General features: G+C 63.0%; 96 protein-coding genes, 1 tRNA gene and 4 pseudogenes (2 of these 101 running past the window's edge). 51 read left to right on the forward strand and 50 right to left on the reverse strand.

The window, feature by feature from the left end; translation table 11 throughout:
* From ACNQOP_RS00320 to ACNQOP_RS00340, 5 genes are all read right to left on the reverse strand, one after another.
* On the reverse strand, window positions 1-1051 hold the 5' portion of the coding sequence (locus ACNQOP_RS00320; RefSeq protein WP_416402900.1) for an FAD-dependent oxidoreductase. It extends 674 nt beyond the left edge of the window; 1051 of the gene's 1725 nt are visible here — the first part of the coding sequence; it begins with the start codon at window positions 1049-1051; its stop codon lies off the left edge, out of view.
* 24 nt (window positions 1052-1075) lie between these two features.
* A complete protein-coding gene (locus ACNQOP_RS00325) occupies window positions 1076-1399 on the reverse strand; it encodes a UBP-type zinc finger domain-containing protein (RefSeq protein ID WP_416402902.1) in 324 nt (107 codons plus the stop codon).
* On the reverse strand, window positions 1377-1949 hold the full coding sequence (locus ACNQOP_RS00330) for an HdeD family acid-resistance protein (RefSeq protein ID WP_416402903.1): 573 nt from the start codon (window positions 1947-1949) through the stop codon (window positions 1377-1379). The genes ACNQOP_RS00325 and ACNQOP_RS00330 overlap by 23 nt, the downstream gene beginning before the upstream one ends.
* Before the next feature lie 64 nt (window positions 1950-2013).
* Window positions 2014-2979 (reverse strand): S1C family serine protease, encoded by a 966-nt coding sequence (locus ACNQOP_RS00335; protein ID WP_416402905.1) that lies wholly within the window; start codon window positions 2977-2979, stop codon window positions 2014-2016.
* Window positions 2980-3271: 292 nt separating this feature from the next.
* Window positions 3272-4888 (reverse strand): PucR family transcriptional regulator, encoded by a 1617-nt coding sequence (locus ACNQOP_RS00340; protein ID WP_416402906.1) that lies wholly within the window; start codon window positions 4886-4888, stop codon window positions 3272-3274.
* 317 nt (window positions 4889-5205) lie between these two features.
* Between ACNQOP_RS00340 and dnaK the strand changes: the two genes are divergently transcribed.
* Genes dnaK through trxA form a run of 6 tightly spaced genes read left to right on the forward strand, consistent with a single transcriptional unit; the run spans window position 5206 to window position 11982 of the window.
* Entirely contained in the window at window positions 5206-7116 is a 1911-nt protein-coding gene (dnaK, locus tag ACNQOP_RS00345) for a molecular chaperone DnaK (protein ID WP_235521907.1), read from the forward strand.
* Between the two features lie 8 nt (window positions 7117-7124).
* The gene (locus tag ACNQOP_RS00350; RefSeq protein ID WP_235521908.1) at window positions 7125-7670 is read left to right on the forward strand and encodes a nucleotide exchange factor GrpE; all 546 of its coding nucleotides are present in this window, start codon (window positions 7125-7127) and stop codon (window positions 7668-7670) included.
* A complete protein-coding gene (locus ACNQOP_RS00355) occupies window positions 7663-8613 on the forward strand; it encodes a DnaJ C-terminal domain-containing protein (protein WP_416402909.1) in 951 nt (316 codons plus the stop codon). The genes ACNQOP_RS00350 and ACNQOP_RS00355 overlap by 8 nt, the downstream gene beginning before the upstream one ends.
* Complete coding sequence (locus tag ACNQOP_RS00360) at window positions 8610-8924, forward strand: chaperone modulator CbpM (protein ID WP_281450330.1); 315 nt, start codon at window positions 8610-8612, stop codon at window positions 8922-8924. The genes ACNQOP_RS00355 and ACNQOP_RS00360 overlap by 4 nt, the downstream gene beginning before the upstream one ends.
* Complete coding sequence (gene clpB, locus ACNQOP_RS00365; RefSeq protein WP_416402912.1) at window positions 8921-11557, forward strand: ATP-dependent chaperone ClpB; 2637 nt, start codon at window positions 8921-8923, stop codon at window positions 11555-11557. The genes ACNQOP_RS00360 and clpB overlap by 4 nt, the downstream gene beginning before the upstream one ends.
* Complete coding sequence (gene trxA / locus ACNQOP_RS00370) at window positions 11554-11982, forward strand: thioredoxin (RefSeq protein WP_235521912.1); 429 nt, start codon at window positions 11554-11556, stop codon at window positions 11980-11982. Before clpB ends, trxA begins: the two co-directional genes overlap by 4 nt.
* Before the next feature lie 56 nt (window positions 11983-12038).
* Here trxA and ACNQOP_RS00375 read toward each other — a convergent pair whose 3' ends face one another.
* Entirely contained in the window at window positions 12039-13109 is a 1071-nt protein-coding gene (locus tag ACNQOP_RS00375; RefSeq protein ID WP_416402914.1) for an FUSC family protein, read from the reverse strand.
* A gap of 97 nt (window positions 13110-13206) precedes the next feature.
* Here ACNQOP_RS00375 and ACNQOP_RS00380 point away from each other — a divergent pair, with 97 nt between their 5' ends.
* Window positions 13207-13788 carry a MarR family winged helix-turn-helix transcriptional regulator gene (locus ACNQOP_RS00380; RefSeq protein ID WP_416402916.1) on the forward strand — a complete coding sequence of 194 codons (582 nt, stop codon included), beginning with the start codon at window positions 13207-13209 and terminating at the stop codon, window positions 13786-13788.
* Here the strand turns inward: ACNQOP_RS00380 and ACNQOP_RS00385 are convergent.
* Window positions 13785-14468 carry a TetR/AcrR family transcriptional regulator gene (locus tag ACNQOP_RS00385; protein ID WP_416402918.1) on the reverse strand — a complete coding sequence of 228 codons (684 nt, stop codon included), beginning with the start codon at window positions 14466-14468 and terminating at the stop codon, window positions 13785-13787. The genes ACNQOP_RS00380 and ACNQOP_RS00385 overlap by 4 nt on opposite strands.
* Before the next feature lie 238 nt (window positions 14469-14706).
* Here ACNQOP_RS00385 and ACNQOP_RS00390 point away from each other — a divergent pair, with 238 nt between their 5' ends.
* The 5 genes from ACNQOP_RS00390 to atzF are packed head-to-tail and all read left to right on the forward strand — an operon-like array spanning window position 14707 to window position 23368.
* Window positions 14707-16209, forward strand: a complete 1503-nt coding sequence (locus tag ACNQOP_RS00390) for an amino acid permease (protein ID WP_416402920.1) — start codon at window positions 14707-14709, stop codon at window positions 16207-16209.
* A 43-nt stretch (window positions 16210-16252) separates the two neighbouring features.
* Window positions 16253-17125: an urea amidolyase associated protein UAAP1 gene (locus ACNQOP_RS00395; RefSeq protein ID WP_416402922.1), complete on the forward strand. Its 873-nt coding sequence runs from the start codon at window positions 16253-16255 to the stop codon at window positions 17123-17125.
* Window positions 17122-17799 carry an urea amidolyase associated protein UAAP2 gene (locus tag ACNQOP_RS00400; protein ID WP_416402924.1) on the forward strand — a complete coding sequence of 226 codons (678 nt, stop codon included), beginning with the start codon at window positions 17122-17124 and terminating at the stop codon, window positions 17797-17799. The genes ACNQOP_RS00395 and ACNQOP_RS00400 overlap by 4 nt, the downstream gene beginning before the upstream one ends.
* Window positions 17796-21509, forward strand: coding sequence for an urea carboxylase (gene uca, locus ACNQOP_RS00405; RefSeq protein WP_416402926.1), 3714 nt, complete (start codon window positions 17796-17798; stop codon window positions 21507-21509). Before ACNQOP_RS00400 ends, uca begins: the two co-directional genes overlap by 4 nt.
* Window positions 21506-23368: an allophanate hydrolase gene (atzF, locus tag ACNQOP_RS00410; RefSeq protein WP_416402928.1), complete on the forward strand. Its 1863-nt coding sequence runs from the start codon at window positions 21506-21508 to the stop codon at window positions 23366-23368. Before uca ends, atzF begins: the two co-directional genes overlap by 4 nt.
* A gap of 183 nt (window positions 23369-23551) precedes the next feature.
* Here atzF and ACNQOP_RS00415 read toward each other — a convergent pair whose 3' ends face one another.
* Entirely contained in the window at window positions 23552-23839 is a 288-nt protein-coding gene (locus tag ACNQOP_RS00415) for a hypothetical protein (RefSeq protein ID WP_416402930.1), read from the reverse strand.
* Between the two features lie 333 nt (window positions 23840-24172).
* On the opposite strand from ACNQOP_RS00415, the gene ppsA reads away from it, so the two are divergent.
* The 3 genes and pseudogenes from ppsA to ACNQOP_RS00430 all read left to right on the forward strand — a co-directional run.
* Window positions 24173-26572, forward strand: a complete 2400-nt coding sequence (gene ppsA, locus ACNQOP_RS00420) for a phosphoenolpyruvate synthase (protein ID WP_416402931.1) — start codon at window positions 24173-24175, stop codon at window positions 26570-26572.
* A complete protein-coding gene (locus tag ACNQOP_RS00425) occupies window positions 26573-27415 on the forward strand; it encodes a pyruvate, water dikinase regulatory protein (protein ID WP_257368261.1) in 843 nt (280 codons plus the stop codon). It abuts the gene before it with no gap.
* Window positions 27416-27463: 48 nt separating this feature from the next.
* Window positions 27464-27607: pseudogene (locus ACNQOP_RS00430) on the forward strand (helix-turn-helix domain-containing protein); the annotation flags it as partial.
* 32 nt (window positions 27608-27639) lie between these two features.
* Here the strand turns inward: ACNQOP_RS00430 and ACNQOP_RS00435 are convergent.
* The 7 genes and pseudogenes from ACNQOP_RS00435 to ACNQOP_RS00465 form a co-directional block, all read right to left on the reverse strand.
* A complete protein-coding gene (locus ACNQOP_RS00435; RefSeq protein WP_416402934.1) occupies window positions 27640-28803 on the reverse strand; it encodes a low temperature requirement protein A in 1164 nt (387 codons plus the stop codon).
* Window positions 28804-29005: 202 nt separating this feature from the next.
* Window positions 29006-31378, reverse strand: a pseudogene (locus ACNQOP_RS00440) (transketolase-like TK C-terminal-containing protein).
* A gap of 128 nt (window positions 31379-31506) precedes the next feature.
* Window positions 31507-31824 (reverse strand): putative quinol monooxygenase, encoded by a 318-nt coding sequence (locus ACNQOP_RS00445; RefSeq protein ID WP_416402935.1) that lies wholly within the window; start codon window positions 31822-31824, stop codon window positions 31507-31509.
* 61 nt (window positions 31825-31885) lie between these two features.
* Entirely contained in the window at window positions 31886-32386 is a 501-nt protein-coding gene (locus ACNQOP_RS00450; RefSeq protein WP_235521926.1) for a DUF1097 domain-containing protein, read from the reverse strand.
* Window positions 32387-32463: 77 nt separating this feature from the next.
* Window positions 32464-33498: an NAD(P)-dependent alcohol dehydrogenase gene (locus ACNQOP_RS00455; RefSeq protein WP_235521927.1), complete on the reverse strand. Its 1035-nt coding sequence runs from the start codon at window positions 33496-33498 to the stop codon at window positions 32464-32466.
* Window positions 33495-34313, reverse strand: coding sequence for an iron-sulfur cluster assembly protein (locus ACNQOP_RS00460; RefSeq protein WP_416402937.1), 819 nt, complete (start codon window positions 34311-34313; stop codon window positions 33495-33497). Before ACNQOP_RS00460 ends, ACNQOP_RS00455 begins: the two co-directional genes overlap by 4 nt.
* A complete protein-coding gene (locus ACNQOP_RS00465; RefSeq protein ID WP_235521929.1) occupies window positions 34310-35356 on the reverse strand; it encodes an amidohydrolase family protein in 1047 nt (348 codons plus the stop codon). The genes ACNQOP_RS00460 and ACNQOP_RS00465 overlap by 4 nt, the downstream gene beginning before the upstream one ends.
* 162 nt (window positions 35357-35518) lie before the next feature.
* On the opposite strand from ACNQOP_RS00465, the gene ACNQOP_RS00470 reads away from it, so the two are divergent.
* The 3 genes from ACNQOP_RS00470 (at window position 35519) to ACNQOP_RS00480 (ending at window position 37999) form a co-directional block, all read left to right on the forward strand.
* Window positions 35519-37021 carry a helix-turn-helix domain-containing protein gene (locus ACNQOP_RS00470; RefSeq protein WP_416402938.1) on the forward strand — a complete coding sequence of 501 codons (1503 nt, stop codon included), beginning with the start codon at window positions 35519-35521 and terminating at the stop codon, window positions 37019-37021.
* A 259-nt stretch (window positions 37022-37280) separates the two neighbouring features.
* Complete coding sequence (locus ACNQOP_RS00475) at window positions 37281-37550, forward strand: hypothetical protein (RefSeq protein ID WP_235521931.1); 270 nt, start codon at window positions 37281-37283, stop codon at window positions 37548-37550.
* Between the two features lie 191 nt (window positions 37551-37741).
* A complete protein-coding gene (locus ACNQOP_RS00480) occupies window positions 37742-37999 on the forward strand; it encodes a hypothetical protein (RefSeq protein WP_235521932.1) in 258 nt (85 codons plus the stop codon).
* A gap of 142 nt (window positions 38000-38141) precedes the next feature.
* Here ACNQOP_RS00480 and ACNQOP_RS00485 read toward each other — a convergent pair whose 3' ends face one another.
* The 3 genes from ACNQOP_RS00485 to ACNQOP_RS00495 are packed head-to-tail and all read right to left on the reverse strand — an operon-like array spanning window position 38142 to window position 40767.
* On the reverse strand, window positions 38142-38714 hold the full coding sequence (locus ACNQOP_RS00485) for a flavin reductase family protein (RefSeq protein WP_349471847.1): 573 nt from the start codon (window positions 38712-38714) through the stop codon (window positions 38142-38144).
* A gap of 2 nt (window positions 38715-38716) precedes the next feature.
* Complete coding sequence (locus ACNQOP_RS00490) at window positions 38717-39754, reverse strand: methionine synthase (protein WP_416402939.1); 1038 nt, start codon at window positions 39752-39754, stop codon at window positions 38717-38719.
* 20 nt (window positions 39755-39774) lie between these two features.
* Window positions 39775-40767, reverse strand: coding sequence for a DUF1852 domain-containing protein (locus ACNQOP_RS00495; RefSeq protein WP_416402940.1), 993 nt, complete (start codon window positions 40765-40767; stop codon window positions 39775-39777).
* 120 nt (window positions 40768-40887) lie between these two features.
* On the opposite strand from ACNQOP_RS00495, the gene ACNQOP_RS00500 reads away from it, so the two are divergent.
* Together ACNQOP_RS00500 and ACNQOP_RS00505 are read left to right on the forward strand one after the other, a co-directional pair.
* Window positions 40888-41829: a LysR family transcriptional regulator gene (locus ACNQOP_RS00500; protein ID WP_257368254.1), complete on the forward strand. Its 942-nt coding sequence runs from the start codon at window positions 40888-40890 to the stop codon at window positions 41827-41829.
* 247 nt (window positions 41830-42076) lie between these two features.
* Window positions 42077-43081 carry an intradiol ring-cleavage dioxygenase gene (locus tag ACNQOP_RS00505; RefSeq protein ID WP_416402941.1) on the forward strand — a complete coding sequence of 335 codons (1005 nt, stop codon included), beginning with the start codon at window positions 42077-42079 and terminating at the stop codon, window positions 43079-43081.
* A 9-nt stretch (window positions 43082-43090) separates the two neighbouring features.
* Here the strand turns inward: ACNQOP_RS00505 and ACNQOP_RS00510 are convergent, their stop codons facing one another.
* Window positions 43091-43690 carry a DUF1345 domain-containing protein gene (locus ACNQOP_RS00510; protein ID WP_416402942.1) on the reverse strand — a complete coding sequence of 200 codons (600 nt, stop codon included), beginning with the start codon at window positions 43688-43690 and terminating at the stop codon, window positions 43091-43093.
* Between the two features lie 159 nt (window positions 43691-43849).
* Window positions 43850-44884 (reverse strand): flagellar motor switch protein FliG, encoded by a 1035-nt coding sequence (fliG, locus tag ACNQOP_RS00515; protein WP_349471844.1) that lies wholly within the window; start codon window positions 44882-44884, stop codon window positions 43850-43852.
* Window positions 44885-45440: 556 nt separating this feature from the next.
* On the opposite strand from fliG, the gene ACNQOP_RS00520 reads away from it, so the two are divergent.
* The 3 genes from ACNQOP_RS00520 (at window position 45441) to ACNQOP_RS00530 (ending at window position 48048) form a co-directional block, all read left to right on the forward strand.
* On the forward strand, window positions 45441-46166 hold the full coding sequence (locus ACNQOP_RS00520; RefSeq protein ID WP_349471843.1) for an EAL domain-containing protein: 726 nt from the start codon (window positions 45441-45443) through the stop codon (window positions 46164-46166).
* Window positions 46167-46671: 505 nt separating this feature from the next.
* Entirely contained in the window at window positions 46672-47283 is a 612-nt protein-coding gene (locus ACNQOP_RS00525) for a hypothetical protein (protein WP_416402943.1), read from the forward strand.
* Between the two features lie 90 nt (window positions 47284-47373).
* Complete coding sequence (locus ACNQOP_RS00530; protein ID WP_235521942.1) at window positions 47374-48048, forward strand: DUF1345 domain-containing protein; 675 nt, start codon at window positions 47374-47376, stop codon at window positions 48046-48048.
* Window positions 48049-48323: 275 nt separating this feature from the next.
* Here the strand turns inward: ACNQOP_RS00530 and ACNQOP_RS00535 are convergent, their stop codons facing one another.
* A complete protein-coding gene (locus ACNQOP_RS00535; RefSeq protein WP_416402944.1) occupies window positions 48324-49265 on the reverse strand; it encodes a proline dehydrogenase family protein in 942 nt (313 codons plus the stop codon).
* On the opposite strand from ACNQOP_RS00535, the gene ACNQOP_RS00540 reads away from it, so the two are divergent.
* From ACNQOP_RS00540 to ACNQOP_RS00560, 5 genes are all read left to right on the forward strand, one after another.
* The gene (locus ACNQOP_RS00540) at window positions 49186-49806 is read left to right on the forward strand and encodes a TetR/AcrR family transcriptional regulator (RefSeq protein WP_416403248.1); all 621 of its coding nucleotides are present in this window, start codon (window positions 49186-49188) and stop codon (window positions 49804-49806) included. The two genes, ACNQOP_RS00535 and ACNQOP_RS00540, sit on opposite strands and share 80 nt — an antisense overlap.
* A gap of 68 nt (window positions 49807-49874) precedes the next feature.
* Window positions 49875-50141, forward strand: coding sequence for a hypothetical protein (locus ACNQOP_RS00545; RefSeq protein ID WP_416402945.1), 267 nt, complete (start codon window positions 49875-49877; stop codon window positions 50139-50141).
* Between the two features lie 99 nt (window positions 50142-50240).
* Complete coding sequence (locus tag ACNQOP_RS00550; RefSeq protein WP_416402946.1) at window positions 50241-52823, forward strand: bifunctional lysylphosphatidylglycerol flippase/synthetase MprF; 2583 nt, start codon at window positions 50241-50243, stop codon at window positions 52821-52823.
* Between the two features lie 62 nt (window positions 52824-52885).
* Complete coding sequence (locus tag ACNQOP_RS00555; RefSeq protein WP_416402947.1) at window positions 52886-53635, forward strand: ABC transporter permease; 750 nt, start codon at window positions 52886-52888, stop codon at window positions 53633-53635.
* Window positions 53636-53868: 233 nt separating this feature from the next.
* Window positions 53869-57213 (forward strand): galactose oxidase-like domain-containing protein, encoded by a 3345-nt coding sequence (locus ACNQOP_RS00560; RefSeq protein WP_416402949.1) that lies wholly within the window; start codon window positions 53869-53871, stop codon window positions 57211-57213.
* A 21-nt stretch (window positions 57214-57234) separates the two neighbouring features.
* On the opposite strand, the gene ACNQOP_RS00565 is transcribed toward ACNQOP_RS00560, so the two are convergent.
* Window positions 57235-57687 (reverse strand): rhodanese-like domain-containing protein, encoded by a 453-nt coding sequence (locus tag ACNQOP_RS00565; RefSeq protein WP_284985589.1) that lies wholly within the window; start codon window positions 57685-57687, stop codon window positions 57235-57237.
* Between the two features lie 127 nt (window positions 57688-57814).
* Between ACNQOP_RS00565 and fdh the strand changes: the two genes are divergently transcribed.
* The 3 genes from fdh to nrfD are packed head-to-tail and all read left to right on the forward strand — an operon-like array spanning window position 57815 to window position 63222.
* On the forward strand, window positions 57815-61123 hold the full coding sequence (gene fdh / locus ACNQOP_RS00570; protein WP_416402950.1) for a formate dehydrogenase: 3309 nt from the start codon (window positions 57815-57817) through the stop codon (window positions 61121-61123).
* Window positions 61124-62134 carry a 4Fe-4S dicluster domain-containing protein gene (locus ACNQOP_RS00575; protein ID WP_416402951.1) on the forward strand — a complete coding sequence of 337 codons (1011 nt, stop codon included), beginning with the start codon at window positions 61124-61126 and terminating at the stop codon, window positions 62132-62134.
* Window positions 62131-63222, forward strand: a complete 1092-nt coding sequence (gene nrfD / locus ACNQOP_RS00580; RefSeq protein ID WP_416402952.1) for an NrfD/PsrC family molybdoenzyme membrane anchor subunit — start codon at window positions 62131-62133, stop codon at window positions 63220-63222. Before ACNQOP_RS00575 ends, nrfD begins: the two co-directional genes overlap by 4 nt.
* A gap of 15 nt (window positions 63223-63237) precedes the next feature.
* Here nrfD and selD read toward each other — a convergent pair whose 3' ends face one another.
* Complete coding sequence (gene selD, locus ACNQOP_RS00585) at window positions 63238-64263, reverse strand: selenide, water dikinase SelD (protein WP_416402953.1); 1026 nt, start codon at window positions 64261-64263, stop codon at window positions 63238-63240.
* Window positions 64264-64306: 43 nt separating this feature from the next.
* On the opposite strand from selD, the gene ACNQOP_RS00590 reads away from it, so the two are divergent.
* The 4 genes from ACNQOP_RS00590 (at window position 64307) to ACNQOP_RS00605 (ending at window position 68730) form a co-directional block, all read left to right on the forward strand.
* A tRNA-Sec gene (locus tag ACNQOP_RS00590) sits at window positions 64307-64401 on the forward strand.
* A gap of 39 nt (window positions 64402-64440) precedes the next feature.
* Window positions 64441-65769, forward strand: coding sequence for an L-seryl-tRNA(Sec) selenium transferase (selA, locus tag ACNQOP_RS00595; protein WP_257368227.1), 1329 nt, complete (start codon window positions 64441-64443; stop codon window positions 65767-65769).
* Between the two features lie 3 nt (window positions 65770-65772).
* Window positions 65773-67569: a selenocysteine-specific translation elongation factor gene (gene selB / locus ACNQOP_RS00600; RefSeq protein WP_257368226.1), complete on the forward strand. Its 1797-nt coding sequence runs from the start codon at window positions 65773-65775 to the stop codon at window positions 67567-67569.
* A 129-nt stretch (window positions 67570-67698) separates the two neighbouring features.
* Entirely contained in the window at window positions 67699-68730 is a 1032-nt protein-coding gene (locus ACNQOP_RS00605) for an aldo/keto reductase (protein WP_257368225.1), read from the forward strand.
* A gap of 66 nt (window positions 68731-68796) precedes the next feature.
* On the opposite strand, the gene ACNQOP_RS00610 is transcribed toward ACNQOP_RS00605, so the two are convergent.
* Both ACNQOP_RS00610 and ACNQOP_RS00615 read right to left on the reverse strand, forming a co-directional pair.
* Window positions 68797-70389, reverse strand: a complete 1593-nt coding sequence (locus tag ACNQOP_RS00610; protein ID WP_416402954.1) for a long-chain-fatty-acid--CoA ligase — start codon at window positions 70387-70389, stop codon at window positions 68797-68799.
* A gap of 105 nt (window positions 70390-70494) precedes the next feature.
* Window positions 70495-71103, reverse strand: a complete 609-nt coding sequence (locus ACNQOP_RS00615; RefSeq protein ID WP_416402956.1) for a TetR/AcrR family transcriptional regulator — start codon at window positions 71101-71103, stop codon at window positions 70495-70497.
* 193 nt (window positions 71104-71296) lie between these two features.
* Between ACNQOP_RS00615 and ACNQOP_RS00620 the strand changes: the two genes are divergently transcribed.
* From ACNQOP_RS00620 to ACNQOP_RS00630, 3 genes are all read left to right on the forward strand, one after another.
* Entirely contained in the window at window positions 71297-72340 is a 1044-nt protein-coding gene (locus ACNQOP_RS00620) for an NAD(P)-dependent alcohol dehydrogenase (RefSeq protein WP_416402957.1), read from the forward strand.
* A gap of 189 nt (window positions 72341-72529) precedes the next feature.
* Window positions 72530-73594: a ferredoxin reductase gene (locus ACNQOP_RS00625; protein ID WP_416402959.1), complete on the forward strand. Its 1065-nt coding sequence runs from the start codon at window positions 72530-72532 to the stop codon at window positions 73592-73594.
* Window positions 73595-73607: 13 nt separating this feature from the next.
* Window positions 73608-74768, forward strand: coding sequence for a fatty acid desaturase family protein (locus ACNQOP_RS00630; protein WP_257368220.1), 1161 nt, complete (start codon window positions 73608-73610; stop codon window positions 74766-74768).
* Window positions 74769-74952: 184 nt separating this feature from the next.
* On the opposite strand, the pseudogene ACNQOP_RS00635 reads toward ACNQOP_RS00630, so the two are convergent.
* Together ACNQOP_RS00635 and ACNQOP_RS00640 are read right to left on the reverse strand one after the other, a co-directional pair.
* Window positions 74953-75938, reverse strand: a pseudogene (locus ACNQOP_RS00635) (aldo/keto reductase).
* 101 nt (window positions 75939-76039) lie between these two features.
* Window positions 76040-76948: a helix-turn-helix transcriptional regulator gene (locus ACNQOP_RS00640; RefSeq protein WP_416402962.1), complete on the reverse strand. Its 909-nt coding sequence runs from the start codon at window positions 76946-76948 to the stop codon at window positions 76040-76042.
* 181 nt (window positions 76949-77129) lie between these two features.
* Between ACNQOP_RS00640 and ACNQOP_RS00645 the strand changes: the two genes are divergently transcribed.
* Entirely contained in the window at window positions 77130-77465 is a 336-nt protein-coding gene (locus ACNQOP_RS00645; protein ID WP_416402963.1) for a carboxymuconolactone decarboxylase family protein, read from the forward strand.
* Here the strand turns inward: ACNQOP_RS00645 and ACNQOP_RS00650 are convergent.
* Window positions 77377-77796 (reverse strand): hypothetical protein, encoded by a 420-nt coding sequence (locus tag ACNQOP_RS00650; protein ID WP_416402965.1) that lies wholly within the window; start codon window positions 77794-77796, stop codon window positions 77377-77379. The two genes, ACNQOP_RS00645 and ACNQOP_RS00650, sit on opposite strands and share 89 nt — an antisense overlap.
* A gap of 437 nt (window positions 77797-78233) precedes the next feature.
* Here ACNQOP_RS00650 and ACNQOP_RS00655 point away from each other — a divergent pair, with 437 nt between their 5' ends.
* The 5 genes from ACNQOP_RS00655 (at window position 78234) to ACNQOP_RS00675 (ending at window position 84773) form a co-directional block, all read left to right on the forward strand.
* Window positions 78234-80465 (forward strand): catalase, encoded by a 2232-nt coding sequence (locus ACNQOP_RS00655; RefSeq protein ID WP_416402966.1) that lies wholly within the window; start codon window positions 78234-78236, stop codon window positions 80463-80465.
* Between the two features lie 170 nt (window positions 80466-80635).
* A complete protein-coding gene (locus ACNQOP_RS00660) occupies window positions 80636-80761 on the forward strand; it encodes a hypothetical protein (RefSeq protein WP_255774361.1) in 126 nt (41 codons plus the stop codon).
* Window positions 80762-80803: 42 nt separating this feature from the next.
* Complete coding sequence (locus ACNQOP_RS00665; RefSeq protein ID WP_416402967.1) at window positions 80804-81577, forward strand: phosphatase PAP2 family protein; 774 nt, start codon at window positions 80804-80806, stop codon at window positions 81575-81577.
* A gap of 84 nt (window positions 81578-81661) precedes the next feature.
* On the forward strand, window positions 81662-82696 hold the full coding sequence (locus ACNQOP_RS00670) for an AAA family ATPase (protein ID WP_284985595.1): 1035 nt from the start codon (window positions 81662-81664) through the stop codon (window positions 82694-82696).
* 100 nt (window positions 82697-82796) lie between these two features.
* On the forward strand, window positions 82797-84773 hold the full coding sequence (locus ACNQOP_RS00675; RefSeq protein ID WP_416402969.1) for an amino acid transporter: 1977 nt from the start codon (window positions 82797-82799) through the stop codon (window positions 84771-84773).
* Window positions 84774-84780: 7 nt separating this feature from the next.
* On the opposite strand, the gene ACNQOP_RS00680 is transcribed toward ACNQOP_RS00675, so the two are convergent.
* From ACNQOP_RS00680 to ACNQOP_RS00715, 8 genes are all read right to left on the reverse strand, one after another.
* Window positions 84781-85113 carry a putative quinol monooxygenase gene (locus ACNQOP_RS00680; protein WP_416402971.1) on the reverse strand — a complete coding sequence of 111 codons (333 nt, stop codon included), beginning with the start codon at window positions 85111-85113 and terminating at the stop codon, window positions 84781-84783.
* A gap of 78 nt (window positions 85114-85191) precedes the next feature.
* Window positions 85192-86364 carry a Gfo/Idh/MocA family protein gene (locus ACNQOP_RS00685; RefSeq protein ID WP_284985597.1) on the reverse strand — a complete coding sequence of 391 codons (1173 nt, stop codon included), beginning with the start codon at window positions 86362-86364 and terminating at the stop codon, window positions 85192-85194.
* A gap of 70 nt (window positions 86365-86434) precedes the next feature.
* The gene (locus ACNQOP_RS00690; RefSeq protein WP_416402974.1) at window positions 86435-87250 is read right to left on the reverse strand and encodes a sugar phosphate isomerase/epimerase family protein; all 816 of its coding nucleotides are present in this window, start codon (window positions 87248-87250) and stop codon (window positions 86435-86437) included.
* A complete protein-coding gene (locus ACNQOP_RS00695) occupies window positions 87247-88401 on the reverse strand; it encodes a Gfo/Idh/MocA family protein (protein WP_416402975.1) in 1155 nt (384 codons plus the stop codon). Before ACNQOP_RS00695 ends, ACNQOP_RS00690 begins: the two co-directional genes overlap by 4 nt.
* Before the next feature lie 7 nt (window positions 88402-88408).
* Window positions 88409-89395 (reverse strand): ABC transporter permease, encoded by a 987-nt coding sequence (locus tag ACNQOP_RS00700; RefSeq protein ID WP_416402977.1) that lies wholly within the window; start codon window positions 89393-89395, stop codon window positions 88409-88411.
* Window positions 89396-89398: 3 nt separating this feature from the next.
* Complete coding sequence (locus ACNQOP_RS00705) at window positions 89399-90907, reverse strand: sugar ABC transporter ATP-binding protein (protein WP_416402978.1); 1509 nt, start codon at window positions 90905-90907, stop codon at window positions 89399-89401.
* A 58-nt stretch (window positions 90908-90965) separates the two neighbouring features.
* Window positions 90966-92126 carry a substrate-binding domain-containing protein gene (locus tag ACNQOP_RS00710; protein WP_309989138.1) on the reverse strand — a complete coding sequence of 387 codons (1161 nt, stop codon included), beginning with the start codon at window positions 92124-92126 and terminating at the stop codon, window positions 90966-90968.
* Between the two features lie 44 nt (window positions 92127-92170).
* Window positions 92171-92653: a hypothetical protein gene (locus ACNQOP_RS00715; RefSeq protein WP_416402980.1), complete on the reverse strand. Its 483-nt coding sequence runs from the start codon at window positions 92651-92653 to the stop codon at window positions 92171-92173.
* Between the two features lie 213 nt (window positions 92654-92866).
* Here ACNQOP_RS00715 and ACNQOP_RS00720 point away from each other — a divergent pair, with 213 nt between their 5' ends.
* Window positions 92867-93955 (forward strand): LacI family DNA-binding transcriptional regulator, encoded by a 1089-nt coding sequence (locus ACNQOP_RS00720; protein ID WP_309989132.1) that lies wholly within the window; start codon window positions 92867-92869, stop codon window positions 93953-93955.
* Between the two features lie 40 nt (window positions 93956-93995).
* On the opposite strand, the gene ACNQOP_RS00725 is transcribed toward ACNQOP_RS00720, so the two are convergent.
* From ACNQOP_RS00725 to ACNQOP_RS00755, 7 genes are all read right to left on the reverse strand, one after another.
* Window positions 93996-94583: a hypothetical protein gene (locus ACNQOP_RS00725; RefSeq protein ID WP_416402982.1), complete on the reverse strand. Its 588-nt coding sequence runs from the start codon at window positions 94581-94583 to the stop codon at window positions 93996-93998.
* A gap of 13 nt (window positions 94584-94596) precedes the next feature.
* Window positions 94597-95745 carry a zinc-dependent alcohol dehydrogenase gene (locus tag ACNQOP_RS00730; protein ID WP_309989128.1) on the reverse strand — a complete coding sequence of 383 codons (1149 nt, stop codon included), beginning with the start codon at window positions 95743-95745 and terminating at the stop codon, window positions 94597-94599.
* A 55-nt stretch (window positions 95746-95800) separates the two neighbouring features.
* Window positions 95801-96949 (reverse strand): glutathione-independent formaldehyde dehydrogenase, encoded by a 1149-nt coding sequence (locus ACNQOP_RS00735; protein ID WP_416402984.1) that lies wholly within the window; start codon window positions 96947-96949, stop codon window positions 95801-95803.
* A 626-nt stretch (window positions 96950-97575) separates the two neighbouring features.
* Window positions 97576-98388 (reverse strand): hydrolase, encoded by an 813-nt coding sequence (locus ACNQOP_RS00740; RefSeq protein ID WP_416402985.1) that lies wholly within the window; start codon window positions 98386-98388, stop codon window positions 97576-97578.
* A gap of 49 nt (window positions 98389-98437) precedes the next feature.
* Window positions 98438-99418, reverse strand: coding sequence for an NAD-dependent epimerase/dehydratase family protein (locus ACNQOP_RS00745; protein ID WP_416402986.1), 981 nt, complete (start codon window positions 99416-99418; stop codon window positions 98438-98440).
* A complete protein-coding gene (locus ACNQOP_RS00750) occupies window positions 99415-102090 on the reverse strand; it encodes an alpha/beta fold hydrolase (RefSeq protein WP_416402987.1) in 2676 nt (891 codons plus the stop codon). The genes ACNQOP_RS00745 and ACNQOP_RS00750 overlap by 4 nt, the downstream gene beginning before the upstream one ends.
* Window positions 102084-103106 carry a 3-oxoacyl-ACP synthase III gene (locus ACNQOP_RS00755; RefSeq protein WP_235521658.1) on the reverse strand — a complete coding sequence of 341 codons (1023 nt, stop codon included), beginning with the start codon at window positions 103104-103106 and terminating at the stop codon, window positions 102084-102086. Before ACNQOP_RS00755 ends, ACNQOP_RS00750 begins: the two co-directional genes overlap by 7 nt.
* Window positions 103107-103372: 266 nt before the next feature.
* On the opposite strand from ACNQOP_RS00755, the gene ACNQOP_RS00760 reads away from it, so the two are divergent.
* Both ACNQOP_RS00760 and ACNQOP_RS00765 read left to right on the forward strand, forming a co-directional pair.
* Entirely contained in the window at window positions 103373-103579 is a 207-nt protein-coding gene (locus ACNQOP_RS00760; RefSeq protein ID WP_235521659.1) for a DUF2945 domain-containing protein, read from the forward strand.
* A gap of 3 nt (window positions 103580-103582) precedes the next feature.
* Window positions 103583-104779 (forward strand): NAD(P)/FAD-dependent oxidoreductase, encoded by a 1197-nt coding sequence (locus ACNQOP_RS00765; protein ID WP_416402988.1) that lies wholly within the window; start codon window positions 103583-103585, stop codon window positions 104777-104779.
* A gap of 19 nt (window positions 104780-104798) precedes the next feature.
* Here the strand turns inward: ACNQOP_RS00765 and ACNQOP_RS00770 are convergent, their stop codons facing one another.
* From ACNQOP_RS00770 to ligD, 3 genes are read right to left on the reverse strand one after another with little or no spacing between them, the layout of a single operon-like run.
* Entirely contained in the window at window positions 104799-105260 is a 462-nt protein-coding gene (locus tag ACNQOP_RS00770) for a phage tail protein (RefSeq protein ID WP_235521661.1), read from the reverse strand.
* Between the two features lie 32 nt (window positions 105261-105292).
* Window positions 105293-106501, reverse strand: coding sequence for a cation:proton antiporter (locus ACNQOP_RS00775; RefSeq protein ID WP_416402989.1), 1209 nt, complete (start codon window positions 106499-106501; stop codon window positions 105293-105295).
* Window positions 106498-107736 (reverse strand): non-homologous end-joining DNA ligase, encoded by a 1239-nt coding sequence (gene ligD, locus ACNQOP_RS00780; protein ID WP_416402991.1) that lies wholly within the window; start codon window positions 107734-107736, stop codon window positions 106498-106500. The genes ACNQOP_RS00775 and ligD overlap by 4 nt, the downstream gene beginning before the upstream one ends.
* Window positions 107737-108040: 304 nt before the next feature.
* Here ligD and ACNQOP_RS00785 point away from each other — a divergent pair, with 304 nt between their 5' ends.
* Window positions 108041-109789 (forward strand): pyruvate dehydrogenase, encoded by a 1749-nt coding sequence (locus ACNQOP_RS00785; protein ID WP_416402992.1) that lies wholly within the window; start codon window positions 108041-108043, stop codon window positions 109787-109789.
* A gap of 1 nt (window position 109790) precedes the next feature.
* Here ACNQOP_RS00785 and uvrA read toward each other — a convergent pair whose 3' ends face one another.
* The 3 genes from uvrA to arfB are packed head-to-tail and all read right to left on the reverse strand — an operon-like array spanning window position 109791 to window position 113268.
* Entirely contained in the window at window positions 109791-112358 is a 2568-nt protein-coding gene (uvrA, locus tag ACNQOP_RS00790) for an excinuclease ABC subunit UvrA (RefSeq protein ID WP_416402993.1), read from the reverse strand.
* 10 nt (window positions 112359-112368) lie between these two features.
* Window positions 112369-112803: a RidA family protein gene (locus ACNQOP_RS00795; protein WP_257368199.1), complete on the reverse strand. Its 435-nt coding sequence runs from the start codon at window positions 112801-112803 to the stop codon at window positions 112369-112371.
* 45 nt (window positions 112804-112848) lie between these two features.
* Window positions 112849-113268, reverse strand: coding sequence for an alternative ribosome rescue aminoacyl-tRNA hydrolase ArfB (gene arfB / locus ACNQOP_RS00800; RefSeq protein WP_416402995.1), 420 nt, complete (start codon window positions 113266-113268; stop codon window positions 112849-112851).
* A gap of 37 nt (window positions 113269-113305) precedes the next feature.
* Between arfB and ACNQOP_RS00805 the strand changes: the two genes are divergently transcribed.
* A complete protein-coding gene (locus ACNQOP_RS00805) occupies window positions 113306-113701 on the forward strand; it encodes a hypothetical protein (protein ID WP_416402996.1) in 396 nt (131 codons plus the stop codon).
* Window positions 113702-113783: 82 nt separating this feature from the next.
* A pseudogene (locus ACNQOP_RS00810) lies at window positions 113784-114400 on the forward strand (dihydrofolate reductase family protein).
* Window positions 114401-114448: 48 nt separating this feature from the next.
* Here ACNQOP_RS00810 and ACNQOP_RS00815 read toward each other — a convergent pair.
* Window positions 114449-114841 (reverse strand): hypothetical protein, encoded by a 393-nt coding sequence (locus ACNQOP_RS00815; RefSeq protein WP_416402997.1) that lies wholly within the window; start codon window positions 114839-114841, stop codon window positions 114449-114451.
* 217 nt (window positions 114842-115058) lie between these two features.
* Between ACNQOP_RS00815 and ACNQOP_RS00820 the strand changes: the two genes are divergently transcribed.
* Window positions 115059-115343: the 5' portion of a pyridoxamine 5'-phosphate oxidase family protein gene (locus tag ACNQOP_RS00820; RefSeq protein WP_257368194.1), read on the forward strand. Its footprint extends 198 nt past the window's final position; only the first 285 of its 483 coding nucleotides appear in the window; it begins with the start codon at window positions 115059-115061; its stop codon lies off the right edge, out of view.

Raw genomic sequence — 115343 nt, forward strand, 5'->3', positions numbered from 1 at the left:
TGGCGAGGAGCGCGGCACGTGATAGAGCCGGGCCGCTCTCGTCGAACTCGGCATGGAAGTCACCGTCCCGCAATGTTATGGAGTTTGCCTGGCATCCGACGTTGACCTGGACTTTGAACTTTCGGGCCTGCATGATCGCCCTTTCAGTGAGTTCCCCACCCGAGATTCCGGAGGGAAAGCCGAGAAAGTTCTCAATCCGTGGTGACGTGCCGGCTTGCCCACCTATCGCATGGCCATCCTTGAGGACCACCGATAAGCCGTCCGACGCCGCGTACACGGCGGCCGCCAGCCCGGCCGGACCGGCCCCGATCACCATGAGATCGTAGGGGGCAGAATGCTCCTTCACTGCCCGCAGGCCGAGGGCAAGGGCCAGTTCCGCGTTGGACGGGTTTTTGAGGACATGTGAAGCGTTCAACACCACTGCGGGCAAGTCACTGGCGAGGATTCCCGCCCGGTCCAGGATCGCCTGTGCCTGCCCGTCATCCTCCAGATCGACGAGGCGGTGGGGCAGGCGGTTGGCAGCTGCAAAATCCAACAGCCGAAGCGTGTCACGGCTGAAACGGGATCCGACGACGCGGATGCCCGCGCCCGCGCTGATCAGGAAGACCCGACGCTGAAGATATGCGCGCAAGATGGTCTCACCGACTGCGGGGTCCGCCAGCACCACACGACGCAGAACGTCCCCGCTGATTTGGAGCACCTCACCCGCTTCGGCAACCACGGTGCTGACGAAGGCCGGTTGCCCCTCGACCAGTCCGAGTTCCCCAAGGAAACGTCCCGGACCGTGAACCTCGAGGATCCGCGTGCCCCGGCCCTCCGCAAGCTCTCTGCCTTCGGCGGAGTGCAGCCCCTCCACCACCAGTACCGTGCCCTGGAGTACGACGAAGAAGTCCGCCTCGATGTTCCCTTCGTGAATGAGGACTTCGCCGACGGAGGTTGCCCGCCTGGTGCCGGTACGTCCCAACAATTCAATCTGGGCCTGGCTGAGCCGTGGATAGGCGCCGGAGACATCCGGCGTTTCGATCGGCATCGATTCTGAAACAGGTTCCATCAGATGGTTGCACCCCACGGTGTACTAAACGAAGGCCTCATGGGGATAACACCAGCGCCAGTCTTCACCGGGCTCCAAGGAACGAACAATTGGATGCAACTCTGTAGCGTGGGCCCGGGCGTGCCGCATGGGTGAGGAATCACAGCACCCCACATGGCCACAGGTGAGGCACAAACGCAGGTGAACCCAGGGAGTTCCCAAAGACAGGCATTCCTCGCAGCCCTGTGGTGTACGCACCCGAACCGAACGAATCCGGGTGATATGTGGATCGTGAATTCCTGGAAACATGTTGGCTCCTGGGTTGGTTCGGGTATGGGGAACGTTCCTAGCCCATGGAGAGCTTTCCATGGGGATTTATACCGCGTTGGCGAAGGCCCAGCCCCGTGGCCAGCAAGAGTATTCCGAACAGAATTGCGAAGGACGCAAGCAGCCCCAGGAGTCCGAGTATGCCCGGGCCGGGAAGAATGACCAGGAAGAGGCCGAAAACCGTGGTGACGATACCTGTGATCAGCCAGAGCCACCATTGTCCACCGCTCTTTTTGCCTTCCAGGGACAGTGCTATCTGAGAGACTCCGAGGATCACCGCCCACAGACCAATGACGAGCGCCAGCGAGAGGGCGGTGATGCCCGGCCAGACGAACGCGAGGAGGCCAGCGAGCACGGACACGATCCCGCCCACTACTTGCCAGACGGACCGGCGTTCCTTATGTCTGAAGTAGTGCACGATGTTCGTGACGCCGTCAACGACAGCGTAAGTTCCGAAGATGATCACCAGCGCGAGTACGGAGACGCCGGGCCAGGCGAGAACCAAAATGCCGAAGAGAACGGCAGCAATGCCCCGGATAATCAACGCGGTTCCTGACCCCTTGAGCAACTGTTGCGGCAATGCGTCAGACATGGGGAGACCTCTGTTTCTGGAAATGGATTTTCGACATTTTGATGGTCGGGCTGCTCGAACAGGTCTATCCTTTCGCTGTGCTCCCCAAAGTCGCTGTCACTGACTTGTTTTCCTTGCCGCGCTGGAACTCGATGACAGACTGCTGTCCGGGATCTTTCTTCCGGATGCCGGCCAGGAGATCGGTCACACTGGCGATTTTCTGGCCGTCAAACTGGGTGATGATGTCTCCCGGCTGCAGCCCCGCGGAGGCCGCCGGTCCTCCTGGGGCAACTCCGATGACCAGTGCGCCCGACGCCACGGGCAGGCCGAAGCGGTCCGCTATCTCAGGCGAGATGTCGCTCGGGACAATTCCAAGGACAGGGTGTGTGGCTGATCCGCTCTTGAGTATCTGTTCAGCGACGTCCGTCACCGTTGCCGTGGGGGTAACGAACCCGATGGACACGGCGCCCGAACTGGGTGGCAGATAGGCCTCTGACAGGCCGATGATCTCCGAACTGCTGTTGACCACAGCTCCCCCCGAGTTGCCCGGAGAGATGGGGGCATCTGTTTGGATCAGGTCGATCAGGCCCTGCGGTGACTCTTCAGACGGTGGCATATTACGGTGCAGTGCCGAAACGATTCCCGCCGTCACGGTCTGCTCCAGCCCCAGCGGGCTGCCGATCACGACGGTCAGCTGCCCAACTTGGGGGAGGGCCGTTGAGAACTTCGCAGCCGGAAGATTGCCCCGATCAGCCTTGACCACTGCCACATCGGTTGCATCGTCAACACCCAACACGGTAGCCGGCACTTCAGACCCGTCTGCGAAGCGGATCTGCACGTTCTTTAACGGCTTCTTTTCCTGGTCCTCCACCACGTGGGCGTCGGTGACTATGGTGCCGTCGCTGCGGTAGATCACGCCGCTGCCGATGCCGCTGCCTGATGTTTGAATCGTCACCACAGAGGACTCGACTTCCCTGACGATCCCCGGAACGGCGGAAAGGTCCCCGGTGGAACCCGAACCCGCAGGGTCGGCGGTTTGTGATGGGGGCATTGGAGGCGACCCTGTGCACGAGGAAATCAGGATGACTAACCATGCGCCGAGAATGGCGGTCCACGCCCTGCCTGACATCGTTCCTGCGTCGGCCGCTGGTCTGCTCATGCTCATTGGATTCCTACTGCCTGTCCTGGCTGGTTGGATTCGACATGCACCACTTCGAGTCTCCACCACCGACACCAGGCCCGCATTGCCCCTGGGCGTCCAAAAACCGTCCGGATTTGAATCCCCCAGGTCAACTCCCGGCCAGCTGCCTCAGGTTCCGCAGCTTCCCGGAGCCCCTGATGTCTCAGCGCGGCCGCGCGCTTCGCAAGCGCCAGGCACGTGTGGCAACGTGCAGGTTGAGGCGGGTCTCGGGGTCACCAAGTTCAAAACCGGTGATCTGGCTGATGGACTTAAGCCTGTATCGCAGCGTGCTCCGGTGAATGGCAAGGCTGTCAGCCGCCTCGTCATAGTTGCCGCCGTGATCCAGATACTGCGCAAGGGTGTGCACCAGGTCAGAGCCCCGCCGGGCATCGTTGCTCTGCAATGCACCCAGCCACTCCTCGACGTAGCCGGAGAGGTCGATTTCGCTGCCCGGCATGTCAAGGATGCGGTAAATCCCCAACTGGTCGTAGCGCGTGGACCCGTAGGGGTCGGTGGAGTGTACGCGGACGTGCAGCGCTCGCATTGCCTCCGCGTAGGACCGGGGGATCTCTGTGACATCCCGGCTCGGCCCCCCGATGCCCACGGCTCCGGTGGCGCTGCGCAGTGTCCTTGCCGCAATGCTGAAGAGCTCTGTATCCAGCGGATCTCCTGCAACCACGGCCAGTGCCATGTCCGCGCGTCGCGAGACGAGAGCAGGGATCTGGAGTTCGTTGAGTGTCCTTCGTAAGGCGATCACCACAGTATCGTCCGTTCTGGGCGGTTGCCACTGTGCGACTATGACGTGCTGCGGGCCCTTGATGTCGTAACCCAATGCCTCGGCACGCAGGGCGGCGGTTTCTTCATCCATTCCGGACACCAGTTCATACACAAGGTCGCGCCCCAGTTTCAGTTCCAGCTGGGCAATGTTGCGGCGGTGCGCCAGCTCGACCTGCAGGAGCCGAGTTGCATACTGCAAGGCGAAGACGTCTTCAGCTGTGTAGGGCACGCCGTTCTCCAGCAGGCACATTGCCCCGAGCACGTCCCTCTCCGGCAGAACCAGCGCCACGAGCCTTTGGGGTTCCTGGACCGGTAGCCCGGAAGCGACCCAGAGTTGCGCTGTGCGAGACCTGTCGGCCGTGCTGGGCCGGGGGTATGGGCGCTCGGATTTGGTCCCGGCCGTTGCGCGGATGTTGCCGAACCCGTCCTCGACGCAGACGGAGCGCCCCGTCACTACTGACAGCACTTCCGCCAGGAGGGAGTTCCGCGACTTCATTTGTCCCAGGGGAGCGGTAAGTGTGCCATCCAAGGCGTTCTGAACCGACGTCCGGGTTTCGAATTGCATAACCGTGGCCGAGAGGAGACGCAATCGTCTGGCAACGGCCTGACCATTGGAGAGCGGCGCCATGTCCTCCTGCTGGTGTGTTCCTGACGTTTCTTCAGCTGGAACGGGGACTGTTCTACTGGCCGTTGCACGGAGCTCGGTCATCTGGGCCGGGCTTGGAACAGCGCCGGCATGCAGGACGAGGCATCCGTTCAATTCTCCGCTGTCGCCAAAGACAGAAAGCGCGAATCGCCACACCGGCCCCGCGGCTGAGAGTGCCTTATCCGTGTCCTGGAGTTGGTTGGCATCACGGTCGGGGATCGTCGGTGCCCGGTTGGCGCTCGGGATCAGGTGACCGTCCACCACGAGATAGGCAGCTGCTATGAAGCAGAATTCCAGAGCAGAAACAGATCGTACGGCCCTGCCGAGGACCTCCTCGGCCCCTCGTCGATCGAACATTAAGTTGACCCGTCGTCTCTGTACACAGCTAGGACTCGTCCGCGCCGAGATGTGTGGCAACAGACCCCAAAACGATCCCGATACCTTCGACACTACGCCTGCGAGGTCTATTGTGGTAGGTCAGTTTCCTGGAGCAGATTGGACCCGGGAGGTCATGCCGCCGTTTCGCCCTACGGGGCAGACTCGAGCTATAAGGCCACATGACAAAAGCCCTTCGAGCCTCACGGCACGGCAGACGGGGCGCTTAATCATGGGGTGGAATCTCGGGCGGACGCCGCCACAGGAGAGGGTCGCGCCCACAAGAACCGGAGCGAGTCATGGCCAAAGCAGTAGGAATTGATCTTGGAACAACCAACTCAGTAATCGCTGTCTGGGAAGGCGGGGAAGCCCGCGTTATCCCCAATGCAGAAGGAGCCCGGACCACGCCGTCGGTCGTGGCGTACACGGACAGCGGGGAAAGGCTGGTGGGGCAACTGGCCCGCCGCCAGGCGATTCTCAACCCCAAGGGAACTATTACATCGGCCAAGCGGTTTATCGGCCGACACTATGACGAGATCACGGATGAAGCCAAGGCCGTGAGTTTCGACGTCGTAGCGGATGACAACGGTGTGGCGCGTTTCCAGGTTCAGGGCAAGAAAGTAGCACCCGAAGAGGTCAGTGCGCTTGTCCTTCGCAAGCTGGTGGACGACGCCGCAAAGCAGCTTGGCGAAAAGGTGACGGAGGCCGTCATCACGGTCCCTGCGTACTTCAACGACGCACAGCGCACCGCCACCAAGGACGCGGGCAGGATTGCCGGGCTGGAGGTACTTCGCATCATCAACGAACCGACCGCAGCGGCCCTCGCCTACGGCATAGACAAACGACAGCATGAGACGGTTTTGGTCTTCGACCTCGGCGGCGGAACCTTTGATGTGAGCCTATTGGACGTGGGGGACGGGGTTGTGGAGGTTCGCTCCACGGCGGGTGACACGCACCTTGGCGGAGACGATTTTGACCGCCGCCTTGTCGATTACCTGGCCGACGAATTCCAGAAGCAGGAGGGCATCGACCTGCGGTCGGACCCACAGGCGTTGCAACGCCTGTTTGAGGCGGCCGAAAAGGCGAAGGTCGAGCTCAGTTCCGTGAGCCAGGCTCAGGTCAACCTTCCCTTCGTCACCGCGGGCGCATCGGGCCCCAAGCACCTGACCACCACCATTCGGCGCTCTGTTTTTGACGAAATCACCCATGACCTGGTGGAACGCACCATGGATCCGGTCAAGCAGGCGATGACGGACGCCAAGGTTACTGCCAACGACATCGATGAAGTAATTCTGGTAGGTGGCTCCACCCGCATCCCCGCGGTACAGAACCTCGTCCGGCGCCTGACCGGCGGCAAAGATCCGAACATGAGCGTCAATCCGGACGAGGTCGTGGCTATCGGTGCTGCGATCCAGGCCGGCGTGCTTAAGGGAGAGGTCTCGGACGTCCTGCTGTTGGACGTTGTCCCACTTTCTTTGGGCGTCGAGACACGCGGCGGCGTCATGACCAAGATCATTGAGCGCAACACGACGATCCCCGCCCGTCGCAGTGAAGTATTCTCCACCGCCGAGGACAACCAGCCCGCCGTCGACGTCGTGGTCTTGCAGGGGGAGCGCGAACTGGCGGCGGACAACCGGGTGCTGGGCCGGTTCCAGCTGAGTGATATCCGGCCGGCGCCTCGCGGGGAACCGCAGGTCGAGGTTACTTTCGACGTCGACGCAAACGGCATCCTGAACGTCACGGCCAAGGACAAGGACACCGGCAAAGAACAAGGTATCACCATCAGCGAGGGCTCCAACCTCGACACCAAGGAAGTCGAGCGAATGGTTGCCGAGGCTGAGTCCCACCGAAACGAGGACCTGCAGAACCGGGAGCGGATCGACACCCTCAACGAGCTCGACGCGGTGGCTTACCGCGTTGAGCGGGCCGTCAATGAACTCGGCGACGCCGTCCCCGCGCACGACAAGGCACGGGCGGAACTGCTGATCGGCCAGGCACGCGACGCGGTCAGCAACCAGGCGGAGGTCGCCACCGCGAGGGAGCTCATTTCGGAACTCGAGCAACTGCAGGCGGCGCTCCGTGCCTCGGCTGCCTCCGCGTCCACCGCCGGGGCCGGGGCCAGCCAGGAAGCCGGAACGGGCCAGCAGGCCGGAGCGTCCAGCGATGCCGATGACGACGATATCGTCGACGCGGAATTTGACCGCGGCTAGGTAAACCGATGAGCGACGAGACTGCACTCGGGGGCCAGGCTCACGAGGGAAACGGGCAAGCGGGGGCCACCGAAACTCCGGAAACGGAAGCACAGTCCACGGCGCAGGCGGACGCCTTGGCCAAAATGGAGGACCAGTGGCGCCGTGCGCTGGCCGACGCCGACAACGTACGGAAGCGTGCGGCCCGGGACGGCGCACAGCTGAGGGCACAGGAGCGCGCCGCGGTTGCTTTGGCGTGGCTGCCTATCCTGGACAATCTGGAGCTTGCCCTGTCGCACGCGCCCGCGGGTGCCGCGGACCCGCTGGTCGAGGGCATAGCCTCCATCCGGGAACAGGCCATTGACACCCTGGCCCGCCTGGGCTATCCCCGCATCGACGCCGAGAATGTCCCCTTCGATCCGCGGCTGCATGAGGTTGTCAGCGTGGTGGAAACTGAAGAGGTTCCCCCGGGGACCGTGATGACCGTGCTGCGCCCCGGCTACGGCGGCCCGGAAAACACGCTCCGGCCAGCCGCCGTCGTGGTAAGCCGGGCGGTGACCCCCGACCGTGGCTAAGGACCACTATTCGGTTCTCGGCGTCCCGCGGACAGCGGCGGCCGACGAGATCCAACGCGCATACCGGAAACTGGCCCGAAAATTCCATCCGGACGTCAACCGTGAGCCGGACGCCGCTGACAAGTTCAAGGAAATCGGCGAGGCCTACGACACGTTGTCCAATCCCGAGACCCGGGCGCGCTATGACCGTTTTGGGGCGGACTACCGGCAGTACGCCAGCAGTGGCGCCGGGGCGTCGGGCGGAGGACGGCGAGGGGGTTCCGGTGGCCCGCGGCCTGGACCCCGGCCAGGCCCCCGGCCGGGTCCGGGCCCGTACGGAAATGGCGACGGCGGTATGGGGAGCGACGTTGACTGGGAGGACCTCCTCGGCGGCTGGTTCCGGCAACAATCAGGAGGACCGGTCCAAGGGGCAGACCAGGAAGCCGAGCTATGGCTGACGCTCGAGGAAGCCTTCCGCGGCGGCACGCGCAGTATCCGGCTGGCCCAGGCCGACGGCGAGAGCCGGAGCTACGACGTCGACGTGCCGCCCGGTGTGGTGGACGGCCAGCGTATCCGGCTGGCCGGTGAGGGCGCCCCGGGCAGGGAGGGAGGCCCATCCGGCGACCTCTTCCTGACCGTACGAATCCAACCCAGCCCCAGATACCGGCTCAAGGGCCGGGACATCTACTTCGATCTTCCGGTGTCGCCCTCAGAGGCCGCACTCGGGGCCAAGGTTGCCACCCACGCGCCGGCCGGACCGGTCACAGTCACTGTTCCTGAAGGCTCTTCCAGTGGGCGCAGGCTGCGGCTCCGCGGGCAGGGGATGCCCAATCCTCGGGGGGTGCCGGGGAATCTTTATGCGGAAATCAAGATTATGGTTCCCCCCAGCCTTGGCAAGGAGGAGCGGAAGTTGTACGAAAAGCTCGCCACGGTATCCACGTTCAATCCGAGGGAGGAAAGATGAGCGGCGTCTATCCGCTTGCCTATCCATGGCGCATGAATCTGGACGCGGTAGCCCGAAGCGCCGGCGTTCACCCCGACGTCGTCATGCGGTTCGTGGATCTGGATCTCATACGGCCGCTGGGCGATTCGCCTGGTGGCCCCTGGTTCAGTCCGCGGTCCCCGGAACTCATAGGGCGCGTCATGAGGCTCCATTCGGAGCTGTCGCTGAACTACGCGGCAATCCCTTTGGTACTGGATTTATTGGTTCGGGTCGACGCGCTTGAACGACGGTTGGTTGAAATCACGCAGGTCGAAGGGACTGCTTCACGATGAACATGGAGAGTTTGACGCAAAAATCCCAGGAAGCCTTGGCGGAGGCTCAGCGGATAGCACAACGCAATGGGCACACGGAGACCGACGGTGAACACCTGCTGGCGGCCCTGCTCGAGCAGGAAAATGGACTGGTTCCACGGTTGATCGTGGCCATGCAGGTTGACGTGAACGAGCTGAAGACGGCGGTCGAGGCAGAGCTGAGGCGTAAGCCGAAGGTCACGGGACCGGGGGCAGCGCCAGGCCAGGTGTATGTAAGCCGCAGGCTGGGCACACTCCTCGATGCGGCTGAACGGGAAGCCAAGCGGCTTAAGGACGAGTACGTCTCAGTGGAACACCTGCTGGTGGCGCTGGCGGAGGAAGGGCGGTCGACGGCGGCCGGCAGGGTGCTGGCCGAGCACGGCATCACCCGCGAGGCGTTCCTCTCGGTCCTGACGCAGATCAGGGGAAACCAGCGCGTTACGTCTGCGACGCCGGAACAGACGTACGAGGCGCTGGAGAAGTACGGCCGTGACCTGGTGGCGGACGCCCGCACCGGAAAACTGGATCCGGTCATTGGCCGCGACGCCGAGATCCGGCGGGTTGTGCAGATCCTTTCCCGCAAGACCAAGAACAACCCTGTACTGATCGGGGAGCCAGGCGTCGGCAAGACAGCCATTGTGGAGGGACTGGCCCAACGGATCGTCCGCCAGGACGTGCCGGAAGGGCTGAAGGACAAGACCATCTTCTCGCTCGACCTGAGCGCCCTCGTGGCGGGGGCCAAGTACCGCGGAGAGTTCGAGGAGCGGTTGAAGGCGGTGCTCGCCGAAGTCCTGGCGGCGGAGGGAAGGATCCTGCTCTTCGTCGACGAGCTGCACACCGTCGTTGGGGCAGGAGCCAGCGAGGGGTCGATGGACGCCGGGAACATGCTCAAGCCGATGCTCGCTCGCGGGGAACTCCACATGATCGGTGCCACCACCCTCGATGAATACCGCAAACACATTGAATCGGACGCGGCCCTGGAACGCCGCTTCCAGCCCGTAATGGTTGAGGAACCCGACGTCGAGGACGCCATTTCCATTCTTCGCGGGCTCCGCGAGCGGCTTGAGGTTTTCCACGGCGTACGGATCCAGGACAGTGCCCTGGTGGCTGCGGCCACTCTGTCCCACCGGTACATCACTGACCGGTTCCTGCCGGACAAAGCAATTGACCTGGTGGACGAGGCGTGCGCACGGCTGCGGACCGAGATCGATTCGATGCCGGCGGAACTGGATGAGCTCACCCGTAAGGTCACACGGCTCGAAATAGAAGAGGCGGCACTCTCCAAGGAGTCCGACCCGGCCAGCAAGAACCGGCTCGAGGAGCTGAGACGCGAATTGGCGGACCTGCGCGGCGAGGCTGACGCGAAGCGGGCCCAATGGGAAGCCGAGCGCCAGGCGATCCACAAGCTGCAGGATATCCGCAGTGAACTGGAGCGGGTGCGGCAGGAGGCTGAGGAAGCAGAGCGGACCTACGACCTGAACCGGGCAGCGGAGCTGCGTTACGGCAGACTTGCCGACCTCGAACGGCGCCTGGCCGCCGAGGAGGAACGACTGACCGCGAAACAGGGGGAGAAGCGCCTGCTACGCGAGGTGGTGACGGAGGACGAGATCGCCGACATCGTCGCGGCTTGGACAGGCATTCCGGTGGCGCGGCTGAAGCAGGGAGAACGGGAGAAAGTCCTGCATTTGGACGAGATCCTGCGCGCCCGCGTGATCGGCCAGGAAGAAGCAATCGGTGCGGTCACGGATGCCATCATCCGCGCCCGCTCCGGCATCCGGGATCCGCGTCGGCCCATCGGATCGTTCATTTTTCTGGGACCGACCGGCGTCGGCAAGACCGAACTCGCCAAGGCCCTTGCCGCGGCCCTTTTCGACAGTGAAAACGCGATGATCCGGCTGGACATGAGCGAGTACCAGGAGCGCCACACCGTGAGCCGGCTCTTGGGTGCCCCTCCGGGCTATATCGGTTACGACGAGGGCGGCCAACTCACCGAGGCCGTACGCCGCAAGCCGTATTCGGTGGTGCTTTTCGATGAGGTGGAAAAGGCCCACCCGGACATTTTCAACACCCTCTTGCAGGTCCTGGACGACGGCAGGGTTACGGACTCCCAGGGACGGACCGTTGATTTCCGCAATACCGTGATCATCATGACCTCCAATATCGGTTCCCAATATCTCCTGGAGGGTTCCACCGAAGGCGGGACGATCACCGAGGAGGCGCGCAGTATGGTGTTGGGGGAGCTCCGGGGCCACTTCCGTCCCGAGTTCCTGAACCGTGTGGACGATACCGTGCTGTTCACGCCGCTCGGCCTGCCGCAGATCGAACGCATTGTGGACCTGCAGTTCCAACAACTGCGCCAGCGGTTGGCCGAGCAGCAAATAGAGCTGCACCTGACCGAGGAGGCTCGTGTGCTGATCGCCGAACGTGGCTTCGATCCCATCTACGGAGCCCGCCCGCTACGCCGCTACATTTCCCATGTACTGGAAACCCAAGTGGGCCGGGCCCTGCTGCGCGGCAGCATCGCCGAGGGGGGAGTCGTGACCGTGACAGCGGCCGAAGGCGAACTCCTCGTGGACTACACCGCCAGCGAAATGGAAGAGGCCCGAACCCCGTGAACAAAGCCATTACCAAATGTCCCCATTGTGGCAAGTCCAACCGCGTGCCGGCCGCTGCGGAGGGCCGGCCGCGCTGCGGGAATTGCCACCGGGACCTTCCCTGGGTGGTTGAAGCAAGCGACGACGACTTCGGCGACATCGCCGAGCGGTCCGGCGTTCCGGTGATGGTGGACTTCTGGGCGGTCTGGTGCGGACCCTGCCGGATGGTAAGCCCGGTACTGGACCAGTTGGCGCACGAGCGTGCGGGGCAAATCAAACTTGTGAAGGTCGATGTGGATCACTCTCCACAGCTCTCCGCCAGATTCTCCATACAGGCCGTTCCAACGCTGATGGTTATGGTCGACGGCAAGGTCATCGCCCGGCAGGCCGGCGCAGCTCCGGCCCCGGTGCTGAGGTCCTGGCTGGAAGATGCACTCAGGAAGTAGCGCAAACAGCGGATGACGGCGGGCAGTTAGCCCGCTGAGGGTCAGCGGCGCGGCCTTTACGCGCGGTCGAGCAGGTTATCGCGTGGCGGGGTCTGGCTCTGAGGAGTGCGCCTTTCGTGGGTGATGACAGTGGCGGCCAGGGCGATGGTGAGACCAATAACCGTCTCGAGGGCGCGCTGGCTCAGGAGGGTGTCGATCGGGGCTGGCAGCATGAGATCGCCGAGCAGGAGGGCCATCGGGATGAAGAAGACCAGGCCGAGGCTGTAGTTCCGCCCGGTCGTCAGCTCGGTGCACGCCTGAAGCACAGCGATCAAGATGATCGCGGCATAGCTGCTGGGGTGGGCGGCCAGGACGAGGGCTGCGACGCCGAGGCCGGCGGCGGTGCCGATGACCCGCTGGGCGGCGCGGATGAGGCGGGCGTGCAGGTCGGGTGCCGACATGGGGACGGATGCCGTGATGTAGGTCCAGTAGGGGTGGCCGATGCCGGTGGTCGCGACGGTGACGCCGGCGGCGGCGATGCCGAGCAGATACCGGGCGGCGTGGCTGCCCACCGGGCTGGACGGGCGTAGGTCGCGCCACGACAGCCGGGGCCGCTCAGGGTCGCCGCCGTCACGGGGGCTTCGACCGGGGAGGGCAAGCAGCAGTGCGAAGACGGCCGCGCCGGCCGCGGCGAGGGCCGCTGCGGGCACCGTGCTAAGCGTGATCGGGACCGTGGCCGAGGCCGTGAGGGCGAAGACCGGGTTGAGGGCTCCTGCCGGATGCCATCGGCCCAGCTCGGCCAGCACTACCGCGACGCCGGCCCAGGCGGCCGCGACCGGGACGAGCAGCCAGAGCCTGAACGGGACGGTCGCCACCAGGGCGCCGACGACGACGCCGACCACCAGCACCACGCCCGCCTGCGCCTGCATGGCCAGGCGTAACCGGACCGGCTCGTGTCGGCCGTAAAGGGCGGTGAAGGCGCCGATCGCCGCATACAGCAGCAGATCGCCGCGGCCGGACGCCAGGCAAGCCACCAGCGGCACGAAGATTGCCAGGCTTGCGCGGAGGGCGGTCCAATGGGCGCCGGCATGCGGGCCCAGGTCGAAGACTGCCGCCCACCAGGACCGTGCGGCGGTGGCTTGCGTCATTCTAACCTTCCAAAGTAGTACAGGAATGAAGTACTTCAAGGTTACTACACTTGTGAATTACTATTGTGGTTGACCGTGGCGGGGTGGGAGGAGTCGGATGGATCAGGACCCGGACCTACTTTCCGATCACGGCGACGTCGTGGATCAGATGCAGCGTGAGTGGGCCCGGCTGCGCCCCGACCTGAGCTTCGCCAGCCTCGGGGTGATCCACCGCGTGCTGCGCGCGTCCCGCCTCATCCTCGAAGCCAGCGACGCCTTCCTCGCCGATTATGGACTCACCCGCGGCGAGCTGGACGTGCTTTCGGCGCTGCGCCGCACGGACGAACCTCTGAGCCCAACGACACTGGCCCACACGCTGCTTGTCCCGCGTTCCGCGATCACCATGCGGCTGAAGTCCCTCCAGGTTCGGGGATTGCTGAGCCGGACGGCCAACCCGGCCGACGGCCGCTCGTCCCTGCTCGTCCTCACCGACGCTGGCTCAGGGCTGGTGGACGAGGTGATCCCCGCCCAGCTCGCCCTCGAAGATGCCCTGCTTGCCGAAATCCCGCCCGGGGTTGTGGAAGGCTTGGTCGATCCCCTGCGAGCGCTGACCTCCGTGTGGGAGCAAGGACGCGGCCACCAAACCGGGTCCAGCAAGAACGGGCGGAGCGGCGCAGCGCCAACGTCCCCGGGCCGCTAAAAGTCCTCCAGGCCTCCACTGACTCGTTCAATAATCAGCGCACTCTGCGACCGGATTTCCGGCAGTTCGTTGCCACGTCCGCAGATGATGAGCCCGGCGTCTGCGGCCTCGAGGGGTGAACTTGGAAGGACCAGCCCATCCGCGCGCAGGTTCACCAACGATTCGATGAGGCGGAACACAAGGTCTCCGGGGTTCCCGGCCGCGCCCGAGGAGGGAGCGCTGGCGAGGACTCCCAGAGTCCCATAGATCGCGCGAAGTTCGCGCCGGCTTGCCAGGAATTGTTCGTATTGACCACCGCGGGCTTCTGGGAGGTGGTACAGGATACCCAGGTTCCAGCGGGAGCTGCAGAGTTGGGTGCCGTCGTAGAGCGCAAGGGCGTGCAAGACCACCTCGGCGGACGCTGAACCGCTGGAAACGCCGGACACAGCCTTCGCGAACGACAGGCTGGCGGCCACGGTACTTTCCAAGAGGTCCTTGAGAATGTCGTCCTTGGTTTTGAAGTGGTGGTACAGCGAGGACTGCCTCATTCCTACGGCGTCCGCAATTGAGCGGGTGGAGGTGTTGGCGAAGCCTTGGGTGGTGAAGAGTTCTGCCGCTGCGTCGAGGATTTCTTCCCTGGCGGTGGCGCCGGGGCGGGATGGTTGCTGGTTACGTGGGCGTCCCGGTCCGGCTGAAGTCACCCCTCATTCTTGCACCCGCCGGCCCGCCTTAGACGCCGCGGAACCGGCGCCGGAATCGCGGTGAGAAGGCGGAAATCCAACTGAAACACAATGTCTATGCGCCTTTTACAGAGGTGAAACTGTTTGGGGACATCGCGCTGGAAAACTATCAAGTGACCGGTAATCAGCAGCTTTCGGCCGAGCGCTGCAGTGCCGGACGGTTTTTACCCTTCATCCCGTTCCAGCCCCGGAGAAACCGATGACCTCAACCGTAGTTCCAGCCGTCCATGTGGATGATGCGGACCTCACGTCACTTGGCTACGAGCCCACTCTGCACCGCAAACTCGGCCGTTATGCCTCGTTCGCTGCAGGCTTTTCGTTCGTCTCGATCCTCACCACGATCTTCCAGCTGTTCGCTTTCGGCTACTCATTTGCCGGCCCCGCGTTCTTTTGGACCTGGCCCGTAGTTCTGGTTGGCCAGCTGTTGGTGGCCTTGAACTTCGCTGAACTCGCCGCCCGCTATCCACTCTCCGGAGCCGTCTACCAGTGGGCGCGCCGGATGGGCGGTGAAGCGGTGGGTTGGTTTGCCGGCTGGTTCATGGCCATCGCCCAGGTCGTTACCGCCGCGGCAGCCGCCATTGCCCTGCAGGTGGTCCTGCCCCAGCTCTGGGACGGCTTCCAGGTGGTCGGCGGCGATCCGGCCCTCAACACGGTCACCGGCGCCTCGAACGCAGTCGTCCTGGGCGCCGTGCTGCTGGTAGCTACCACCATCATTAATTCCCTTGGTGTGAAGCTCATGGCCCACGTGAACTCTGTCGGCGTTACTTGCGAAATCGTCGGCGTGGCCGCCGTCGTGCTTGCTTTGATCAGCGCGGCTCAACGCGGTCCGGAGGTCGTGGCGGACACCACCGTGCTCCGGTCCTCGGACCTTGGCGCTGTGGGTGCCTTCCTGGTTTCGGGCCTGATGGCCGCCTACGTCATGGTCGGCTTCAACTCGGCCGGTGAACTGTCCGAGGAAACCAAGGACCCCCGCCGGACGGCGCCACGCACCATCCTCTCGGCGCTCCTGATCTCCGGAATCGGCGGTGCCCTCATGATCATCACCGCCCTGATGGCCGCGCCGAGCCTCGACGACGGCCGGCTCGCCACCGAAGGCCTTCCCTATGTCCTCACCGCAGTCCTTGGCACTTTCTGGGGCAAGGTCCTGCTGGTGGATGTGGCCATTGCCATCTTCGTCTGCACCCTGGCCATCCAAACCGCAGGCTCCCGCCTCGTCTTCTCCATGGCCCGCGACGGCAAGCTCCCCGCATCCGCGCTTCTTTCCTCAGTGCACCCATCCCGCGGCACGCCCATGTGGCCGTCCATCGCCATCGGCGCCTTCGCTGTTGCCGTGCTGGCCATCAACGTCGGCAATGCAGCCCTGTTCACCACGCTCAGCAGTGTCTGCATCGTGATGGTCTACCTCGCATACCTGATGGTCACGGTGCCGCAGCTGGTGAACCGGCTCCGCGGTGACTGGGGCCGCGTGGCACAGACGACCCCCGCAGGTCTCTTCTCACTGGGCCGCTGGGGACTGCCGGTGAACATCCTCGCCGTCATCTATGGCGCCGTGATGGTGGTCAACCTGGCCTGGCCCAGGCCGGAAGTATACGACCCCACAGGCGAGAACCCGGTCCTCCTCTACTCGGCACCGCTCATGGTGGCGCTGGTCCTGGTCCTCGGTCTCTGGGTCCGGCGCCGGACCTTGGCGGCCAAGGCGTAAGCAGCGAATTCCCCTGACCTTAAGAAACCAGCACAGGATTGACATGACACAAGTAACCGATCGCCCCGCAGGCACAGCCACCACGGCAGGCGCACGCGCCCACGCCAGGGAACAGCACGGCAGGACTGCCAAGACAATGCGCCACGTACCTGCCGCATCCGCTCCCGCCCACCTCCTGGACGCAGCGCCCGACGGCGTGGTCCCCACTTGGGCGGAATCGATCGCTTTTGGCCGGTACACCACCATGGCCCTGGCACGGGGAACCAGGATCAAGCTCACCGACGTCGGCGGGGACGCATGTGTGCACACACTCCTCTACCGCAGTGATGCATTGCATGAACGCCTCAATGTTGCCGACACAGTGAAAGTCCCTTGGCAGGCCTATCCCGCTGCCGGGCATCCGCTGCTCTCTGATGCTGGCCGCCTGATGGCCACGATCGTCTCGGACACTTCCTCACGCCATGACGCGCTCACTGGTGCCACCACGCTGGTCGGCAACACTGCGAAGTACGGAGCCGGAAGTGCCCACAGTGCCTCGCCGGCCGCACGTGAACTGCTCACCCTGGGCGCACTCAAGAACGGCTTGGGCGTCCGCGATGTTGCCCCGTCAATCTCCTTCTTCAAGGGCATCAAGGTGGACCCCAGCGGCACCATCACGTTCACCGGAAGCTCGGGGCCAAGTGCCGCCGTTGAACTGCTCCTCCACATGGACGCCGTTCTGGTCCTCGCCAACACCGCCCATCCGCTGGATCCGCGGGACGCGTTCAGCGGCACGGCCGTGGACATCACTGCCTGGCAGGCGCCACAGGACCTTGTCGCCCTGGAAGCCGGCACCCTGCTCGGCCCGCTCGCTCCGGAGCACCTGCAGGCTCTCCGCAACACCGAACACGATCTCACCGCAAGGAACGCCCGATGACCACAGCAATCACCACCCAGATGTTTCCTGGAGCCTCCGAAACCGCCCTTGCCGTCGGCCCTGTGATTCTGGACGAGTTCGTTCAGGCGCGTGGCCCTTGGTCGGCAGTCGTGGCCGCCGGGGACGTGTTGACCATTGTGGACCTGGAAGGCAACCAGGCGGTGGACTGCCTCCTCTACGCAGCCGGAGACACCACGGTCCGCTACTCGGCAGCCGTTACCATCGCGGCCCAGGAATCGATTGTCCTGACCACTGGTTCGGTCCTGAGGGCAGACACGGGCGCGCCACTCATGACCGTGGTGGCGGATGAAGTTGGCGTCCACGACACCATCGGCGGGGCCTGTTCGCAGGAATCCAACACCCTCCGCTACGGCCAGCACACCCGCGAACAGCACGCCTGCGTGGAGAACTTCCTCATCGAGGGCTCGCGCTGGGGCCTGGGAAAACGCGACCTGGTGTCCAACATCAACTGGTTCATGAACGTCCCGGTGGACCCCGATGGCGCCCTTGGCATAGTTGACGGGCTGTCCGCCCTCGGCAAGAGGGTTGCCCTGCGCGCCGAGATGGACACGTTGGTTCTTGTCTCCAACTGCCCCCAGATCAACAACCCCTGCAACGGATTCAACCCCACGCCCGTCCGCATGATTGTCACCCGACCGGAGGCGGCACGATGAACACCTTTGACACCCTCCTGATCGCCAACCGCGGCGAAATCGCTTGCCGGATCATCGAATCCGCCAGGAAGCTGGGACTTCGGACAGTAGCGGTCTTCTCGGAGGCAGACCGGGGCGCCAAGCACGTCCTGCTTGCCGACGAAGCCGTCCTCCTGGGGCCGGCACCCGCCAAAGACTCGTACCTGCGGGTCGAAGCGATCCTTGAAGCGGCCAGGTCCACCGGGGCCGGCGCGATCCACCCCGGCTACGGCTTCCTGTCGGAGGACGCAGGCTTCGCCGAAGCCGTGGAGGCGGCCGGGCTTGTCTTCGTCGGCCCCACGGCCGCGCAGCTGCGCATTTTCGGCACCAAACATACCGCGCGCGACGCCGCCCGGTCGGCTGGGGTGCCCATGATCGCCGGGTCGGGGCTGCTGGCGAATGTAGATGCTGCCGTCGCGGCAGGCCAGGAGATCGGGTTCCCGCTGATGCTCAAGGCCACCGGTGGTGGTGGCGGCATAGGCATGACCGTGTGCCGTTCCGAAGCCGAACTCGCGGAGAGTTTTCCCCGTGTTGCCCGTCTCGCGGACGCAAGCTTCGGGACCGCCGGCGTCTTCGCCGAACGGTATGTGGAAAACGCCCGGCACATCGAGGTCCAGGTCTTTGGCGATGGCAAGGGGCGCGTCGTCAGCCTTGGCGACAGGGACTGCTCCCTCCAGCGACGGCACCAGAAGGTCCTTGAGGAAGCCCCTGCGCCCGACCTTCCGGATGAGCTGCGTGAAGAACTCCACCGGACCTCCCGTGCCCTCTGCGCTTCCCTTTCCTACCGTTCCGCGGGCACCGTCGAGTTCGTCTACGACTCCACGCGCCAGGAAGCGTCCTTCCTGGAAGTCAATGCCCGGCTCCAAGTGGAGCACCCAGTCACCGAAGCTGTGACCGGCGTCGACCTGGTGGAGTGGATGCTGCGCCTCGCCCAAGGCGGCGCGCAAGCCGACGCCGTTCTCGCCGACGTCCCGGACGCCCTGCCCGTGACCGGCCACGCCGTTGAAGCGCGTGTGTATGCCGAGGACCCGGCCCGGGGCTTCCAGCCGAGCGCCGGCATCATCACGAACGCCACCTACCCGGGCGCGGAAGCAGCACGGGTTGATGCATGGGCAGGGACCGGAACCGAGGTTTCCACCAACTACGATCCGCTGCTCGGAAAAATCATCGCTTCCGGCACGGACCGGACGGCCGCCTTCGACCAACTGGCCCTTGCGCTTCGCAGCACGAGGATCGACGGCATCGAGACCAACCTGGGCATGCTCCGTGCCGCCGCCGACCTGGATGAGGTCCGCCGGGTCAGTCACTCCACCAGCACCCTGGACAACGTGGGGGATCCTGAACCACGTATCACCGTTAACAGCCCCGGACTGCAGACGAGTGTCCAGGACTGGCCCGGAAGGACGGGGCTTTGGCAGATCGGCGTGCCGCCGAGCGGACCGATGGATGATCTCTCCTTCCGCCTGGGGAATACCGCACTTGGAAACGCCGAGGGCGCGCCCGGCCTTGAGTTCACCATGACAGGGCCGAGCCTCACCTTCACCCACGCGACCACCGTCTGTGTCACCGGGGCCGAGGTTGCGGTCACTGTTGACGGGCTCGACGTACCCGCCTGGACACCGGTCACTGTGCCGGCAGGCGGAACACTCGACGTCGGCACGGCGAACGGCAGGGGCCTGCGAGGCTACATCCTGTTCCAAGGCGGGCTGGACGTGCCCGAATACCTGGGCAGTGCCTCCACCTTCACACTGGGCCAGTTCGGTGGCCATGCCGGGCGCGTCCTGCGTGCCGGTGACGTGCTCCGTACGGTGATCTCCGCCGTCGGGCATGTACCGACGGCGGTTGTTCCGCTGGACAGCCGTCCCGCGCTCACCTCCACGTGGGAACTGACGGTCGTCGAGGGGCCGCACGGCGCGCCGGAGTTCTTCCAGCGCGAGGACATCGAGGAGCTGTACGCCACGGACTACGAGGTGCACTTCAATTCGGCCCGCACCGGCGTCAGGCTCATCGGACCCAAGCCGCGTTGGGCCCGGACCGACGGCGGCGAGGCGGGGCTGCACCCCTCCAACATTCACGACACCGCCTACTCAGTGGGCGCCCTGGACTTCACCGGGGACACCCCCATCCTGCTCGGGCCTGACGGCCCCAGCCTTGGCGGCTTCGTTTGCCCGGTCACCGTAGTCACCGCAGACCGATGGAAGCTCGGCCAGCTTCGGCCAGGGGACAAAGTCAGGTTTGTCCCGGTCACAGTCACCCAAGCCCCCTCTGCCAAGGACCTTGGCCCCGGCCGCCAGCTGGTGCTGCCGGGGGATGCTGCGTGGTCGTCATTGACGGGATCTACCAGCCGTCCTCCCCGCGGCGACGGCGACGACGGCGTACTGGGCAGGGTGCCGGAGGCCGACGGCAGGCCTGCCGTGACTTACCGTCGTTCCGGCGACGACAACCTGCTGGTGGAATACGGTGAGATGGTACTGGACCTTGGGCTCCGTGCCCGGGTCCACGCGCTGCACCAGCATCTTGAACGGCTTCGGGTTCCCGGGATCGTTGACCTGACCCCCGGGATCCGGTCGCTGCAGATCAAGGTTGACCCCTCTGTCCTGTCCACGAAGCGGCTGCTCGATGTGGTTCGGGAGGTCGAAGCCGTGCTCCCGGCAAGCTCCGAACTGGTGGTCCCGAGCCGGACGGTCCGGCTTCCGCTCTCCTGGGACGATCCGGCTACTCGCGAGGCCATCGAACGGTACATGGCCGGTGTTCGGGATGACGCACCGTGGTGCCCATGGAACATCGAGTTCATCCGCAGGATCAACGGCCTCGACTCCGTCAATGATGTCTTTGATACGGTTTTCGACGCCGACTACCTGGTCCTCGGGCTGGGGGATGTGTACCTCGGCGCGCCAGTGGCCACCCCCTTGGATCCGCGGCACCGGCTGGTGACTACCAAGTACAACCCGGCCCGCACCTGGACCCCGGAGAACGCGGTGGGAATCGGCGGGGCGTACATGTGCATCTACGGCATGGAGGGACCCGGCGGCTACCAGTTCGTTGGCCGCACCACCCAAGTGTGGTCCCGGTACGCGGACTCTGCGCCCTTTGAGCCTGAGTCGCCATGGCTGCTTCGCTTCTTCGACCGCATTTCCTGGTACCCGGTCAGTCCCGAGGAACTCCTGGACCTCCGGGCCGACATGGCAGCCGGCCGCGGCCGCGGCGTGGAAATCGAAGATGGCACCTTCTCCCTGGCCGAGCACGAGGCTTTCCTGGCTGAGAACCACGAGTCCATTGAGGCATTCCGCCAGAAGCAGGGCGCAGCCTTCGCAGTGGAACGGCAGGCATGGGCCGATGCCGGCGAGTTCGACCGTGCGGAAGCGTTGGTCGGCGTTGAGGCCCCCGCTGCAGAGGAGGCAGTAGTCCCCGAAGGCGGTTCCCTGGTTTCGGCGCCCTTCGCTGCCAGTGTGTGGAAAGTGGACGTTGCGGAAGGCGAACGGGTAGCGAAGGGCCAGCCGCTGGTGTCATTGGAGGCCATGAAGATGGAAACCATCCTTGAAGCCCCCTGCGATGGCGTGGTGCTCCGTGTCCTCCCGAAGGCCGGATCCCAAGTGGTAGCCGGGGAAGCCGTTGTGGTGCTCGGCGGGATGGAGCTGGAGCCCGACGGCGACGACCTGCAAGCAACCGAACTGGAAGAGGCAGCAGTATGAACACGGTGATGAACGGCAGTGCTACTGCCCGTGTGCATGCCGCACTGGCATCGATCGACACGGTGGACCGCCCCGAAATCTGGATCACGCTACGGACACCGCAGGAGCTGTTGGCCGAGGCGGCGAGCGTTGACGCCGCAGTTGCCGGGGGCGCGGACCTGCCTTTGGCCGGTCTCCTGCTGGCTGTGAAGAACAACGTTGATGTCGCTGGAATCCCAACTACGGCGGGGTGCCCCGGCTTTGCCTATACACCGACGGAGGACGCGGAAGCGGTTGCCCGTCTCCGGGCAGCCGGCGCACTCGTGGTCGGGACAACCAACCTGGACCAGTTCGCCACCGGCCTGGTGGGGACCCGCAGCCCCTACGGTGCAGTTCGGGACTCACGGCGCCCGGAGTACATCTCCGGTGGTTCCAGTTCCGGTTCCGCTGTTGCCGTTGCCCTCGGACTGGTGGACATAGCGATCGGAACAGACACTGCAGGCTCCGGCCGAGTCCCCGCAGGCCTGCAGGGCATTGTGGGTATCAAACCGACGCTGGATGTCGTCTCTACCCTCGGTGTTGTGCCTGCCTGCCGGTCCTGGGACGCCGTCACCATCTTCGCCCGGCACCTGGCCACCGCCGAACTGGCCATGGGCATCATGGCCGGAAACTCGCGGGCTTGGCCGGCGGACATCCGGCTCGCCGCGCCGCAGAGACCCCGGGTGGCTTACCCGGCGGCCCTTCCGGCCCTTCATGGAACCTGGGCGACCGAGTTCGCCCGCCACGTGGACCGGCTGCAGGCTTCCGGTGTGGACATCGAACCCATCGGATTCGACGCTTTCCTCGAGGCAGCCCGGTTGCTGTACGACGGCGGCCTGGTCGCCGAACGCTACGCCGCGGTGGGCAGCTTCCTGGAAACGCTCGACGCCGGAACAGAGGCTTCCGGGGACATCGATCCCACTGTTGCGTCCATCATCGGGGCTGCCAGCAACGTGCCGGCGCATCGGTATGTTGCAGACACTGCCCGGCTGGAAGCGCTGAAACGGGAGGCCATGGCGGCCCTCGACGGCTTCGATGCGCTGCTGATTCCCACCACAGCCTTCCACCCAACAATTGCTGAAGTAGCCGCTGATCCCGTCGGCGTGAATTCGCTGATGGGCACCTACACCAACTTCTGCAACCTGTTCGATCTGTGCGCCGTGGCCGTCCCGGCAGGGGAGGTGGACGGTGCCCAGTTCGGGCTGACCTTGGTGGGCAGGACTTTCGACGACGCCGTCGTGGCCAGCCTTGCCCGCCGCCTCGAAGCGACGCCCGCACCGCCGCCGCTATTTGTTTCCGGAGCCGCCCCGGAGGCAGGCGCGGAAGGCGGCAGGCCGTCGTCGTCCCTTCCTTGGCCGGTGACTGCGGGTGCAGAGGCTGTTCCGTTGGTGGTGATTGGGGCACACCGCCGGGGCCAGCCACTGGCACCACAGCTGGAGGAACTCGGCGCCGTTTGGGACGGGCCCGTTCGGACAGCACCCCGATACCGGATGGTCGCCCTTGACACGAATCCGCCGAAGCCCGGAATGTACCGCTCGACGGATGGGACCGCGCTGGCAGGGGAGCGCTGGTACGTTTCCGAGGCCGGATTGGGACGGTTCCTGGCAGCCTTGCCCGAACCTATGCTCCTTGGCTCGATCGAACTCGACGACGGCACGACGGCGGTCGGATTCGCGTGCGACGCCGTCGCCTCCGCGGCCGGCACGGACATCACCGACTACGGCGACTGGCTTGAGTATCTTCAAGAATCGGCCAATGCACACGGGAGGCCGTCCCGGAGTCTACGGCAGGGCCTGGGTGACGCCGTCCTGGCGGGGTTTGCCCGTGGCGGTCCCAGCTAGGACGGACCGAGTATTCATTGACGTCCGCTTCGACTCTGAAACCGATTACGACGCTTTCTTGGCCCGCATCGAACCCATCAAGTCAATTGTCGATGCCACTCGTATGACTGCGCCCTACGACTACCTCCTGCGAGCGCAGCCGCGAGCCGGGCCTTCGCCGCCCGACCGGGCAGTCAAAGGATGTCAGTCCGGCAGAAGCAGCGCCTCGAGTTCGGGAAGCCGCTCGAACAGGATAGGGAGCCCATGGATCCCGTTGTTCACGGACTCATGCGACAGGGCGAGTTCAGGGCCAGTGGTCGCCTCGACACCGGCGAGACACCTGAGGATGTTCCACCTGTCCCTGTGGGTCAGCACGACAGGACCCGGACGTCCGCACGTGTTGACGAAGTTGGTGATGGTGAGAAAGTTCTCGACGTGAGACGCGAGTACGTCGGCCCATGGCTGTCTGGTTGCCTTCGCTCGCTTTGCCAACAGGGGCCAGTCCTTTGGCGCATGGTCTTGGACCGGCGGATGGTTCCAGGCGATGTGAAGTGAATGAATGCCCGCGAGGATCTCACCTATCTCAAACGCGTACGCCTTCGATACCGGCGCTTCAGGCTTTTTCGGCGGCGGGGCTCCCTATGACAGCTGGGTGGGATGTCTGCCATAAGTCCGGTCTGAAAAGCCAGTCCAGTGACTTTCCGTTACCTGTTGAGGCTGTTGCATGGGTCACTTTCATTTGCTTCCAGCCGCAAGGACCCTGATCCTTGCAAGACCTAGTTTTTTCAGCGCTTGTCAGAGCGTGCCCAATGGAGGACACAATTTATGACTAACGTTCTTTGGTTTTCTGAGCTTGGCTTGACCGACCTTGACCAGGTTGGCGGCAAAAATGCATCACTCGGAGAAATGGTTCGGAATCTCGCCTCGGCTGGGGTGAAGGTTCCGGACGGATTCGCGACGACGGCGGACGCTTACCGGCGTTTCCTGGCGGAGTCGGGGCTTGATACACGGATTGAAGCCATCCTGGAGGGCTTGGACAGCGGCGACGTGGCCGCTTTGGCCAAGGTCGGCGGGCAGATCCGGGACCTGATCCGTCAGACGCCGTTCCCTGCCGGTTTCGAAGAGGAAATCCGCGCGGCCTACCAGCGCCTGACCGAGGAGCATGGCGGGGATGTGTCATGGGCGGTGCGTTCCAGCGCAACAGCCGAAGACCTTCCTGACGCCTCCTTTGCCGGCCAGCAAGAGACGTTCCTGAACATCCGCGGGATCGACAACATCCTGCTGGCTATCAAGGACGTTTTCGCATCCCTGTACAACGACCGCGCGATTGCTTACCGCGTTCATCACGGCTTCACGCATTCGGAAGTGGCACTTTCGGCCGGTGTGCAGCGGATGGTGCGTTCCGACGTCGGCTCTTCCGGCGTGATGTTCACGATGGACACCGAGACCGGTTTCCAGGATGCGGTCTTCATCACCTCCTCTTACGGCCTCGGCGAGGCCGTGGTCCAGGGGGCCGTGAACCCTGACGAGTTCTATGTTTACAAGCCGGCATTGGCGGCTGGCAGGCCGGCAGTTCTCAAGCGCGGGCTGGGGGAGAAGGCCGTGCAGATGGTGTACACGGATTCGGACGAAGTTGGCAGGACCATTGACTTCATCCCGGTGCCCCAGGATTCCAGGAGCTGTTTCAGCCTGACGGATGCTGAAGTCGAGCAGCTTGCACGCCACGCCGTAGCGATCGAGCAGCACTACGGCCGTCCCATGGATATCGAGTGGGGGAAGGACGGGGTGGACGGGGAGCTCTACATCCTGCAGGCGCGGCCCGAAACCGTGGAGTCCCGCAAAGCAGCGGGCGTCACGTCCCGCTACACGCTCGCTGAGCGTTCAACGGTTTTGGTCGAAGGCCGCGCGATCGGTCAGAGGATCGGCGCCGGGCAGGTCCGGGTGCTGTCCTCCATTGAGCAGATGGCCTCCTTCCAGGAGGGTGATGTCCTGGTGGCGAACATGACGGACCCGGACTGGGAGCCGATTATGAAGAAGGCCGCCGCGATTGTCACGGACCGTGGCGGGCGGACCTGCCACGCTGCGATCATCGCCCGCGAACTGGGGATTCCCGCCGTCGTCGGAACCGGCTACGCGTCCCAGATCCTCAAGGACGGCACTCCCGTGACAGTCTCCTGCGCCGAAGGCGAAGCCGGGCTGGTCTACGAAGGGCTGCTGGAGTACACGCTCCAGGAAACCAGCTTGGAGACTATGCCCGAGGCCCCGGTGAAGATCATGATGAACGTCGGGACCCCGGAGCAGGCGTTCAGTTTCGCCAAGCTCCCCAACCACGGTGTTGGTTTGGCCCGCCTTGAGTTCATCATCAACCGGCAGATCGGTGTCCACCCCAACGCCTTGCTGGCCGTCGCCGGTGAGATCGAGCGCCCGGCGAGCCTGGATGACTACACCGTCCGGCTGATCCAGGAAAAGACGGCGGCCTATGACGGTCCCCGCGACTACTATGTCCGCCGTCTGGCTGAAGGCATCGCGACCATCGCGGCCGCGTTTGCCCCTGAACCTGTGATCATCAGGCTCTCGGACTTCAAGTCCAACGAGTACGCCAACCTGATCGGCGGTCCTGCGTTCGAACCCGAGGAAGAGAACCCGATGATCGGGTACCGGGGTGCGTCGCGGTACCTCTCAGCGGCGTTCCGGCAGGCTTTCGAACTCGAATGCGAGGCGCTGAAGTACGTTCGCAATGAGATGGGCTTGAGCAACATCAAGCTCATGGTCCCGTTCGTGCGGACACTGGACGAGGCCAGTGGCGTGATCGACCTCCTCGCCGCCAACGGACTGCGGCGCGGCGAGGACGGACTGGAGATCGTAATGATGTGCGAGCTGCCTGCCAACGCGCTCCTTGCGGACGAGTTCCTGGAGTACTTCGATGGGTTCTCCATCGGTTCCAACGACCTCACCCAGCTCACTTTGGGCCTGGACCGGGATTCTGCGCTTGTGGCTGAAGGCTTCGATGAGCGGAACCCGGCAGTGACCAAGCTGCTGGAGATGGCCATCAGTGCTTGTCGCGCCAAGGGCCGGTACGTCGGAATCTGCGGCCAGGGCCCCAGTGACCACCCGGACTTCGCGGAGTGGCTCCTTGCCCGGGGCATCAGCTCCATCTCGCTGAACCCGGACGCAGTCACCGAGACCTGGTTGCGCCTGGCTAAGACCACCAGCACCGCGGTCTAGGTGGCAGACAACCAAACCGTAGGGGCGGGCGCAGCGTCCGCCCCTACGGTGTTCTTTCTCTCTGACAGCACCGGTATCACCGCTGAAACGTTGGGCAACACCTTGTTGACCCAGTTTCCCGGCCAGCGGCTTGAACGGCGGACCATTCCCTTCATCACCACCATTGAGCAAGCCCGCGAGGTGGTAGCGGTTATCGACAAGGTGGCAGCCTCCGGTCCTGTGCCGATCATTTTCTCCACTGCCGTGGGACAGGACATTCGTGCCGTGCTGTCGGAAAGCCGTGGTCAGTTTTTCGACTTGTTCGGATCCCACATCGGGAAGCTCGAACAAACTCTTGGTGCGGTCGCCAACGGAAAACCGGGCCAGGCACACGGCGTCGGCGACGCCGTCCGGTACCAGTCCCGCATGGCCGCCGTCGAATATGCCATTGAACACGACGACGGCCAGTCGCTCCGTGCGCTCGAACGCGCCGAACTGATTCTGATCGCGCCCTCCCGCTGCGGAAAGACGCCCACCACGATGTACCTTGCCCTGCAGCACGGCATCCTGGCAGCGAACTTCCCGTTGGTCGAAGAGGACTTTGATGTCATGGCGCTGCCGAAACCCTTGCTGCCGTTCGCGGACAAATGCTTTGGCCTTACGTCCCAGCCCGTCCGGCTGAGCCAAATCCGCCAGGAACGCCGGCCGGGCAGCAACTACGCTTCGCTGAACCAATGCACCTTTGAACTTCGCAACGCGGAGGACATGTACCGGGCCAACAACATCCCCTACGTGAACTCCGCCTCCATGTCCGTGGAAGAAATTTCCGCCACGGTCCTTCAACGCATGCAACTGCACCACTGACAATCGGAGGCTTCGGGACTGTCCCAACAGCGGTGGGTTGAGTCTGGCTTGATCCGAGGAGGCAGTCGTATCACTCACTGTTACTTCATCGAAGTTGCTGCTGAGGGATCGATCTCCGTGGCCGCCGATCTTCTCTATGTAGCGCAGCCGACAATATCCGCCGCGATGAAGGACCTTGAGGCCCGGGTTGGCGTTCGCTCCGCTCTCGCTGGTGTCCACCAGCGTCAGTAGGCTCCCTGTTGCCGTCGACGCCGGCGGTTCACGGAGTCGGAAACTGCAACGCCTATGAGGGGGAGAACAGCCGCGAAAGCGGCAAGGAAGACGGGAAACAGAAAGCTCAAACCTGCCAGCACTACCAAGGCTCCAATGCCGACAAGATCGGATGGTCGGCGGGTGCCGAGTACTTGTCGAATAAAAAGGCCCCGGCCAGCAAGGAAGAGAGCCGGCCCGCCGAACAGGAGCAGGACCGTCGGCAGATTGGAGTGGGCTGCCGGGTCGGTGATCACGAGCTGATCCCCGACCGCCACCAGAATCAGGCCAGCCAGTAACGCGACCAGGGTGTTTCCCGCCAAAATGCCGGGTCGGAACTGATCATCGACAGAAGCAAGCTTCTCCAGAATGTCCTGTTCGAGGCCATGGAAGTAGCACCACCAGATCGCGACGCTTCCTGCCAGGCTGATGGTCCCGGTCAGGAATATCAGCGGGTCCTCAAGATTGCCTGCAATGGCCAAACCCGTGGAGAGGATCGTCTCGCCGAGCGCGATCAGGTAGAACAATCCGAACCGTTCAAAGATCCTCTCTCCCGGCAGCGGGACCCGGCTTCCTTCGGTTTTCCGGCCCGGCAGACGGTGGGCCAGCATGTGTCCGCCCAGATCGATCGTGGCAGCGGTACCCCAGGACATCAGGCGAAGTTCCGTACCGAAGAGGACGCCGGCAATCCAGAACGGCATGCTCATGCACCCCCAGATCAGGGTGCGCACAAAATGGTTGTGGGTAGTCCTGTCGAGTCCGACGCTCAGCATCCACGCGCCGCGGCCCAGTTGGACCAACAGATAGCTCACAGCAAAGAGCCAGCCGAAGGCACCAAACGCTGAGCTGATGGATGCGTTCATGAACAGCGTGACGAGCATGACGGTCAGCAGCATCCACTGCACCTCAAGCCGCGAAGTGTCCAGCAATGTCGCCGACCAGGTCGTGTAAACCCACACTTTGTAGACCGCGAGAAGAAGCACGAACGTCTCTCCGGCACCCACCCATGAGAGATGTTCCAGCAAATGATGTGATAGCTGCGATAGTGCGAAGACAAAGACCAGGTCGAAGAATAATTCAACGCGGGTAACACGGTCGTCGGAGGCCGCGGACGGAATCAGCGACCTGGCACGGACCATCAGTATCCTCCACTGGACCAGGAACGGACGGACGCCCCCTCCTGCTCTCTGCAAGAGTGACGACGGTGCGGAGGAAAGTCAAGAGAAACGGAAGATGCGGTCCGCCTGGGCCGGCCCGGTTTGGGGGGGCGCCCCTGAGCGGCCGGTCCTACTACGGTCTAGCGGCGGTGCGTCATCGGTGCCGGCCAGCAACAGGCGGTTCTTAGCGAATCAGGTTCAGCGCAGCGTTCACGATGGATGCCTCGTCGATTCCGTGGATGCTGTAGGCGTCCTGCAGATCTGAGGACTGCCCGAACTCCCTTACTCCCAGGGAGACTGTGCGGTCCCCGCGCGCCCCGGCCAGGAAGGACAAGGTATGTGGGTGTCCGTCCTGGACCGTGACGAGCGGCGCTGGGGCGTGACGCGGAAAGAGTGCGTCAACGATGTCGAAACCGATCGCATTGGATCCTTGGTTCAGGGAGTTGCGGTTCTGGAGGGATTCGAAGACCAGGTCAGGGCTGGTGAGGCAAACGACGCCGGCATTGACGCCAAATGTCTTCAGCCGCGCGGCCGAGGCGATGACTTCGGGCATCATTGCTCCCACTCCGACCAGGGTCACATTGTCCTCGGCCGGGTCATGGCCACTTAGCCGGTAACCGCCGGCTACCGCATGCCTACGGCGTCGCTCCAGCAGTACCGCGTCCGTCGGTATGGCAGCCAGGGCTTGATCCAGTGGACGGGTCGTGAGCCGGAAGTAGGCCGAGCGTCCTCCGGGAATGCCGATCCGGCTCATGGCTTCGAGCATGCACCATTCCAGATCCTGCGCGAAGGCTGGCTCCCAAGCTGTACATTCCGGCTGTTCCAGCCCGATGGAGGGAGTGGTGAGAGACTGATGGGCTCCGCCTTCCGGGGCCAGGGTCACACCCGAGGGCGTTCCAATCAGGATGGACTGCCCGCCAGCGTACATCCCAAACGACCAAGGTTCGAGGGCGCGGGCCACGAACGGGTCGTAGATGGTGGCGATCGGGATCAGCGGTTGGCCCCAACGGCTCCAGGTCGTTCCGAGTTCGGAGACCAAGCCCACGAGATTGGTTTCGGCGATGCCGAGTTCGATGTGTTGGCCTTGGAAGTTCTCAATCCAGCGGAGGACCCGTTCAACGTCGTCCGCGAACCAGTCCTGGCGTTCGCCAACGGACCAGACCCCGGTTTTGTTGATCCAGCCACCAAGGTTGGTGGAGGAGGCGACGTCGGGACTGCAGGTAACGACACGGTGGGCCACCTCAGGCGCTGCCCGCTTCAGGTCGGACAGGAACCGTCCCAGCGCGGCTTGGGTGGAAATTCTGTCACCGTAGCTCCATGGCAAAGAATCGGGGATTGGGAGGGTCGGAGCCGGATCGGGTTGCCGGCGCCGGAGCCGGAGGGACGTACGGGCGCAGGCTTGTTCTTCGACGGTGTCCGGCTGGAATTGTTGCCATGGATCGCCAAGGTCCATCCCGGAGGGCTTGGCCAGGGATTCCATTTGATCCTTGGACAGGAGCGCCGAGTGGTTGTTTGGATGTCCTTCCGTGGCTAGGCCGCGGCCCTTGATGGTGTAGGCAAAGATAACGGTGGGCCGGGTAGGGTCGACTTGCTTGTAAGTGTCAAGCAGCAGTCCGATGTCATGTCCGGCGAGATCTCGTACCGCGGCGGCCTGTTCTGTGGCGGGGAGCGAACCGAGAAGGGTTTCCATGGCGGGGGTCGAACTGCTGGAGCGCAAGCGGTCGAAGATCTCAGAATCGGCTGAGCGGAGCATGCGCTGGTATTCCTCGTTCGGCATGGTCTCGAGCCGGCGGCGTAGATCCGCACCTCCCGGGCGGGCGAAGAGTTACTGAATCCGGGTTCCCCATTTCCGGGTGAGGACCTGCCAGCCTGCGGCTTCAAACATGCCTTGCAGGCGCATGATCTGCGAGTCCGGTACCACCCGGTCCAAGGACTGCCGGTTCAAATCAACGATCCAGAGCAGTTCGCCAAGCTGCCCAACGGAGGGGTCGGCGACAGCTTCCCAAATAGCACCCTCGTCCAGTTCGGCGTCGCCCAGAAGTCCGATGAAGCGACCCGATTTCCGTGATGCGGCGTACCTGTCGCTCACGAAGCGGTGTGACATGGCCGCCCAGATGGTGGCCGTGGCTCCGATCCCCACACTGCCGGTGGAAAAGTCCACGGTGTCCGGGTCCTTTGACCGGCTGGGGTAACTCTGCAGGCCGCCCTTTTGCCGAAGCGTGCTGAGTTTGCTTTCGTCCAGGTCACCAAGGAGGTAACTTATGGCATGCAGGACAGGAGAGGCATGGGGCTTGACTGACACGCGGTCCGCCTCGGTCAGATCGGAGAACCAGAGGGAGGTCATGATTTCAACCATGGAGGCGCTGGAGGACTGGTGACCGCCGACCTTGATGCCGCTGGTATTGGTGCGCCCGCGGTTGGCAGCATCCACAATTGCGGTGGCGGTCCAGCGCACCCGCCGGGCAATACTCTCCAAAACTGCCGTCGTGGACCCTGCGTCCCCCAGACCGGCAGCGCCGGGACGTGTGGCTTTAATCTGAAAATCTTCGACCCTCATGGTGGTCTCCTCTACAAGTACGCGTTGGGGCACGGTGCTGAACTGCTCTGGTCATCCGGGGGAGCCCCTGAGGGGGGCTTCCCCGGATGACGGTCCATCACAGCGGTAAAGCTCTCGGGGCTATTCGCTTAGCTGACTGCGAGTTCCCCCAGCTTCGACCAACCTTCTACCTTGACGTTGACTATGTCCGGCGTCGCAGAAAGATATCGGGGAAGCTCCTCGCAGGCCTTCCTGAAGTGGTCCGACTGCACGTGGGCTGCGCCGGACTCATCGTCGCGGAAAGCCTCGATCAGGATGTAGGTGCTCGGATCTTCGACGGAGCGGGCCCATTCGAAGAACAGGCAGCCCTCCTCGGCGTTCGTTGCGGTGGTGAAGTCCTTGGAGATTTCGGGCCACGCATCGGCGTGGGCAGGCAGGATGGCAAATTTTGCGGTAATGAAGATCAACTCTGTTTCCCTCTTGATAGGCCCGTTCCGAATGACAAGGTCCGACGTTGCGGGTGATTGGTCAGGCTGTTTCGACCGGACGTTTCTGCCCAGCGGTCGTAGGCGCAGCGGGGGCCTTGTTGATAAGGGCTTGTATGCGGTCGCCCAGGAACGCCGAGGCCCAGCCCAGTCCGGCGCCGATGATGAGGGCAATGACGGTGGGCCACAAAGACAACTGTGTTCCGAAGAACACGGCTGTCCCGGCGAACGCTCCCGGGATGAAGGAGAGCGGCGCCCACCCTGCCTGCAGGCACATGGCGAGTGCGGCAAGGGCCACGGCAACGGCGAGCACGCCGGGGAATTGCACCCAGGTGGTCAGAAGCGCCACCAGCCACCCGTAGATGACGCCGGACAGGTTGGCTGCAAGCCCTCTGGAGAATCCTGTCCTGTTTCCTCCTGCGGCGAAAAAGCATGCCCACGCGACGAACGCCACCCAGGTGATGAGGCCAAGTTCTGTGCTTACCTGCGTCCAGAGCCCGGCTAGTGCACCGACGGCGATACCCACGCCAATGTATGGTTTCATGTCGATTCTCTCTTTACGTTGATGCGAGCCCCCAGGGTTTGCTTGTTCCAGGGTTTGCTTGTTTCAGAGTTTGCTTGTCAGGGCACAAGGATCGCCCGGCCACGGACTTTCCCTGCGTCGAGGTCGCTGATCGCTTGTTGGAAGTCATCGAGGGCGTATTTCTGGGTATGGAGGGTGACGGCACCTCGAGCCGCCAGGGCCATCAGGTCCTGAAGGTCGTTGTAGGAGCCGACGAGGTTGCCGATGATGTTGATCTCGGCTGAGACGATGTCGATGGTAGGGACATCGATGTTCTCGCCGTAGCCCACAACGTAGTAATCCCCCGCCTGACGCAGCATGGCGAGGCCTTGGGCGGTGGCGCCGCCTTCGCCAACGAAGTCGATAAGTGCCTCCGCTCCATGACCCCCGGTGAGGGCAAGGACCTGCTCGACCTGTGACCCGTCGGCCAGGACGCCCTCATGTGCTCCGATCTTCTTGGCCAGGTCCAGGGCAGCCGGGTTACGGTCGACGACGATGATGCGGGCCGGTGTTAGGGCAGTCAGGACTTGGATACCTATGTGGCCCAGCCCTCCGGCGCCGATGACAACGGCCGTATCCCTTGCGGTCAGCCGCTTGGCAGCCTTGGCGGCAGCGTGATAGGCGGTGAGGCCGGCATCGGCCAGGGCTGCGACATCGGCAGGCTCGAGAGAGTCGTCGATTTTGACGACGGAGCGGGCGGATGTCAGCAGGTATTCGGCGTATCCGCCGCTGGTGTCGATACCGGGGAACTTGCTCTGCTCGCAGTGCACGTCGTCCCCGGAACGGCAGGCACGGCATAGGCCGCACGTGATGAGGGGGTGCAGGATGACTTTGTCGCCTTCTTTCACATTGGTAACGGCGCCACCGATTGCGTGTACCCAGCCGGCGTTCTCGTGGCCGATGGTGTAAGGCAAGTGGACCTGGGATTTTTCCGCCCACTGGCCCTCCAGAATGTGCAGGTCCGTGCGGCATACCCCGGCTCCGCCGATTCTGACGACGACGTCAAACGGTCCGGTCACCTGGGGAAGTGGCACTTCTGCCATTTTGAGGCCTTCGTGGTAGCCGACTACCTGTACGGCCCGCATGGTGCTCATGGGTGAATCTCCTTGACTGTCAGTGGAAGTAGTTCGTGGTGGTCCGCCGCTTCCGCGCCCTCGGTTCGTGGTGTCTGGTCCGCGCCGGATCCCGCATAGCGTGTCCGCAGCAGACCCCGGCAGAAATGTGCGTTTCCGTCAATGGAAATGCGTGTCGAGCGTGCACGACGCAGTGCCATCGGCACCGCATCCGGTGGATAAAGCTGCCCTTTGTGGTCAACCAGGACAATCGACTCCGAACCGTCCGGCAATCCAAGTGCCTCTCGTCGGCGCAGCAACGCTTCCTTATTCCGTCCAGGTGGAAGATCCCAGAGACGAATGGTTCCCATCATCGTCTCCTCGATGCCGGCGTTGGTGCGCAACAGATCAGTGAGGCATCGTTCCATCGCGGCGGTGTGGGCCTTGCGCTGGAACAATTGCCGCAGCTCGTCCAGGCTGTCCTCGGCTTCATGCAGGAACGTGCCCCTATAGCCTGCGTCCGCGGCGAGCCCGGCGTTGATGAGATCGGAGTCGTGGTGGTCATCGAGCTCCACCACCACCTGCGTCACCGCCGGCAGCGCAGAGATCACATCCTTGCTGTCGGACGCCATGAGGTAGGCGAAATTGGGCGAGCAGAAGGAGGTGGGCAGGCGCAGGTGAATTTCCACCCTGGCGCCACCGGCGACGGTTGTGACGTTGAGGGAGCGAACAAAGCCGAGATCGGTGATCGGTTCATCCAGTTCCGGGTCGAGCACCGCGCCCAAGGCATGGCGGATGTCCTCCTCCGTGACATCCCAGCGGGATGCAACTGCTGGACCGACGTGCAGCGCCGTCACCGGACGCCTGCCAGATCTGCGCGTTCGGGCTGCCGGGGTCCTGTCTTCGTCTCATCTGCAGCGGGGAGCTGCAGCTCAGCGGGCACCGGGATGTCGTACATCTTTGCGGCGTTGAGTCCCAGAATCTTCTTCTTTTGGGCTGTGGTGAGCGGGGCATATTCGGTCATGTCTTCCGGAATCTGGAAGTCAACGAACCGCTCAATCAGCCAGCGGGGCGTCCAAATGGCGTAGTCACTGGAGAATTGGATCCGATCCTCTCCGATCCAATAGATGAGCTCTCCGATGATCTGGGCAAAGTACCGCGGCCGCGTGTGCATGAAAGGCATCGCGACGGCCAGGCCGCCATGAACATTGGGCTCCTGAGTGGCGATCCAGCAGAAGTCTTCCAGTCGGGGCAGGCCGACGTGCTCGACCACAAAGTTCAGGTCTGTGAAGTCTGAGGCTGCATGGTCGACGTCGGCGACGTCGAAGGCGTCACGGTCGAGCGGGCGTACGGTAGGTCCTTTGTGGATATGGATGTTCTTGATGCCGAGTTTGCGGCACTCCTCGAAATACCTGTAGGACCACGGGTCCGAGAGTTTGTACCCACGCGATTCGCCGTGCCACTCGGCGGTGTACAGCTTCACGCCTTTGAAGCCCATCTTCTCGTGATCGGCGCGCAGCCGGTCTAGGCCCGCCTCACCATCCCGGGGGTCATAACAGTGGTTGTACGTGAGCTTGTCCGGATTCGCAGCGGCCAAGCCGTACGCCTCCTCGACCTGCGCGAAGCCGTTCTTGTAGAAGGCGCCAAGGTAGGCCGGCTGAAAGATCGCGTGGTCGACGTAGCCGTCCTCAAAAAGATCCTTCATGAGGCGCTGACCGCCTTGGTAAAGGAACTCCTCATAGCTCCACTGTTCCGCGTCGGGAGAGAGGTTGCGGTGGTAGTCGTAGAAGCAGTCGATGAACTGCTTACCAGGGATGTTCCGCTGGTTCTCCGGGCGAGCGTCCCACAATGCGATGTGGGCGTCGACAATAAAGTAGTTTTCGCCGTCTTTGCTGTACATGTCCGGTCTCCTTCTGGCGACTGCCGTAGTCGCGACAAGATCGAGAGTAGGCTGATGGAACAGGCGTCAACATGTGGTGTGTGTCTCATTTTGAGACGATCCTTTTCTGATTGGTCTGGTGAGACCAAGTAACCTCGAAACATGGAGACGAGGAGGTCGGCGATGATGCCGAACAAGGACGAGGGGACTGCCGGCTTCGCGCACGATGACGTGAACCAGCTCGCCACTCCCGCCAAACGCCTCCTTGCTTCCTGGCAACGGAGCGAGGAATACGGGGTTTCCGCCGAGGCAGTAGATCCGACGTGGGCTGGCCCTGCAGGGTCCGACTCGCTGTTTTTCCAATGCGGCCAGGAAGTGCTCACCAGCCTCTACGGCACGCTGGCAAACGAACCCCTAAGCCTGATGCTCACCGATGCCAACGGCCTGCTCCTCAACCGCTTCAGCGGAGATACTTCCCTCTTGAGGGCGCTGGACAAGGTGCATCTGGCACCAGGCTTCGCCTTCTCCGAAAGGGATGCCGGGACCAATGGCATGGGATTGGCACTCGCGGACCGCATCCCGACCCTCGTACGCGCGGAAGAGCATTACAGCGCCAGTCTTCGGACGTACACCTGCGCGGCTGTACCTGTCTTCGACCCCGTCACCGGCTTGCTGGAAGGCAGTGTGAACATCACAACATGGTCCCGCTCATCCCCGCAGTTGCTGCTGGCTTTGGCGGAATCAGCTGCGGGCAACACCTCAGCCCTGATGCTTTCAAGATCACAGGGCCGCAAAGGAAAAACCGGACCGAAGGGCGGCGTCTTCCGCATCCAGAGAGGCAAGCTCGAGCCGGCAGCGGGCACAGTGCGGAAAATCTCGTCGGCCTGGACAAACGCCCTCGACCAGGCCAGTGGTGCCTTGGCGGCAGGACGGGTTGTTGCCGCCGTAGGGGAGCAGGGTGCCGGGCGCGCAACTCTCCTGGCGCAGGCGCTGCGGCATGTTCAACCCGGGAGCCGTATCATCTCAGCGGCCGTCCCTGCTCCTGCCGACGTCGAAGCGTGGCTGTCCTTATGGGCGCCGGAACTGGCCAAACCCGCTACCGCTGTGATCGTCGAAAACGTAGATTTGCTGCCGGCTTGGGCGGCGCAGGAACTCCACGCGCAAGCCCTCCGGGCGGTTCGGTCGCTTCCACTCTCCCAGGGCGGGAGCACACCAACACTCGCATGGGGTGTCACAGCTGCAAGTCATGACGGTATCCCGCAACCCCTGGCGGGCATGGTCGATACGGTGATTCCTGTTCCTGCCCTGCGGGATCGCGGCGAGGATGTCCTGCACCTGGCCAGCTACGCCGCCCGCCAAACCCGCCTGCGGGAAATCAACTTCACCGGCGCGGCAGAAAAAGCACTGATGGCCCATAGCTGGCCAGAGAACATTGATGAGCTTTTCAGCGTTATTCACGCCGCCGCTGTCCAGACAGAGACCATTGACGTGAGCCACCTCCCTGCTTATCTTCTGGGCGGGAGCAGCCGCCATCTCAGTCGGATCGAGGTGGTGGAACGCGACGAAATCATCCGCTGCCTTTCCACGCCGGGGGTAACAGTAAGCGGTGCGGCAGCAGAACTGGGCATCAGCAGGGCCACCATCTACCGTCGTATGGCCAGGCTTGGGATCGCAATCCCGAAGTAGGCAACCACCGGCCCGGCCCCTGGCACGGCTCCTTTGTCGACGAGTCGCACATCGTCGTCAGCTGCTCCATAGGAAAGCGTCGCTCCATCCGCGGGAGCCCGCTGGCCGGAAAAGCCGAAGGCGGTCCGCAGCATCAGCTCCGGACCGCCTTTCGCCCAATATGCTTCGTGCGTGCTACTTCTTTTGCCCCTGCTTGGCCAGGACGTAGTCATAAACTACTTCCTCACCAATGCCGTCCTAGCGGGTCTCCGAGGTGGTGGTGCACCACCACGACCTGGATACTGCCTGGACCATCGAGGAAGCCGACCCGGATTCGCTGTTGAACGCCATTGAGGCCGTGGTGCGGACGATGCGTGCCAAGGGCGCGCCGGGGATGACCCTGCTTACTGAGGAACGCGACGAATGGGTGGTTGGCGACGGTGCGCTGCGGATTGAATCGGACCGGGAAGGCCTTCTGAAGTGGTTGGCCCGCGGTGATGCCGGTTTCATCGAGGCCGAAGGTCCCGTGCCCGTCCTGCCGCGCTGGTAGGTGACTCTCCCTCCTTATTTTGATCAAATCAAAATAAGGAGGTAAGCTGGGTATAGGCCAGAGCCGCCCTTGAGTACCGCACCGGTGAACATTCCCGGGCCGGCAGGGCGCGCCACAACCGCAAACACCCTTCCGCTTGAGCGGTACTGGAATCCCGGACTGGCCATGATCCTGAACCCCAAGGAGGACCCATGACTTTACTGACTGAACGTCCCGCAACGCCCGCACCCGCCTCCGACGCAGCTGCGGCAGTCACCGTGTCCAAAACCGCATTGATCGGCGGCAGCTACGTAACCCTGCCGACTGCCCTTTCCCGGACGCATAGTGAAGGTGCCTACGTCACCGCCCCCGGCAACCGAAACGTTTCCCTTGGCAGTTACGTCACAGTTCTCGGCGTCCACAAAGACCCAGTCGGTGGCAGCTACGTCACACTTTGCAAGGCAGCCTAAAGGCGGCGTCTGTGCTTGATGGCACTACGCGGCTTTGAAAGGGGGCCGACGACGACACTTTGTGCCGCCGTCGGCCTCCTTTTGTGCAACGTTTGTTGGCGAAGCCTGTTCGGGTTTCCGCCTCACGTTGATGCTGTGCCGCTCAGCCTTCGAGCCTCGAATGCTCGCCCAGACGGTGCCATGAACGGTTGTGGTAGACCAGAGCATCGCCGGGCTCGCCGGCTTGGACGTCACGCATCACGTGTGACTCCAAAGCGTGGACGGCGATGATCGTGGAGGTCCCCACTTCCATACGATTGATGACGGCGCAGCGCACCCAGGCGCGGACATCGTCATACACCGCTTCGCCGGTCGGAAGGGCCGACCAGCGGTGCGTCTGGTCAAAGCGGTCGGCGCCTGGCGTCGCTCCAAACTTCGCCAAGTCGACGTCGTGGGCGTCCAGCAGGTGAACGACGACGGTTTCCGCGCGCGAAAGCACCTTCGACGCTGAGGACAGTGCCGAGACCGAGAAAATCAGCAACGGAGGTTCCGCACTTACTGAGACCACCGACGATACAGTCAGTGCCACCGGTCCCTCGCCGGCATCCGCCGTGATGACGGCGACACCTCCTGGGTGGCCACGGAACAATGCTTTGAAGTCGTCAGCCGAAAGGGAGGACGGGAAGCTTTGCTTCGGAGCCTCGAGCCAGGTGTCTGTGGGGTAGGCGTGAAACATCGTTATGAGACCCTGCGGGCGAGTTCCTCGCGAACGATGTTCGTGCCTGCGCTGAGAGCACTCAGCTTGGCCAAGGCGACATCCCGGGGGAACGGTGCCATGCCGCAGTTGGAGCTGGGGATGAGCTTGTCCGCATCGACGAACTGCAGTGCTTTGCGGAGGGTGTCGGCGACCTCTTCCGGGGTCTCGATCGTCTCGCTTGCGACGTCGATTGCCCCGAGCATGACCTTCTTGCCGCGGAGGAGCTCGATGAGGTCCATGGGCACGTGGGAGTTCTGGGATTCCAGCGAGATGATGTCGATGCTGGAGCTCTGAAGCAGCGGGAATGTCTCCTCGTACTGCCGCCACTGTGAGCCGAGCGTCGCTTTCCAGTCATTATTGGCCTTGATCCCGTAGCCGTAACAGATATGCACGGCGGTCTCCACCCGCAGTCCCTCTGCCGCTCGCTCAAGCGCAGCCACGCCCCAGTCCTTGACCTCGTCGAGGAAGACATTGAACGCTGGCTCGTCGAACTGGATGATGTCCACGCCGGCGGCCTCCAGCTCTTTCGCCTCCTGGTTCAGGATCGTGGCGAACTCCCAGGCCAGCTTCTCGCGGCTCTTGTAGTGGTCATCGTAGAGCGTGTCCACCATGGTCATTGGACCGGGAAGAGTCCATTTGATCGGCTGGTCCGTGGTTGCGCGGAGGAACTTTGCGTCTTCGACGAATACCGGCCGCTCGCGGCGCACCGGTCCGACGACGGTCGGCACGCTCGCGTCGTAGCGATCGCGGATGCGCACGGTCTTGCGCTGTTCAAAGTCGACCCCGCTGAGGTGCTCGATGAAGGTCGTGACGAAGTGCTGGCGGGTTTGCTCGCCATCGCTGACGATGTCAATGCCGCGTCGGCTCTGCTCGTGAAGCGCGATGCGCAGCGCATCCTGCTTACCCTCGAGAAGCGCATCTCCCTCCAGCTTCCAGGGGGACCAGAGGGTCTCCGGCTGTGCGAGCCAGGACGGTTTCGGCAGGCTTCCAACAACGGTGGTGGGCAAGAGTGTGTTCATGATTGGCGATTCTCCGTGGGTCAGTTGACGAGAGCGGGGTATTTGGCGGTCCACTGGTCCAATAGATCCTTGTGGGGCGTGATGAAGTGTTCCTCCGTGTACTTCGCCTGCGTGATCGCGAGCTGACTGCGCTCGACGCGGTCATAAGCGATCTGGGTCCGTGAGTAGTCCTGCTCTCCCAGGCTCGGTTGGTAGACGACGGCGGCGGCGGAGTTCGCGTTGTAGACCTCCGGGCGGTAGATCTTCTGGAAGGTCTCCATGGTGCTGATCGTGCCGATGAGCTGCAGGTTGGAGTAGTCGTTGAGCAGGTCGCCGCGGAAATAGAAAGCCAGCGGCGCCACGCTGCCTCGCGGCATGAAGTAGCGGACCTGCAGCCCCATCTTCGCGAAGTACGCGTCCGTCAGCGAGAACTCGTCCTGCTGGTACTCGACGCCCAGGATGGGGTGACGGTTTTCCGTTCGCCGGTAGGTCTTGCTCGTGGAGACGCTGATGCACACCACTGGCGGCTGCGGGAAGCGTTTCTTGCATGCCGGGGAATCGAGGAATTGCTGGAACAGTTTGCCGTGAAGATCGCCGAAGTTTTCGGGAACAACGGGCTTGCCGGCTTCCGCTGCTGCCGCCGGCAGTACGACGCTGAAGTCGAAGTCACGGACGTAGGACGAGAAGTTGTTCCCCACGATGCCTTGGTGGCGGACCCCGTTCAGTTGGTCGACGATCTGGATGTCGAGAACCTCGAACAGCGGGAACTGCTGATCCGTACCTTCCGCAGTGAACTCTATGTGCACGGAAACGATCTCAAGCTCGAGCGTGTAACGGTCCCGGTCCGGGTTGTCCCAGTCTGCGAGATCGTTGAAGCGGCGCCGGATCATGGTCAAGGCGTTGCGGAGGTTCTCCTGGCGGTGCTCGCCGCGTGCCAGGTTGGCGAAATTCGTCGTGATCCTCGAGCCTTCCGACGGGGAGTAGTCCTCGTTGAAAGGGGTCGTGGTGATGCTGAAGCTGAAGTCGTCTGCCATGTTGCCAATCCGTTGTTGATGGCCGGAGACGGCCTTTCAGAAGGTGGTGTATCCATGGTGCAACTTTCCGACGGCTATCAGGTAACTAGTGGTTGCTATGCAGGCATATAGAATCTTCCTATGGCCCAGATTTCGAGCGGATTAACCCTCCAGCAGCTCCGTTACTTCATCGAAGTTGCAGCTGAGGGATCGATCTCCGCAGCCGCCGATCTTCTCTATGTAGCCCAGCCGACCATGTCCGCCGCGATGAAGGACCTTGAGGCCCGGGTTGGCCGTTCGCTCCTGGTTCGCTCCGCCCGCGGAGTCACCCTCACCGCCGACGGCGTAGAGTTCCTCGGCTACGCGAGGCAGGTCGTGGAGCAGTTCGCCCTCCTTGAGCAGCGCTACCTTGGAAGGCCGCCGCGGCGTCGTCTGCTCGGGGTGTCAACGCAGCATTACTCGTTCGCGGTGGACGCCTTCGTCCGGATGGTCAAGGCCTCTGATGTGGCCGAATACGAGTTCTCACTTCGGGAGTCCCGCACCTGGGACATCATCGAGGATGTCCGGACACTCCGCAGCGAGATCGGCATCCTTTATCGGAACGACTTCAACCGGAAAGTCATCGACAAGCTGCTCAGGGAGTCCGGGCTCGCGTTCACTCCGCTTTTCCTCGCCGATCCGCACATATTCATTTCACGGAAGAACCCGCTGGCTGCAAAGGAGCGTGCGAACCTCGATGATCTCGCCGGCTTGCCGCGGTTGACATTCGATCAAGGCGCGAACAATTCTTTCTACTTCGCCGAGGAAATACTCTCCACCTTGTCCAGTAAGCAGGAGATCCGGGTCTCTGACCGCGCCACGATCTTCAACCTCATGATCGGGCTCCACGGCTACACGATTTCGACGGGCATCATCAGCGGGCAGCTCGACCCGGAGATCGTCGCCATCCCGCTCGACGTTGACGAACGCATCGAGATCGGCTGGATCGGCCACGCCGCAATTCCGCTAACCGACCAGGCGCAGCGCTACCTCGGGGAACTGCGGGCTGTCGTCGCAGAGTTTGGCGTAGCGCTGCTCGACTGACGGCAGTTGAGTGGGCGGAGTGGGGGAGGAGATGATCTAGGGTCTGATGTGGCTGGCGATACTTATAACCCGGCCAGCAGGATCACGGATGAAGAACCGGCGGACTACCCACGTCTCGTCGCGTAGTTCCCACTCGATGTCCAGACCATCTCCACGCTTCAAAGGCGCAACACAGCTTCACCACAGTCCGACCCTTGATTGCCAATGAAGGCTGTAAGCATTGATACCAGCAGTCGAGTGAGGAACCATGAGCAGCAGACTCCCTGAACCCGAGTACACCATCAACGGTCCCATGTATGAGGGGCGGGCGCTACACCGCGTCGACGACGAAGTCGTCGATCAAGGCGTTGCCTTCGACATCGGGACTTTGGTAAGCCGCCGGTCGATATTAGGGATATTCGGGGCGGGCATGGGAGCCGTAGCCCTTGCCGCTTGCTCACCCGGCAGCACAGGAAGCATCGATGCCCAGACCCCGGCCGCCAGTTCCACGGCCAACGCTTCCACTGGGTCCTCCACGGGCACTTCGGGTTTGACTGAGATTCCTGACGAGACTGCCGGGCCCTACCCTGGTGATGGTTCCAACGGTGCGGATGTCCTTGAGAATTCAGGCATCGTGCGAAGTGACATCCGCTCCAGCATCGGCGGCGGGACCATGGCGGCCGGCGTGCCCATGACGCTCACCCTCACAATCCTTGACATGGCCAACGGTGGTGTCCCCTTAAAGAACGCCGCTGTCTATGTGTGGCATTGCAATGCCGAGGGCGGGTATTCGATGTACTCCCAAGGCATCCAGAACGAAACCTACCTCCGCGGAGTGCAGGTCGCCGACAGCGATGGGAAAGTCAGCTACACGTCCATTTACCCGGCCTGTTACACGGGGCGTTGGCCGCATATCCACTTCGAGGTGTACCCCGCCGTGGAAGACATCACTGATTCAACGAAGGCAATCGCAACGTCCCAAGTCGCGTTGCCCCAGGACATCAGCGAAAAGGTGTACGCACTGTCTGAATACAAGGGTTCAAGCTCGAACCTTTCCCGGGTAAGCCTGACCTCGGACAACGTCTTCGGGGACGATGGAGGTGCGCTGCAACTCGGACAGGTTACCGGCGACACCACTTCCGGCTACCAGGTGGCCCTTACCGCCGCCGTCGACACCACCACCACTCCAAGTGCCGGCAGCGTCCCGGGCGGCGGAATGCCACCCGGAGGCGGCCCTGGCGGAACCCCACCCACCGGGGCCCCGCTTGCCTAAGCGGACCGTTTAACCGGACTGTCCCAGGCTGACGACAATGTTGATGGCGACTGCGACGACGAAGGTGGCGAAGAAGTAAGAAAGCAGCGCGTGTCCCAAGGCGATCTTGCGGGATGCGGTCGATGACTCCTTCACGTTGCTCGCGCTGTAAGACATGCCAATTGAGAATGCTGCGTAGGCGAAGTCGCTGTACGACGGTTCCTCGTCCTGGTTGAAGCGGAAGCGATGATGGTCGTCGTGGTAGTACATCCGGGCGTACTTGAACGCGTAGACGGTGTTGACGAGGGCCCATGCGAGCACCACGCTGAGGGCCGCCAGTAGCGCGGCGGCCACGCCTATTGGATCTTTTTGCTGGCTGCGGATCAAGGCAAAGACAACCGCCACAAGACTGAGGAACGTCGCGCCGGTGATAAGGGAGTCAACAAGCCGTCGAGAGCGATCTTCCTGGCGGGCGAGTTCACCTGTGGCCTCCGGGCCGGCGGGCCACGCCTTGATCCAGGCCCAGGTCAGGAAGACGCAGCCTGCGACAGACCACCCGATCAAGGGCGCAAGTTCGGGAGCACCCAGCGGTGCCGGAGCGAGCGCGACAACCAGTCCGGTGGGCGGCAATCAGGGCCTTGCGATCAATGTGCGACATATAAGAGGCTGCCCTCTGGGTATATGCATATATGAAGGACCCAGCCGGGAATTCTTGATCCCTGACCTTGCTCACCAAACCGTGTGCTTACCCACGCAATGCTAAGCACACTTAGTATTCGATGTCGAGGGTCAGTCTATGTAGTCCTCATCCTCGGCGCGATGGATCACCATGGTGCCGGATGCGGTCTCGTCCCGTATGAGGCGGACGATTTGAGCCCGGGCCTCTTCAACCTGTGAAGCTCTTATTGGCCCGGAGTTTGCCATTTCGGAGAGCAGGATTTCCCGGTTGCGTTCGGAGATGTTGCGTTTCACGGATTCCAGAACGACAACGGGGGCTCCCTTCAGTGCAGTAGCCAGGCTCTCTGGACTTACCCTGCGCAGAATTTTTTGCAGGTCGCGTGGGTCCAGTCTGACCAGATCCTTGAACGTAAGCATTTGCGCCCGGACCTCACCCGCCAGTTCGACGTCGACCTGATCAAGGCCATTAAGGATGGTGCGCTCGGTTCTTGAGTCTGTGCGCGTGATGATGTTCACAAGAGGTTGAACGCCGCCAAGGTTTTCGTTCGAACTTGCCAGCTTTGCTGCCGAACCGGCGCGCTCCCGAAGGACCTCCGCGACTGTTGCGATCACTTCCGGTGCTACTGGACCCATGGTGGCGATGCAGCATGAGACTTCAACGGCCAGGTTGTCATCCAGGCCCGTCAAAATGGCTGATGCTTTGCTTGGTCGTAGATGCGCGAGCACGAGGGCCGTGGTTTGTGCCAGTTCGCCGTCGAGTAGTGCGATTATCTGTTCGATCGCCATAGGTTCCAGGAACTCGAAGGACTTGCCTACCATCACACCGGTGAGCCTGTCCATGAGACCAGCGGCCTTGTCTGTACCGAAGGACGCCTCGAGTAGCCCTGCAGCGAAGTCGCGACCTCCACGGGCGGAGCGGCGGCCCTTCTTGACGTAGTCATGGAATTCGTTGACGACTGTGGTTGCCACAGCAGATGGGACACGTTGGAGGCGGACAATTTCTGCCGCAATTTCTTCGGCCTCAGGCTCGGAGAAGCGGGCGAACACAGAGGCGGCACCGGCAGGACTTAGCTGCATCAACACCACCGCGACTTTTTGCGCGCCAGTCAGGGTTGAAGCCGGGACCGCAGCCTCTACAGAATTCATGCAACCGGCCGATCTGTCAGGGTGCGAAAGGGAGATTTGCAACGAACACTGTGCGGCATTGCACAGACCCGCCCGTCCTGTCTGGGGGAGACCGGACGGACGGGAATACTCTTTCAGACTAGCCCCGGGCCAAGGGCTGCCCCGCAGTTCTGATGACGAACAGTGCAGAAAATCTCCTTGTAGGACTCAACGAGTGCAATGAGCGGCGATATCTTGTCTGCCGTGCACGAATCGATACCGCCAGGCAGCACTTACTGCACGATGTGAAGCTGATGCCGATCCGCTGGCCGGCTAAGGAACCATAGTGTTTTGCAATGCTGATCTTTAGGGCCAACAAGAAGTCTGGGGGCGGGGCATGCTCCGTAGAACAATAGGATCCAGCGAGGAAACAGCGAGCTGTCCTCGCTTGGCGCCCGGCAAGCGATGGGAGCGCGCTGGGTCATTGCTGTCATTGCTGACGCGCTGGAGGCGGTCAGGCACATCGGAGTCCAGCGGGTTGGCTGGGCAAGGTGGTGGGGGCCTGCCTGGGATAGCCGCCGAACTTCGAGTTCAGGATTTGATCGCAAGCCGGACGCTGTCAACGGCTTTCCAGCCGATCCGTGACCTTAGTAACGGCCACGTGGTGGGCGTTGAAGCGTTGACTCGCTTTTCCGGGGAACCCGACAGGTCACCAGAGGAGTGGTTCGCTGACGCTGCCTCGTCAGGATGCGCGGCCGAGCTCGAGTTCCTGGCCATGAAAACGGCGCTCAACGCCGCCGCGGAATTGCCGAATCATCTCTTTGTTTCCGTCAATCTCTCCCCAACAGCCTGTCTTGACCGGCGGATGGTCGCTCTGCTGGAAGAGTCGCGGGTTGCGCCGACTAGGATCGTCTTGGAGCTGACGGAGCACTGCGCAGTGACAGATTATGAGAGTCTCAAGGCTTCTCTGGCGCGGGCGCGAGAAGCCGGCTTGCGTATCGCCGTCGATGACACGGGAGCGGGGTTCGCTTCGATGCGGCATGTACTTCAACTCAGGCCCGACTTTATTAAACTCGACAGGACAATCATCGCCGGACTCGACGCGGACGATGCGAAGAAGGCCTTTGGATCCGCGATGGTCAAGTTCGCCGAAGGTATTAGTGCAACCCTGGTGGCTGAAGGTCTTGAAACGATGGGGGAACTCGCCGCAGTGATGGAGCTCGGAGTCCCTGTGGGGCAGGGATATTTGCTCGGGGAGCCCACCGTCCATCCCGAGGAGTGGAGCAAATGGCGGAACCACTACCCACAGGCCGCCAGCACCTAGACTTATAAGTCCTCATTGCACTCGCTTGCTTCGTTGCCTTGAGTTTCCCTCGAACCACGGCTGTCCAGCAGCCAAAAGGCGTCACTTCATGAAATCCTCACCCTCGACCAGCGACATCGACCCATCCCCGGAAGGACTCACGCATTACAGCGTGCCGATGGACTTGAACCTGGAGGAGAAGTTTGAACACTGGAGGTGTTGGTACGGCAACGCGATAGATACGCCAGCACGGCTTGAAAAGACCGAAACACTGGTCCGGCCAGGCTTTAACCCCACTGCCCTGAGCCTTGGTGGGCCCGGTTTCAGTCTCGTGGATGTCAGCAACGAACCCGCCAACTGCCGTTGGAGGGCTCCCGCCCGTTCCCAGAACTGGTTACTGTATTTCCGAAGTTCATGCGCGGGTTTCAGTTTTTCCGGTCGCTCTGAGGAGATCGCCCCTGGCAGCGTCCGGTTCATGGACCACTCTTACCCAGGGAGCTTCCATGCCCCATCAGGTCTTAGCGCCGTGAGAATCCAATTCGACCGTCAACTGATGGGCTTGGACGATCAGTCGATGAAAAGGTTGGAGGGTCTCGGCGATATCCGGACGCATCCCATGGTCCGCGGGCTTATTTTGCCGGCGTTGTGCAGTTGGCAGGAGCCGGATCTGGGACGGGACCTACCGCGGTTGCAGCCGGTCTTCCGGTCCATGATGACAGCTTTGATCGGTTCACTCCTGGAAGCACCGGCCGAAGATTCCGACATGAAGCCGGCCCGCATCGCAGCGGTCAAGAAGTTCATTCGGATGAACTACAGGAACCCGGCATTGGACGTTGATGAAGTTGTGGCCTACTCCTTTCTGTCCCGTCGGGCCCTCTATTATCTTTTCGAGGACGAAGCCCTCTCGGTCAACAAATACATCCGGACACTGAGAACTGTGGAGGCTCTGGAACTCTTTGCGGAGCCCGGTTCGTGGCGACGTTCCTTGGGAAATATTGCCGAGGCCAGTGGATTTGCGAACTTACAGGCGATGCGACGCGCACTCAAAGAAACTGGACTTACGCTCAGCGAGCTTCAGGACAACCCGGAACTTGCACGGATCACTTCGTTTGGCCTCAGGAGGGTGATCGGCTTGTGACGTCGCTGGACCCAGTGCGTCGGGGGCCCAAAACTCATGTCGTTCAGAGGAACAACGCGGGAATTGACGTTCCCGGTGAGATGATCGGATATGACCGAAAGCAACGGCTCCGCCAAGCCCGAACAGGACTTTGATACAACGGCGCATCACTCGAGACTGCGGGTCGCGGTGATGATCGCCGTGGGTCTGGTAACTGCCTTGATGGTCGGTCTGCTGAAGTCTTGGGCCTATGCCCCGGCGATCGGATGGGCCGCGGCGTCCGTAACGTATCTGGTTTGGGTCTGGACGGTCATAGGCAGGCTCCAGTCATCTGCGACAGCCGCACACGCCCGGCGCGAAGACCCTGGACGGGCAGGGGCGGATGCGCTGGTGCTGAGTGCAACGATTGCCAGTTTCGCCGGCGTTGCTTTGATTCTGCTGGACGCTGCCGACGCCGAGGGAGGCAAAAAGGCCGCCATCATCGCCATGGCCGTTGGCAGCGTGGCACTCTCTTGGTTTCTTGTCCATACCCTTTTCACCTTGCGCTACGCGTCCATCTACTACCGGGACAAAACCGGTGTGGACTTCAACGAAAGCAAACAACCGCGCTACATGGATTTCGCCTACCTTGCCTTCACAGTTGGTATGACATTCCAGGTCTCGGACACCGACCTGAAGACGGACGCAATCCGCACCACAGTTCTGCGTCAGGCTTTGCTGTCCTACCTCCTTGGCACCATCGTCCTCGCTACCACCATCAACCTCGTCGCCGGACTGATTCGCTAGGGACCCCAGCGCTGAAGCTCCAGGATCCTCCCGACTGGCCCGGCTACTTGCGGTCCAAGTCACTGGCGGAGGAGGCCCCGAGCGCCATGGAGAATTCTCGGGCGACTTTAGCGGCCAGCACTCCGGCTGGTCCACACCGTGGTTCCTCACGCTTTCGGGCACTGTTCATCGGCCGTTCGCGCGACCGTGTCCAGATATTTTTCCCTCAAGGCGTAACCCCTGCGCCTTACGGCCCTGACGTGTTGCGCGCGGGTTGTCGGCAGGAGGGGCCCCGTCTATTCAGCGGCAGCTACGAGTGCCGTGAACACCCGTTCGGGTTCTTCTGCGATGCGGTTCAGGACGTACAACCACCATTGATCGCCAAAGATCGAATATTCCCGCGTGGTGTAGCCGTCCTTGTGCAATTGGTCCAAGGTGGCGGTGCCCAGCCCGAGCAGCATTTCGAATTCCACGTCCGGCCGACTGATCAGGTCCGGGTGCTCTGTTGTGAGTTTTCCGATAAGTGCTGCGTCGTGGGTTGCGATGGACAGCGCGTGTCCAGCCTCCAGGATGCGGCCCGCCAAACGGAGGTATGCGTCCTGTAGCTCGCTGCTCCCACGCTGGTAGGCCCGGTCGGCCGGTTCGAGGAAGGCTCCCTTGACCAACCGGATGACGCCCGGGCGTTCCAGCACACGTTCCAGGTCGGCTGCACTACGGTGCATGCGAGCTTGGATGGTGATCCCCACTGGCAGTTCCTCCGCGATGAGGGCGTCATAGGTGTCCAGGACCAGGTCGGTACGGTCCGAGCCCTCCGCGGAGATCATGAGCGAAGTGCCCAACGGCGCGAGAGCTTTGGCCATCGCGCGGACGTTCTCCATTGCCAGATCCTGGCCCAGGAGCAGCCCGACGTGGGAGAGGTCGAAAGAAACGGTGCTTGCAATTTTTGCTTCCCGAAGTGCGCTGATCAGCTCCAGGAAGACGGTTGTTTCATGGCGGGCCAGGTCGGCATCGCGGACGCTTTCACCGGCGTATTCGATACTGACCAGGTGTCCGCGTGACATCGAGCGCTGAGCTGCCTCCACGGCGTCGGCCACGGTGTCGCCAGCCGAGTACTGGCGTGCGATCCTGGAGGCAACGGGTGCCAGCAGGGGCGAGGCCATCACCTTTTCCTTCAGATCTTCGTCCAGCGCCCAAGCTCGCAGCACATCCGCTGCTGCTTCACGATCACTCCCGTTCACTGCTCTCCCATTCGTTGCGGTATTCCGTAGTCGGCACTACCGTATTACAGCCAGTGCCGTGGCAAAGGAGGCTGGATGCACCACCGGGCTGGTGTTCCATACTTTCCCCACGAAGCGTGACCTTCTTGTCCATGCGCGCAAGACACTGACCGAACGCGCCGTTGCCCGGCTTGAAGAGGTAGAGGCCAACGCACCGGACCCTCTCGCCGCCCTCCAGGATGTCGTTCGCGCCCTGCCCGCAGGTCTCCGTGGCGCCAGCGACGAAGCGCGGGTCTGGGTCAGTTTCCTGGCTGCGGCCGTTGCTGATGAGGACATCGCGGAACATCACCGGCAGGGCAACCGGATGTTGCTGCGCCGCATTGAACGGCTGGCTGCGGCAGCACGACCAGACTGGACCCACGACGACGTCACGTCCTTTGCGGTGGACGTTTCGGCGTTGAGCGAGGGACTTAACGCAGTGTCGCTGCTTGACAACGAGAGCTATTCCATTGAGCAGCAGGAGAGGTCCATCGACCGACTCTTGGAACGCACTAGACTTTGAGCTCAATCAGGCTGGGCAACGGAGGCCGGACAGCTTCTATTGTTGAACACTTCGAAAGGGAACCGCATTTGGCTTCTTCGACCACTAACAGCACGCAACGCAACGGTTCGTTTGCTACCTTCATCGGATTCGTCGTCATTGCAATCCAGTCCTTCCTGACCGGCTCATTTGTCCTTTGGCCGCTGGTTGTTGGCTCGCTTCTCGTGTTCATGGGTTGTTGCCTGAGGATTGAATCTGCCATCCTTCAGTCCCGGACGGAGGCTCCCGCTGCGGATGCGCAGCAGGCCAGAGAGCCCCGGACTTCGTCATCCTCCGAGGTTCCTGTGATGGAATAGCAAGGTGGCGCCGGATTGGTCCGCGCCGCTCGGCCGGGGCGTCCTGGCGCGGGACGGGTGCCACGGTCTGCATTCCCGTTCCCGGAGAGGAAGCCCGTAATGACGCACTTGGACGGTGCTGCAGTGGCGCCCCAAGAGCGCCGTCGTTTGGGCCAGCTCGTGGCCAGCGTCGCCGGTGCCCCGGTCAGCATTGGCTGCGTCCTTCTTATCGGGATTTTGGCAGCAGTTTTTGGTGGGTTCGGTGACGGTTCGCGGGTACCCCTGGGCGCGACAGCGCGGTCTTTCCCCGAGCATTGGTGGGTGCTGCTGAGTTCGGCTTTCTGGGCTCGCAACCCGACAAGTGCCGTGATCGGAATACTGCTGTTGTTGGGAGTAGGCGTCCCGGTGGAACGCCGCATCGGCAGCCGCCGGTTCGCCGTGGCTGCGGCCGCGGGCCATGTGGTGGGAGTTGCTGCCGCGATGGGGTTCGTGGCCGTGGCGGCTGGCGTGATGGGGGATTGGGTTGGCCAAATTGGTGGAAACGCTTTTGCCGGCCCCAGCGCGTTGGTTTGCGCCGTCCTGATGGCGTCCACCGCATCCATGACGACGCTATGGCGGCGCCGAATACGATTGGGCGTGTTTGCCCTGCTCCTGCTGCTGGCTTTGTACAACGGTGGTTTCGCCGACTTGGTACGGCTCTTCGCCGCTACCGTGGGAGCTCTTGTAGGACCAGTACTCTCGGGACGTAGACCGGTAACGCCGCATCCTGTAAGTTCACGGCATGAACGCCGGGTGCTGATTGCGCTCCTCGTCGCTGTAACGGCCATCGGGCCGGTCGTAGCCGGGCTGGCGCCCCACGCGGTAGGTCCTTTGTCGGTTCTTCGCTTTCTCTTGACCAACCTCCAACCGGTGGACCCTGAGACATTGCAGACGCTTTGCGCGTACCCCGCCCTGGCCAGGGACTGTGCTGCCGCTGGTTTGCAATTGCGGGCCGGAGCGGGCGGCACTTTCATGGCGGTCCTTCCGTCGTTCCTGCTGCTCTTGTTTGCCGACGGGTTGCGTCGCGGACGCCGGTTCGCTTGGGCGGGAACCCTGCTCATTCAAGCAGCACTTTCCGCCATGGCTGTGGCTACCATCGTTGCAGTTCTGCAGCCCTCAGCTCCGGATACCGCTGCAGCAGAGAGCATGACTGCTGTGGATGCCCCCGGTCATGGTCATCCGTTTTCCCTTGTTCTGCCGTTGTTGCTGCCCCTGCTGCTCGCGGTGCTTCTGCTGACCCGACGGAAACTGTTTACAGTCCGCGCTCCGAGGGGGACCTACCTCCGTCTGGCTGTTTTCGTCGTGGGGCTGGCGGCGGTCCTGGCCTTGACATACGTGGCTGCGGCGTCGGCCATGGCCCAGGATTTCAATCCGCAGCCCGGGTTGGCCGGGATTCTGGCTGACATCCCTGACCGGTTCCTGCCTTTGGGTTATATGTTCGACCTGACTCCGGCGTTTGTACCAATGAGCCCCGGAGCGGTGGCTGTGTACGAGGGTGTGGGCATCGTTTTCTGGGCCGTGACGGGAGCCGCGCTGCTCCGGACCTTCCTCAGGCCGGCCCACAACCGGCACAGCCTGGACGAAGATCGGGCACGGGCCATCATCAAAACCCAGAACGGGGGAACGTTGTCGTGGATGACCACCTGGCCGGGGAACAGGTACTGGTTCACTTCGGACGGACACAGTTTCGTGGCCTATCGCGTGATCGGCGGTGTGGCCCTCACATTGGGCCCACCGGTCGGCCCCATAGAGGACCAGCAAAAAACGTTCGACGAATTCTCGGTCCACGCAGCCGCGAACGGCTGGAGCCCTTGCTTCTATTCCGTGCCGCAGGACCTGAAAGACCATGCCACCGCCAGGGGTTGGGCGGGTGTCCCGGTCGCCCAGGAAACCATCCTCGACCTGGACCAAGTCACCTTCAAAGGAAAGAAGTTCCAGGACATCCGGACGGCAATGAACAACGCCGCGAAAGCCGGTGTCCAGGCTCAATGGACTACGTACAAAGCCGCGCCACGGGGCGTCCAGGCACAAATCCAGGAGATCTCCGAAGAGTGGGTCGCGGACAAAAAGATCCCCGAAATGGGTTTCACACTCGGAAGCCTTGATGAGCTCGACGATCCCGAAGTTCGTTGTCTTGTGGCCATTGATAAGGACAAGAGAGTGCACGCAGTGACCTCATGGCTCCCTGTCTACAGTGACGGCGTAGTCGTCGGCTGGACGTTGGATGTGATCCGCAGGCGAAGCACGGCCATGCGCGCCAGCGCCGAGTTCCTCATAGCCTCCGCAGCCGTCACGTTGCGGGACGAAGGATACGCGTTCATCAGCCTGTCGGGAGCCCCGCTGGCGCCACCCCCACCCAGTGACGGCGGGACTGGACCGGACCCCTCCCCGAACGCCATGGACAGGTTCCTTGAAGGACTCGGATCCACCCTTGAACCCATCTATGGATTCCGCTCATTGCTCGGCTTCAAGTCCAAATTCCAGCCCCGGTACGTTCCGCTGTACATGGTTTATCCCGATCCGGCCGCGTTGCCGACCATCGGCAGCGCCGTTACCCGCGCCTACCTGCCGGAGGTGGGCTTCGAACAGGGGCTCTCGCTCGCCCGGACTCTCCTGCAGTCGGTCCTTTCCCGGGTGCGGCGGTCCCTGCGTTCGCGGCCATGACGCGGCTTGATTGTCCCGCGCATTGCCCCGTGGCGATGGCCGTCCCTCTATAGGCTGGGCGGATGACAACTGTGGCCTTCTGGGGCACCATTCTCGGCGTCGTCCTCCTCGCAGCAGTGACGTGGGGAGTCCTTGGCGGGTACGGAGTGCCCCATCGGTGGGCTCCGGCGATGGCGATCCTGCGAGGGGCAGTCCAGCTCGCGGCCATCAGTGTCATTCTCAGCGGTGTGATCACCAACCCCACGTTCGTTGCTTTGGCGCTCTTGGTCATGTTCAGCGTCGCGGGGATAACTGCTGCCCGGCGTCTTGGCTGGAACTGGCGAAACCTTCGTCGTGTTGGGGCCTCCATGAGTTTGGGGATCGGGGTCAGCATGGGCATCATTTTCGCCTCTGGCGCGATCGAGTTGACCCCTCGCTATGCGCTGGCCATCGGTGGGATCATCATCGGCAATTCAATGACCACGGCGGTCTTGGCCGGTCGCCGATTCACCGGGGCGGTCAATGACCACTGGGAGGAAGTTGAGGGGTGGCTGGCGTTGGGTGCGACTCCCCGTCAAGCCACGTTGGACTTGGCCCGCGGCGCCGTATATTCCGCTTTGATTCCTTCGATTGACCAGACCAAGACAACGGGTTTGGTGACTCTGCCGGGTGCTTTTGTCGGTGCCATTTTCGGCGGTGTCTCGCCGCTGGAAGCAGGACGGTTCCAGATTGTGGTCCTGGCGGGGATCATGGCCACCGGCGCAATCACCGCAGTCTCGGTCGTCGCTTCCCGTGCGAACGTCCGTAAACGTCCTGCTCCATTGGATCGATGAACAGATTGGGGAATGGTCTTACCAACTCTCATTGCTAAGACCGCTCTCACGCAGTTATTCTTCGACTGTGGAGCCCGCTCAGGAGGGCCTTTCCATCTGCCTCCGTACCTGGCCCGGCGCTTCACGCGGCTAACTGCCGCCGTCAGGGTTTCACCCGTTCTGAACGCATGGTCTCCGCCCGATGGGTGATGCGTTTCCTTGCGAACCGTCAGGAGAGCAACGTGTGACCAACCATGCAACGCATCTTTTCATCCCGGGCGCTCGTTCTGCTGGCGAGCTTCTCCCTTGCCGTCGCAGGCTCTGTCCTGGGTCTGCTCCCCGCTGCCGGGCCCGCAGCGGCTGCCGTTCCGCTGGCAACTGACCGGATTGTCAGCACGCACCAGAGCACCCCTTCGACGCGGATCGTGTCACCCGCCTTCACTACAAGCCAGCCGAATGAACTCCTCGTTGCATTCCTGATGTCCGATGGGCCGAAAACCACTGGGGGAGAGTCCTTTGTGTCCGTCGCCGGTGGCGGCCTCTCCTGGCGGCTACGCAAACGCACCAACACCCAGTGGGGCACGGCTGAGATCTGGCAAGCCGTAGCACCGAACCTGCTGACGAACGCAGCGGTCACCGCCACCAACGCGGGCTCGTTCCAGTCCTCAATGACGGTGGTCACCTTCGCCGGCGCCGATGTGGCGACTGACGGCGCCGTCGGAACAGGGAATGCCACCACAGGGGCTCCAAACGCTTCCCTGACCACAACCCGGGCGGGCTCGTGGGTGTGGGGAGTGGGAAACGACTGGGACAAAGCCGTTGCCCGCACTGTTGGCGCCGGCCAGACCAAGGTCGATGAGTACCTGTCAAACCAAGGCGATTCCTTCTGGGTCCAGCGCCAAACCGCTGTGACGGCCCAAGCGCCCCCTACCGTCGTGGCAATCAATGACACGGCACCGACGACTGACCGGTGGAACCTCTCCGTCATCGAAATTCTTCCGGCCGCGCCAGCAACAGGGGACACCACTCCGCCCGTGATTTCGGGTGTGTCAGCCGGCACACCGAGTACGAGTGGCGCAACCATCACCTGGACTACGGACGAGGCTTCCAGCACGCAGGTGGAATACGGCACGACTGCGGCTTACGGCCAAAACACAGTTCAAGATCCCACGCTTCAGACCACCCACTCGGCGGCATTGTCCGGGCTGTCGGCGGGCACCCTCTACCACTACAGGGTGAAATCCGCGGACGCTGCGGGCAACCTCGCCGTCTCGGGCGATGCGGCCTTCACCACGGCCGGCTCCGGCACGGACCCGTCCGTGGTTGGCTCGTGGGGACCTGTCGTGGCTTGGCCTGAGGTGTCCATCCACGCAGCGCTGACGCCCACGGGCAAGGTCCTTACCTGGCAGGGCGACTTCTCCCAAGGCGGCCAGCAATACCTCCTCGATCCCGTGACAGGTAACTACACCCAGGTGCCCAGCGCAGCAGTTGACCTCTTCTGCGCAGGGCAGGCGGTCCTGCCTGACGGACGTATCCTCGTCGTCGGTGGGACGGCGACAAGCGGCGGGCTGGGGATCCGCGATGTCACGGCGTTCGACCCCACCACGGAAACCTGGCAAAGCCTGGCCCCCATGAACCACCCACGGTGGTATCCGACGGCGACGACGTTGGCTGACGGCCGGGTCCTGGTGACCTCGGGTGCGAACACCAACTCGACAGACATCGTGACCATCCCGGAGGTCTATTCACCCACCACGAACTCCTGGACCGACCTGCCGGGAGCGAACCGGAATATTCCGTACTACCCCTTCATCTATCAGTTGCCCGACGGCCGCATCCTCCAGGCCGGAGCCTCTGAACAAGCTACATCGAGCCTTGCCCTCAACATCTCCACGCAGCAATGGACCACCGTTGACGCCCGCGTCCTGGACGCCGCTTCGATCGCGAACTACGCGCCGGGCAAGTTCATCAAGGCCGGATCTGCCGCAGACGGTGGATTCACGGGCCAGTCCAGCAATACCGCCTACACCTTGGACATGAACGCGCAAAGCCCAGCCTGGCAGGCGACAGCGTCGATGGCGTTCCCGCGCAGCTTCGTGAATTTGACGAACTTGCCCGATGGCACTGTCCTTGCGACAGGAGGGGGGACCGACAAATCGGGCCAGGACATCAGCAAGGCCGTGATGCCGGCCGAGATCTGGCAACCGACCGCCGGAACGTGGAGCACCGTGGCACCGATGTCGGTTCCCCGCCTCTACCACTCGGTGGCCGTCCTGCTTCCGGACGGCAGGGTGTTCGTATCAGGCAGCGGCGGCGATACAGGCGTTGCGGACCAGAAGAGCTATCAGATCTACTCGCCGCCATACCTTTTCAAAGGTCCGCGGCCGAGCATATCCAGCGTACCGGGCAGTGCCCAGTACAGTTCGACGGCGTTCATCGGCACCCCTGATGGGGCGCGGATCCAATCCGTGTCACTGATCAAGACGGGATCCGTGACCCATGCCTTCGACCAGAACGCGGTAGCCATGAACCTGGGCTTCTCGCAGGCCGCCGGTGGCCTCAACGTCCAAATGCCGGCCAACGGCAACTACGCCCCTCCGGGGTATTACCTGCTCTCGATCGTTGACGGCAATGGCGTTCCGTCCACGGCCGGAATGATCCGATTGTCAGCGCCGAGCCAGGACACCACCCCTCCAACGGCTCCGACGAACCTGTCTGCGTCAGCGTCTGCGGGACAGATCGCATTGACGTGGACGGCCGGCACGGACAACGTAGGGGTCACCTCGTACCGGGTTTCGCGCGACGGAACATTAGTCGGGAGCCCGGCGTCCACCAGTTACAGCGACACTTCGGTGCTCGCCGGGACGACGTACACCTATACGGTTGCCGCCGTCGACGCGGCAGGCAACGTCAGCCCGCCGTCGAACACTGCGACGGCGCAGGCCGTTGCTGCGGGCAGTGGAATCACGGTCGACAAAATCGTCTCCGTCCACCAAGGAACCAGTACGTCGACCATCAGCGCTCCGGGTGTAACAACCACGGGCTCCAATGAACTCCTCCTTGCCTTCGTCAGTTCGGACGGTCCGAACTCCGCGAATTCGGCAAGCATCAGTTCCGTCTCCGGCGGAGGGCTCAGTTGGACACTCCGACAAAGGTCCAATACACAGCCTGGAACCGCAGAAATCTGGCAAGCCGTCGCCCCCGGACCGCTCTCGAATGCGACCGTCACCGCCACGCAGGCCTCGGGAAGCTGGCAGGCCGCCATGTCGGTTGTCGCCTTCCGGGGAGCCGATATCGCAACGGGCGCAACACTGGGCGCAAACGCCGCCTCCGGCGCGCCAACTGCCACCCTCACCACCACGAGGGCCGGCTCCTGGGTCTGGGGCGTCGGTACGGACTGGTCCAACCCGATAGCCCGCACGGCAGGGCCCAATCAGACCCTCGTCGACCAGTACCTGGCGCCAGCGGGCGACACCTACTGGGTTCAGCGCCAGAACTCCGCCACCCCAACCAATGGCACGGCTGTGACGATCAACGACACCTCACCGACAACGGACCGCTGGAACCTCGCAGTCATTGAGATTCGTGCCGCACCATAACCGCCGGACTGCGGTGCTCGATCACGTGGATTCGGTGCGCTTCAGTGCCGCCCAGGCTTGGAAACCGCCGATAAGGTCTGTCGCCTGGGCCAGCCCCAACCGTTGCAGGGTGTGCGCGGCAAGGCTGGAACTGTAGCCCTCATTGCAGACGACGACGATCCGCCGGGCGGCATCCCCGGCGCCCGGGATACGGTGCGGGCTGGATGGATCGAGTCGCCATTCGAGAACGTTCCGGTCTATGACCACCGCTCCCGGGAGCTCACCGTCGCGGTCCCTTTGATCGACCGGCCGTGTATCAACAACCAGGGCGCCCTCCTCGATCTCCCGCTCGAGATCCCCAGGGTGAACCCGGTCCAATCCAAGGCGGCTCTCAGCGAGTAGCTGGTCAATCGTCAGAGGCCCGGGGACGTCGGTTGGGGCCAAACCCCCCGGGCCCGATGCATGTTCGTCGTCGGGAATATCCCGCTGCGTCATGGTCTTCCTCCAATTGCTGCCGTCCGGTGCGCCTTCCACCATTAAACGAAACACAGCGGAAAAAGGGTTAGCGGCGCCGGGGTGTTGGTCCTGTTGCTGCCGCAGTGGTTTGGGCTATGCTCCAGAAATGGCGCCGAGAAGTTTTCTTCAATGGCCGGTCGTCCGTCAACTGAGTACGGGCGACCTGTTTGGCCGTGGGCCTGCGGTCACATCGGCCAAGACCAAAGCAATAACTGCGCGAACAACCACTGCTGACCGGGTGGTCCAAAGCATCTGCCCGTACTGCGCGGTAGGGTGTGGCCAGCGCGTCTATGTCAAGGACGAGAAAGTTGTCCAGATCGAGGGCGACCCGGATTCGCCCATCTCCCGCGGCCGTTTGTGCCCCAAGGGTTCCGCCAGTGAACAGCTGGTCAACTCGCCCGGCCGCCAGACCAAAGTACTTTACCGGGCACCCCGGTCCACCGAGTGGGAACGCCTGGACCTGGGTACCGCCGTCGAGATGATCGCGGACAGGTTCATCGAGACACGCCGCAGGACATGGCAGCAGAACGACAGTGAGGGCCGACTGCTGCGCCGCACCATGGGCATAGCTTCACTGGGCGGCGCTACCTTGGACAACGAAGAAAACTACCTCATCAAGAAGCTGTTCACGGCTGCGGGGGCGGTGCAGGTCGAGAACCAGGCCCGCATATGACACTCCGCCACGGTTCCCAGTTTGGGAGCCTCATTTGGACGCGGTGGTGCTACGCAATCACTGCAGGACATGGCCAACGCCGACTGTATTGTCATCCAGGGGTCCAACATGGCCGAGTGTCATCCCGTGGGTTATCAGTGGGTAGCGGAGGCGAAGGCCCGGGGAGCCAAAGTTATCCACGTTGACCCGCGGTTCACGCGGACCTCGGCGGTCTCCGATAAGCACATTCCCATCCGGGCAGGCTCTGATGTTGTGCTCTTGGGTGCCCTGATCAACTACGTCATCTCCAACGACCTTTGGTTTAAGGAGTACGTGGGCGCATACACCAATGCGGCAACACTGGTGCATGACGATTACCGTGATGCCGAAGACCTCGGCGGGTTGTTCTCCGGCTTCGATGCCGGGAAGGGCGCCTACGATACCTCGTCGTGGGGGTATGCCGAACGGGGGGAGGGAGCCATTGACGAACCCGGTCCCGGTTCCGAACACGGCGCCGACGCGACCGCCCGGGCCGCCGGCCACAGCTATGGCAGTGGTGGACCGCCCTTGGAGCATGCAGAGGTACAGCGCGACGACAGCCTCCAGGATCCCCGGACTGTCTTCCAGATTGTGAAGCGGCATTATGCCCGCTACACCGCTGAGATGGTGCAGGACATGTGCGGCATCAGCGTCGCGGACTTCGAGTTTTTGGCGCGCGCCATCACGGAAAACTCGGGACGCGACCGGACCACGTGTTTCGCCTACGCCGTGGGTTGGACCCAGCACTCGCTGGGCGCACAGTTCATCCGGGCCGCCGCCATCCTGCAACTCCTGCTTGGAAATATGGGGCGCCCGGGCGGCGGGATCATGGCCTTGCGTGGCCATGCCAGCATCCAGGGCTCCACGGACATTCCAACCCTGTTCAACCTGCTTCCCGGGTATCTGCCGATGCCCAGCGCGGATCGCCACGACAGCCTTGACGAGTATCTGGCAACGATTGGGTCCAAACAACAGAAGGGCTACTGGGCGAACGCCGATGCATACACCATCAGCCTGCTTAAAGCGTGGTGGGGCGAGGCAGCGAATGCGGACAACGACTGGGCCTATGACTATCTTCCCCGGCTGACGGGAGCACACGGCACCTACGAAACAGTCATGGGCATGCTGGACGACGAGGTGGAAGGCTACTTCCTTCTCGGACAAAATCCCGCAGTAGGTTCGGCCCATGGCCGCATGCAACGCCTGGCGATGGCCCACTTGAAGTGGATGGTGGTGCGCGACCTGAACCTCATCGAGTCGGCGACCTGGTGGAAGGACGGTCCGGAGATCGAATCGGGGGAATTGCGCACCGAGGACATCGAAACGGAGGTGTTCTTCCTTCCTGCCGCAACGCATGTGGAGAAGGCGGGGTCTTTTACGCAGACCCAGAGGCTGCTCCAGTGGCGGCACAAGGCTGTGGCGCCGCCGGGTGAATGCCAGAGCGAGCTGCAGTTCTTCTTTGAACTCGGCCAACGGATCCGGGAAAAGCTCGCCGATTCCGACGACGAACGGGACCGGCCGCTGCTGGACCTGACGTGGGACTATCCCACGGACAAACACGGTGATCCGGACCCCGAAGCGGTACTTGCGGAGATTAACGGCCGTCACCTTGATGGCGCTGAGGCAGGCGCACCCCTCTCCGCCTACACCGAACTTCGTGCCGACGGTTCCACGGCGGCAGGCTGCTGGATCTACACCGGTGTGTATGCCGACGGCATCAACCACGCCGCCAACCGCAAACCGGGCCAGGAACAAGGCCCGGCCGCCCCGGAATGGGGCTGGGCATGGCCGGCCAACCGCAGGATCCTCTATAACCGGGCATCTGCGGACCCCGCTGGTAAACCGTGGAGCGAGCGCAAAAAATACATCTGGTGGGATCAGGACCAGGGCAAATGGATCGGAGACGATGTGCCCGACTTCCCGGTTGACCGTGCGCCAGGGAGCCATCCCGACCCCTCCGTCGGCGGCCCTGAGGCACTGAGCGGAGACGATCCCTTCATCATGCAGGCCGACGGCAAGGGCTGGCTTTTCGCCCCCAAAGGACTCTTGGACGGGCCCCTGCCTACCCACTACGAGGCACAGGAATCGCCGGTGGCCAACGCGCTCTACCCGCAGCAGCAAAGCCCCGCCCGGTTGGTGTTCCCCCGCGCGGACAACCCGAGTGCGCCGAGCGCCGGGACCAAGGGCGCCGACATCTATCCTTATGTGTTCACCACATACCGCCTCACTGAGCACCACACGGCAGGCGGGATGAGCCGGTGGCTGCCCTACCTGTCCGAACTGCAACCGGAGATGTTCTGCGAGGTCTCGCCTGAACTTGCGGCTGAACGGGGACTGGAACCTTACGGCTGGGCCACGATCATTTCGCCGCGCTCCGCCATCGAGGTGAAGGTGCTGGTTACCGATCGGATGGTGCCCCTCAAGGTCGGTGGCCACACGGTGCATCAGATCGGGCTGCCCTACCACTGGGGCGTCGGAAACAACGCCGTCGTGAGCGGTGATGCGGCCAATGATCTGCTGGGCGTAACCCTGGATCCGAATGTCCAGATCCAGGAATCAAAGGTTGCCTCGTGCGACATCCGCCCCGGGCGCCGGCCCCGCGGCGAGGAACTCCTCGCCCTGGTTGCCGAATTCCGGGAGCGGGCAGGAGTGACCATGGAGACCGGCAACGCCGCCGTGACAAACCCGTCGGCCGAAGGCGTCGACCCGACATTGGAGGACTAGATGGGCCAGTTGTCCGGACCGACCGACCCCACCACCGATGCCCATTGGGAGCACAACCATCCACGCAAGGGGTTCTTCACCGACACCTCCATTTGTATCGGTTGCAAGGCCTGCGAAGTCGCCTGCAAGGAATGGAACCACAATCCCCAGGACGGGAACCTGGAACTCCTCGGGTCCTCTTACGACAACACCGGATCACTGGGCGCCAGCACCTGGCGACATGTTGCCTTCATCGAGCAGGGCCAGGAACGCATAGTGGAAGCGAGGGAATCGGGCCGTGCGCTCGTCAACCTGGGCATGCCGCGCATCGGTCCTCCCGCCCCGGCCGCGCCGGATTCCAGTGATCCCGCTGAAGCGGACACCACACCGCCTGACACTGCTGACTTCCGGTGGCTGATGTCTTCGGATGTCTGCAAGCACTGCACGCACGCCGGGTGCCTTGACGTCTGCCCCACCGGAGCGCTTTTCCGCACCGAGTTCGGGACCGTGGTAGTGCAGGACGACGTCTGCAACGGCTGTGGAACCTGCGTGGCCGGCTGCCCGTTCGGGGTCATCGAGCGCCGCAGCAACGGTACGGTCAAAGTGGCAACCAGCAGGGAAGACCAGCACGACGAACATCCCGCGGTTCCCAATGCAGGCATCGCCCAGAAATGCACGCTGTGCTACGACCGGCTGGTGGATGACCAGACACCCGCCTGCGCCAAAGCCTGCCCGACGACGTCCATCAAGTTTGGTGACCACGACGCCATGGTGGAGACCGCCAAGGAACGCGTGGCCGACCTCCACGCCAAGGGCCTGACGGAAGCCAGGCTGTATGGTGCCAACGAAAACGACGGCGTCGGCGGAACCGGATCGGTCTTCCTGTTGCTGGACGAACCTGAAGTTTATGGACTTCCGCCGGATCCCCGCGTGCCGACTGCAGATCTGCCCACGATGTATCGCCGGGCCGGGCTTGCGGTCGCTGGTATGGCCGCGGCGGCTGCCCTGGCTTTCCTTGGAGGACGCGCGTGACCCTGTCTGAGTTCGACAACCTCCGCCCCTCCGGGCCTGCCCGACGCCGAGGGGCGGACGGCAAACCCGGCACCCGCCGTCGTCGGGAGAACGGTGACGGCTCCCGGGAAATGCCCATGGTTCCGGAAGCTGAATTCACCTCCTACTATGGCCGTCCAGTGGTCAAACCGGCGCCGTGGGGCGAGGACGTCGCTCTTTACTTGTTCCTTGGTGGCGTCGCAGGGGGTTCGGCCCTCCTTGGCCTGGGTGGACAGCTCACCGGGCGGCCGATTCTGCGCCGCAATGCCCGGCTGGGTGCCTTGGCAGCACTGAGCCTGGGTGCCGGCGCGTTGGTGAAGGACCTCGGCAGGCCCGAGCGTTTCCTTAATATGCTGCGTACCTTCAAGGTAACTTCGCCGATGAGCGTGGGTTCGTGGATCCTGAGCGCTTTCGGTGCGGGGACCGCCGTCGTGGCGGCCGCCGAGATTGATCGGATGACAGGCTGCCGGATTCCGCTGGGTCCGTTGCGGAAGGCACTGCAGGCTGTTGAGGGGCCCGCGGGTTTTGAGGCGGCGGTGTTCGCGGGTCCGCTTGCGGCGTACACGGCTGTCCTGCTGGGGGACACCGCGACCCCGACGTGGAACGCTGCGCACGAGGAATTGCCGTTTGTTTTCGTGAGTTCTGCCTGTCTGGCATCGGCGGGGCTGGCCATGGTCACCACGCCGGTCCACGAGGCCGGTCCTGCCCGGAAGCTCGCAGTGCTGGGCGTCTTGGGTGATCTGGCAGCAATGAAGGTGATGGAACACCGGATGGATCCTGTGGCCGCGGAGCCGCTGCACCTGGGCAAGGCCGGGACCATGCTCACATGGAGCGAGCGGCTGGCACTCGGTGGTGGGTTGGGAGCCTTACTGGCCGGCCGCAACCGTCCGGTGGCCGTGGCGTCGGGGCTTGCGTTGCTTGCCGCCTCAGCGCTCACACGGTTCGGGGTGTTCGAGGCAGGTCTGGCCTCGGCCCGGGATCCGCGCTACACGATTGAGCCGCAGAAGAACCGACTGGCGGCGCGCCGAGCTGCCGGCGTGACCGACGACGCGATCACCACAGCCAGGTAGTGCTTCCCCGGCACGTTAGCGGATCTCGATGCCCCGACCCGCCGTGGTGTGGCCAATCACCGGGTACCCGGGCAATTCGCCGATTACCAACAGTCCGCCGGAGGTTTGGGCATCGGCCAGAAGTAGGAGATCGTCTTCAGTGACGGTTCCCGCCGAACCTAGATGTGGCCGCACCCATTCGAGGTTGCGACGGGTTCCGCCGGACACAAAACCGTCCCGCAGGGCTTCCAGCGAACCATCGAGCAGGGGCGCCGCCTTGACGTCGATCACCGCCCCAATGCCCGAGGCCCGGACCATCTTGTGCAGGTGGCCCAGCAAGCCAAAACCGGTCACGTCCGTTGCCGCGCGAAGGCCTGCCGCCACTGCGGCCTCGGACGCTTCACGGTTAAGGGCCGCCATCATCTCTACAGCTTCAGGGAACACCTCGCCAGTCTTCTTATGACGGTTGTTGAGAAGTCCGACGCCGAGCGGCTTGGTCAGCGTGATGGGCAGCCCGGGCCGGGCGGCATCGTTGCGGAGCAGCTGCTCGGGATGGGCGACGCCGGTCACGGCCATGCCGTACTTCGGCTCCGGATCGTCGATTGAGTGTCCGCCCAGGACGGGACACCCTGCCTGGGATGCGACACTCAGGCCTCCGCGGAGGACTTCGGTCATGACTTCGATCGGCAAAACCTCGCGGGGCCAGCCGATCAGGTTGATGGCCGTGATCGGGCGACCTCCCATGGCGTAGATGTCCGAGAGGGCGTTGGCGGCTGCGATCCGGCCCCAGTCAAAAGCGTCGTTGACCACAGGGGTGAAGAAGTCGGCGGTGGAGAGGACTGCAAGGTCCTCGCGCACCAAGACCGCAGCCGCGTCGTCCCCGCTGTCCAAGCCGACCAAAACGTCCGCGCCCGGTTGGCCGATCAGGCCGCGGACAGCATCTTCGAGTTCCCCTGGCGGAATTTTGCATGCGCAACCCCCGCCGTGGGCGTAGTCGGTGAGCCGGAGCCCTCCATGGGTTCCCTGCTCGACGTCGTTTGTTGTGGCCTGGGTCTCATTCACCCGTTCAGCGTACCCTCGTAAGCAACCTGCTATATTGAGGCGCGGTGGCGTCCGGGTCCTGGTGGGCCCCCCGGTCTTCAAAACCGGTGAGGCTGAGTATCTCGGCCTGGCGGGTTCGATTCCCGTCCGCCACCGCCAAAGCACCGCCGTGCAGTTGCCGTGAAGCGAGGAGCCGCCGTGGACCACGTAGATCCCCGCAGAATGATTCCACGTACGAATGACCTGCTTGCGCTGCCGGCCGTCGTCGAAGCCCGCCACCGCTTGAGCGAACACGTCATCCGCCGAATCGTTCGCAACGTCCAGGACCGGGCCCGGCGCGGCGAGCTCCCGCCGTCGGACGTGGAGCCGACCCTGCTGGCCGCCGTCGCTGGACACAAGGTGACCAGCGTTCGCCCCGTCCTGAATGCCACCGGAGTGATCGTCCATACGAACCTCGGGCGCGCGCCCCTTTCCGCTGATGCGGTCGAAGCCGTGGTCACCGCCAGTGGCTACGTCGACGTGGAGCTCGACCTGACGGACGGCAGCCGGTCGCGCCGTGGAGCCGGTGCCAGGAACGCTTTGCTGTCGGCCTGTCCGGCCGCCGAGGATGCACTGGTAGTGAACAACGGAGCGGCGGCGTTGGTACTGGCCACCACGGCGCTCGCCGCCGGCCGCGAAGTGGTGGTCAGTCGTGGGGAATTTGTCGAGATCGGTGCCGGTTTCCGGTTGTCCGACCTGATTGAGTCAACGGGTGCAAGGCTTCGCGAAGTAGGCACCACGAACAGGACCCACCTGCGCGATTATGAGGGTGCCCTCAGCCCGGACACCGGTTGCGTGCTAAAGGTGCACCCGAGCAACTTCCGGGTGGAGGGATTCACCTCGACAGTAGCGCTGGAGGACCTGGGCACGGTGACAAGGGCAAACGCAGTCCCGCTTGTGGCCGACCTCGGCAGCGGGCTGTTGGCCCCCGATTCGCAACTGCCCGATGAACCCGATGTTGCTTCGGCTTTGGCGGCCGGGGCCGACGTCGTCATCGCCAGCGGTGACAAACTTTTGGGCGGCCCCCAGGCAGGATTGCTGCTGGGCCGCAGGGAGATCATTGAACGGTTGGCACGCCATCCGCTGGCGCGCGCCGTTCGTGCGGACAAGCTCGCTCTCGCCGCCCTCGAGGCGACTCTTGCGGGCGGACCACCACCGGTTGTCCAGGCACTGCACGCCGACGTCAAGCAACTGCGGCGCCGAACTGACAAGCTGGCACAATCCCTCGGCGTGCCAGTCGTGGCCCATGACGGCCGGGTGGGGGGTGGCGGCGCTCCCGGAGTTCCCTTGCCGGGATGGGCGCTGCAGCTCCCTGCCGACCTCGCAGTCCTTTTGCGGACCGGAAATCCGGCCGTCCTGCCGCGTGTCCACGACGGTGCCTGCCTTGTTGACCTACGCTGCATTCCCGCTGCCGATGACCACCGGATTCTCGCCGCGGCACGGCAGGCCTTGTCGGTCCGGGCGGGTCAGTCCGCTGGGCAGGGCTGAGAAATGCACGTCATTGCCACCGCTGGCCACGTCGATTCCGGCAAAAGCACCCTGGTCCGCGCCCTCACCGGCATGGAACCGGACCGCTGGGAAGAGGAGCGCCGCCGTGGGCTGACCATCGACCTGGGTTATGCATGGACCACCCTGCCGTCCGGACAGGAAGTGGCATTCGTGGACGTACCCGGCCACGAGCGCTTCCTCGGGAACATGCTCGCGGGAATCGGGCCGGCGCCGGTGGTCTGCTTCGTCGTTGCTGCTGACGAAGGCTGGCAAGCGCAATCCAGCGACCACCGCGATGCAGTTGCTGCCCTCGGCATCCACAACGGGGTCGTGGTCCTCAGCCGCGCGGACAGGGCATCCGCCGCGCGGATCTCAGAAGTCCTCTCCAAAACCCGTATCGAGTTGGCTGCAACAGGTCTGCAGGATGCGCCCGCAGTAGCAGTTTCCGCCATTGACGGGACTGGCCTGGATGATTTGCGTGCCGCGCTGGACGAAGTCCTGGCGCGGGTGCCTGCTCCTCCAGTGACTGGGCGGGTTCGGTTGTGGGTGGACCGCTCGTTCACCATCACCGGTTCCGGAACAGTGGTGACCGGTACCCTGGCAGCCGGAACAGTGACCCAGGGAGACGTGCTGGACCTGGTCGGCCACGCCGGTTCCCGGCCCGTCGTCGTCCGTGGCTTGCAGAGCCGTGACACGGCCCGCCCGTCCGTGGAGCCGGTCAGCCGGGTGGCGTTGAATCTTCGCGACGTCGCCGCCACGGACATTCGTCGTGGCGACGCACTGCTTACTCCCGACGCCTGGCCCACCACTTCGGTTATCGGCATCCAACGCACCACCGGAGTGGAGTACACAGCGACTCCGGAGCAGCTCACTGTGCACGTCGGCACCGCGTCGGTGCCGGCACGGTTGCGTCCCTTTGGGGCTGACCACGCCCGACTCGTCCTCGACAGGGAACTGCCCCTTGTGCTCGGCGACCGCCTCGTATTGCGGGACCCCGGGAGCCGTTCGGTGCTGGGCGGTGCGCGTATCCTCGATGCAAACCCGCCTGCCCTGCGGCGACGCGGCGATGGCGCCCGCTGGGCTGAGCGCCTCGCAGGCATGGATCCCGCCGGAGACGTGTTGGGTGAGGTGGCAGCCCGCGGAGCTGTCCAGGTGCAGCAGTTGCACAAGCTTGGGCTCGTGGCCGGCCCCGACTCGGAAGCCCCGCAGGGAGTCAAAGTTTTGAATGGCTGGTGGGTGCATGTCCCGGTTTTCGAGGCATGGCAGCGTCGCCTGCGCGCGTCCGTCGAGCTGTTGCAGGAACGCGATCCCCTGGCCCCGGGTCTTTCCATGGGAGCAGCGCGGGACTTGCTCATGCTGCCGGACGGAAGGCTGCTTTCCGATGTCATCCACGGTGCCGCTTTGGAACAGGATGGCGGACACATCCACCTGCCCGGCAGCGGGGACAATCTTGGCCCCATCGAGGAGGCCGTCGCCACGCTGGAGGCCAGGATGGGGGCGGACGCATTCCGCGCACCCGAATCCGATGAACTGGCCGCGTTGGGTCTCGGCGCACGCGAACTCGCTGCTGCGGAACGCAAGGGTCGCCTCCTGAGGTTGGGCGACGGTGTCGTGCTGCTCCCGACGGCGCCGGCCCTTGCGATGCGAACGCTTGCCCGCCTTGACCAGCCCTTCACCACGAGCCAGGCACGCCAAGCACTGGACACGACACGCCGGATCGCGGTCCCGCTGCTGGAATATCTCGATTCACGCGGCTGGACAGAGCGCCTGGACGCAGGCCATCGCAAAGTGGTGCGCTGACCCGCTGCTCCCAAGGTAGGACTCAGCGTCCTAGGAAGAACAGGGACAGGAAAACCTGCTGACCAGGCCGTGCGAAGTGGGTATCGTCGACTCCAGCCGGAACACTCCGCCCGAGAGCAGAGGAGAGTTATGCAGTATCGCACACTAGGTAACAGCGGGGCAGTGGTATCGAACTACGCGCTCGGAACAATGACGTTTGGAGCCGAAGCCACGGAGGAAACGTCACACGCCATCCTGGACAACTATGTTGCCGCGGGCGGCAACTTCATCGACACAGCCGACGTTTACAGTGCCGGCACGTCGGAGGAAATCATCGGACGATGGCTTTCGCGCCGGCCGGAGCAACGCGACCTGGTTGTTTTGGCCACCAAGGGACGCTTCCCCATGGGCAAGGCGCCGAACGACGTGGGCACATCCCGCCGCCACCTGACCAAGGCCTTGGACGATTCCCTCCGCCGCCTCGGAGTGGAGCAGATTGATCTCTATCAAATGCATGCGTGGGACCCCCTCACCCCACTGGAAGAGACCCTTCGTTTCCTGCATGACGCTGTCAGTAGCGGCAAGATCGCCTACTACGGATTCTCGAACTTCCTCGGATGGCAATTGACCAAGGCTGTCCACGTGGCCAGGGCCCATGGCTGGAACGCGCCCGTAACCCTCCAACCGCAGTACAGCCTGCTGGTTCGCGGGATCGAGAGTGAGATCGTGCCGGCGTCCCTCGATGCGAAGATAGGCCTGCTTCCGTGGTCTCCGCTTGGTGGCGGCTGGCTGTCCGGGAAGTACAAGCGCGATGAGCCGCCTGTTGGCGCGACCCGGTTGGGGGAGAACCCCACACGGGGCATGGAAGCATGGCAGGCCCGCAACGATGACCCGCGCACGTGGGACATTGTTGGAGTCGTAGGACAGATTGCCGCTGACCACGGCGTGAGCGCCTCGCAGGTCGCGCTGGCTTGGTTGGTGGATAGGCCAGCCGTGACGTCCGTGATCCTGGGTGCCCGTACTGTTGACCAATTGATGGACAACCTTGCCGCTGCTGACCTTGAACTCACGTCCGACGAAACTGAGCGTCTGACCCATGCCAGCCAGCCGCGCGTCGGGGTTTATCCCTACGGGCCCATGGCCGATGAACAGCGCAGCCGGAAGATCGAAGGCGGCAGGTAACGGCGGGGTCGGGAGTGATCGCACCGACCAGGACGTCATATTCGATGTAGCTCAGAGTGTCGTTGTTTATTCCGCATCAGCTCCTGCGGCGGATGTGTTCCCCTTATATGTGGCGGCCAGTTCCCGCTTGAGGATCTTGCCGCTGGGGCCAAGAGGCAGTTCCGGCAGAAGTTCGATAATGCGCGGGTATTTGTAGGCAGCCAGTCGATCCTTGGCGAAGCTGATCAGTTCTTCTGCAGTGGTGGTGCTGTTGGGGGTCCGCACAATTGCGGCGGCTATTTCCTGCCCCTGCATCTCATGCGGAACACCGAAGACAGCGGCGCTGACGACATCGGGATGTTGGCTCAGGATCTCTTCAATCTCGCGTGGGTAGACGTTGTAGCCATTGCGGATGATCATGTCCTTGGTGCGGTCCAGTATCCGCAGGTAACCGTCGTCGTCCTTGATGCCAAGGTCTCCAGTGCGGAACCAGCCATCCACCACCGCTTCAGCCGTAGCGTCTGGCCGGTTCAGGTAACCCTTGAAAAGATTGTGCCCGCGGACCACGAGTTCTCCGAGTTCGCCCCGGGGCAGGAATTCGATGCTGTCGATGATCTCGGGGCGGGCGATCTCGATTTCCACGCCCCATATGGGAGTGCCGATGGTCCCTGGTCGCGGACTTACGCCCACGTGGTTAAAGCTGGCCACAGGAGAGGTTTCGGTCAAGCCGTAGCCCTCGTAGATTTGGGCCCCGAACGCTTCACGGAATTTCTCCAGTACGGCGACCGGAAGTGACGAACCGCCCGAGATTCCGTAGCGCAGCGCTTCAGGGCGTCCCGGGTTGGCCTTGGCCGCCTCCAGCAGGGCAACGTACATGGTTGGCACGCCAAAGAAGACCGTGATCTCGTGTTTGTGCACCAGATCCAACGCAGCGGGCCCGGTGAACCTCGGGCACATGATGATCGTGGCACCGGCACGCAGGCCGGCGTTGAGCACGCAGGTCTGGCCGAAGGTGTGGAAGAGGGGAAGGCCACCGAAGATCTTGTCGCCCGCCCGGAGGTCGAAGGTGTCCGACAGTAGCACGTTGACCTGTTCCATCAGGGCGAAGTGCGTGCCGAGGGCACCTTTCGGTTTCCCTGTGGTTCCGGAGGTATAAAGGATGGTCGCGGTGTCCTGTGGCCTACGCGGAACGTACCCTCGTATCGGCACCGCGGCGGCGGCTTCGGCTTCCAGCCGCGGGGTGCCGTCGGCGGCGTCTGTCGCCATCACCGTCAGCACGTCGACGTCGGCTCCCGCCGCCCCCGGGACGCCCTCGGTCATCAGCGGTGCAGCACAGATCAGCAGCTTGGCTCCGCTGTCACGCAAGGCGTACTCAATTTCACGCGCCTTAAGAAGCGCATGGACGGGAACCACGATTCCGCCAAGGGCCAGGACCGCATAATAGGCGCGGGCGAAGTCGGCAACGTTGGGGATGAGGAGCGCAACGGGGTCTCCCGGTCCTATGCCCCGGGCACGCAGGGCCCCGGCATAGGACAGTGTTTCTTTCCAGAGTTGTCCGTAGGTTGTTTCCTCGTCTTCCACGATAATCGCGACGGACTCAGGGTGGCGGGCGGCGGACTCGGCCAGTATGGCTGCAACAGTAATGGTGCCGAAGCCGTCATTGGCTGGCGTGTTTGTCATGGTCGTGTCCTTGCTTGATGAAGGTGGCCGCTGGTTATGCCTTGAGGATCAGGGGAGGAATCGTTGGGCATGCCCGTGAATCTAACACGTGAGGAGCTGGGTTGCTCAGCCGATGGGCCACCAATCCGGAAGAAGCTCGCGCAGGTCGTCGAGGAATTCGTCGACGGGCCGCGGCGGGGTTTCCAGGAGGCGCGACTCCAAGGCGCCCACCACGCCGTAGGCGATGTACCGGGCAACCATGGATGGTGGGACTTCGCGGCCGCCCGGTGCCGGTATTTCGATGGCACGACGGGCGAGCAGCAGGCGGACAGATGCCTCAAAGTGGGATCCCAGCATCGCGTGCAGCGCTCCGGTGCCCGGGTCGGTAACCAGGCCCCGGCGGTAGACGTCGCGGTGCCGGTCCACGTGCCTGGCAACATCGGCGGTGACTGCGACGATGGCCGGGCCAATGTCTCCCGGCCCGCTGAGGTGGGTTTCGCGGAGGGTGTCCAGCTCTTCGGACAGAACCTGCCGGAGAAGCGCTGCGGGAGAGGCGGCGTGCTGGTAGAACGTTGATCTGTTGACCCCGGCGGTGGCGGCGACCTGCCCCGCGGACAGTGTTCCGGCGTCGTGCCCGGCCGCGAGGTCAAGGATGGCCGAAGAAAGCTTTTCCCGGCTACGCAGGGCCCGGGGGTCACTGGAAGCTGTCTCGGCGGACTGTTTCGGTTCCAGCATTATTCAGGTCACACTCCTCCGTGATCTTGCCCTCCGGCGGTGGAAATTCGGACGACTCAAGCGTACCGTTCTAACTATCCAACAGATGTCGGATAGTTGCGCCGATTCATCGCACCGAAGGCCGTCGGCGGCGGATTTGCAGTCCCTTGATAGACGCAACAAAGAGACGCGACACAGACAAGAAGGACATTAGATGCGTGCGATCGTATTCAAAGAATGGAAGCAGTTCCCCGTACTGGAGGACGTGGCCCGGCCCGTACCAGGGCCAGGCGAAGTGCTGTTGAAGGTAGCGGGCGCAGGTGCTTGCCATTCGGACGTCAGTATTTTCCAGGACTTCACCGCCGAGGTCCCGGGGAATATCACCAAGGGCTTTGTGCTGGGGCACGAGAACTCGGGCTGGGTCGAGGAGTTGGGTGCCGGTGTTGAGGGTATCGAGGTAGGTGACGCGTATCTGGTCTACGGGCCCATCGGTTGTGGGCATTGCAAGGCGTGCTCCCGCGGGCAGGACACTTACTGCGAGAACGCTGCGACCAACCCATACCTTGGCATAGGTTTGGGTCGCGACGGCGGAATGGCGGAATACGTCACGGTTCCCGTCCGCAACCTGATCCCGCTTGGAGATGCAGACCCCATCGCTGCGGCACCGCTTGCAGATGCAGCGCTGACCCCGTACCACGCCATTAAGAAGTCGCTGCCACACCTGAATGGAGGTGGCCGGTTCGCGCTGGTGGTGGGGCTGGGAGGCCTGGGCCAGATCGCCGTCCAGATCCTCCGGGCACTGACTGGCGCAACCATCATTGCCACCGATATGAAGCCCGAAGCGATGACCAAGGCCGAGGCGGCGGGGGCCTTGACGGTTCCAGGCGGTCCCGACCAGATTTCCCGGATCCGTGAAATCACCGGCGGACGCGGCGTGGACGCTGCGTTCGACTTTGTCGGGGTGACCCCGACGATCGCCACAGCCACCGGTTCCATGGCCCAGGGTGGCCGGTTGACCGTCGTCGGAATTGCCGGCGGCCTGCATGAGTGGACTTTCTTCAACACGCCTTATGAATCCACCATCACCAACACGTATTGGGGCACCATCGAGGAACTCCATGAAGTAGTGGATATGTACCGTGCGGGGCAGATCGTCCCCGAAGTAGAAACCTTCAGCCTCGAGGACGGTCTCTCGGCCTACCGCAAACTCGCCGACGGGCAGCTGAGCGCCCGGGCGGTAGTAGTCCCGCACCAGTAGTAGTCCCGAGCCGGCACGGTTGGGGACCCCGCTCCTTCTTGGTAATGTTGAAAGCCCCTTCCGGGGGGCTTTCCGCACATTCCAGCGCGGCTTTGGGGGACTTATCATAAGTATGCTTATGATATTGAGTAGGAGGGATCCTGACCGGCATGGTCGGGATTCTTATTTCCCTGTTGCGGAGAGTAGTCCATGTTCAACTTCCGGTCACTGGCCCGCATCGCCTCGGTTTTGACCACGCCGCTGGCCCCGGAAGACGTCCTGGCGTTGTTCAACCCGGTCTACTCATCGCGCCAGTTGCGCGGGGTCGTCACCAGAGTGGTTCAGGAAACTGCGCAGTCAGTCACCATTTTCTTCCGTCCCGGCCGTGGCTGGCACGCCCACCTCGCGGGCCAGTGGGCGAGGATCGGCGTAGAGCTCAATGGGGTGCGGCACTGGCGATCATATTCCCTGAGCGCGCCGGCCGGTCAGGACCCAGCCATCACTGTCACGGACGTGGGGTCGGTGTCCCGTGTTCTGGTTCGTGAGACCAAGGTTGGTGACATCCTTTTCCTGGCCCCGCCACAAGGCGACTTCGTCTTGCCTGAGCATCCGCGTTCCCTGCTCATGCTTACTGCCGGAAGCGGCATCACTCCCGTCATGTCGATGATTCGGACCCTCGTCCCCGGACGACCCGACGCCGACGTTGTCCTGATTCATTCCTCCCGCGGGGAGGATGACAGTATTTTTCGAGAGGAACTGTTCGAGCTCGCTGATCAGTTTCCCAGTTTCCGCGTGGTGCAGTGGCAAACGGGTGGCCGTGGACGCCTGAGCTTGGCGACTCCGGCTGAACTTGAGCGCATTTGCCCTGACTGGCAGGACAGAACCGCCTACGCCTGCGGCCCTGAGAGCTTTCTGGACGATGCCGAAGCCCTCTGGAACCAGGCAGCACAGGAAGCTACAGCGGGCTCGCTGACCATTGAGCGGTTCCATGCCGAGCTCAAAGGGCGGGACGGAAGTGAGGGCGGCTTGGTCATCTTTGAAACATCGGACCGCGAGGTCATGGCCGACGGCGGCGTGCCCCTCCTTGACGTCGGGGAGGATGCGGGCATCCTCATGCCCAGTGGCTGCCGCATGGGGATTTGCCATAGCTGTCTCACTCCGCTGCTTTCCGGCAGCGTCCGCGACCTGCGTACCGGTGAGGTGCGTGGCGAACCGGGTGAACTCATCCAAACCTGTGTCTCGGCTGCCGCCGGGCCCGTCAATCTCAAGCTCTGAGGAGTACCACCGCATGTCAGTAGCTTCGGCCAAAAACCCCGCCACCGCCGTCGGGCTCAAAACGCGGCCCGGCGCCCTTGCCGAGGCGGGTCGACCCACGATGCGTCCTCCGGCGGCTGCGCACTTGAGTGACGAGCAAGTGGCCGAATTGGGACGCGAGCTCGACGCTATCCGCGACGGGATCCTGGCCAAGCGCGGCTCCAGCGATTCGGCCTACATCAGGCGCATGATCAAGATCCAGCGGGGTCTGGAAGTTTCCGGTCGGGCGGCGCTGCTCGTCAGCAGGAACAAGGGCGCGTGGGTCACTGGAACAGCCCTCCTAAGCGCGGCCAAGATCCTTGAAAACATGGAGCTGGGGCACAACATCCTCCATGGACAGTGGGACTGGATGCGCGATCCGGACATCCACTCCACCACCTGGGAATGGGACTTCGTCACCCCATCGCGCTCGTGGCAGCACACGCACAACGATCTTCACCACCGCTGGACCAACGTGATAGGCAAAGACCGCGACGTCGGGTACAACCTTCTGCGGATGGACCCTGATCAGGAATGGAAGCCCTTCAACCTGGGCAACCCCCTCTATAACGCCCTGCTGGCGCCCGTCTTCGAATGGGGTATCGCCATCTACGACCTGGAAATCCCCGAGTACAAGGAGGGCCTGAAGTCCAAAGAGGCGATGGTCAAGGACCTCAAGGCACTGGGTCGTAAGGCCGCCAAGCAGTTCGCGAAGGACTATGCGGCCACCCCCGCTTTGGCCATGCTCACGGGCTCCGGGAAGCAAGCCCTCTACGGCACCCTCGTGGCCAACGCCGTACGCAACGTCTGGGCCCACGCAGTCATTTTTTGTGGCCACTTCCCCGAAGGTACGGATACTTTTACCGAGGAAATGGTCGAAGGCGAAACCCGGGGCGACTGGTATGTACGTCAGATGATCGGATCCGCGAACATCTCAGGCCCGCGGTTTATGCATCTCATGACCGGAAACCTTTCACATCAGATCGAGCACCACCTCTTCCCGGACCTTCCCTCGAACAGGTACTCAGAGATTGCACCGAAGGTCCGCGAAATCTGCGATCGTTACGGCCTGAAGTACACCACGGGGCCGCTGTTGAAGCAGGTTGGCTCAGCGTGGGCCAAAGTCTTCAAGCTCGCTCTTCCGCCACAGCGTTAGAGCAGAATCGCTAGCTGCCCTGCATCCCTTCCATTGCCCAGGCGATGAGGTTTAGTTCGAATTCATGAGGCTATAGCGCGTCGTGCACGTAGGCATCCAATTCCACGGGGGTGGCATTGCCGCCTTCCGTCCAGTATTTGATCCATAACTGAGACGGGCAAATGCCACTGGCTATTTCGGTGCTTCAGCCGTTGACGTAGCCCATATGCGTGGCGTTGTAGCGATCGCCATGCACTCCTACACTGCGGGCTAGGGCATTGAGGGCGGCAACCTCGTCGGCAGTGAGCGCCACGCGGGTAGCTTGGGCGTTCTCCTTAATGCGTGCGGTACGTCGAGTGCCCGGAATGGGGACGATCCATGGCTGCTGGGCGAGAAGCCATGCAAGCGCGATTTGGGCAGGAACCGCATCCTTCGCCGCAGCGAGTTCGATGACGTGTGCAACAAGAGCCTGATTGGCGGTCAGATTTTCGTCATTGAAACGCGGGACAAGGTTGCGGATGTCGCCCTCGGCGAAGGTGGTGTCCGCGGTAACCGTACCGGTGAGGAAGCCCTTACCCAAGGGGCTGAAGGGAACAAGGCCTATACCGAGTTCGGCAAGGGTTGGAAGTATTTCGGCCTCGGGGTCGCGCGTCCACAGCGAGTACTCACTTTGTAGGGCAGCGACGGGCTGCACGGCGTGGGCCCGTCGGATTGTGGCGGCGGAAGCCTCGGATAGTCCGAAGTGTCGTACTTTGCCCTCCGAGATCAGATCCCGGACGGTGCCGGCGACATCCTCGATGGGCACTTCGGGGTCGACCCGGTGCTGATAGAACAGGTCGATGGCGTCGGTACGGAGCCGCTTGAGGGTTCTTCGGCGACTCGGCGGATCTGTTCCGGGCGGCTGTTCAGCCCGATGCTTTCGCCGTTTTGGATGTCCCAGCCAAACTTGGTGGCGATCACCACCTGGTCGCGGATCGGTTCCAGTGCCTCGCCGACAAGTTCCTCATTCACATAGGGGCCGTATACCTCGGCCGTATCGAAAAAGGTGACGCCATGGTCGACGGCTGAACGGAGCACGCTGACCATTTCATCGCGGCTGCCGGGGTTGGGCCCGTAACTTTGGGACATGCCCATGGCACCTAGGCCGATGGCCGATACCTCAAGTCCCTGTCCGAGAGTTCTTGTATGCATGCTGGTGCCTCCATTGTGCTGTTGAATGCAGTGGTGTCTTCGTTTGGAACGTGTTCGTGCCGACTAGGGAGATCCAAGGTGCGGGACGACGGAAGTTGCCCTTACGGTTGCGTCCCCCTGGGCGAGTCGACGTGCGGCACTATCGGCCCGGCGTCGTTCTGTTGTTGGAGCGTGGCGGCCCAACTGGCGAGGAGCCGTAGGCGTTCCTCGCTGGCAGAGCCAGGTTCGGCTGTGTAGATGAGCATTGACAGGCCCGGCTCTGCGGTTACCTCCAGGCCTTCATATGTCAGCGTGAGTTCGCCTACCTCATGGTGGTGGAAGCTCTTGGTGCCGGATCCATGCCGCCTGACATTGTGAGACCCCCACCGGATCCGAAACTCTGCACTTCGGGTGGAAAGCTCCCCAACCAGGTCGTGAAGCCGTTTGTCCTCCGGGTCGCGTCCCGCCTCAGTTCGCAGGATTGAGACGGTGACGTTTGCGGCTGCGTCCCAACCCGGATAGAAATCCTTGGCCCGTTCGTCGAGGAAACAGAACCGCGCCAGGTTGCCCTGCCCTGGACCGTCGAAGACGTGATCGTAGAACGCCCGTCCCAGCGCGTTGGTGGCGAGGATGTCCATCCGGCCGTTACGCACGAATGCCGGCCCTTCCGTTATCACGGCGAGGGCGCGTGTCAGGCTTTCCCTCGCCACCCAATTCTGCGACCTGCGCTTGTGCACGGCGCGGACAGCGCCGTTGGCGATACGTGAAAGGTCGAAGAGGTGTTCGCGTTCAGCGTCGTCCAGTTGGAGGGCCACCGCAAGTGCATCGAGAACAGCATCCGAGACCCCGGAGAGATTCCCGCGCTCAATCTTGGCGTAGTACTCGACGCTTACAGCGGCGAGGGCTGCTACCTCGTTTCTTCTGAGACCCGTGACGCGGCGGTTCCCGGAAACTGCCAGCCCGGCCTGCTGGGGGGTTACCCTCGCACGGCGGGACATGAGAAATTCTCGAACTTCATTCCGGTTGTCCACGTTCCCAAGGCTACGACGTCCACGCGTTGCGAGGGATGCCCTGTTGGTACGCCCCTCAGCGGTGACTCCCATAACTGGCGTCGTTGAGGTCCTATGGAATCTCAACACCCGCAGGGCATGCGGCCGCTGGCCGGTACACGCCCAACTGGCGAGGGAACCTATACACGAAAGGAAAAAAGACATGGCGAAGGACCCACGTGCAGGATGGACCGGCGGGCAAAACGCGTTCGGTGACTTTGCGCCCGGAATGGTCCACTACACCGACAAGGTGCTGTTCGACGAAGTATGGGAACGCGCGGGCTTGTCCAAGAGAGACCGTAGCCTGATCACCGTCGCTGCATTAACGGCTACGGGAAAAGCCGATCAACTGACGTTTCACCTCGACTATGCACGCCAAAACGGGGTAACCGAAGAAGAATTGAAGGAAGTCATCCTCCACCTCGCCTTCTACACGGGCTGGCCCAACGGAATGAGCGCGATGACCGTGGCCAAGAAGGTCTTAACCAAGGAGAAGTAGGGTGGATCTCCATTTCCCGCTGCCCGTCCGGTTGCGTTCCGTTGGGCGGCGCCCCCCTGGGAGTCCAAGCGCTTCCGCTCCGAAGCCGCTGCTGAAGCCGAAGCCGTTGCCGGCGTCGCTGCGCTGTTGCGGCTGACTCTGCTTGACAGGGCCAGGTTGGGGACCACGAAGGGCCCGGAATGCCGAAACCGGTGGCCTCAACCACCTGCAGCAGCGGGCCTGAGGAACTGTTGAGTTCGGCTGCCGGCAACGCAATGGAAGATGCCATTCCGATAAGGACATAAACGACGCCGGCAGTCAGCAGGGTGCCGAAAAGGGCTTTCGGGTACACGCGGTTGACGCCTCGAACCTCTTCGGCGACGTGGGCTGAAGTCTCGAATCCAACGAAGGATCAATAGGCGGCGGAGATGCGGCCAGGATTCCAGCCCCCGGCGAGACTTCCGGATTGAATAGCTGTCATGACCACGTTGGCGCGAACGGACTTTTTGACGCCGCGGGCGTTCAGCAAACCGACCTGTAGCAGGAAAGCCAAAAGTTGGCGGCGCCGGCGGTGGGTCCAGGAAGGGTTTGAGGTAATCGCCGACGAAAGCCAAGCTCAGCCCCGCGGCGCTGGTCACGCCGGCGCCCACGAGCGCATATATTCCTGCTCCCAGGACGTCGCCCAGTATCGAAGCAAGGCCCGCTTTGTGATGTAGTGAACATCACCCTAGGATTAGTAAGCAAGCTTAGCTTCCGGGTTAAGGCAGCGAATCAAAAGGAGAACAAATCGTGCCAGTTGAGGACAATACCGTGATTCCCGGCGCTCCCTCCAGTGAGCCTCCCACAGTCGACGAGCCGACGACCCCACGTGAGCCATTGCCCCCTAAGCCCGATCAGCAAGCACCGGAGGCGGTTTCCCCGACGGGAAGCCCCACCGGTGCGCCGGTGAACTCCCGGGCGCAATCGGGCCAGTACCTGACAACCGCCCAAGGGCTCCGGCTGGGGGACACTGATCATTCCCTGCGGGCGGGCACCCGCGGACCTGTTCTGCTTCAGGACCACCACTTGCGGGAAAAGATCACCCACTTTGATCACGAGCGCATCCCGGAGCGCGTTGTCCACGCCCGGGGCGCGGGCGCACACGGCGTGTTCCGTTCCTACGGAACGGCATCGAAGATCACGAAGGCAGGGTTCCTGGCGGCCGACGTCGAAACTCCGGTTTTCGTCCGCTTCTCCACCGTTTTGGGCTCCCGGGGTTCGGCGGATGCGGTACGGGACACCCGTGGCTTTTCCACCAAGTTCTACACTGATGAAGGCACCTACGACCTTGTCGGGAACAACATTCCCGTTTTCTTCATCCAGGATGGCATCAAGTTCCCTGACGTCATCCACGCTGCCAAGCCACACCCTGATCGGGAAATACCCCAGGCCCAGAGCGCCCATGACACGTTCTGGGACTTCGTCTCACTGCATACCGAGGCCCAGGCGCACACGATGTGGAACATGTCCGACCGCGGCATTCCCCGCTCGTACCGGACCATGGAAGGCTTCGGCGTGCATACCTTCCGGCTGGTGGCCGCGGACGGGAGCACCACATTGGTGAAATTCCACTGGAAGCCCAAACAGGGCGTGCACTCGCTTGTCTGGGAGGAAGCCCAGATCATCAACGGCATGGACCCGGATTTCCACCGCCGTGACCTTGCCGACGCCATTGAGTCGGGCGCCTACCCGCAATGGGAGCTTGGCATCCAGACCTTCCCGGACACTGAGGACCAGATGTTCGAGGGCATCGATCTGCTGGATCCGACCAAGTTCATTCCCGAAGAACTTGCGCCTGTCCAGCCGATTGGGCTGATGACGTTGAACGCAAATCCGACGAACTTCTTCGCAGAGACCGAACAGGTAGCCTTCCACCCGGGACATCTGGTCCCTGGCATTGACGTCACCAATGACCCGCTCCTTCAGGTCCGGCTGTTCTCCTACCTCGATACCCAGATTTCCCGGTTGGGCGGCCCGAACTTCGCGCAGATTCCCATCAACCGGCCGCAAGCACCCGTCAACGACATGCTTCGCGACGGGATGCACCAGACGGCGGTACACAGTGGGGTCGCCCCGTACCATCCAAACTCCCTCGACGGCGGTTGCCCCTTTATGGCCGGACAGGACGTTGGAGCGTTCTTGGATGTTCCCGAGGCCCTTGCGGAGTCCATTAAGGAACGGCGCAACCCGGCTTCGTTCGACGACCACTTCAGCCAGGCCCGACTGTTCTTCCGGAGCATGACCCCGGTGGAGCAGGACCACATTGTGCAGGCGTACACGTTCGAGCTCGGCAAGTGCTACGAATCCAACGTCAGGGAACGGCAACTCATGGCCCTGGCCAACATCGACGCCGGGCTTTGCGCCGCCGTCGCCCGTGGACTGGGTATGCCGGTTCCCGGGGCCACGGTCCAGGTCCCCGATTCCGAACCGAGCGCGGCCTTGTCTCAGATCGGCGGGACGTGGCCGGCTGCGGGCCGCGTAGTGGGGATTATTGCTGACGACAGCAGCGACCTGTCCCAGGTTGCCGCTGCACGCGAAGCCCTGGATGCCGAAGGCATCACGCCCTTGGTTGTTGCACCGGTTGGCGGGTTCCTGGGCGCGGAGGACGGCGCCGCCGTCGCCGTCTTGCGGACCTACCTCACCGCCCGATCCACAGAGTTCGACGCCGTTATCGTCGCGGGAAGCGGGGCTCCGGCGCCGGACGCAGCAGCGGGAAGGGACGCCAAGGCCGGCGCACCCTCACCCGGTCTTGATCCCCGGGTAGTCCTTCTGCTCACGGAAGCGTTCCGCCATGCCAAGGCCATCGCGGCGTGGGGAACCGGTGCGACGGCTCTGGAGGCGGCCGGTATCCCTGCAGACGGTACCGGGGTCGTGGTCGGCGACGCGCCGGACGCCGTGCTTACTCCAGTCCAGGAACTGCTGGCCGCCCACCGGGTGTGGGAACGATTCCCTGCAGCAGGACCGAGCAGCAGCGAGGCCTGACAGGGACGCGGGATCAGGGCAACCGCATGACATGATCTGCACGGCGGGCCGGCATCAATTCCGATACCGGACCGCCGTGCAGTGTGCCCGCGGCGGCCGCCGAATAGTGCTTCGCGAGGGCACGCGGGTTTCCTGACCGGCGTACTTTACGCGGCCTTTATGCTTGGGTCATGTCTACTGATGAAGAAAAAGACCCACCTGTACCCGCCGACGTGGAGGGCAAGATTCCGAAAAAAATACATGACGGCCCAAACGATGACAAAGCACCGGACCACAAGCCCAAGGAGGAGGACTAGCGTTCTCGTCAGGAACGGTTTCCAGGGGATCGAAGGAGATTGATGGCGGCGGCAGAAGCTTCGCGAACGCCCGGCAAGTGGGAAGTGTTCCACCAGAAATTCGTGGTCGAGGAGCGTTACATGGAGCCCCGCGCCAGAAAGGCGCTCTACTCAACAGCCGCGATGTTGGCACTCCTTGGCGTGACGCTCTTTGTGGTGACACTCATGGGCGTGCTGCAGAAGAATGGGCTCGCACTGGACGACGCAGCGGCTGAAAGCGGACTTCTGGCCATCCGTTCAGAGCCACTGACGGTGCTAATGATCGTTTTGGCAGTCGTCTTCGGGCCAATCGGGTTGCCGATCATTGTCTTGGTTGTCACCGTCGCATGGGGATTGCTGGCCAAGCACGCATGGCGCCCGATGCTTCTTGCCGCTGCCATGCTCACGGGGGTGGGGTTGGCGCAGATCATCGGCCGGTCAGTGGCTCGGGAGCGGCCTCCGGTGAGCCTGATGCTTTTCGGAGCTGACACGACATTTTCCTTTCCGTCCGGGCACGTTCTTGGCGCCTCGGATTTCCTGCTGGTCCTGACGTTCCTTGTTTTCTCCCGGCACCGAAACCCGAAGATCGCCGTCATCAGTTTTGTGTGTGCCGGCGTCGGTGTCGTCCTGGCGGCACTTAGCCGGATTTACCTCGGTTATCACTGGCTCACTGACGCAGTGGCGTCGGTGGCATTGTCGCTGGTGGTGCTCGGGGCGGTCATCGCCGTGGATACTTGGCGCACGGCCCGCATCCCGGGAGAAGTAGTGACAGGGGAATTAGCAAGCCAGGATCCCTAGTGTCACCGGTCATGAGGCCGTTGCGGATTAATGCGGGTGGACCAGCGCCACCGTATTTGGGGAACCGGGAGCTACAGTGGATGTATGGCTGCCAGCCGCAATCCGCTCGATGACCTCCGGGAGTCCATAGGCCATCTGGCCAATCAGCTCAAGCTGCCCGGTTCGGAGCGCGTAGACGATCTGGTCGGGGACCTCATCGGTCCCAGGCCCGGTCCAGCCCGGCCGCTGTCCGAGGTGCAGGCTGAGCTCGACGCCTTGGTCGGGCTCGAGACCGTGAAAGAACAAGTCCGCGCACTTGTGGCACTGCTCCAGGTTCAGGCCCGTCGGAAAGCCCACGGTCTGCCGGAAGTAGCCACCTCGCAGCACCTGGTGTTTCTCGGAAACCCAGGCACGGGCAAGACGACGGTGGCCCGGCTCCTGGCCGAAATGTACCGGGCGGTCGGCTTGCTGCAGAAGGGCCATCTGGTGGAGGTCGATCGTTCCGGGCTGGTTGGGCAATACGTGGGGGCTACAGCCATCAAGACAGACCGGGTGATCCGGCGGGCGCTGGACGGCGTCCTGTTCATCGATGAGGCGTACTCCTTGGCCCCGGAAGACGGTCGTACAGACTTCGGTCCGGAGGCAATCGAGGTCCTGCTTAAAAGGATGGAGGACCATCGGCACAGGCTGGTCGTGATCGTGGCCGGGTACCCGCGGCTGATGGAGTCATTCCTGCTTTCAAACCCTGGACTGCGTTCCCGGTTTGCCCGCGAGATCACGTTTCCGGACTACTCCGTGGCCGAACTCCTGACGATCTTCCAGCGGATGTTGGTCCAACATGAGTACACGTTGGAGCCGGGCGCGGACCACATGCTGCGCCGGATACTCAGCGGGCTCCATGCGGGAGAGGACTCCGGTAATGCCCGGTTCGCCCGCACACTGTTTGAGCAGGCGCTTAATCGGCAGGCGTTGCGGCTCTCGCTCAACGAGGAACAAAGCCTCGATTCCCTTGACCGCGAGGCCGTCATGACCCTCACCGCAGCGGACATCGTCGAGGCCGCCTTGGCGCTGGGCGAGGAGCCGGAACCGGAACCAACGCCGGAACCGGAACAACCGCGTTGGTGGCGCTGGCTGGCCTGACACCGGCCGTTAAGGATTCATCAAGACCGGCCACCGCAGGGGAGTGGCGGTGCTATGTTCAGCAGAGAACAGGCCAGGAACGCCCGCGGAAGAGGCCGGAATGACAACTATGAGCCGGCCACCGGCGGATCCGTCAGCATTGCATCCCGACGCGCGGAGCCGTTTCCGGAGCTGGCTTCTCTTCGGGCTTCAGGACAGCAAAGGCACGCATCAGGGACCCGGCGCGGTCAGCGACGCCCACGCAAGGAAGCACTCCTGGTGGCAGGTCATGTGCCTGACCGGCGTCGATTACTTCTCCACTCTCGGCTACCAACCAGCCATTGCTGCCTTGGCCGCTGGCGTCATCTCGCCCTTGGCAACACTGGTGTTGGTAGCCGTAACGTTGCTCGGTGCCTTGCCCGTCTACAGAAGGGTGGCCGGCGAAAGCCATCGCGGTGAGGGGTCGATCGCCATGCTGGAGCGTCTGCTGCCCCGGTGGGGCGGAAAATTGATCGTGCTAGTCCTGCTGGGGTTTGCGGCCACGGACTTCATGATCACCATGACGCTCTCGGCCGCCGACGCCACCGCGCACCTGATCCAAAACCCCTTAGTGCCCGATTGGTTGCATAACCAAAATGTGCCCGTGACGCTGTTCCTTTTGGCGCTGCTGGGGGCAGTTTTCCTTCGGGGGTTCAAGGAAGCCGTGAATATCGCCGTCGTTCTGGTGGCGCTCTACCTCAGCCTAAACGTCGTCGTGGTAGCCGTATCGATGTTCGAAGCGGTCATGCACCCCGTAGCCATCAATGACTGGTGGCTCGAGCTCACCACCTCCCACGGGAACCCGCTGCTCGCTGTGGGAATCGCCCTGCTCGTCTTCCCTAAGCTGGCGCTGGGACTTTCAGGTTTCGAAACTGGTGTGGCGGTGATGCCGCAGGTCCGGGGGAAGGCCGGCGACACTGAGGAACAGCCAGTAGGCCGCATTCAAGGAACGCGTCGGCTGCTGACGACTGCCGCTGTGATCATGAGCAGTTTCCTGATCACGACGAGTTTCACCACCGTCGTACTGATTCCCCAACAGGAATTCCAGGCCGGAGGCGAAGCCAACGGGCGTGCGTTGGCATTTATGGCCCATGAGTACCTTGGGGTCGGCTTCGGCACGGCCTATGACATCAGCACAATTGCCATTCTGTGGTTTGCTGGTGCGTCCGCCATGGCCGGGTTGCTCAACCTGGTGCCCCGCTACCTGCCGCGCTACGGCATGGCTCCGGAATGGGCCAAAGCTGTGCGGCCACTCGTGCTCGTTTTCACGTTGGTCGGTTTCCTGATCACCGTCATCTTCAACGCCGACGTCGATGCACAAGGTGGCGCGTACGCCACCGGCGTGCTGGTGCTGATGATGTCGGCGGCGACGGCCGTGACCCTCTCCGCCCGCCGTCGTCACCAAGGGAAGCGGACAGTGGCATTCGGAATCATTGCAGTGGTCTTTATCTATACCACCGTGGCCAATATCTTCGAGAGGCCCGAGGGTCTTCGTATCGCAGCAGTGTTCATCGCCGGCATCATCGTCGTCTCATTCCTGTCACGCGTCCGCCGTTCCTTCGAGCTCCACGCCACGAGGGTCCACCTGGACGAGCAGGCCCTCGGCTTCATCTCAGAGACCTGGGAAGGACCAATCCGCCTTATCGCCCACGAACCACTCCGGCTGACCCCGCAGGCCTACAGGGAAAAATTCGAGTCCGCCGTAGAAGTAAGCCACATTCCTGTCGGTGAACAGTCCCTGTTCCTGGAAGTGGTCGTGGACGACTCATCGGACTTTGAGACTGAGTTGGCGGTTCACGGCATCACCCGGCACGGCTACAGGATCCTGGAAGTCCACGGTCCCGTGGTGCCCAACACGATCGCTTCCGTGCTGCTCCACATCCGTGATGTGACCGGGCTGATGCCACACGTCTACTTCCGCTGGACTGAGGGGAATCCCGTGATCAACCTCCTGAAGTTCCTGTTCCTGGGGGAAGGCGAAATTGCGCCGGTGACACGGGAGGTGCTGCGTGAGGCCGAACCCGAGGTCAGCCGGCGCCCGTGGGTCCATGTAGGTTGACTCGACGTTACGGGGTCCGGGGTGAAATCACGAGGGGAACAAGAGACGTAACGGTGAACGGCTTGGCCAACAAAGGCTCCACGGCTTCCACAAAGGCCGTCACATGGACTTCCTGGTTGTGCGCTTCAAGGTCCTCCCTACTGACCCACCCCTCAAACAGCACGAAGGTGCCCGGTCGCTCTCCATCAGAGAAAACGGTGTACTCCAGGCATCCGGGATCGTTGCGGCTTAGGGTTTGCAGGGAGCGGAGGGCTTCTTGAAGTTCGGCTTCACGCCCTGCTTTGGCGATGAAAACCGGCTTGAGCCACACTTCTTCTGTGGCCCTTTCGTGCGTTGGCATGGGACGGGACATCCTGTCTTCCTGAATTGTCCAAGGGGTGGGAGGGACGGGGGATTCCCCCGTCCCTCCCAGAGTGGATCACGCGTTGATCTGTGGAACTTCCACCCAAGATTCTTTTGCCGCTGATTCGACGATGGCGTCGTCGATGAGGGCTACTTGATAGCCGTCAGCGAAGTTGGGGTTCACAGTCCCGCCTTCGGCGATTGCCTTGAAGAAGTCGTAGGCTTCGATAATTTTCGTTTCCCCGTAGCCGATGCCCAGGGCCGGAATGGGCCAGAGGGCGTCGCCGTACGGGTGGGCCGGGCCTGTGTATACGGTCCGGAATCCACGACGGTCGGCCTGGTCCGACGCGAAGCACACCTGCAACTCGTCGCGGCGCTCGTAGTTGAAGACAATGCTGCCTTCCGTGCCGTGGATCTCGAAGGTGATGTAGTTGTTCCTTCCGTGCGCGTTTCGTGTCGCTTCGACGGATCCGACCGCTCCGTTGGCAAAACGGATCATGGTCATTACTTCGTCGTCGACATCAACCTGGCCGCGTGGACCTTCCCCACCCCGAACCGTGCCGAGTGCGTCGGCGCCGCCGGACTGCAGCGGACGCTCAGGGATCCACGTCGAGAGGACGGCGTTGACGGCGCTGAACTCCCCAACGAGGTAGCGGGCCATGTCTATGACGTGGGTTGCAATGTCGCCAAGGGCACCGGAACCGGCGATGGATTTCTGGAAGCGCCATGAAAGGGGGGAGTTCGGGTCGGCACTCCAGTCCTGCAGGTACGTTCCGCGGAAACTGAGGATTTGGCCGATGGACCCTTCTTCGATGTACTTCTTCGCCAGCGCCACTGCGGGGGTGCGCCGGTAGTTGAAGGCGACCATGTGGACAATGTCCTTGTCCTTGACGGCCTCGTACATGGCTTTGGACTCTTCGCCGGTGCGGGCGAGCGGTTTTTCGCAGATGATATGTTTGCCTGCCTCGGCGGCCGCGATGGCGATTTCCGCGTGGAGGTGGTTGGGTGTGGCGATGTCGACGACGTGGATATCCGGATCGTCGATGATGCTGCGCCAGTCTGAAGTGGAGGTTTCGAAGCCGAATCGACGGGCCGCCTCGTCGGCGAGCTCTGGAGTGGCCTCCGCGATGACTTTGCGAACCGGCAGAGCCGGGGCGGGCCAAAAGAACATGGGCATAGCGGCGTAGGCGAGGGAGTGGGCTTTGCCCATGAACCCTCCGCCGATGAGGCCGACATTGAGGTTCTGCATGTGGATCCTGTTCCTTCCGGAAGTTTGGGGGTAGCGCCGATGAAGGCTTCCCCACTGGTCATGAGGTTGGTTAGAGGAGCTTCTCGAGGTACTTTTTGCTGAGTTCGGCCGCTACCCGGGGGTCGCCGTCGTAGTTGTCCAGTTCGACCATGAGCCAGCTGTCGTATCCGCTTTCCCGGATAGCGGCGATGATGTCCGGGAAATCGAGTTCGCCTTCGCCGAGTGGCAGGAAAGTGAACGGGTCCCGCTGGAAGTCCTTGAGGTGAACGTGCTGGATTCTGTCGGCATATTTCCGGATGACCGCGGCCGGGTCCGCACCACCAGCTGCGAGATGTGCGGTGTCCGGGCAGAAGCCGATCCTGGTGAGGGGCATGAGCCGGTCCAACTCGTCGGGGCTCTCCACGATCGTGCTCAAATGGGGGTGGTAGCTTGCCGATAGGCCAAAGCTTTCGGCAATGTCGGCAACCCGGTCCAGCGCGTGGCCCAAGCGGTGGTAATCCTGGTCCGTGGTCCCGGCCGCACGCCGCGCTCCGCCCCCAACGACCAGCCTTTCAGCCCCAAAGTTCGCAGCCAATTCCGCTGCAGTGTAGAGCCGGTGCATCTCATCAGGGAGGATATCTGTGTAGATGAAATTCGCCCCAGTGTAAACGCTGGTCAATGCCACACCGTTACTGCTGAGGATCTCCTTCAGCTCCTCAGGCTTGTCGGCGTACTCTGCGAGGTTGCCGTCGAACATCTCAACACCCTGGTATCCGACCGAAGCGATGTCCTTGACGGCATCCCGCATTGATCCATGGGTCAGGTAAAAGAGGTCTTTGACGCTCGTCACGCCTTGGGCGTGACCGACGACGCCGCCCCAAGTGATGGAACAATATCCGAGCTTCATTGCATGGTCCTTTCGAGTGCAGGGGAAGGCATGGGAGATTCGAGCGTGTACTCGGGGACGCGAACGTCGACCCACGATTCTTCCCTGGCGGAGGTGACGACGGCCTCTGTCAGGTGTGCCGCCCTGAGGCCGTCGTGGAAGGTGGGGAGGCCCTCGGGTTTGTGGCCCCGGACGGCGGCATAGGTGTCTGCGACGAAAGCGTTGAAGCTGTCCTGGTATCCCTGGGGATGACCTGGCGGAAGCTTGGCGTCGTGCCGGCCGCCGCGGGTGGTCAGCGTCTGCGGCCCCACGGGGACGGCGGAGGTGGAATCAACGCGACCTATGTGCAGGGTGTCCGGTGATTCCTGGTTGAAACTGAACGATGCATCAGTTCCGTCGAAGGAGAACCACAGGCGGTTTTTACTCCCAGGGCTGACCTGGCTGACCACCAGCGAACCCGTGGCACCCTTGTCGGTATCGAACAGGAGGGTTGCGCCGTCCTCGGTGGCCACGGCGGACAGTTGTCCCCGGGTTTCGCGCTTGTCATAGGCGCGGCCCGTCCTTGCCATGATCCTGGTGATGCGATGTCCCGTGGTGAACTCCATCAGGTCGCACCAGTGCACGCCGATGTCGCCAAATGCCCTTGACCCTCCTCCCAGCTTGGGGTCAACCCGCCAGTTCGTCGCGTCGGCACCTGCCAGCCAGTCCTGGAGGTAGGAGCCGTGCAACAGCCAAAGGCGGCCTGCCTCGCCGTCGAGTATGCGGTCGCGTGCCTCGCGGACGGCCGGATAAAACCTGTAGACGAAGGGCACTGCCGTGACGACGCCTGCCTGGTCTGCGAGGCGGGTCAGTTCGCTGGCATCCTCGACGCTGGTAGCCAGAGGTTTCTCGCAGATAACGGCTTTGCCTGCCGCAATGGCCTTGCGTGCCAGGTCCGCGTGGGTGGAATTCGGAGTGCAGATATGGACGACGTCGACGTCATCCCGTGCGATCGGCGCTTCAGGGCTTTCGGCCGCGGCCAGAGCGCCGAACCGTCCGGTTGCCGCCTCGGCTGCGGCCTGGCTGCGTGCGGCCACTGCACTGATGCTGCTCCCCGCGGCGCGCACCGCGTGGGAGTGGACAGCGCCCATGAATCCGGTGCCGATGATCCCGGCGCGTGGAGTGGAAGGCATGGGAGCGTTACTTCTTCCGGGCAAGGGCGACAGCCAGGATGATGATTACGCCGCGGACAACCTGCTGCTGGCTGCTGTCGAGTCCCGCCAGGATCAGGCCGTTGTTGATCAAGCCAATCAGCAACGCGCCAAAGAGTGTCCCGACGATCGAGCCGAAACCGCCGAACAGGCTGGTCCCGCCGAGGATGACTGCCGCGATGGCCGAGAGTTCATCGCCGGCTCCCCACTGGAACCGGCCTGACTGAAGGCGGCCGGCGTAGAGCATGCCGGCAACACTCGCGACCATCCCGGAAATCAGCAGCACCTGGAACTTGATGCGCTTGGTGTTGATTCCGGTGAAGTCAGCGGCGTTGCGGTTGCCGCCTGTGGCCAGGACCTGCCGGCCGAACCTGGTGCGGTTGAGGACGACGGCGCCGATGGCCACGAAGATGGCGCTCCAGACAACAAGGCCCGGAACAGGGCCAAAGTTGCCCGATCCGAAGACCGTGTTGAACGTATCGTTCAGGATGGGCTGCGGGGCTGAGGCGGTGATCCACTGAGCGACCCCGACTGCTATTCCTAGCATGCCAAGCGTCACCAGGAAGGAAGGGATGCCGAGGAGGCTGACGAGGGCACCGTTGATGGAGCCGACCACGAGACCGACAGCGAGGCCAGCAAGGATGCCGGGAACCAGGCCCCACTGGGAGAGTGCCATCGCAGTGCAGACACTGGAAAGGCCGGCGACGGATCCCACGCTCAGGTCGATCTCGGCGCACGCGATAACGTATGTCATGCCTACGGCGATGACAGTAATGGTGGCTGTCTGGCGGAAAATGTTCAGAAGGTTGTTTGGCGACAGGAAGCCTTGGTCGCGCAACAGGACGGCGAAGAAAAGGAAGACGACGACGAAGCCGATGTAAATGACGTAGCGTCGCCAGTCAAGTTCCTTCAGAAACGTGCCTAAAGTGCGGGTAGCCCCGGTATCCCGGGATGCGATGGTGTTTGTCTTGCTCACTGTTCATACTCCCTGGACTGCAAGTTGGAGATATTCCTCGTCAGCGATGGCGCTGCGGGGGATGTCACGGATGATTGAGCCGTCCTTGAGGACGAGGACGCGGTCGCTGACCGCGAGTAGTTCCGGATATTCGGAGGAGATGACGATGACGGCTTTCCCAGCGCTGGCAAGCTCACGGATCATGTCCAGAATTTCGCTTTTGGTGCCGATGTCGACTCCGGCCGTCGGCTCGTCGAGAATCAAAATATCCGGGTCCGTACCCAGCCACTTTGCGATGACGACCTTTTGCTGGTTGCCTCCGGAGAGCAGCCGTACCGGGCGATGGGGGTGAGCAACTTTTACTGCGAAGCGCTTGATCAGTGAGGCGGACAGCGCTTTGGCCTTGGCGCCATCCAGCAGCCCGCCACTTCGTATCTGCCCCAACAACGGCAGAAGCAGGTTGTCCTGGACCGAGTGCTCCAGGACAAGGCCTTGAGCCCTGCGATCCTCCGGGATGAGTGCGACGCCTGCGTTGATGGCCTGCTGCGGCGAGGATAGAGTCACCTCTTTGCCGCGGATGAGGACCTGTCCGCTGTCGAGTTTGTCAATGCCAAAGAGTGCGCGTGCGAGCTCGGTGCGTCCACTGCCCATGAGCCCTGCAAGCCCAAGGATCTCGCCGGGCCGGAGTGCGAACGATACGTTCCGCACCCGCGGGCCCGCGTTCAGGTCCCGCACTTCAAGCAAGGGCTCTACCTCGTGGGACACCGCATTCCGCGCACGATAGCTGAGCTCGCCCTCGACCTTCTTTCCCACGATCCCTTCCACGATCTGTTCTGGAGTAACGTCGGTGAGCGCCTTGGTGAGGAGGTGTTGACCGTCCCGGAGTATGGTGATCCGGTCCGCGAGCCTGTACACCTCATCCATGCGATGGGAGATATAGATGATTGAGATGCCCCGCCGCTTCAGCCGGTCGATCAGTTCGAAGAGTGCTTCACACTCATGCCGGGCCAGGCTGGCCGTGGGTTCATCCATGATCAGCACCTGGGCGTTCTGCGAGAGGGCCTTGGCGATTTCAGTCAGCTGCCAATAGGCCGTGCCCAGCCGGGAGACCTCCGCGCTGGCGTCAACTTCGACCTCCATCTCCGCAAAGACCTCATTGGCCCGCCTTACCGCGGCACGGTCATCGATGAGGCCGCCCCGGCTGAGTGGTTCAGCGGCCAGGAAGATGTTCTGCGCGACAGTCAGGCTCGGCACGAGGCTGAATTCCTGGAAGACCATTCCGATTCCCGCGGCCTTGGCGTCCTGGATCGACGTGATGGCGGCTGGCTCGCCTCCGATGAGGATCTCTCCGGCGTCCGGCTGGTATACGCCTTGGAGGATCTTCATGAGCGTGGACTTGCCGGCCCCGTTGCCGCCTGCCAGTGCGTGCACCTCTCCTTTGCGTACGTCGAAGCCGACATCCTTCAGGACGGAAACGCCGTTGAAGCCCTTGGAGATGGAGCGCATCTGGACGACATTGTCTGCGGTGTTCATATTCTGCCCTTTCGGTGCCGGTGCGGGGGTAAAGGGCCCCCGCGCCGGTCGGGTCTCGCTATTGCTTGTAGGACTCTTGGATGTCCTTGGGAGCGTCCTCGTGGTAGACCTGCTTCCATGCTTCGAGGACGTTGGAGTGGTCCACGGGGAGGGCGCTCAGTGCAACGTATGCCGGAGCTTCCTTACCGATCAGTGCCCCTGCTGCAAGCCGCGCTTCCGTAACACCCTGGTCGAACGGGACCTGGGCGCCGAGGCCGACGACGAGTTCGTTCTTGGCCAGGGCGATGGCCACGTTCTTTCCGAGGTCCTCAGTGGCGATCTTCAAATCCTGGCGGCCTGCGGCGCGCGCTGCGGCCATGACGCCTTCCGCGGGGACGTCCCATACGGCCCAGATTCCGGCCAAGTCGGGATACTTGCTGATCATTGCGTTGGCAGCCGCCTGGGCGTCTCCTGCAAAGTCCGGGCCAGCGATACCCTTCTCTTCCACGATCTGGATCTCCGGGTACTCCTTGGTGATCGTGTCCTTGAATCCTTCATGGCGTTGTTTGGTGACGAAGAAGTCGGCCTGGTGGTAGACAAGCCCCACCTTTCCCTTGCCACCGAGCGCCTTCGCCATTTGGTGGGCTGACACGACTCCGTTGCCGTAGTTGTCAGCCGAGACCACCGAAACGTAATCCTTGCCGGCTGTCAGTCCCTGCGGGACGTTGTCCATGAAGACGAGCTTCGTGCCGGCGGCCGCTGCCTTCTTGTATGCGGAAGCTGTGGCCACGGGGTCTGTGGGGATGGAGATGATCACGTCCGGGTTTTGGGTCATGACTGTTTCGATGTCCGAAACCTGCTTGTCCGGCTTGAAGTTCGCGTCCGTCGTGGCGATGACCTTGATACCGAGCTTGTCGAGTTCGCTCTTGAGTCCATTGACTTGGGCTGTGGCCCAGTCATTACCGCCGTAGTGCATCACGATCGCTGCTTTGGCGTTCAGGCCTTTGATCTTTTCGATTTCTTCGGGCGTCAGGTCGGCCACGGAGGCCGGGGACGGCGTCTCGCCGTTAGGGCCTTTGCTCAACACCTGGCCCTTGATCTTCTCGAGGGCCAGTTGGGCTTTCTCGGACACGCCGGAGTCGGGGGCGTTTGAGGTTCCAGCTGCCGAACTGCTGCACGAGGCGACGGAAAGTGACAGGACTGCTGCCACGGCCAGGATGGGAAGCCTGCGGATCATCATTGTTCTCCAGTGCTTTTGAGTGGGTTGATGGATGGTTTGGATTGTCAGGCGAGAGCCAGGGCCAGTGCCGTTGGAACGGGCGACAGGACCAGTCCGCCTGTTGCCGCCGCGGTCCGGACAGCGGCTGCTTTGTCCGAAGCCCTCAGGAGGGCTTCGGCATGCGCTTTCTCGACAAAGAAGCCGACTGAACAGGGCCCGTGGTTGGACTGGACCCATGTCACCGCTTCGCTTGCAGCGGTGGCGATTTCCTTGGCCTCTTTTGCGACGGGGCCGCCGATGGTGGAGACCGTTTCGGCCGAGCCAAAGTCGTCGACCGTGATGACCAGGCTGGCCCATAGGCCGAGGCCGTCGAAGACGCCCAGTACTGCGGAGGAACCGGGGGAGACGTAGGTGCTTACTGCCCCGCCAAGGTCGTTGCGGGCAGCGTCCGTCAGGAGCACTTCCAGATTCGTCCACTGGTCGTGGTCGATATCCCGAAACCCACCGGTGGGGTGGAGCGCGAGTACGTCTGCGACGCTGCCAGGCATTCCGCTCCTTCCTCATTGAATATCGGGGGTCGTAAACGCTGACGAGATCGGGCCGTAAACGTTTACGGAAGTGATCGTAAACGTTTACGGTGATGAGTGTCAAACCTCACAGCAGCGCAATGCCGGAACTCGGTGACTCAATTCGTCAACGTAGGATGAGGAGGCAGGGAACCGCCGTCGGCGTTGGTACGGCGGCGCGAGACAGGAGAGAGCATGGCAGACGCTGGAGTCCCGCACGGAACGAACGGACGTGGTCCGGACGTCGCGTTACGCCGGAAGCCAACCATCAACGACGTGGCAAAAGTTGCCGGAGTTTCGTTTGGGACTGTCTCACGCGTCCTCAACGACGCACCGGATGTCAGTGCCGCCACCCGCCAACGCGTTCTGCAGGTCATCCAGGACATCGGATATCGCCGAAACAGGGCGGCAACCGCGCTGGTCACGAGCAGGTCCACTTCCATCGGCATCGTCACTGACGGTTCCCCCCGGTTCGGCCCCGTCGGGACACTGATGGCCCTGGAAAACATTGCCCGGAAGAAGGGCTATGCCACAACCGTTATCAGTGCCGAAAAGCCGTACGCCGATTCCGTACAAGCGGCGCTCGACACCCTCGACGACATTGGCGTCGGCGGGATCATCGTTATTGCACCGGTGGTCGACATGGCATCAGCTGTCTGGAACGCCACCTGCCGGGTGCCTGTGGAGATGATTGCCGCGGGAGCTTCGTCGACCCCCAACGTCTTCACATACTCCGAAAACCAGGAGCTTGGAGCACGTCTGGCCACCCAGCACCTCATCGACCTGGGCCACACCGACATTGCCCACCTTGCTGGCTCCATGGATTGGTTCGACGGTCGGGTCCGAAAACGCGGCTGGGAGGCCGCGCTGCGTGACGCCGGCCTACCGCAGGGGTTCTGTGCCGAAGGGGATTGGAGCCCGCGCTGGGCTTACGAAACCGGCCTCCAGCTTGTACAGGGAGGGAAGATCCCGCAGGCGATCTTCGCCGCGAGCGACCATACAGCGCTCGGACTCATCCGCGCTTTCACTGAGAACGGCGTCCGCGTCCCGGAGGACGTCAGTGTGGTTGGGTTTGACGATATTGAAGGTTCAGATTATTTCCTGCCGCCGTTGACCACAGTGCGGCAGGACTTCACCGCCCTGGCGCTGATGAGCATGGAGGTGCTCGTGGGGGCCATGGAGGGCCGGGAAGTGGACCGCACTCCTACCGCGCCAACGCTGGTTGTTCGCAACAGCTCCATGCGGGCGGCATCCACACGCGCCACCTCAGCTAAACGCAGGTGACGCCGCTGGGGGCTGGCCACGGGAAGCCCGTTGACGGTCCTCAGGCAGTTCGCCGCTTCCTGATCGCCTTGAACGCGGCGACCAGGCCGCCGGCCGCCAAAGCCCAAGGAACGCCGGCGATGATGGGGTCCATCCACTGATGGCTCAGGTCGGTGCGCTTTCTCCCAAACCGGGAACTCACCCCATGACGTGAAAATTCACTCAGCACACCGGTCTCAGTGATCGGGTTGTCCGGGCGAAGGGTGGCCAAAGATCGAAGGTGGTGTTCCCAAGCATCGATCCGGTCCCCAGCAATGAGGAGCAGCCAATGGGCAGCGCGGCCCTCACTGTATTTATAGGCGTATTTCCGGACAGCCCCCGAAACGCCCTTGGGAGGTGCGGACGTGCCGAAAACAGGTGTGACGAACGCGTGTTCAACCGACCGCTCCCGCGGCCACCTCTCTTCCTGGCGTTCGGGGAAGTCCCAGCGGGCTCCTGTCTCGATGCCGGGCCGTTCACGAGGGTACGACGGCCGGTCGGCTGGGTCGAGGTCCGCGCCCCATCCTGGGATGCGGGCACGGAGATCGTCGGCAGGCTCTTTCAGCGCTGGCCCAATGGAGGCGGTATACGGAGTCGGGATCTCATCCATGTTTGTCGTCCTTTCAGGCTGGATTGGGGACGATGAGCGGCTTGATGCAGTCATCGAGCTTGGCTGAGAAGATGTGGTAACCCTCAGCGATGTGCTCCAGCGGGATGCGGTGGGTGACGATGTCGCTTGGTTTCAGGTAACCGTTTCGGATGTGTTCGAACAACCTGGGCCACTGCCTTTTGACCGGACACTGGTTCATCCGGAGGGTGAGGCCCTTATTCATGGCATCGCCGAACTTCACTGCGCTGAAAAGCGGACCATATGCGCCTACCACCGACACTGTGCCGCCTTTTCGGACGGAGTCGATTGCCCAGTTCAGCGCGATGGGGGAGCCGCCCTGCAGCTTCAGTTTTGCGGCTGTGACATGTTGGAGGAAGTTGCCGTCCGCCTCGGCCCCGACGGCGTCGATGACAACGTCGGCGCCCAGGTAGTCGGTAGTCTTCTTCAGGTGCACCACGATGTCGTCGTACTCCACGAAGTTGTACGTTTCTGCGTGCGCGAAGGTGCGGGCTTTCTCGAGCCGGTACTCCAGGTGGTCGATAACGATCACCCGGCCCGCCCCCATCAGCCACGCTGACTTGGCGGCGAACAGGCCCACAGGACCGGCGCCGAACACCACCACCGTGTCGCCTTCTGCGATGTCGCCCAGTTGGGCACCGAAGTAGCCTGTCGGCAGGGCGTCGGTAAGCAGCAGCGCGTCCTCGTCATCCATCCAGTCCGGGATCAAACCGGGCCCGACGTCGGCGAAAGGGACGCGCACGAACTCTGCCTGGCCGCCGTCGTACCCTCCGCACGTGTGCGAGTAGCCGTAGATGCCGCCGACCGCGGTAGCGTTGGGGTTGACATTGTGGCAGTTGGAGTAGAGTCCGCGGGCGCAGAAATAGCACGATCCGCAATAGATGTTGAACGGCACCATGACCCGGTCTCCGGGCTTGAGCCGTTCCACCGACGGCCCAACCTGCTCCACTACGCCGATGAACTCGTGACCGAACGTCATTCCTACCCTCGTGTCCGGCATCATCCCGTGGTAGAGATGCAGGTCGGACCCACAGATGGCGGCTAACGTCACCCGCACGATCGCATCGTTTGGATGCTCGATCGGTGGCATGTCCTTGTCTTCCACGCGCACCTTGTAGGGCCCGCGATACACCATTGACTTCATCAGTACCGACTCCGGAAAATTGTTTGCTCCGACATTCGAGATCCCCTGTCCGGCTTTATGCGTTTGAAGGGTGGAGGACCACTTTGGTCCACCCGTCTTCGCGGTTGTCGAAGTTCTTGTAGCCCTCGGGAGCTTGATCCAGGGGCAGCTCGTGGCTGACGAGGAAGGAGGGGCTGGCTTTTCCGCCGGCAATGAGGTCGCGCAGGGCCCGGTTGTACTTTTTCACCGGGCACTGTCCCGAACCCATTGTTTGTCCCTTGAACCAGTAGTTCCCATAGTCGAAAGCCACTTGGCCTTCTTTGGCGAGTTTGTCCGGGGCGCCGGGGTCTTGGGGCAGGAACACGCCCACCACACCCAGGCCGCCGACGAACCGGACCGAGTCCACGAGCCGGTTCAGCGTCATGTTCGCATGTTCGTTGCCGTCGGTATCGTGCGCCTGGTAGCCAACGCATTCGCAGCCCCGGTCGGCCCCGAATCCCATGGTCTGGTCCTTAACGAACTCCACCGGGTCCACTGCGGAATCATCTACGGGAATGGCACCGATCTGTTCTGCCAGCTTCAAACGGTCGCTTTGGCGGTCCACGACCATGACCTTGCCAGCCCCTTTGATAATGGCGGAGTAGGCCGCCATGAGCCCTACAGGTCCCGCACCATAGATGACTACGGAGTCCCCGGGGTAGACTCCGGCCATCTCCGTGGCGTGCCAGCCGGTGGGGAAGATGTCTGCGACCATCACGTAGTCGAGTTCCTTTTCCACAGCGTCTTCGCCCAGGCGCAAGCAGTTGAAGTCACCGTACGGTACGCGGAGGTACTCAGCTTGGCCGCCCTGGTAGGGTCCCATATCCGCGAAACCGTATGCCGCGCCGGCGAGCTTGGGCTCAGGCTGCATCGTGAGGCAGTAGTTGGTAAAACCACGTTCGCAGTTCTTACAGAACCCGCAAGCGATATTGAACGGCAGGACGACCCGTTCGCCAACTTTGACTTTGTTCACCGCGGGGCCGACCTCGACCACCTCACCGAGGTTTTCATGGCCAAAAGTACGCCCGGTTTCGAAGCTGGTCCGGCCTTCGTACATGTGGAGGTCCGAGCCACATATATTCGTTGACGTAATCCGCACCAGAACATCGGCGGGATGCTCTATCTTGGCATCCGGGACGTCCTCGACGCTGACGTCGTTCGGTCCCTTGTAAACTACTGCTTTCATTTTTCCGCTCTTTTCTTTTGCCCATGCTGATTCGACCAGGTCGATGTAGCTTCCGGCGGGGGCAGTCGCAGAATGGCGCTGAGCCCGGACCAGAGTGATGGCGCAGCCGTCACCCGGATGAAGGGTGCTAAGTCAGCGAGGAAATGGGGGAATGTAGGTTCTTGCCTGTGAATCGCTTCCAGGGGGGCTGGTAGGCCCAAGGCCTTCGGACGGCAGTCTGTCCAGGACAATATTCCTGCCGGTCCGTCCGCAAAAGAGAAACTGATTGAAGCTCAATACTAAGCACACTGACTATGGGTGTCGAGGGTAAACCCAAAAAGAATTGACCAGTCCGTTTACGTCCTACAGCACCAGCAGCATCGACATAGCGGTCAACGCACACCTGCACTTCGACCACTGCGGAGGAAACCACCTCTTGCTGGCAAACCACTCATGTCCAGGGCCAGGAACTCGGATACTGCGGTGTGGTTCGGTGACTTTGACACCCCCCCCGTACGGAGGGACAGCTCCTGGTACGTTCATTGAACCCGGAAGCTGTGTGGCTTGCGCACCAGTATGAGCCGTGGAGGCCCGTCACAAGCGGGCTCTGATGCCGGCGGGGATCCAATAGGTCCGGTGGAGGCAGTTCAGCAGAGATGGTCGAAGTCTCCCCGCGACCAGGCGGCGTGCCTTTGGGCGGAGGTGAGCAAAATATCTTTCGCGCCTGATGGGATCTTGTTGTTGAAGTTGCCATAGATCCGGTCAAATTCCAGGTCGCCGAGCTGCGCGGCGATGCGCAGAGCCATGGAACCTGAGAGCGGGAGATGGTTGGGGTAGCTTCGCATGAAGGCAACCGAACGGCGATCGGGGTTGGGAAAGACGCTGTCCCCGGTGAGCAGTACCCCTTTGCCGTCCGCACCAGCTGCCCAGTGTGCCACGGCACTGCCGGGGAAGTGGCCGCCGGTTTGGTGAAGCACCAGACCGTCCGCGATGGTTCTGCTGCCTGACCAGGTGGTGACGTTCGGGCCTCGGCGGCCCAACCATTCCCGGTCTGCTTCGGACACAAGGACCGGGACGCCCCCGAGCCTGTTGGACCATTCAACCTGCACGCCAAACATGTGCGGATGGCTGGCGGCAATGGCCAGGACGGGACCGTGTTCCAGGATGGCGCCCACCGCGTGATCGTCGACGTAGCCAACCGGATCCCACAACAGCGATCCGGCAGGAGTCACCACAAGCTGGGCCGTTTGGCCGATCCCCACCTTGGGCTGGGTCCCGATGCTTACGAGGCCAGGCTCGCTTTCCATCAGGGTGGTGTGTTGTCCGCTCTTGGCGAGTTCGTCCAGCGTGGTCCAATACTGACCGGCCTCGGGCACATACTGTCGCTCGTCCACGCAAATTGGACAGAGGGCCGGAGCCGGTTCATCACGTTCAACAGCGCAGGTGGAGCAGATCAGCATGGGCCCAGACTATGGCACGGCGTGGCCGCGCCGGAAGGGGCGGAGCGCCTCAGCGATGCTGCCCCGTACCGTAGTATTGTCCGAGTTTGGCCAGTCCTTCGTCGATGGAAACGGCCGGCTTCCAATCGAGGAGTTGCCGAGTTTCGCGCTGGTCGAACCAGTGCGCAGTGGATAGCTGCTCAGCGAGGAACCTGGTCATCGGCGGCTCTTCTGTTCGTCCCGCAAGGATCCAAAGTTTCTCGACCACCGAACCCACCGCCCGGGCCGCGCGGCCCGGTACAGACCATGCAGGGGCCGGAACCCCGCCTGCAGCGCAAATGCCGGCAAGCAGTTCCCCGATGGGCCGGGGTTCGCCGTTAGTGACCACCAGGGCTTTGCCGTGTACATAGTCCATTCGGTGCAGTGCGGCGACAATGGCCGAGGCCGCGTTGTCCACGTAGGTGGTGTCTATCAGGGCTGCGCCGGCGTCCAGCAGCGGCAGCCGCCGTTGCTTTGCGCGGGCGAGGACGCGCTCCACGAGCTGGGTGTCACCCGGTCCCCACACGACGTGCGGGCGGATCGCGGTGGCACGGAAATCGGGCGCATCCGCCGCGAGTGCCAGCAGTTCGGCCTCTGCCTTGGTCCGGGAATAGTGGCCGTGGGCATGCTTGGGGTCGGCCGGTCCGGCTCCGAGGCCGGCGATGGCGGCACCTGAATTGGCTACGGAGGGGGAGGACACGAAGACCATCTCGCGTACCCCGGCGGCCTTGGCTTCGGAGAGCACATGGTCTGTCCCGCGGACGTTGACGTCGTCGAACTCGGCCGCCCTGCCCGTGAACGACACTTTGGCAGCGAGATGGATCACCCCGTCCACGCCCTTGAGGGCGCTGCGAAGCGCAACAGGGTCCATGACCGACCCCCGCACGTCCGTGACGCCGTCGATCCCGGAAGGGCTTCGTTGGAATGTCGTGACGTTATGGCCCTGCCGCACCAGCAGCCGGGCCACTTCCCGGCCCAGCAAGCCGCTGGCGCCTGTGACCAGGACGTTCATGGCTTGCCCGGACGGCCGCCAGCCAGCGCCCGTGCAGCCCAAGCGGACAGCCGGGTCCGGTCTATTTTGGCGTTGTGCCGGATATCCGTGGGCTGGTTGGGAACCACCAACACGGCAGAGACATCGACGCCCGCTTCCCGGGCGGCGGCGCGGACGCGGTGCGCCAGATGCGGCGCGGCGGGACCGGCCTTCCGGGCCGGCGGGACGGTCTCGACGACGGCGACAATCGCCTGGGTGCCCGCAGGACCAACGCCTACGACGGCGGCCAGCCCCACACCGTCCAAACGCTCGACGGCCTGCTCCGCACCAACAGGCGTCACTGCCTTGCCTGGCGCGGTGACGACGTGCTGCAGGCGGCCTTCCACCCAGAGGCGGCCTTCGGCGTCGAAATGCCCTACGTCCCCGGTCCGGTGCCAGCCGACAGGATTGGTGCTCCCTTGCTGGGTCAACCAGAGTCGGTCGTAGGAGTCCTTCACATGGGGTGCGGTGACCAGGACCTCGCCCGTCACACCGGCCTCCGTCACGGGCCGGGAACCGGATGCGGTCCCGTCCTCAGCGAGCGGAATGACGGCAATGCGGGCACCGTGAACCGGCGTGCCGACGCAGACGCCGTTGCCGGCTCCCTTAACGGTCCCGACGGCGGCTTCGGCGGCCTGTATCTCCTGGAGGCTGATGTCAGTGACGGGGAGGGCTTCTGTCATCCCGTACGGCGTGTGCAGCGAGGCACCCGGCAACAAGAGCTGCACCTGTGCCAGGAGAGGCTCCGGGATAGGGGCGCCGGCGGAGAGGAGCAGCTGGACCCGGTCTAGTGCTGTTTGGCCCGCTCCGCTGATCCCGTCCCGAGTGGCCAGGACGTTGCGCAGTGCTGCCGGAGCGGCAAAGACCACCGTGGCGTCGATCGCTGCAGCGGCATCTGCCAGGGCGCGGGCAGTTAAGGTGCGGGGGGCGGTAACGTCCATGTCCGGGGTGACCGAGACGGCACCCAGGGCGGGACCCAGCAGGGCAAACGGAGCGAAGCCTGCCACGAGCCGGGCGCCCGGACGGATATCGAAGGTTGTCGCCAGGGTATCCCGCGTCGCAGCCAATTGCCGGTGAGTGTAGAGAACGCCCTTGGCGGGGCCCGTCGATCCGGACGTGAACAGCACAGCCGCCGGAGCCTCTGGATCCACGGCCGTGTGGTGGATGTCCCCAGTGTCCGACCCTCGACGGGCCAACTCTTCGAGCGAGGTTTCAACCCGAAGGATTCGACGGCGTGTGGCCGGCAGGCTCTGGACGCTGATCCGGCGCCCCGGCCAACCGAGTGCGGCCGCTGCAGCGAGTGCCTTGTCGATCCCGATCAGGAAATCAGGGGTTGCCCCTTTGACTGCGCGGCTCAGGCCCCTGGTGCCCAGCCCGGCGTCGGCCACGACCACCACGGCGCCCAGCCGAAGGCAGGCATAGAGTGCCACTGTCAGGTCCACGCCTGGCGGGACCATGAGGCTCACGCGGCTGCCACTGGCAACACCGGCTTCCCGGAGTCCTGCCGCAACGTCCAGCACCCTGCGGTTGAGTCCGTGCCAGCTCAGTGACCGCGCAACGCCGCCATCAGCTGCCATTTCCGCGACAGCAGTATCGGCACCGGAAGCAGATGCCGCCAAGGTGCCGAGCTCATCCCAGAGGGGGCGGAAAGCAGCCGGCTCCGGAGTAGCCGCTCCATCCGCCATGGCTTCTGGCCGGGTGCCGGCACCGTGTCGGTCTTTGTCCTGGGCTTGCCCTGCCAACCATTGGAAAACAGGTGTGGCAATGTCCCGGTCTTCTGCGAGGAGGTGGCCGGCGCCTTCGAACCGGTGGACCTGCGCGTGGGGAAGCCGCTGGATCAGGTCTTTGAGGTAGCGGTCGGAGAAAATGGGGTCGCGCGGGCCCCAGAGCATCAAGGCGGGGACCTTCAGTGTGCGTAAGCCCTCGGCCACGGCGTCAAGTGCGGGGAAGCTGGGGTGGTCCGCATCAACGGGAATGTCGGCCACGAAGTTTCCCACTCCACTACGGCGGTGGGTGCCCCTGTAGGGGGCCATGTAGGCTTTCCGCACTTCAGCGGGCAGAGGCGGCGACGCCAACGAATGTGTAACCCGCAGGAAAGAGTCGGATATCGTCGTTCCCCAGGTGTGGAGGGCCGGGTGCAAGGCAAGCCGCAGTGCAGGCGGGATCCTGGATTCGGATGGCTGGTGGACCGCTGTGTTTGTAAGGATCACTCCGGTGAGCTGGGTGGGGTGGGCCAACGCCCAGCCCAGGCTGATCACGCCTCCCCAGTCGTGGCCTACGGTGACGACTGGCCCTTCCAAGCCCAAGGTATCGGTGAGGTCGCCCAGGTCGTTGATCCGGTCGGCGAGGCGGCGGAATGCGCCGGTACGTTCCGAGTAGCCCATGTCCAGTTGGTCGACTGCGATGACCCGCCAAGGCTGCGCCGGATCTGTTCCGGCCGCCAGCAGTGATCGCCACAGGTAGGACCAGGTGGGATTCCCATGCACGCAGAGCAGGGTGCCGACCGGGGTCATGCCCCGCCGTGCGAGCTCTTCGCCGTTGTCCAGGAGATGCCATGTGCGTACGGTTCCGGGGGCATCTGCGGCCGAAGTGGAGGGTACGTCTACTGTCCGTGACCATTCCGGGCGTACTCCCGGCCAGGTGGCAGTCACCATACGATTTCGACCATGCCTGCGTTCAGTCCGGAACCGACACCCATGCACAGGACCCTGTCTCCGGCGCTCAAGGACTGCGCCTCGGCCGCGAGGGTCATGGGCAGTGAAGCAGGTCCCACGTTTCCCCAGTGCGGGAACGTGATAGGCACCTTGTCGGGGTCCAGTCCCACGGCGTTGATGATCGCCTGGGTGTAGGCATTGCTGACCTGGTGGGTCACGTACCGATCCATGGCCGTCCAGTTCCATTCCGGCTGGGCTTCATGCCAGGCGTCGACCACCAGTTGCAGGCCGCCATCGAGCAGGCCCTTCGTATCAGTGGTCATCCCGTCAATGCCACCCACGCACAATTCATGGTGTTCGGTTCCAGCCCGCATCACCCCGCCCACCAGGCGGTGGGCGCCGGTGTGCTCGTCCGCCGGTCCCAGGACCGCGGCCGCGGCGCCTGACCCGAGGGTCAGCGTGGCAAATTCCCGGTTGAAATCGTCCCGGGTGGTTTCGGGACGCTGCAGCCTGGCGAGGGTCGCCTCCTGGGTCAGCTGCGAGTCTTCTCCGTTGACGATGATCGCGTACTTGATCTGGCCGGAGTCAATCATGTTGGCGGCCAGGATCAGTCCGTTCACGAACCCCAGGCACGCGTTGGCGAGGTCGAAGTTCATGGCTGAGGATGGCAGGCCCAGTTCGTGGTGGATCTTCACTGCAACGGATGGTTCGAGGTTGCGGCGGGTCACCGAGGTGTTGATCAGCAAGCCGATCTCGGAAGCTTCGACGCCGGCATCGGCCAACGCTTTCGCTCCGGCTTCGACGGCGGCATCGTCAAAGGATGTTCCGGCCGCCCACCAGCGCCGATGCGTGACGCCCGCGACGCGTTCCAGCAGCCGCGGCGGGAACTTCAACCGCTTCAGGGTGGTAGCCAGCTTCCGATCGAAGTCCGAGGAGCTGACGATCCGTGGAGCCTCGACGCTACTAACCGACAGCAGAGCGGTGTTGCTGTGCCTGAAGGTTGCGTTCCCTGCCAATTCAAGCCCCTGTTCGTTTCTGTCCCGCGTTCCTGCGGTGACTGTACCCCTATTACGCCGTTCCAAGCCCAAAAGCGCCGTTGTGCTCCGGGTACGGCTTTCCCCATAACTCCGCGGCAGTGCCCTGCGCTTAAAAATGGCGACCCTTAAGCATGACAGACAACCGGAGGATGTTATGACGTGGCAGCCAGGACTATCGGGAAATGATCATGATGCTTACTATTAGGGAGCATCTTAGGGGAGACCACCACTTACCAGGAGCGGACATGACGTTGAGCAAAGGGACCCGCGTGGAGTGGAACACCTCCCAGGGCAAGACCACGGGCAAGATCGTGGAGAAGAAAACCAGCGACTTCGAACTCGATGGGAACACGCACCGCGCCAGCGAGGATGAGCCGCAGTACGTCGTCGAGTCGGAAAAGACCGGGGCCAGGGCGGCGCACAAGGGCGCAGCCTTGACCGAGAAGAAGTAGCGCATGGCGACGCGGCACGAGGTATTGATCATCGGTGGTGGCAACGCCGGCGTCTCCCTGGCCGCCCGCCTGATGCGGTATGGAGTCAAGGACGTTGCCCTCATCGAGCCCCGCGACCACCACCTGTATCAACCGTTGTTTTCCCACATCGCGGGTGGACGTGCCGAAGTGAAGGAAGCTGTCCGCAGCCAGCAATCCGTGATGCCCAAGGGAGTCACTTGGATCAAGGACAAGGCAGCAGACGTCGACGCAGGAGCCAACACCGTAATGCTGGAGTCCGGGACGTCGGTGGACTACGGGCACTTGGTAGTGTGCCCAGGGTTGCAGTACCAATGGGAAGCAGTGCCAGGTCTGGCGGAGGCCGTGAACTCGCCCTATGGATCGTCCCACTATGAATTCGAGCTGGCCCCCAAAACCTGGAGCCTGCTCAGCGCCCTGCGTTCGGGCACGGCCATCTTCACCATGCCTACCGGCCCCGTCAAGTGTGCGGGCGCCAGCCAGAAACCGATGTACCTGGCCTGTGACTACTGGAAAGAAATGGGCGTCCTCGACAAAATCCGCGTCGTGATGGTCCAGCCTTATCCAACGGTGTTCGGCGTTCCGGAGGTGGACCGGGAGCTGGACCGCAAGATAGCCGAGTACGGCATCGAGCTGCGGACCAACAGCGAACTGGTCTCCGTGGACGCTCTCAGCCGAACAGCAAGCATCCGCGACAATTCCTCGGACACCATCGAAGAACTGCAGTACGAGGTCCTCAACGCTGTACCACCGCAATCGGGGCCCGATTGGCTCACGTCAACCGATCTCCCGGCGGCAGGGGACCAGAGTGGTTTCGTCGAGGTGGACACTGAAACGCTGCAGCACCCCCGGTACCCGAATGTCTGGGCCCTGGGCGATGCCGCCGGCACCTCCAACTCGAAGTCCGGCGGCGCGTTGCGGAAGCAGACCAAGGTGCTTGCCAGGAACCTCGTGGCGGCCCGGGAAGGAAAACCCGTCACGGAGAAATACAACGGCTACTCTGTGTGCCCGTTCACGGTTTCCCGCAATACGGTGGTTTTTGCCGAATTCGGCATTGGCTACAAGCCCATGCCAACCATCCCCAAGGTGCCAACGTGGAAGGAGAGCCGACTTTCCTGGTGGGTGGACAGGATCATGTTCCCGCAGGTTTATTGGCGGCTGATCCTTCGGGGTCGCGCCTGACGGCACGGTCTCCAGGAGCTTAGTACTCGCCTTTGATGACGAAGTACGAGCCGCGGATGACTCCGGCCAGTTTGGACTTCTGCCTGGCGAACTTGAAGTTGGCGGCCAGTTCCGCCGGAATTTCCATGCCGTCCGAGAGCTTGAAGCCGACAGCCCTTTTGCCGCCCTCGATGCCGTACATCACGTTGATCGACAGCCCGGACTTGTAGAAAACGTAGGCCATGCTCAGCCCCTCGACTTCGAAGGCAGTGGCTTCAAGGGCCGGCGAGTCGATAACGATCCCGCGTTCTTCACGGAGGATACGGCTCACCCGCTCAACGACATCGGGGACCTCGCTGGCTGGACTCACCGAGAACACGTGCTGGTACTTGTTCCGGAAATAACGGGCCTCGTTGGCGCGCAGGCCCGCAAGGGCCTCTGCCACCGGAGAGGTCTCCAGCCCTTCGGTGGAAACCTTCTCGAAATCAACGATGTGCGGCATGCAGCCTCCTTATGGAAAGTGTCGGCACCATGCTAACCCGGCAGCACGTCCGTCCTGAGCCGTGGCCGGACCTGACGGAGCGCCAAGAGTGGGAAGAGCAGCAGCGAGATCATCCCGGCCCCTACAAGTGCCGACGCGATTCCGCTGGTAATGAGCCCTTGGTCGCGGCCGATGGCGGTCACGGCAACAATGATGGGCAGTCCGGTGGCCCCGAACAGGATCAAGGCCCGCTTCTCGTGGGGTGAGGAGCCCGGCGGAGCGACGAGGAGTGATGGCAGCCCGCGAATGACCAGCAAAAGGACCACGAACAACGGGACCAGCGCCAGGGTGGCGGGGCTGGAGGTCAGGGCAGTGAGGTCGAAGTCGATACCAGCGTCGATGAAGAAGACCGGAACCAGGAACCCGAAAGCAATGGCGTCGAGCTTCGTTTCGACCACCTTCCGGTCCTGCTCCGGCGCCCTGGCCATGACTGTTTTCCAGAGGACTCCGGCGGCAAATGCACCGAGCAGCATGTCAAGGCCCAACACCATGCTCAGCACAACCAGGGCGCTCAAGATCAGCATGATGGACCTGACAGCAAACTGGCTGCTCGTGTGCAGGGTCCGGGTCACGTGGGCGTGGAACGCGGTGTGGCGTGCGCGGGAAGCGACGAAGACCGCAACGCCGGTAAGGACAACGAAACCCACCAATACCACCGACGCAATGCCTACTTGGCGCCCGCTGAAGAACAGCGAGATGGCGATCAGCGGCCCAAACTCGCCGGCTGCCCCGAGAGCCGTTACGGCGATCCCAAGAGGCGACGCTGAGGTTCCCGTATCACGAAGGATCGGCAGAATGGCACCCAGCGCAGTGGAGGATAAGGCGATGCCAATGATGACGGCCGCTTCCGGGCCTGGAGCCAGCAGGAGTCCGGCGCCGATGCCCGCGGCGAGGGAGATCACCCAACCCGCTGCTGCGCGGTTGGCAGGCCTGCCCCGGATGGTCGAAAACTCGATCTCGTTTCCGGCGACAAAAAACAGCATGGCAACGCCGAAGTCGGCCAGGGTGTCGGTGAAATGGGTCGACTCGATCCATCCCAGCAGGCTCGGGCCCAACAGGATTCCCAAGCCAATCTCGAAGACCACGATCGGGACCTTGGCTACACGATCCAACAACCGGGCCGCAAGCGGCGCTGCCACGGCGAGCAGGGCTATCAGCACCAATGAAGTGGACAGATCCTGCATGGGCGTCGCCGATGTCACGGCCGGCCGGGCCAATCCTTGCCGGCCCAGGGATCATAGTTGGCTACCAGGGCTTCCTGCGCAGGACGGTGTTCTTCCGGTATGTGTTGGAGGTTGATGCGCACCCGGTACCAAAGGGAACTCGAACCCCGCATCCCGTCAATAAGGACATCCGCAGGGCGTAGCGCGGAGGTGAGGTCGGAATGGCCTGCCTTCCACTGTTCGAGTGCTGCAAGTGCTTCCGGTTTGGTTTTGGTCCTGGCCACCTCAATGAGCGGCATGCTGGACATCCTCCTGCCCGATCCGTCACCGGCCCGCGGCGCCTTCTCTGCCGGCCCGAGCTCCGTGGCCAGTGCGAGAAGGCCGTCCAGTGAACCCGCGGCGTCATCAATGCCCGCGTGGGGATCGCCGGATTCGGCGAAGCGGACCGGAACCGTAAGTACGGTGAACTGATCAGGCCGGGCGGTCCGCACTTCCTCCCAGCTCAGCGGCGTCGATACCCTGGCATCGGGGAGTGACCGGATCGAATAGGCTGATGCCACGGTGCGGTCCTTGGCGTTTTGGTTGAAGTCGACAAAGACGCTTTCGCCGCGTTCTTCCTTCCACCACCGCGCTGTGGCGAGCCCCGGGGCGCGGTTCTCCACTTCACGCGCCAGCGTTTCTGCAGCCAGCCGAACATCCCGGAAGGACCACTGCGGCGTAATACGCGCCAGGATGTGGAGCCCCCGCGAACCGCTGGTTTTGGGCCACCCCACGAGTCCGACGTCGGCCATTACCTCGCGCGCGACGTAGGCGGTGTCCACGATCTGTGACCAGTCCACCCCCGGCATCGGATCGAGATCGACCCGGAGCTCGTCCGGGTGCTCGAGGTCCTCGGCCCGTACTGGGTGCGGGTTCAGGTCAAGGCATCCCAGGTTGACCACCCATGCCAGGCCCGCGGCATCCCTGATGACGGTTTCTTCAGCGGAGGTGCCTGATGAGTAGTGCAGGGTTGCTGTATCGATGAACTCCGGATGGTTCTCAGGCACGCGCTTTTGAAAGAACGGCTCAGCATCGATGCCCTTCGGGAAGCGTTTGAGGACCATGGGGCGACCCCCGGCTCCCCGCAAGGCACCGTCAGCGACCGCCAGGTAGTAGCGGACCAGGTCCATCTTGGTCAGCCCGGGCTCGGGGAAAACCACCTTATCCGGATTGGAGATGCGGACTTCGGCGCCGTCGACGTCCAGGATCTCCGCCGGCGTCTTGGAGGGGCTCATGCGGCCACGCTAGCAAGCAACAACCGTTCCAGCCAGAGTCCCAGAAGAAGTCCGGTAAAAACATCCTCGAAAAGCGGCGGAAAAGCGGGCCGACATTGAAATGCAGAAATTGCTGGTTGAACTTATTGATCCTGCCCGGCTTCACGAGCCCGTCAGGGTCGAAAATTCGGGTTGTCCCTTGCCGATGAACCCCCGCGCTGAGCAGACTCATGCCTCGGCACCATGATGCGCAGACCGCTCGGAGGCTGGGCGACTATATTTGGCCATGTCAGCCCACCGCCACAACTGAGGGAGCCTGCACATTATGGCGAAGGAACTTGCCACCCAACTTATCGAACAACTCCAGGCTGCCGGGGTGCAGCGGATCTACGGAATAGTGGGGGACAGCCTCAACCCGGTGGTCGATGCAGTCCGCCAAACAGGCGGGTCAAGCAAGGGCGGCATCGACTGGATCCATGTCCGCCACGAGGAAGCTGCCGCCTTTGCTGCCGCTGCCGAGGCCCAGCTCACCGGCAAACTGGCCGTTTGCGCTGGCTCCTGCGGCCCGGGGAACCTGCATCTGATCAATGGCCTCTACGATGCCAACCGTACCGGCGCACCCGTTTTGGCCATTGCTTCCCACATCCCCAGCAAGCAGATCGGCAGTGGCTTCTTCCAGGAGACCCACCCGGACCGGCTCTTCAACGAATGCTCCGTGTACTCCGAAATGATCAGCACCGCCGAACAGGCGCCGCGGGTCATGCACAGCGCCATCCAGAACGCACTGGGCCTGGGCGGTGTCGCCGTGGTTACCCTGCCGGGGGATATCGCGGGACTCGAGGCCGTCGCGCCTACGCCCCTGCCGGCGACCTTCCGGCCCGCCAGTCTGGTCCCTGATCCAACCAGCGTCCAGGAACTGGCTGGAGCCATCAACGACGCCGGAAAGGTCGCCATTTTCGCCGGCGCGGGCGTCGAAGGCGCGCACAGTGAGCTGATCTCCTTGGCTGAACTGATCAACGCCCCGATTGGCCATTCCTTGCGGGGCAAAGACTTCGTCCAGTACGACAACCCGTTCGACATCGGCATGACCGGACTGCTCGGTTATGGTGCCGCCGCCGAGGGTATCGAAGACGCCGACCTGCTCATCCTGCTGGGTACCGACTTTCCCTATGACCAGTTCCTCCCGGACACCCGGACCGCGCAGGTTGATCGCGCCGCGCAGCGGCTGGGGCGTCGGACCGACGTCGACATCGCAGTCCATGGCGACGTGCTCCCCACTCTGAGAGCCCTCCTGCCGTTGGTACAGCCAAAGAAGAACCGGCGCTTCCTGGACCAGATGCTCAAGAAGCACGATCGGCTCATGAATAAGGCGGTGGGTGCCTACACGCGCAAGGTCGAGAAGAAGCAGCCCATCCACCCCGAATACGCGGCGTCCCTGCTCGACCAGGTAGCTGCCGAAGACGCCGTCTTCACCGCCGACACTGGAATGTGCAATGTCTGGACTGCCCGCTACATCAACCCGTTGGGTACCCGTCGGTTGATTGGGTCCTTCCTGCACGGGTCCATGGCGAACGCGCTTCCACATGCCATCGGTGCGCAGCTGGCTTATCCGGGGCGGCAGGTGGTTTCCGTGTCGGGCGATGGCGGTTTGTCCATGCTGCTGGGCGAGCTCGTCACCGTGGCAGCGCACCAGTTGCCGGTCAACGTCGTGGTGTTTAACAACTCCACCCTGGGCATGGTCAAGCTCGAAATGCTGGTGGATGGACTGCCCGATTTCGGTGTGGATGTGCCCGACGCCAACTATGCGGGCGTGGCCAAGGCCCTGGGCTTCCATGCCGTGCGCGTTACGGATCCTGCTGACATTGAGGCCGCCTACCGGGAGGCGTTCGCGCATCCCGGCCCTTCCTTGGTGGAACTCATCACGGACCCGAACGCACTGTCCATCCCGCCGAAGATTTCGGGTTCGCAGGTCATCGGCTTCGCCACTGCGATGTCCAAGGTGGTGCTGAACCGCGGTGCCGGTGAGGCTGTCAGCATGGCCCGCAGCAACCTGCGGAACATCCCGCGACGCTGACTCAGCGCCCGTAAGCGGCTGCCAGGTAGGGTGCCGTCCGGCTGGTGGTGGAACGCGCGACGGCGGCCGGCGGCCCAGCGGCGATGATTGTGCCGCCGGCGTCGCCGCCGCCCGGTCCCAGGTCGATCACCCAGTCGGCCCCGGCAACGACGTCCATCTCGTGTTCGACCACGATCACGGTGTTCCCCGCGTCCACGAGCCGGTGCAGTTGCGCCATGAGGAGCTGCACATCAGCGGGGTGAAGCCCCGTGGTGGGCTCGTCGAGGACGTAAAGGGTGTGCCCCCGCTGAACGCGTTGCAGCTCAGTAGCGAGCTTGATGCGTTGGGCTTCACCACCGGAGAGTTCGGTGGCAGGCTGTCCCAAGCGAAGGTAACCCAGGCCCACCTCCAGCAGGGTTTGCAGGCTGCGTGCGACGCCTGGCAGCCCGGACAGGAAGCCGGACGCAGCCTCCACTGTCATGCCCAGGACATCTGCGATGCTCTTACCGTGGTACTTCACTTCAAGGGTTTCCGGGTTGAACCGTGAGCCCTGGCATTCCGGGCATGGACCGTAGCTGCCGGGCAGGAACAGAAGCTCCACGGCGACGAAACCTTCGCCCTGGCAGGTTTCGCAGCGGCCCCCGGCGACGTTGAAGGAGAAGCGGCCAGGGCCAAAGCCGCGGGCTCGGGCGTCTTCGGTGGCAGCGAACTCTTTCCGCACACCATCAAACAGGCCGGTGTACGTCGCCAGGTTGGACCGGGGTGTACGGCCAATGGGCTTCTGGTCGACCTTGACGAGCCGGTCCAGCCCATGGAGTCCGGAAACTGTTCCCGCGCTGTCGGCTGCGTCCCCGTCCGTAGTCTCCAGGCTCCCGGGATGAAGCGCCGCGCCCACCACCTCGGCGAGGACCTGACTGACAAGGGTTGATTTTCCAGAACCTGAAACTCCTGTCACGGCTGTCAGGACACCCAGCGGGAATGTGGCCTCAAGGTCGCGCAGGTTATGCCGGTTGATGTTGTGAAGCGTCAGCCATTCTGTTGCTTCACGGGGTGGGCTTGTGCGTGGCCGACGCCCGGTGGCGGCAGAACCGCCGTCGTTCTTTTGCTTGCCACCAGAGCTGCCGGCAGGGAAAAGGAAGGGCCGCGTCACGGACTCCTCAACGTCTGCGAGGCCGGATACGGGCCCGCTGTAGAGAATCTCCCCGCCACCTTCACCTGCGCGCGGACCAACATCAACCAACCAATCGGCAGCCCGCACGAATTCCATGTTGTGCTCCACCACAAACACGGAGTTGCCGGAGGCCTTGAGCTGGTTCAGGACATCGAGCAGGGACTCGGCGTCGGCGGGGTGCAGGCCCGCCGACGGTTCATCGAGCACATACACCACCCCAAAGAGCCCTGACCGCAGCTGCGTGGCAATCCTGAGCCGCTGCATTTCGCCCGGGGAAAGCGTGGGCGTCTGGCGGCCCAGCGCCAGGTATCCGAGGCCAAGGTCAGTCAGTACCGTGACGCGTTTGAGCAGGTCTCGGGTGATGGCAACGGCTACTTCGGTGACCTCGCCGGAAACATGCTTTCTGGAAGCTGTTCCGGCGGATTCAAGCTTGGTCGTCGGCCGGATGACGTCGGCCAGCTCAGTCATGGGCAGCGCATTGAGTTCGGCGATGTTCTTCCCGGCAAAGGTCACCGCCAGCGCCTCCGGCCGCAGACCGCTGCCGCCGCAGCGCGGGCACGGACCGCTGACCATGAAGCGCAGCACACGCTCTCGCATGGTGGTGCTCTTGGAATCGGCCAAGGTGTGCAGGACGTAGCTCCTGGCGCTCCAGAACCGGCCTTTGTATGGCTTGGCCACCCGATCCCGCTGCGGGGTCACTTCGACCACCGGTTGCTCCTCGGTGAACAGGATCCAATCGCGGTCCTTCTTGGGAAGCTTTCGCCAGGGAGTATCCACGTCGTAGCCCAGGTGTGTCAGGATGTCGCGGAGGTTCTTCCCTTGCCAGGCCCCTGGCCAGGCTGCAATGGCACCATCCCGGATGCTGAGGGTCGGATCAGGGACCAAGGACGCTTCGGTGACGGTGTGGGCGGTACCCAGACCGTGGCACTCGGGGCAGGCACCTGCCGCGGTGTTCGGGGAGAAGGCGTCGGAATCGAGGTGCCCTACGCCCTCCGGGTAGGTCCCGGAACGTGAAAAAAGCATCCGCAGCGAGTTCGACAGGGTTGTCACTGTTCCCACACTTGAGCGGGCAGTGGCGGTACCGCGGCGTTGTTGGAGAGCGACGGCGGGTGGCAGGCCGGTGATGGAATCGACCCTGGGGTTGTGGCCCTGTTGGATGAGTCGTCGGGCGTAGGGGGCCACGGATTCGAAGTAGCGGCGTTGGGCTTCGGCGAAGATGGTTCCGAAGGCCAGGGAGGATTTCCCGGAACCGGAAACTCCGGTGAAGGCCACGATGGAATCGCGCGGGACGTCCACGTCGATATTGCGGAGGTTGTTCTCGCGGGCCCCGTGGACCCTCACGAAGCCGTCCTCGGCGGGGGACTGCGGTGCAGCAGGGTCGGGTCCGGGCCGTTGGGTCGTCATCAGTTTGCTGTCCATTGACACGACTCTATCGGCGTCCGGCTCCCGCACCGTTTTCCTCAGCGTTGACGACGGCGGCTACCGCACTGATCTCCACCAGCGCACCGGGTACGCCCAGGCCCGCCACGAAAGCTGCCGTCACCAGGGGTGGCTCCTCTGAAGCGAGCTGCGCAGCAATCGCTCCGTAGCCTGCCGAGAGGTCGGCACCTTCAACGAAGAGCACAGTCCACTGGATGACGTCTTCCAGGCCCGCGCCCGCGGCCTCGAGGGCAGTTTTGGCGTTGTGCAGTGCGCGGGCAGACTGGATGGCTGCGTCGCCTTCTCCAACCAGTTTTCCGTTCCGGTCTACGGCGTTCTGACCACCGACGTAGATGGTTGTTGCGCCGGGGGGAACGACGGCGACGTGGCTGAAGGCGGGGCTGTTGACCAACCCGGGTGGGCGGAGGCGCTGAATAGGTGACATGAGGGTATGGTGCCATCCGGCGTCGACGGCCAAAAGGGGGCGCCGCTAATCGGCGGCAGGCCGACGTCGTTGTTGCTTGGTTGCCGACCGTTGTTCCTTGGCAGCCCTGTGGCGTCGTGCCGAGCCACGGGTTGGTTTGGAAGGCCGACGGACCGACTCGGGAACGAGGGCCGTCTCAATGAGGCCGGCCAGTTTGGCAAGGGCGAGCTCCCTGTTGCGAAGCTGGGACCGCTCTTCGGACGCCGTCACAGTAATGACGCCTGAGACGAGCCTGCGACCAAGCCGCTGGAGCAGGAGTTGGCGTTGCTCATCAGTGAGGGCAAGGGACTCCTCGACGTTCCACATCACTTCGGCGCGGGTGTCGGTGGTATTGACGTGCTGCCCGCCCGGGCCCGAGGACCGCGAAAACCGCCAGCTGAGTTCAGCGGCGGGGATTTTCAGCGAGGGCGGGATGTCCAAGTCCATGGATTAAGCGTTGCACGCCCCACGCTAGGATCTTGTCATGGCCGGTTCCCTGGATTTCCTCGGCCCCATTCTTGAGGTGATGACGTGGGTGGGGTTTGTCCCCGGCGTGCCTCTGCTGGTCATCGCGTGGGTTGCTGCGAGGCGCCGCTGCCCCTGGGCGGCGGCCGACGGCGAACAGTTCACCGCCGGGGGATACCTGGGACTCCACTGGGTGGACCAACGCAATGAGGAACAGAAAGTCCTCCTGGACGTCGCCGCAAAAGATGGCAGCCTCACATCACGGTCAGTGGTGGTCCACTACGATATCTGCCACCCCTCCAGATGCTCCCCTCAGCCGCCCAAGTACGACAACACCGTGCTGATTCTTGGCTGGGTCCTTACTGGCATTGGTTTCCTGAGTACTGTCGGTGGACTTCTCCTGGTGATCATCTAGCCGCTGGCCCTTGAACGCCCGATCGGTGCGGAGCTAGCATTTGCGAACGGCAGGTCCGTGCGGCCAAAACCAGGAGATCCAGATGAGCGAATCGTCCGCCACGCTGACAGTGGACTTGATTATTTCCTTGGACGGTTACGCTTCAGCCGAGGGGTGGCCGGGATGGTGGGGGCTGGAGAGCCCGGAGTACCTGGCGTGGCTGGAGGAAGAAGGCAAAAAGGAGTTCACCACTCTGATGGGGCAAATACCTACAGGGTCATGTCAGGTATGTCCGAACAGGCCGCGGGCCAAGACTCAGGCTTCTCCGAACAAGAAGACGCCGCCCTCACCGGGTTGGCCGCCATGCGCAAAGTCATCTTCTCATCCACCCTGGAGGAGCCCTTGGCGTGGCCCAACTCGGAGCTGGTCAGCGGTGACGCGGTGGAGACCGTGCGAAGGATGAAGGAATCCGGAACCAGGAAGTTGATGACCCTGGGCAGCCTCAGTCTTAGCCGTTCCTTGCTGGCTGCAGGCCTGGTTGACAGGTATCGACTGGTCATTTTCCCCGTCATCACAGGCCGGACGGGACGGGAGCGGATTTACGACGGCTATCCGGATGTCTCCCTTGACATGGTGGGAAGCAGGAGGTTTGAAGGCGGGCTGCAAATGCTCGAGTACGTTCCTACCCTCATCGACGGCCCACGGGCTGGTCGAGTGTGAGGCACCGCACAGGAACAGGATCCGCAGGGTCCTGGTGGACAGCCGGGACTAGGGCTGTTCGGGGAGCAAACTCTTCAAGCAGTCGGCATAGTGGGCCATGGCTTCGGAGAAGGTCAGTAGTTCAAAGCCCGCCCCGCCGTCCTTGGTCTCCCGCCACAATATGGGCTCGCTGCTGGTCCCGTTTGCCATGAGCGTCGCAATACCCCACGGATGGCTGGGATCCGCCACGGTAATCCCAGTGGCATCGAAGGCGTCGCGCAGGACGTAGGTGGTGACGGTCCGCCATGACTGCAGGAACGGTGGCCTTAGCTGCTCAATAAGGTCCTCGTCCTGAATGTTGTAGGCGTCCAACAGACTCTTTGATAGCCCGTCCCACTCTTTGTCGTCTCGGACCATGAGGTGCGCTGCCTCAACATGGGCGATGGTTTCGTTCAACGTCATGGTCAGTCCCCACACTTCCTGTCGTCGCTCAAGCCCGTTCACTCAAGCCCAGGCGCCCGTGGTCATTGCCACGTCACACCATCATGAAAAGTAAACGGACAGGAGCCCTTCTTGATTCCCGTTGCTGCCGTTGTCGGCCACCACCAGTAGTCAATAAGCAAACTTACTAATAGGCTGGGCGTGGGGGCGTCCCCGAACAAAGAGAGTTGAGGCGAACATGGCAGAAGAGCGCGACATCAGCAAAGTCACGGACATCATCAACGGTGCCAAGATTGGCATGGTGACCACAGTCAATGAACAAGGTGCTTTGGTTAGCCGTCCGCTGGCGATCCAGGATGTCAAGGACGACGGCGACATGTGGTTCTTCACGGGACTGGGTACGTCACAGGTAGCGCATGTCCGAAATGATCCACGGGTCAACGTGTCCTTCGGAAAGAACACGGAGTGGGTATCTGTTGCCGGAAACGCCGAGGTGGTCACTGACCGGCAGATAATCCGGGAC

This window comes from Arthrobacter sp. LFS091, from assembly GCF_047977885.1.
In the GTDB taxonomy this organism is placed as follows: domain Bacteria; phylum Actinomycetota; class Actinomycetes; order Actinomycetales; family Micrococcaceae; genus Arthrobacter.

What these genes read in the sequence shown, in the direction of transcription:
- ACNQOP_RS00660 (WP_255774361.1), top strand. Translation starts at nt 80,636, where the DNA reads ATGTCTACTGATGAAGAAAAAGACCCACCTGTACCCGCCGACGTGGAG.
- ACNQOP_RS00400 (WP_416402924.1), top strand. Translation starts at nt 17,122, where the DNA reads ATGACCACAGCAATCACCACCCAGATGTTTCCTGGAGCCTCCGAAACC.
- ACNQOP_RS00340 (WP_416402906.1), bottom strand. Translation starts at nt 4,888, where the DNA reads ATGTTCGATCGACGAGGGGCCGAGGAGGTCCTCGGCAGGGCCGTACGA.
- ACNQOP_RS00795 (WP_257368199.1), bottom strand. Translation starts at nt 112,803, where the DNA reads ATGTCACCTATTCAGCGCCTCCGCCCACCCGGGTTGGTCAACAGCCCC.
- ACNQOP_RS00805 (WP_416402996.1), top strand. Translation starts at nt 113,306, where the DNA reads ATGGCCGGTTCCCTGGATTTCCTCGGCCCCATTCTTGAGGTGATGACG.
- selB (WP_257368226.1), top strand. Translation starts at nt 65,773, where the DNA reads ATGCACGTCATTGCCACCGCTGGCCACGTCGATTCCGGCAAAAGCACC.
- ACNQOP_RS00450 (WP_235521926.1), bottom strand. Translation starts at nt 32,386, where the DNA reads ATGAAACCATACATTGGCGTGGGTATCGCCGTCGGTGCACTAGCCGGG.
- ACNQOP_RS00680 (WP_416402971.1), bottom strand. Translation starts at nt 85,113, where the DNA reads ATGCCAACGCACGAAAGGGCCACAGAAGAAGTGTGGCTCAAGCCGGTT.
- arfB (WP_416402995.1), bottom strand. Translation starts at nt 113,268, where the DNA reads ATGGACTTGGACATCCCGCCCTCGCTGAAAATCCCCGCCGCTGAACTC.
- ACNQOP_RS00690 (WP_416402974.1), bottom strand. Translation starts at nt 87,250, where the DNA reads ATGAAGCTCGGATATTGTTCCATCACTTGGGGCGGCGTCGTCGGTCAC.
- ACNQOP_RS00605 (WP_257368225.1), top strand. Translation starts at nt 67,699, where the DNA reads ATGCAGTATCGCACACTAGGTAACAGCGGGGCAGTGGTATCGAACTAC.
- ACNQOP_RS00785 (WP_416402992.1), top strand. Translation starts at nt 108,041, where the DNA reads ATGGCGAAGGAACTTGCCACCCAACTTATCGAACAACTCCAGGCTGCC.
- ACNQOP_RS00325 (WP_416402902.1), bottom strand. Translation starts at nt 1,399, where the DNA reads ATGGAAAGCTCTCCATGGGCTAGGAACGTTCCCCATACCCGAACCAAC.
- ACNQOP_RS00705 (WP_416402978.1), bottom strand. Translation starts at nt 90,907, where the DNA reads ATGAACACCGCAGACAATGTCGTCCAGATGCGCTCCATCTCCAAGGGC.
- ACNQOP_RS00330 (WP_416402903.1), bottom strand. Translation starts at nt 1,949, where the DNA reads ATGTCTGACGCATTGCCGCAACAGTTGCTCAAGGGGTCAGGAACCGCG.
- ACNQOP_RS00395 (WP_416402922.1), top strand. Translation starts at nt 16,253, where the DNA reads ATGACACAAGTAACCGATCGCCCCGCAGGCACAGCCACCACGGCAGGC.
- ACNQOP_RS00740 (WP_416402985.1), bottom strand. Translation starts at nt 98,388, where the DNA reads ATGCTGATCTGCTCCACCTGCGCTGTTGAACGTGATGAACCGGCTCCG.
- clpB (WP_416402912.1), top strand. Translation starts at nt 8,921, where the DNA reads ATGAACATGGAGAGTTTGACGCAAAAATCCCAGGAAGCCTTGGCGGAG.
- ACNQOP_RS00730 (WP_309989128.1), bottom strand. Translation starts at nt 95,745, where the DNA reads ATGAAGTCAATGGTGTATCGCGGGCCCTACAAGGTGCGCGTGGAAGAC.
- atzF (WP_416402928.1), top strand. Translation starts at nt 21,506, where the DNA reads ATGAACACGGTGATGAACGGCAGTGCTACTGCCCGTGTGCATGCCGCA.
- ACNQOP_RS00670 (WP_284985595.1), top strand. Translation starts at nt 81,662, where the DNA reads ATGGCTGCCAGCCGCAATCCGCTCGATGACCTCCGGGAGTCCATAGGC.
- ACNQOP_RS00675 (WP_416402969.1), top strand. Translation starts at nt 82,797, where the DNA reads ATGACAACTATGAGCCGGCCACCGGCGGATCCGTCAGCATTGCATCCC.
- ACNQOP_RS00575 (WP_416402951.1), top strand. Translation starts at nt 61,124, where the DNA reads ATGGGCCAGTTGTCCGGACCGACCGACCCCACCACCGATGCCCATTGG.
- ACNQOP_RS00695 (WP_416402975.1), bottom strand. Translation starts at nt 88,401, where the DNA reads ATGCCTTCCACTCCACGCGCCGGGATCATCGGCACCGGATTCATGGGC.
- ACNQOP_RS00625 (WP_416402959.1), top strand. Translation starts at nt 72,530, where the DNA reads ATGTTCAACTTCCGGTCACTGGCCCGCATCGCCTCGGTTTTGACCACG.
- ACNQOP_RS00610 (WP_416402954.1), bottom strand. Translation starts at nt 70,389, where the DNA reads ATGACAAACACGCCAGCCAATGACGGCTTCGGCACCATTACTGTTGCA.
- ACNQOP_RS00620 (WP_416402957.1), top strand. Translation starts at nt 71,297, where the DNA reads ATGCGTGCGATCGTATTCAAAGAATGGAAGCAGTTCCCCGTACTGGAG.
- ACNQOP_RS00485 (WP_349471847.1), bottom strand. Translation starts at nt 38,714, where the DNA reads ATGTTTCACGCCTACCCCACAGACACCTGGCTCGAGGCTCCGAAGCAA.
- ACNQOP_RS00505 (WP_416402941.1), top strand. Translation starts at nt 42,077, where the DNA reads ATGAGCAGCAGACTCCCTGAACCCGAGTACACCATCAACGGTCCCATG.
- ACNQOP_RS00685 (WP_284985597.1), bottom strand. Translation starts at nt 86,364, where the DNA reads ATGCAGAACCTCAATGTCGGCCTCATCGGCGGAGGGTTCATGGGCAAA.
- ACNQOP_RS00715 (WP_416402980.1), bottom strand. Translation starts at nt 92,653, where the DNA reads ATGCCTGGCAGCGTCGCAGACGTACTCGCGCTCCACCCCACCGGTGGG.
- ACNQOP_RS00435 (WP_416402934.1), bottom strand. Translation starts at nt 28,803, where the DNA reads ATGGTCCGTGCCAGGTCGCTGATTCCGTCCGCGGCCTCCGACGACCGT.
- ACNQOP_RS00665 (WP_416402967.1), top strand. Translation starts at nt 80,804, where the DNA reads ATGGCGGCGGCAGAAGCTTCGCGAACGCCCGGCAAGTGGGAAGTGTTC.
- ACNQOP_RS00480 (WP_235521932.1), top strand. Translation starts at nt 37,742, where the DNA reads ATGACTTTACTGACTGAACGTCCCGCAACGCCCGCACCCGCCTCCGAC.
- ACNQOP_RS00750 (WP_416402987.1), bottom strand. Translation starts at nt 102,090, where the DNA reads ATGGTGACTGCCACCTGGCCGGGAGTACGCCCGGAATGGTCACGGACA.
- ACNQOP_RS00390 (WP_416402920.1), top strand. Translation starts at nt 14,707, where the DNA reads ATGACCTCAACCGTAGTTCCAGCCGTCCATGTGGATGATGCGGACCTC.
- ACNQOP_RS00455 (WP_235521927.1), bottom strand. Translation starts at nt 33,498, where the DNA reads ATGAGCACCATGCGGGCCGTACAGGTAGTCGGCTACCACGAAGGCCTC.
- ACNQOP_RS00560 (WP_416402949.1), top strand. Translation starts at nt 53,869, where the DNA reads ATGCAACGCATCTTTTCATCCCGGGCGCTCGTTCTGCTGGCGAGCTTC.
- ACNQOP_RS00530 (WP_235521942.1), top strand. Translation starts at nt 47,374, where the DNA reads ATGACCGAAAGCAACGGCTCCGCCAAGCCCGAACAGGACTTTGATACA.
- ACNQOP_RS00375 (WP_416402914.1), bottom strand. Translation starts at nt 13,109, where the DNA reads ATGACGCAAGCCACCGCCGCACGGTCCTGGTGGGCGGCAGTCTTCGAC.
- uvrA (WP_416402993.1), bottom strand. Translation starts at nt 112,358, where the DNA reads ATGGACAGCAAACTGATGACGACCCAACGGCCCGGACCCGACCCTGCT.
- ACNQOP_RS00745 (WP_416402986.1), bottom strand. Translation starts at nt 99,418, where the DNA reads ATGAACGTCCTGGTCACAGGCGCCAGCGGCTTGCTGGGCCGGGAAGTG.
- ACNQOP_RS00565 (WP_284985589.1), bottom strand. Translation starts at nt 57,687, where the DNA reads ATGACGCAGCGGGATATTCCCGACGACGAACATGCATCGGGCCCGGGG.
- ACNQOP_RS00645 (WP_416402963.1), top strand. Translation starts at nt 77,130, where the DNA reads ATGGCGAAGGACCCACGTGCAGGATGGACCGGCGGGCAAAACGCGTTC.
- ACNQOP_RS00550 (WP_416402946.1), top strand. Translation starts at nt 50,241, where the DNA reads ATGACGCACTTGGACGGTGCTGCAGTGGCGCCCCAAGAGCGCCGTCGT.
- ACNQOP_RS00495 (WP_416402940.1), bottom strand. Translation starts at nt 40,767, where the DNA reads ATGGCAGACGACTTCAGCTTCAGCATCACCACGACCCCTTTCAACGAG.
- ACNQOP_RS00710 (WP_309989138.1), bottom strand. Translation starts at nt 92,126, where the DNA reads ATGATGATCCGCAGGCTTCCCATCCTGGCCGTGGCAGCAGTCCTGTCA.
- fliG (WP_349471844.1), bottom strand. Translation starts at nt 44,884, where the DNA reads ATGAATTCTGTAGAGGCTGCGGTCCCGGCTTCAACCCTGACTGGCGCG.
- ACNQOP_RS00720 (WP_309989132.1), top strand. Translation starts at nt 92,867, where the DNA reads ATGGCAGACGCTGGAGTCCCGCACGGAACGAACGGACGTGGTCCGGAC.
- ACNQOP_RS00360 (WP_281450330.1), top strand. Translation starts at nt 8,610, where the DNA reads ATGAGCGGCGTCTATCCGCTTGCCTATCCATGGCGCATGAATCTGGAC.
- ACNQOP_RS00470 (WP_416402938.1), top strand. Translation starts at nt 35,519, where the DNA reads ATGATGCCGAACAAGGACGAGGGGACTGCCGGCTTCGCGCACGATGAC.
- ACNQOP_RS00490 (WP_416402939.1), bottom strand. Translation starts at nt 39,754, where the DNA reads ATGAACACACTCTTGCCCACCACCGTTGTTGGAAGCCTGCCGAAACCG.
- ACNQOP_RS00465 (WP_235521929.1), bottom strand. Translation starts at nt 35,356, where the DNA reads ATGTACAGCAAAGACGGCGAAAACTACTTTATTGTCGACGCCCACATC.
- ACNQOP_RS00735 (WP_416402984.1), bottom strand. Translation starts at nt 96,949, where the DNA reads ATGAAAGCAGTAGTTTACAAGGGACCGAACGACGTCAGCGTCGAGGAC.
- ACNQOP_RS00765 (WP_416402988.1), top strand. Translation starts at nt 103,583, where the DNA reads ATGGCGACGCGGCACGAGGTATTGATCATCGGTGGTGGCAACGCCGGC.
- ACNQOP_RS00770 (WP_235521661.1), bottom strand. Translation starts at nt 105,260, where the DNA reads ATGCCGCACATCGTTGATTTCGAGAAGGTTTCCACCGAAGGGCTGGAG.
- dnaK (WP_235521907.1), top strand. Translation starts at nt 5,206, where the DNA reads ATGGCCAAAGCAGTAGGAATTGATCTTGGAACAACCAACTCAGTAATC.
- ACNQOP_RS00725 (WP_416402982.1), bottom strand. Translation starts at nt 94,583, where the DNA reads ATGGATGAGATCCCGACTCCGTATACCGCCTCCATTGGGCCAGCGCTG.
- uca (WP_416402926.1), top strand. Translation starts at nt 17,796, where the DNA reads ATGAACACCTTTGACACCCTCCTGATCGCCAACCGCGGCGAAATCGCT.
- ACNQOP_RS00815 (WP_416402997.1), bottom strand. Translation starts at nt 114,841, where the DNA reads ATGACGTTGAACGAAACCATCGCCCATGTTGAGGCAGCGCACCTCATG.
- ACNQOP_RS00380 (WP_416402916.1), top strand. Translation starts at nt 13,207, where the DNA reads ATGGATCAGGACCCGGACCTACTTTCCGATCACGGCGACGTCGTGGAT.
- ACNQOP_RS00350 (WP_235521908.1), top strand. Translation starts at nt 7,125, where the DNA reads ATGAGCGACGAGACTGCACTCGGGGGCCAGGCTCACGAGGGAAACGGG.
- ppsA (WP_416402931.1), top strand. Translation starts at nt 24,173, where the DNA reads ATGACTAACGTTCTTTGGTTTTCTGAGCTTGGCTTGACCGACCTTGAC.
- ACNQOP_RS00500 (WP_257368254.1), top strand. Translation starts at nt 40,888, where the DNA reads ATGGCCCAGATTTCGAGCGGATTAACCCTCCAGCAGCTCCGTTACTTC.
- ACNQOP_RS00630 (WP_257368220.1), top strand. Translation starts at nt 73,608, where the DNA reads ATGTCAGTAGCTTCGGCCAAAAACCCCGCCACCGCCGTCGGGCTCAAA.
- ACNQOP_RS00335 (WP_416402905.1), bottom strand. Translation starts at nt 2,979, where the DNA reads ATGCCCCCATCACAAACCGCCGACCCTGCGGGTTCGGGTTCCACCGGG.
- ACNQOP_RS00615 (WP_416402956.1), bottom strand. Translation starts at nt 71,103, where the DNA reads ATGCTGGAACCGAAACAGTCCGCCGAGACAGCTTCCAGTGACCCCCGG.
- ACNQOP_RS00760 (WP_235521659.1), top strand. Translation starts at nt 103,373, where the DNA reads ATGACGTTGAGCAAAGGGACCCGCGTGGAGTGGAACACCTCCCAGGGC.
- ACNQOP_RS00555 (WP_416402947.1), top strand. Translation starts at nt 52,886, where the DNA reads ATGACAACTGTGGCCTTCTGGGGCACCATTCTCGGCGTCGTCCTCCTC.
- ligD (WP_416402991.1), bottom strand. Translation starts at nt 107,736, where the DNA reads ATGAGCCCCTCCAAGACGCCGGCGGAGATCCTGGACGTCGACGGCGCC.